Origin of the sequence: Phytomonospora sp. NPDC050363, from assembly GCF_040655735.1 — a bacterium.
Classification (GTDB): domain Bacteria; phylum Actinomycetota; class Actinomycetes; order Mycobacteriales; family Micromonosporaceae; genus Phytomonospora.
Map to the genome: position 1 here is coordinate 1 of NZ_JBFAKK010000019.1, position 109,218 is coordinate 109,218.

General features: G+C 70.6%; 118 protein-coding genes and 3 tRNA genes. 62 read left to right on the forward strand and 59 right to left on the reverse strand.

The annotated features are described in order from the left end of the window. Positions 1-947: 947 nt before the first annotated feature. Complete coding sequence (locus AB0I28_RS35435; RefSeq protein WP_357500157.1) at positions 948-2,870, forward strand: glycoside hydrolase family 18 chitinase; 1,923 nt, start codon at positions 948-950, stop codon at positions 2,868-2,870. Positions 2,871-3,365: 495 nt separating this feature from the next. Here the strand turns inward: AB0I28_RS35435 and AB0I28_RS35440 are convergent, their stop codons facing one another. The 3 genes from AB0I28_RS35440 to AB0I28_RS35450 form a co-directional block, all read right to left on the reverse strand. Then, on the reverse strand, positions 3,366-4,442 hold the full coding sequence (locus AB0I28_RS35440) for an NAD(P)-binding domain-containing protein (protein ID WP_357500159.1): 1,077 nt from the start codon (positions 4,440-4,442) through the stop codon (positions 3,366-3,368). A 79-nt stretch (positions 4,443-4,521) separates the two neighbouring features. Next, complete coding sequence (locus AB0I28_RS35445) at positions 4,522-4,719, reverse strand: (4Fe-4S)-binding protein (RefSeq protein WP_357500161.1); 198 nt, start codon at positions 4,717-4,719, stop codon at positions 4,522-4,524. A gap of 11 nt (positions 4,720-4,730) precedes the next feature. Next, entirely contained in the window at positions 4,731-5,861 is a 1,131-nt protein-coding gene (locus AB0I28_RS35450; RefSeq protein ID WP_357500163.1) for a cytochrome P450, read from the reverse strand. A 231-nt stretch (positions 5,862-6,092) separates the two neighbouring features. Between AB0I28_RS35450 and AB0I28_RS35455 the strand changes: the two genes are divergently transcribed. The 3 genes from AB0I28_RS35455 (at position 6,093) to AB0I28_RS35465 (ending at position 8,973) form a co-directional block, all read left to right on the forward strand. After that, positions 6,093-6,758 carry a TetR/AcrR family transcriptional regulator gene (locus AB0I28_RS35455; RefSeq protein WP_357500165.1) on the forward strand — a complete coding sequence of 222 codons (666 nt, stop codon included), beginning with the start codon at positions 6,093-6,095 and terminating at the stop codon, positions 6,756-6,758. A gap of 26 nt (positions 6,759-6,784) precedes the next feature. Continuing rightward, entirely contained in the window at positions 6,785-7,576 is a 792-nt protein-coding gene (locus AB0I28_RS35460; RefSeq protein WP_357500167.1) for a fused MFS/spermidine synthase, read from the forward strand. 980 nt (positions 7,577-8,556) lie between these two features. Next, entirely contained in the window at positions 8,557-8,973 is a 417-nt protein-coding gene (locus AB0I28_RS35465; protein ID WP_357500169.1) for a hypothetical protein, read from the forward strand. 845 nt (positions 8,974-9,818) lie between these two features. On the opposite strand, the gene AB0I28_RS35470 is transcribed toward AB0I28_RS35465, so the two are convergent. After that, a complete protein-coding gene (locus AB0I28_RS35470; RefSeq protein ID WP_357500171.1) occupies positions 9,819-10,790 on the reverse strand; it encodes a cation diffusion facilitator family transporter in 972 nt (323 codons plus the stop codon). 110 nt (positions 10,791-10,900) lie between these two features. Here AB0I28_RS35470 and AB0I28_RS35475 point away from each other — a divergent pair, with 110 nt between their 5' ends. Then, the gene (locus AB0I28_RS35475; RefSeq protein WP_357500174.1) at positions 10,901-11,257 is read left to right on the forward strand and encodes a metalloregulator ArsR/SmtB family transcription factor; all 357 of its coding nucleotides are present in this window, start codon (positions 10,901-10,903) and stop codon (positions 11,255-11,257) included. Between the two features lie 102 nt (positions 11,258-11,359). After that, entirely contained in the window at positions 11,360-12,313 is a 954-nt protein-coding gene (locus AB0I28_RS35480) for a DUF2332 domain-containing protein (RefSeq protein WP_357500176.1), read from the forward strand. A 5-nt stretch (positions 12,314-12,318) separates the two neighbouring features. Here AB0I28_RS35480 and AB0I28_RS35485 read toward each other — a convergent pair whose 3' ends face one another. The 7 genes from AB0I28_RS35485 to AB0I28_RS35515 all read right to left on the reverse strand — a co-directional run bounded on the left by AB0I28_RS35485 (position 12,319) and on the right by AB0I28_RS35515 (position 15,831). Further along, positions 12,319-12,765 carry a hypothetical protein gene (locus tag AB0I28_RS35485; protein ID WP_357500177.1) on the reverse strand — a complete coding sequence of 149 codons (447 nt, stop codon included), beginning with the start codon at positions 12,763-12,765 and terminating at the stop codon, positions 12,319-12,321. 18 nt (positions 12,766-12,783) lie between these two features. After that, positions 12,784-13,305, reverse strand: a complete 522-nt coding sequence (locus tag AB0I28_RS35490; RefSeq protein ID WP_357500178.1) for an EndoU domain-containing protein — start codon at positions 13,303-13,305, stop codon at positions 12,784-12,786. Between the two features lie 8 nt (positions 13,306-13,313). Beyond that, positions 13,314-13,805, reverse strand: coding sequence for a hypothetical protein (locus AB0I28_RS35495; protein ID WP_357500179.1), 492 nt, complete (start codon positions 13,803-13,805; stop codon positions 13,314-13,316). A 4-nt stretch (positions 13,806-13,809) separates the two neighbouring features. Continuing rightward, positions 13,810-14,133 (reverse strand): hypothetical protein, encoded by a 324-nt coding sequence (locus AB0I28_RS35500; RefSeq protein ID WP_357500180.1) that lies wholly within the window; start codon positions 14,131-14,133, stop codon positions 13,810-13,812. Further along, positions 14,130-14,561 carry a YbaB/EbfC family nucleoid-associated protein gene (locus tag AB0I28_RS35505; protein ID WP_357500181.1) on the reverse strand — a complete coding sequence of 144 codons (432 nt, stop codon included), beginning with the start codon at positions 14,559-14,561 and terminating at the stop codon, positions 14,130-14,132. Before AB0I28_RS35505 ends, AB0I28_RS35500 begins: the two co-directional genes overlap by 4 nt. A 138-nt stretch (positions 14,562-14,699) precedes the next feature. Then, positions 14,700-15,419 (reverse strand): TetR family transcriptional regulator, encoded by a 720-nt coding sequence (locus tag AB0I28_RS35510; protein WP_357500182.1) that lies wholly within the window; start codon positions 15,417-15,419, stop codon positions 14,700-14,702. Between the two features lie 10 nt (positions 15,420-15,429). Continuing rightward, positions 15,430-15,831, reverse strand: coding sequence for a hypothetical protein (locus AB0I28_RS35515; RefSeq protein ID WP_357500183.1), 402 nt, complete (start codon positions 15,829-15,831; stop codon positions 15,430-15,432). A 135-nt stretch (positions 15,832-15,966) separates the two neighbouring features. Between AB0I28_RS35515 and AB0I28_RS35520 the strand changes: the two genes are divergently transcribed. After that, positions 15,967-16,515, forward strand: coding sequence for a hypothetical protein (locus AB0I28_RS35520; protein ID WP_357500184.1), 549 nt, complete (start codon positions 15,967-15,969; stop codon positions 16,513-16,515). A 75-nt stretch (positions 16,516-16,590) separates the two neighbouring features. Here AB0I28_RS35520 and AB0I28_RS35525 read toward each other — a convergent pair whose 3' ends face one another. Together AB0I28_RS35525 and AB0I28_RS35530 are read right to left on the reverse strand one after the other, a co-directional pair. Beyond that, on the reverse strand, positions 16,591-17,040 hold the full coding sequence (locus AB0I28_RS35525) for a carboxymuconolactone decarboxylase family protein (RefSeq protein ID WP_357500186.1): 450 nt from the start codon (positions 17,038-17,040) through the stop codon (positions 16,591-16,593). A gap of 86 nt (positions 17,041-17,126) precedes the next feature. Further along, complete coding sequence (locus AB0I28_RS35530) at positions 17,127-17,708, reverse strand: hypothetical protein (RefSeq protein ID WP_357500187.1); 582 nt, start codon at positions 17,706-17,708, stop codon at positions 17,127-17,129. A gap of 114 nt (positions 17,709-17,822) precedes the next feature. On the opposite strand from AB0I28_RS35530, the gene AB0I28_RS35535 reads away from it, so the two are divergent. Further along, on the forward strand, positions 17,823-18,077 hold the full coding sequence (locus tag AB0I28_RS35535) for a hypothetical protein (protein ID WP_357500189.1): 255 nt from the start codon (positions 17,823-17,825) through the stop codon (positions 18,075-18,077). A gap of 441 nt (positions 18,078-18,518) precedes the next feature. Here AB0I28_RS35535 and AB0I28_RS35540 read toward each other — a convergent pair whose 3' ends face one another. Continuing rightward, positions 18,519-18,881, reverse strand: a complete 363-nt coding sequence (locus AB0I28_RS35540; protein WP_357500190.1) for a DCL family protein — start codon at positions 18,879-18,881, stop codon at positions 18,519-18,521. A gap of 80 nt (positions 18,882-18,961) precedes the next feature. After that, positions 18,962-19,303: a hypothetical protein gene (locus AB0I28_RS35545; protein ID WP_357500191.1), complete on the reverse strand. Its 342-nt coding sequence runs from the start codon at positions 19,301-19,303 to the stop codon at positions 18,962-18,964. A gap of 495 nt (positions 19,304-19,798) precedes the next feature. Between AB0I28_RS35545 and AB0I28_RS35550 the strand changes: the two genes are divergently transcribed. The 3 genes from AB0I28_RS35550 (at position 19,799) to AB0I28_RS35560 (ending at position 20,936) form a co-directional block, all read left to right on the forward strand. Next, positions 19,799-20,047 (forward strand): hypothetical protein, encoded by a 249-nt coding sequence (locus tag AB0I28_RS35550; RefSeq protein ID WP_357500192.1) that lies wholly within the window; start codon positions 19,799-19,801, stop codon positions 20,045-20,047. Positions 20,048-20,187: 140 nt separating this feature from the next. Beyond that, a complete protein-coding gene (locus AB0I28_RS35555; protein WP_357500194.1) occupies positions 20,188-20,415 on the forward strand; it encodes a hypothetical protein in 228 nt (75 codons plus the stop codon). Continuing rightward, a complete protein-coding gene (locus AB0I28_RS35560; protein WP_357500195.1) occupies positions 20,412-20,936 on the forward strand; it encodes a Type 1 glutamine amidotransferase-like domain-containing protein in 525 nt (174 codons plus the stop codon). Before AB0I28_RS35555 ends, AB0I28_RS35560 begins: the two co-directional genes overlap by 4 nt. On the opposite strand, the gene AB0I28_RS35565 is transcribed toward AB0I28_RS35560, so the two are convergent. Then, positions 20,911-22,362, reverse strand: coding sequence for a glycoside hydrolase family 6 protein (locus AB0I28_RS35565; RefSeq protein ID WP_357500196.1), 1,452 nt, complete (start codon positions 22,360-22,362; stop codon positions 20,911-20,913). The two genes, AB0I28_RS35560 and AB0I28_RS35565, sit on opposite strands and share 26 nt — an antisense overlap. Before the next feature lie 469 nt (positions 22,363-22,831). Between AB0I28_RS35565 and abc-f the strand changes: the two genes are divergently transcribed. After that, entirely contained in the window at positions 22,832-24,472 is a 1,641-nt protein-coding gene (gene abc-f / locus AB0I28_RS35570; protein WP_357500198.1) for a ribosomal protection-like ABC-F family protein, read from the forward strand. Between the two features lie 42 nt (positions 24,473-24,514). On the opposite strand, the gene AB0I28_RS35575 is transcribed toward abc-f, so the two are convergent. Further along, on the reverse strand, positions 24,515-25,132 hold the full coding sequence (locus AB0I28_RS35575; protein WP_357500200.1) for a TetR family transcriptional regulator: 618 nt from the start codon (positions 25,130-25,132) through the stop codon (positions 24,515-24,517). 139 nt (positions 25,133-25,271) lie between these two features. Here AB0I28_RS35575 and AB0I28_RS35580 point away from each other — a divergent pair, with 139 nt between their 5' ends. Genes AB0I28_RS35580 through AB0I28_RS35595 form a run of 4 tightly spaced genes read left to right on the forward strand, consistent with a single transcriptional unit; the run spans position 25,272 to position 28,531 of the window. Next, positions 25,272-25,820: an isochorismatase family cysteine hydrolase gene (locus tag AB0I28_RS35580; RefSeq protein WP_357500202.1), complete on the forward strand. Its 549-nt coding sequence runs from the start codon at positions 25,272-25,274 to the stop codon at positions 25,818-25,820. A gap of 44 nt (positions 25,821-25,864) precedes the next feature. Beyond that, positions 25,865-26,980: a winged helix DNA-binding domain-containing protein gene (locus AB0I28_RS35585; RefSeq protein ID WP_357500205.1), complete on the forward strand. Its 1,116-nt coding sequence runs from the start codon at positions 25,865-25,867 to the stop codon at positions 26,978-26,980. Between the two features lie 27 nt (positions 26,981-27,007). After that, entirely contained in the window at positions 27,008-27,586 is a 579-nt protein-coding gene (locus AB0I28_RS35590) for a Crp/Fnr family transcriptional regulator (protein ID WP_357500207.1), read from the forward strand. Positions 27,587-27,631: 45 nt separating this feature from the next. Next, entirely contained in the window at positions 27,632-28,531 is a 900-nt protein-coding gene (locus AB0I28_RS35595) for an NADP-dependent oxidoreductase (RefSeq protein ID WP_357500208.1), read from the forward strand. Here the strand turns inward: AB0I28_RS35595 and AB0I28_RS35600 are convergent. After that, positions 28,500-29,630, reverse strand: coding sequence for an alkaline phosphatase PhoX (locus AB0I28_RS35600; protein ID WP_357500209.1), 1,131 nt, complete (start codon positions 29,628-29,630; stop codon positions 28,500-28,502). The genes AB0I28_RS35595 and AB0I28_RS35600 overlap by 32 nt on opposite strands. 89 nt (positions 29,631-29,719) lie before the next feature. On the opposite strand from AB0I28_RS35600, the gene AB0I28_RS35605 reads away from it, so the two are divergent. Beyond that, positions 29,720-30,238, forward strand: coding sequence for an isochorismatase family protein (locus AB0I28_RS35605; RefSeq protein WP_357500210.1), 519 nt, complete (start codon positions 29,720-29,722; stop codon positions 30,236-30,238). Between the two features lie 61 nt (positions 30,239-30,299). On the opposite strand, the gene AB0I28_RS35610 is transcribed toward AB0I28_RS35605, so the two are convergent. Next, complete coding sequence (locus AB0I28_RS35610; protein ID WP_357500212.1) at positions 30,300-31,427, reverse strand: FAD-dependent monooxygenase; 1,128 nt, start codon at positions 31,425-31,427, stop codon at positions 30,300-30,302. A 22-nt stretch (positions 31,428-31,449) separates the two neighbouring features. Here AB0I28_RS35610 and AB0I28_RS35615 point away from each other — a divergent pair, with 22 nt between their 5' ends. After that, entirely contained in the window at positions 31,450-32,163 is a 714-nt protein-coding gene (locus tag AB0I28_RS35615; protein WP_357500213.1) for a TetR/AcrR family transcriptional regulator C-terminal domain-containing protein, read from the forward strand. Here the strand turns inward: AB0I28_RS35615 and AB0I28_RS35620 are convergent. Together AB0I28_RS35620 and AB0I28_RS35625 are read right to left on the reverse strand one after the other, a co-directional pair. After that, positions 32,160-33,527, reverse strand: coding sequence for a PQQ-binding-like beta-propeller repeat protein (locus tag AB0I28_RS35620; protein WP_357500214.1), 1,368 nt, complete (start codon positions 33,525-33,527; stop codon positions 32,160-32,162). The two genes, AB0I28_RS35615 and AB0I28_RS35620, sit on opposite strands and share 4 nt — an antisense overlap. A gap of 98 nt (positions 33,528-33,625) precedes the next feature. Then, positions 33,626-34,909, reverse strand: a complete 1,284-nt coding sequence (locus AB0I28_RS35625) for a M18 family aminopeptidase (RefSeq protein ID WP_357500215.1) — start codon at positions 34,907-34,909, stop codon at positions 33,626-33,628. Positions 34,910-35,070: 161 nt separating this feature from the next. Between AB0I28_RS35625 and AB0I28_RS35630 the strand changes: the two genes are divergently transcribed. Then, entirely contained in the window at positions 35,071-35,898 is an 828-nt protein-coding gene (locus AB0I28_RS35630) for a DUF2785 domain-containing protein (RefSeq protein ID WP_357500216.1), read from the forward strand. A gap of 74 nt (positions 35,899-35,972) precedes the next feature. Next, complete coding sequence (locus tag AB0I28_RS35635; RefSeq protein ID WP_357500218.1) at positions 35,973-37,313, forward strand: serine hydrolase domain-containing protein; 1,341 nt, start codon at positions 35,973-35,975, stop codon at positions 37,311-37,313. A 40-nt stretch (positions 37,314-37,353) separates the two neighbouring features. Here the strand turns inward: AB0I28_RS35635 and AB0I28_RS35640 are convergent, their stop codons facing one another. Beyond that, positions 37,354-37,971, reverse strand: coding sequence for a hypothetical protein (locus AB0I28_RS35640; RefSeq protein WP_357500219.1), 618 nt, complete (start codon positions 37,969-37,971; stop codon positions 37,354-37,356). A 156-nt stretch (positions 37,972-38,127) separates the two neighbouring features. Here AB0I28_RS35640 and AB0I28_RS35645 point away from each other — a divergent pair, with 156 nt between their 5' ends. The 4 genes from AB0I28_RS35645 to AB0I28_RS35660 all read left to right on the forward strand — a co-directional run bounded on the left by AB0I28_RS35645 (position 38,128) and on the right by AB0I28_RS35660 (position 40,942). Beyond that, positions 38,128-39,312 carry a histidine kinase gene (locus AB0I28_RS35645; protein ID WP_357500222.1) on the forward strand — a complete coding sequence of 395 codons (1,185 nt, stop codon included), beginning with the start codon at positions 38,128-38,130 and terminating at the stop codon, positions 39,310-39,312. Next, positions 39,309-39,944 (forward strand): response regulator transcription factor, encoded by a 636-nt coding sequence (locus AB0I28_RS35650; protein ID WP_357500224.1) that lies wholly within the window; start codon positions 39,309-39,311, stop codon positions 39,942-39,944. Before AB0I28_RS35645 ends, AB0I28_RS35650 begins: the two co-directional genes overlap by 4 nt. Positions 39,945-39,953: 9 nt before the next feature. Beyond that, positions 39,954-40,481: a hypothetical protein gene (locus tag AB0I28_RS35655; protein WP_357500225.1), complete on the forward strand. Its 528-nt coding sequence runs from the start codon at positions 39,954-39,956 to the stop codon at positions 40,479-40,481. A 110-nt stretch (positions 40,482-40,591) separates the two neighbouring features. Then, positions 40,592-40,942 carry a hypothetical protein gene (locus tag AB0I28_RS35660; RefSeq protein WP_357500226.1) on the forward strand — a complete coding sequence of 117 codons (351 nt, stop codon included), beginning with the start codon at positions 40,592-40,594 and terminating at the stop codon, positions 40,940-40,942. Positions 40,943-40,952: 10 nt separating this feature from the next. Here AB0I28_RS35660 and AB0I28_RS35665 read toward each other — a convergent pair whose 3' ends face one another. Together AB0I28_RS35665 and AB0I28_RS35670 are read right to left on the reverse strand one after the other, a co-directional pair. Then, positions 40,953-41,291: a maleylpyruvate isomerase N-terminal domain-containing protein gene (locus AB0I28_RS35665; protein WP_357500227.1), complete on the reverse strand. Its 339-nt coding sequence runs from the start codon at positions 41,289-41,291 to the stop codon at positions 40,953-40,955. 218 nt (positions 41,292-41,509) lie between these two features. Then, positions 41,510-41,597: transfer RNA gene (locus AB0I28_RS35670), tRNA-OTHER, on the reverse strand. Positions 41,598-41,675: 78 nt separating this feature from the next. Between AB0I28_RS35670 and AB0I28_RS35675 the strand changes: the two genes are divergently transcribed. Both AB0I28_RS35675 and AB0I28_RS35680 read left to right on the forward strand, forming a co-directional pair. After that, a complete protein-coding gene (locus AB0I28_RS35675) occupies positions 41,676-41,882 on the forward strand; it encodes a hypothetical protein (protein ID WP_357500228.1) in 207 nt (68 codons plus the stop codon). 1,380 nt (positions 41,883-43,262) lie between these two features. Then, the gene (locus AB0I28_RS35680; RefSeq protein WP_357500229.1) at positions 43,263-44,507 is read left to right on the forward strand and encodes a helix-turn-helix transcriptional regulator; all 1,245 of its coding nucleotides are present in this window, start codon (positions 43,263-43,265) and stop codon (positions 44,505-44,507) included. Between the two features lie 391 nt (positions 44,508-44,898). Here the strand turns inward: AB0I28_RS35680 and AB0I28_RS35685 are convergent, their stop codons facing one another. The 5 genes from AB0I28_RS35685 to AB0I28_RS35705 form a co-directional block, all read right to left on the reverse strand. Further along, positions 44,899-45,138 carry a glycosyltransferase gene (locus AB0I28_RS35685; RefSeq protein WP_357500230.1) on the reverse strand — a complete coding sequence of 80 codons (240 nt, stop codon included), beginning with the start codon at positions 45,136-45,138 and terminating at the stop codon, positions 44,899-44,901. A 325-nt stretch (positions 45,139-45,463) separates the two neighbouring features. Continuing rightward, positions 45,464-46,258: a GntR family transcriptional regulator gene (locus AB0I28_RS35690; protein ID WP_357500232.1), complete on the reverse strand. Its 795-nt coding sequence runs from the start codon at positions 46,256-46,258 to the stop codon at positions 45,464-45,466. A gap of 125 nt (positions 46,259-46,383) precedes the next feature. Next, positions 46,384-46,474, reverse strand: a tRNA-Ser gene (locus AB0I28_RS35695). 171 nt (positions 46,475-46,645) lie between these two features. Then, positions 46,646-49,708 (reverse strand): S8 family peptidase, encoded by a 3,063-nt coding sequence (locus AB0I28_RS35700; RefSeq protein ID WP_357500233.1) that lies wholly within the window; start codon positions 49,706-49,708, stop codon positions 46,646-46,648. 144 nt (positions 49,709-49,852) lie between these two features. Further along, positions 49,853-50,626 carry a CPBP family intramembrane glutamic endopeptidase gene (locus AB0I28_RS35705; protein WP_357500235.1) on the reverse strand — a complete coding sequence of 258 codons (774 nt, stop codon included), beginning with the start codon at positions 50,624-50,626 and terminating at the stop codon, positions 49,853-49,855. A 65-nt stretch (positions 50,627-50,691) separates the two neighbouring features. On the opposite strand from AB0I28_RS35705, the gene AB0I28_RS35710 reads away from it, so the two are divergent. Further along, positions 50,692-51,099 carry a hypothetical protein gene (locus tag AB0I28_RS35710; RefSeq protein ID WP_357500236.1) on the forward strand — a complete coding sequence of 136 codons (408 nt, stop codon included), beginning with the start codon at positions 50,692-50,694 and terminating at the stop codon, positions 51,097-51,099. Positions 51,100-51,228: 129 nt separating this feature from the next. After that, positions 51,229-53,019, forward strand: coding sequence for a hypothetical protein (locus AB0I28_RS35715; protein ID WP_357500238.1), 1,791 nt, complete (start codon positions 51,229-51,231; stop codon positions 53,017-53,019). Here the strand turns inward: AB0I28_RS35715 and AB0I28_RS35720 are convergent. Further along, positions 53,007-53,423 (reverse strand): VOC family protein, encoded by a 417-nt coding sequence (locus AB0I28_RS35720; protein WP_357500240.1) that lies wholly within the window; start codon positions 53,421-53,423, stop codon positions 53,007-53,009. The two genes, AB0I28_RS35715 and AB0I28_RS35720, sit on opposite strands and share 13 nt — an antisense overlap. Before the next feature lie 60 nt (positions 53,424-53,483). Between AB0I28_RS35720 and AB0I28_RS35725 the strand changes: the two genes are divergently transcribed. Together AB0I28_RS35725 and AB0I28_RS35730 are read left to right on the forward strand one after the other, a co-directional pair. Next, positions 53,484-54,068 carry a TetR/AcrR family transcriptional regulator gene (locus AB0I28_RS35725; protein WP_357500241.1) on the forward strand — a complete coding sequence of 195 codons (585 nt, stop codon included), beginning with the start codon at positions 53,484-53,486 and terminating at the stop codon, positions 54,066-54,068. A 9-nt stretch (positions 54,069-54,077) separates the two neighbouring features. Further along, on the forward strand, positions 54,078-54,971 hold the full coding sequence (locus AB0I28_RS35730; protein ID WP_357500243.1) for an ornithine cyclodeaminase family protein: 894 nt from the start codon (positions 54,078-54,080) through the stop codon (positions 54,969-54,971). On the opposite strand, the gene AB0I28_RS35735 is transcribed toward AB0I28_RS35730, so the two are convergent. After that, positions 54,968-55,699, reverse strand: a complete 732-nt coding sequence (locus tag AB0I28_RS35735; RefSeq protein ID WP_357500244.1) for a DUF418 domain-containing protein — start codon at positions 55,697-55,699, stop codon at positions 54,968-54,970. The two genes, AB0I28_RS35730 and AB0I28_RS35735, sit on opposite strands and share 4 nt — an antisense overlap. Positions 55,700-55,784: 85 nt before the next feature. Further along, positions 55,785-56,750 carry an NAD(P)H-quinone oxidoreductase gene (locus tag AB0I28_RS35740; protein ID WP_357500245.1) on the reverse strand — a complete coding sequence of 322 codons (966 nt, stop codon included), beginning with the start codon at positions 56,748-56,750 and terminating at the stop codon, positions 55,785-55,787. Positions 56,751-56,830: 80 nt separating this feature from the next. Between AB0I28_RS35740 and AB0I28_RS35745 the strand changes: the two genes are divergently transcribed. Further along, a tRNA-Ser gene (locus AB0I28_RS35745) sits at positions 56,831-56,917 on the forward strand. A 614-nt stretch (positions 56,918-57,531) separates the two neighbouring features. Continuing rightward, positions 57,532-58,089, forward strand: a complete 558-nt coding sequence (locus AB0I28_RS35750) for a hypothetical protein (protein WP_357500246.1) — start codon at positions 57,532-57,534, stop codon at positions 58,087-58,089. A gap of 132 nt (positions 58,090-58,221) precedes the next feature. On the opposite strand, the gene AB0I28_RS35755 is transcribed toward AB0I28_RS35750, so the two are convergent. From AB0I28_RS35755 to AB0I28_RS35780, 6 genes are all read right to left on the reverse strand, one after another. Then, on the reverse strand, positions 58,222-59,238 hold the full coding sequence (locus AB0I28_RS35755; RefSeq protein ID WP_357500247.1) for an NAD-dependent epimerase/dehydratase family protein: 1,017 nt from the start codon (positions 59,236-59,238) through the stop codon (positions 58,222-58,224). After that, positions 59,235-59,438 carry a hypothetical protein gene (locus AB0I28_RS35760; protein ID WP_357500248.1) on the reverse strand — a complete coding sequence of 68 codons (204 nt, stop codon included), beginning with the start codon at positions 59,436-59,438 and terminating at the stop codon, positions 59,235-59,237. The genes AB0I28_RS35755 and AB0I28_RS35760 overlap by 4 nt, the downstream gene beginning before the upstream one ends. Positions 59,439-59,890: 452 nt before the next feature. Then, positions 59,891-60,265: a hypothetical protein gene (locus AB0I28_RS35765; RefSeq protein WP_357500249.1), complete on the reverse strand. Its 375-nt coding sequence runs from the start codon at positions 60,263-60,265 to the stop codon at positions 59,891-59,893. A 51-nt stretch (positions 60,266-60,316) separates the two neighbouring features. Then, on the reverse strand, positions 60,317-60,691 hold the full coding sequence (locus tag AB0I28_RS35770) for a hypothetical protein (RefSeq protein WP_357500250.1): 375 nt from the start codon (positions 60,689-60,691) through the stop codon (positions 60,317-60,319). 321 nt (positions 60,692-61,012) lie between these two features. Continuing rightward, entirely contained in the window at positions 61,013-61,198 is a 186-nt protein-coding gene (locus tag AB0I28_RS35775) for a hypothetical protein (RefSeq protein ID WP_357500251.1), read from the reverse strand. A 185-nt stretch (positions 61,199-61,383) separates the two neighbouring features. Further along, the gene (locus tag AB0I28_RS35780; protein WP_357500252.1) at positions 61,384-61,785 is read right to left on the reverse strand and encodes a hypothetical protein; all 402 of its coding nucleotides are present in this window, start codon (positions 61,783-61,785) and stop codon (positions 61,384-61,386) included. 412 nt (positions 61,786-62,197) lie between these two features. Between AB0I28_RS35780 and AB0I28_RS35785 the strand changes: the two genes are divergently transcribed. Continuing rightward, the gene (locus AB0I28_RS35785) at positions 62,198-62,584 is read left to right on the forward strand and encodes a peptidoglycan-binding domain-containing protein (protein ID WP_357500253.1); all 387 of its coding nucleotides are present in this window, start codon (positions 62,198-62,200) and stop codon (positions 62,582-62,584) included. Between the two features lie 57 nt (positions 62,585-62,641). On the opposite strand, the gene AB0I28_RS35790 is transcribed toward AB0I28_RS35785, so the two are convergent. Beyond that, entirely contained in the window at positions 62,642-63,499 is an 858-nt protein-coding gene (locus AB0I28_RS35790) for a hypothetical protein (protein ID WP_357500254.1), read from the reverse strand. Between the two features lie 118 nt (positions 63,500-63,617). After that, complete coding sequence (locus tag AB0I28_RS35795) at positions 63,618-63,899, reverse strand: hypothetical protein (protein ID WP_357500255.1); 282 nt, start codon at positions 63,897-63,899, stop codon at positions 63,618-63,620. Positions 63,900-64,252: 353 nt separating this feature from the next. Here AB0I28_RS35795 and AB0I28_RS35800 point away from each other — a divergent pair, with 353 nt between their 5' ends. After that, positions 64,253-65,065: a hypothetical protein gene (locus AB0I28_RS35800; protein ID WP_357500257.1), complete on the forward strand. Its 813-nt coding sequence runs from the start codon at positions 64,253-64,255 to the stop codon at positions 65,063-65,065. Between the two features lie 10 nt (positions 65,066-65,075). Then, entirely contained in the window at positions 65,076-65,522 is a 447-nt protein-coding gene (locus tag AB0I28_RS35805; RefSeq protein ID WP_357500258.1) for a GNAT family N-acetyltransferase, read from the forward strand. A gap of 86 nt (positions 65,523-65,608) precedes the next feature. Here AB0I28_RS35805 and AB0I28_RS35810 read toward each other — a convergent pair whose 3' ends face one another. Then, on the reverse strand, positions 65,609-67,288 hold the full coding sequence (locus tag AB0I28_RS35810; RefSeq protein ID WP_357500260.1) for a hypothetical protein: 1,680 nt from the start codon (positions 67,286-67,288) through the stop codon (positions 65,609-65,611). A 340-nt stretch (positions 67,289-67,628) separates the two neighbouring features. Here AB0I28_RS35810 and AB0I28_RS35815 point away from each other — a divergent pair, with 340 nt between their 5' ends. From AB0I28_RS35815 to AB0I28_RS35840, 6 genes are all read left to right on the forward strand, one after another. Next, positions 67,629-67,802, forward strand: coding sequence for a hypothetical protein (locus AB0I28_RS35815; protein WP_357500261.1), 174 nt, complete (start codon positions 67,629-67,631; stop codon positions 67,800-67,802). A gap of 85 nt (positions 67,803-67,887) precedes the next feature. Further along, complete coding sequence (locus tag AB0I28_RS35820) at positions 67,888-68,316, forward strand: low affinity iron permease family protein (protein ID WP_357500263.1); 429 nt, start codon at positions 67,888-67,890, stop codon at positions 68,314-68,316. 201 nt (positions 68,317-68,517) lie between these two features. Next, on the forward strand, positions 68,518-68,685 hold the full coding sequence (locus AB0I28_RS35825; protein WP_357500264.1) for a hypothetical protein: 168 nt from the start codon (positions 68,518-68,520) through the stop codon (positions 68,683-68,685). A gap of 150 nt (positions 68,686-68,835) precedes the next feature. Continuing rightward, the gene (locus tag AB0I28_RS35830; protein ID WP_357500265.1) at positions 68,836-69,099 is read left to right on the forward strand and encodes a hypothetical protein; all 264 of its coding nucleotides are present in this window, start codon (positions 68,836-68,838) and stop codon (positions 69,097-69,099) included. A gap of 25 nt (positions 69,100-69,124) precedes the next feature. Next, complete coding sequence (locus tag AB0I28_RS35835; RefSeq protein ID WP_357500266.1) at positions 69,125-69,484, forward strand: 2'-5' RNA ligase family protein; 360 nt, start codon at positions 69,125-69,127, stop codon at positions 69,482-69,484. Beyond that, complete coding sequence (locus tag AB0I28_RS35840) at positions 69,436-69,639, forward strand: hypothetical protein (protein ID WP_357500267.1); 204 nt, start codon at positions 69,436-69,438, stop codon at positions 69,637-69,639. Before AB0I28_RS35835 ends, AB0I28_RS35840 begins: the two co-directional genes overlap by 49 nt. 16 nt (positions 69,640-69,655) lie before the next feature. Here AB0I28_RS35840 and AB0I28_RS35845 read toward each other — a convergent pair whose 3' ends face one another. After that, positions 69,656-70,078, reverse strand: coding sequence for a MarR family transcriptional regulator (locus AB0I28_RS35845; protein WP_357500268.1), 423 nt, complete (start codon positions 70,076-70,078; stop codon positions 69,656-69,658). A 98-nt stretch (positions 70,079-70,176) separates the two neighbouring features. Between AB0I28_RS35845 and AB0I28_RS35850 the strand changes: the two genes are divergently transcribed. The 5 genes from AB0I28_RS35850 to AB0I28_RS35870 all read left to right on the forward strand — a co-directional run bounded on the left by AB0I28_RS35850 (position 70,177) and on the right by AB0I28_RS35870 (position 76,411). Next, positions 70,177-70,572, forward strand: a complete 396-nt coding sequence (locus tag AB0I28_RS35850; protein WP_357500269.1) for a RidA family protein — start codon at positions 70,177-70,179, stop codon at positions 70,570-70,572. Positions 70,573-70,765: 193 nt separating this feature from the next. After that, the gene (locus tag AB0I28_RS35855) at positions 70,766-71,671 is read left to right on the forward strand and encodes an alpha/beta hydrolase (RefSeq protein WP_357500270.1); all 906 of its coding nucleotides are present in this window, start codon (positions 70,766-70,768) and stop codon (positions 71,669-71,671) included. A 30-nt stretch (positions 71,672-71,701) separates the two neighbouring features. Next, positions 71,702-72,109, forward strand: coding sequence for a hypothetical protein (locus AB0I28_RS35860; protein ID WP_357500271.1), 408 nt, complete (start codon positions 71,702-71,704; stop codon positions 72,107-72,109). 156 nt (positions 72,110-72,265) lie between these two features. Further along, positions 72,266-75,211: a BTAD domain-containing putative transcriptional regulator gene (locus AB0I28_RS35865; protein ID WP_357500272.1), complete on the forward strand. Its 2,946-nt coding sequence runs from the start codon at positions 72,266-72,268 to the stop codon at positions 75,209-75,211. A gap of 48 nt (positions 75,212-75,259) precedes the next feature. Then, positions 75,260-76,411 carry an epoxide hydrolase family protein gene (locus tag AB0I28_RS35870; protein WP_357500274.1) on the forward strand — a complete coding sequence of 384 codons (1,152 nt, stop codon included), beginning with the start codon at positions 75,260-75,262 and terminating at the stop codon, positions 76,409-76,411. Positions 76,412-76,439: 28 nt separating this feature from the next. On the opposite strand, the gene AB0I28_RS35875 is transcribed toward AB0I28_RS35870, so the two are convergent. After that, positions 76,440-77,924, reverse strand: coding sequence for a hypothetical protein (locus AB0I28_RS35875; RefSeq protein WP_357500276.1), 1,485 nt, complete (start codon positions 77,922-77,924; stop codon positions 76,440-76,442). Positions 77,925-77,993: 69 nt separating this feature from the next. On the opposite strand from AB0I28_RS35875, the gene AB0I28_RS35880 reads away from it, so the two are divergent. Beyond that, positions 77,994-78,257, forward strand: a complete 264-nt coding sequence (locus AB0I28_RS35880; RefSeq protein WP_357500278.1) for a hypothetical protein — start codon at positions 77,994-77,996, stop codon at positions 78,255-78,257. Positions 78,258-78,286: 29 nt separating this feature from the next. Here AB0I28_RS35880 and AB0I28_RS35885 read toward each other — a convergent pair whose 3' ends face one another. After that, positions 78,287-79,747: an FAD-dependent monooxygenase gene (locus tag AB0I28_RS35885; protein ID WP_357500280.1), complete on the reverse strand. Its 1,461-nt coding sequence runs from the start codon at positions 79,745-79,747 to the stop codon at positions 78,287-78,289. A 226-nt stretch (positions 79,748-79,973) separates the two neighbouring features. Here AB0I28_RS35885 and AB0I28_RS35890 point away from each other — a divergent pair, with 226 nt between their 5' ends. Both AB0I28_RS35890 and AB0I28_RS35895 read left to right on the forward strand, forming a co-directional pair. Beyond that, a complete protein-coding gene (locus AB0I28_RS35890) occupies positions 79,974-80,840 on the forward strand; it encodes an SDR family NAD(P)-dependent oxidoreductase (protein WP_357500282.1) in 867 nt (288 codons plus the stop codon). A gap of 9 nt (positions 80,841-80,849) precedes the next feature. Next, positions 80,850-81,323 (forward strand): MerR family transcriptional regulator, encoded by a 474-nt coding sequence (locus AB0I28_RS35895; protein WP_357500286.1) that lies wholly within the window; start codon positions 80,850-80,852, stop codon positions 81,321-81,323. 25 nt (positions 81,324-81,348) lie between these two features. Here AB0I28_RS35895 and AB0I28_RS35900 read toward each other — a convergent pair whose 3' ends face one another. Next, positions 81,349-82,074: a TetR/AcrR family transcriptional regulator gene (locus AB0I28_RS35900; RefSeq protein WP_357500290.1), complete on the reverse strand. Its 726-nt coding sequence runs from the start codon at positions 82,072-82,074 to the stop codon at positions 81,349-81,351. Positions 82,075-82,201: 127 nt separating this feature from the next. Between AB0I28_RS35900 and AB0I28_RS35905 the strand changes: the two genes are divergently transcribed. Beyond that, the gene (locus AB0I28_RS35905; RefSeq protein WP_357500294.1) at positions 82,202-83,719 is read left to right on the forward strand and encodes an MFS transporter; all 1,518 of its coding nucleotides are present in this window, start codon (positions 82,202-82,204) and stop codon (positions 83,717-83,719) included. 82 nt (positions 83,720-83,801) lie between these two features. Continuing rightward, positions 83,802-84,380, forward strand: coding sequence for a dihydrofolate reductase family protein (locus AB0I28_RS35910; RefSeq protein ID WP_357500297.1), 579 nt, complete (start codon positions 83,802-83,804; stop codon positions 84,378-84,380). Here the strand turns inward: AB0I28_RS35910 and AB0I28_RS35915 are convergent. The 4 genes from AB0I28_RS35915 to soxR form a co-directional block, all read right to left on the reverse strand. Beyond that, positions 84,377-84,700, reverse strand: coding sequence for a cupin domain-containing protein (locus tag AB0I28_RS35915; RefSeq protein WP_357500301.1), 324 nt, complete (start codon positions 84,698-84,700; stop codon positions 84,377-84,379). The two genes, AB0I28_RS35910 and AB0I28_RS35915, sit on opposite strands and share 4 nt — an antisense overlap. 40 nt (positions 84,701-84,740) lie before the next feature. Beyond that, complete coding sequence (locus AB0I28_RS35920) at positions 84,741-85,460, reverse strand: ferric iron reductase (RefSeq protein ID WP_357500334.1); 720 nt, start codon at positions 85,458-85,460, stop codon at positions 84,741-84,743. 239 nt (positions 85,461-85,699) lie between these two features. After that, the gene (locus tag AB0I28_RS35925; RefSeq protein WP_357500303.1) at positions 85,700-86,404 is read right to left on the reverse strand and encodes an SDR family oxidoreductase; all 705 of its coding nucleotides are present in this window, start codon (positions 86,402-86,404) and stop codon (positions 85,700-85,702) included. A gap of 92 nt (positions 86,405-86,496) precedes the next feature. Continuing rightward, positions 86,497-86,949, reverse strand: coding sequence for a redox-sensitive transcriptional activator SoxR (soxR, locus tag AB0I28_RS35930; protein ID WP_357500305.1), 453 nt, complete (start codon positions 86,947-86,949; stop codon positions 86,497-86,499). A 73-nt stretch (positions 86,950-87,022) separates the two neighbouring features. Here soxR and AB0I28_RS35935 point away from each other — a divergent pair, with 73 nt between their 5' ends. Then, the gene (locus tag AB0I28_RS35935) at positions 87,023-87,715 is read left to right on the forward strand and encodes a transketolase (protein ID WP_357500306.1); all 693 of its coding nucleotides are present in this window, start codon (positions 87,023-87,025) and stop codon (positions 87,713-87,715) included. A 72-nt stretch (positions 87,716-87,787) separates the two neighbouring features. Beyond that, positions 87,788-88,669 (forward strand): transketolase, encoded by an 882-nt coding sequence (locus tag AB0I28_RS35940; RefSeq protein WP_357500336.1) that lies wholly within the window; start codon positions 87,788-87,790, stop codon positions 88,667-88,669. On the opposite strand, the gene AB0I28_RS35945 is transcribed toward AB0I28_RS35940, so the two are convergent. Further along, positions 88,638-89,357 (reverse strand): glycosyltransferase family 2 protein, encoded by a 720-nt coding sequence (locus AB0I28_RS35945; RefSeq protein ID WP_357500308.1) that lies wholly within the window; start codon positions 89,355-89,357, stop codon positions 88,638-88,640. The two genes, AB0I28_RS35940 and AB0I28_RS35945, sit on opposite strands and share 32 nt — an antisense overlap. Positions 89,358-89,390: 33 nt before the next feature. Between AB0I28_RS35945 and AB0I28_RS35950 the strand changes: the two genes are divergently transcribed. Together AB0I28_RS35950 and AB0I28_RS35955 are read left to right on the forward strand one after the other, a co-directional pair. Then, positions 89,391-90,098, forward strand: a complete 708-nt coding sequence (locus AB0I28_RS35950) for a methyltransferase domain-containing protein (protein WP_357500310.1) — start codon at positions 89,391-89,393, stop codon at positions 90,096-90,098. Positions 90,099-90,200: 102 nt separating this feature from the next. Further along, positions 90,201-90,497, forward strand: coding sequence for a hypothetical protein (locus AB0I28_RS35955; RefSeq protein ID WP_357500311.1), 297 nt, complete (start codon positions 90,201-90,203; stop codon positions 90,495-90,497). 2,024 nt (positions 90,498-92,521) lie between these two features. Here AB0I28_RS35955 and AB0I28_RS35960 read toward each other — a convergent pair. The 3 genes from AB0I28_RS35960 to AB0I28_RS35970 are packed head-to-tail and all read right to left on the reverse strand — an operon-like array spanning position 92,522 to position 96,502. Continuing rightward, complete coding sequence (locus tag AB0I28_RS35960) at positions 92,522-93,469, reverse strand: hypothetical protein (RefSeq protein WP_357500313.1); 948 nt, start codon at positions 93,467-93,469, stop codon at positions 92,522-92,524. A gap of 55 nt (positions 93,470-93,524) precedes the next feature. Beyond that, positions 93,525-95,015: a methylmalonyl-CoA mutase family protein gene (locus AB0I28_RS35965; protein ID WP_357500314.1), complete on the reverse strand. Its 1,491-nt coding sequence runs from the start codon at positions 95,013-95,015 to the stop codon at positions 93,525-93,527. Further along, positions 95,012-96,502, reverse strand: coding sequence for an AMP-binding protein (locus tag AB0I28_RS35970; RefSeq protein ID WP_357500315.1), 1,491 nt, complete (start codon positions 96,500-96,502; stop codon positions 95,012-95,014). The genes AB0I28_RS35965 and AB0I28_RS35970 overlap by 4 nt, the downstream gene beginning before the upstream one ends. Before the next feature lie 142 nt (positions 96,503-96,644). On the opposite strand from AB0I28_RS35970, the gene AB0I28_RS35975 reads away from it, so the two are divergent. Continuing rightward, positions 96,645-97,142 (forward strand): hypothetical protein, encoded by a 498-nt coding sequence (locus AB0I28_RS35975; RefSeq protein WP_357500316.1) that lies wholly within the window; start codon positions 96,645-96,647, stop codon positions 97,140-97,142. Positions 97,143-97,149: 7 nt separating this feature from the next. Here AB0I28_RS35975 and AB0I28_RS35980 read toward each other — a convergent pair whose 3' ends face one another. Together AB0I28_RS35980 and AB0I28_RS35985 are read right to left on the reverse strand one after the other, a co-directional pair. Further along, positions 97,150-97,977, reverse strand: a complete 828-nt coding sequence (locus AB0I28_RS35980; protein ID WP_357500317.1) for a hypothetical protein — start codon at positions 97,975-97,977, stop codon at positions 97,150-97,152. A 59-nt stretch (positions 97,978-98,036) separates the two neighbouring features. Continuing rightward, positions 98,037-98,810 carry a phosphodiesterase gene (locus tag AB0I28_RS35985; RefSeq protein ID WP_357500318.1) on the reverse strand — a complete coding sequence of 258 codons (774 nt, stop codon included), beginning with the start codon at positions 98,808-98,810 and terminating at the stop codon, positions 98,037-98,039. Between the two features lie 135 nt (positions 98,811-98,945). Here AB0I28_RS35985 and AB0I28_RS35990 point away from each other — a divergent pair, with 135 nt between their 5' ends. The 3 genes from AB0I28_RS35990 to AB0I28_RS36000 all read left to right on the forward strand — a co-directional run bounded on the left by AB0I28_RS35990 (position 98,946) and on the right by AB0I28_RS36000 (position 100,178). Next, positions 98,946-99,296 (forward strand): metalloregulator ArsR/SmtB family transcription factor, encoded by a 351-nt coding sequence (locus AB0I28_RS35990; protein WP_357500320.1) that lies wholly within the window; start codon positions 98,946-98,948, stop codon positions 99,294-99,296. Continuing rightward, complete coding sequence (locus AB0I28_RS35995) at positions 99,293-99,727, forward strand: SRPBCC domain-containing protein (RefSeq protein WP_357500323.1); 435 nt, start codon at positions 99,293-99,295, stop codon at positions 99,725-99,727. The genes AB0I28_RS35990 and AB0I28_RS35995 overlap by 4 nt, the downstream gene beginning before the upstream one ends. Positions 99,728-99,968: 241 nt before the next feature. Continuing rightward, positions 99,969-100,178 carry a hypothetical protein gene (locus AB0I28_RS36000; protein WP_357500324.1) on the forward strand — a complete coding sequence of 70 codons (210 nt, stop codon included), beginning with the start codon at positions 99,969-99,971 and terminating at the stop codon, positions 100,176-100,178. A gap of 11 nt (positions 100,179-100,189) precedes the next feature. On the opposite strand, the gene AB0I28_RS36005 is transcribed toward AB0I28_RS36000, so the two are convergent. Then, positions 100,190-100,918, reverse strand: a complete 729-nt coding sequence (locus AB0I28_RS36005) for a prolyl oligopeptidase family serine peptidase (protein WP_357500325.1) — start codon at positions 100,916-100,918, stop codon at positions 100,190-100,192. Continuing rightward, the gene (locus tag AB0I28_RS36010) at positions 100,908-102,083 is read right to left on the reverse strand and encodes a glycosyltransferase family 4 protein (RefSeq protein ID WP_357500326.1); all 1,176 of its coding nucleotides are present in this window, start codon (positions 102,081-102,083) and stop codon (positions 100,908-100,910) included. Before AB0I28_RS36010 ends, AB0I28_RS36005 begins: the two co-directional genes overlap by 11 nt. Before the next feature lie 210 nt (positions 102,084-102,293). Between AB0I28_RS36010 and AB0I28_RS36015 the strand changes: the two genes are divergently transcribed. Then, on the forward strand, positions 102,294-103,856 hold the full coding sequence (locus tag AB0I28_RS36015; protein WP_357500328.1) for a sugar transferase: 1,563 nt from the start codon (positions 102,294-102,296) through the stop codon (positions 103,854-103,856). Between the two features lie 84 nt (positions 103,857-103,940). On the opposite strand, the gene AB0I28_RS36020 is transcribed toward AB0I28_RS36015, so the two are convergent. Both AB0I28_RS36020 and AB0I28_RS36025 read right to left on the reverse strand, forming a co-directional pair. Beyond that, positions 103,941-105,614: an ABC-F family ATP-binding cassette domain-containing protein gene (locus AB0I28_RS36020; protein ID WP_357500329.1), complete on the reverse strand. Its 1,674-nt coding sequence runs from the start codon at positions 105,612-105,614 to the stop codon at positions 103,941-103,943. A gap of 268 nt (positions 105,615-105,882) precedes the next feature. Continuing rightward, entirely contained in the window at positions 105,883-106,611 is a 729-nt protein-coding gene (locus AB0I28_RS36025) for a TetR/AcrR family transcriptional regulator (protein WP_357500330.1), read from the reverse strand. A 116-nt stretch (positions 106,612-106,727) separates the two neighbouring features. Between AB0I28_RS36025 and AB0I28_RS36030 the strand changes: the two genes are divergently transcribed. Together AB0I28_RS36030 and AB0I28_RS36035 are read left to right on the forward strand one after the other, a co-directional pair. Beyond that, entirely contained in the window at positions 106,728-107,333 is a 606-nt protein-coding gene (locus tag AB0I28_RS36030) for an NAD(P)H-dependent oxidoreductase (protein ID WP_357500331.1), read from the forward strand. Between the two features lie 11 nt (positions 107,334-107,344). Then, positions 107,345-108,826: an MDR family MFS transporter gene (locus AB0I28_RS36035; protein WP_357500332.1), complete on the forward strand. Its 1,482-nt coding sequence runs from the start codon at positions 107,345-107,347 to the stop codon at positions 108,824-108,826. Positions 108,827-109,218 lie beyond the last annotated feature (392 nt).

Genomic DNA, 109,218 nt, shown 5'->3' on the forward strand with positions numbered 1-109,218 from the left:
GGGGCGGAGCCCCAGCAGGGTCCAGGGACGGAGTCCTTGGCAGGGTCCGGGACGGAGTCCCGGCGGGGGTGCTGGGGGCGGAGCCACCCAGCCGGGTTGAGGCCGGGAACAGCTCAGGGCACGCGCCGACGAAGGCCGCGGAAACGGAAGAAACACTCCCCCAATACCGCCCCTAAACGCCCCCACACATCACGATACGGACGAGGTACGACAACTCCCCCCACACCAAGCGCCAGGACAGCGCCCAGCGTCGGAGCGCTGGAGCCAAAGCCCCCCGCACACCCGGACGGGCGCTCGACCGACGACATCCACCCGCCCCACCGAACTCGCCCCGGGTTCACCCCACCCCCAACACCTCCGCACTCCACCCCAACGCCTCCGGCGTGTGCCACCCCGGCCGCTCCCCCGCCCCCACCATCGCCCGCCCAGCCGCGAAAGCATCCCGCCACTCCGGCCGACTCCGCTCGATCCGCCCCCACAACTCCCCCGCCTCCGCGCGATGTCCACGACTCACCAGGAACTCCATCAGGTCCTGCCCGAACCCCCAAGGCCCGAGAGGTCAACATGGACACCTGAAGCTCGATCCCCCGCCCCGCCCGGTTCCACTTGCTCTTCTGCAACCGGATCACCTCACGCCTTCCCCCGCCCCACCGCTCCAGCGCCTGCCGCGACCGAACCCAGCTGAACCCGTCGAGCATCCCCGCCAGACATGCCGCCCCCGCAGGCACGACCTCGCCCGGCTTCTCGGCCCCCACCAACCTGCCGGCAAGCCCGTCGTAGCGCACAGAATCCATCCCACGAATGCTGCCCGACCAGGACCCGCCGGCCGACATCCGCAAGCACCACCCCACCGCAACCCCCACACCACAAGGAGTATTGACAGTCCCGTCACCATCCCATAACCTCAGCTCACCTTTAAAGTTCCTTACTATTTATCGGAGGACGGGATGAGAAAGTCGCTCAGAGGCCTCTTATTAGGCGCCGTCGCACTGGTCGTCGCCCTCGGCTCGGCCCAACCCGCGCACGCGGCCGAGAACCTCGCCGCCACCTACAAGCTCGGCAGTGACTGGGGAACCGGCTACGGAGCCGACTACACGATCAAGAACACCGGCACCACCGCCTCGGCGTCCTGGACGCTGAAGTTCACCCTCGCCCCCGGACACCGCCTCACGGCCCTCTGGGAAGGCACCTACACGGTCTCCGGCCAGGACGTGACCGTCAAGAACACCGGCTGGAACGGCGCGATCAGCCCCGGCGCCTCCGTCAAGGTCGGCTTCAACGCCTCGTACTCCGGCGCTCAGGCGGCGCCCACGAACTGCACCGTCAACGGCACCTCCTGCTCCGGCGGCACACCCCCGGACGACACGCAGGCGCCGACCACGCCCACGAACCTCACCGCGCCGACCGCGACGAACAGCACCGTCTCCCTACAGTGGACGGCCAGCACCGACAACGTCGGCGTCACCGGCTACGACGTCTTCGTCAACGACGCGCAGTCGGCGACCGCGCCCGGTAACGCGACCTCCGCGATCATCGGCGGCCTCGCGGCGAACACGACCTACAACTTCAAGATCCGCGCCCGCGACGCCAAGGGCAACCTGTCCGGCTTCTCCAACGCCGTCGCCAAGAAGACCCTGGAGAACGGCGGCCCGGATCCCTCGTCGTACCGCAAGGTCGGCTACTTCACCCAGTGGGGCATCTACGCCCGCGGCTACCTCGTCAAGAGCATGGACACCAACGGCACGGCCGCCGACCTGACCCACATCAACTACGCCTTCGGCAACGTCAGTGAGCAGGGCCGCTGCTTCGAGGCCAACCAGGCCGGCGTCGGCGACGCGTGGGCCGACTACCAGCGCAAGTTCGGCGCGGCCGAGTCCGTCGACGGTGTCGGCGACGTCTACAACCAGCCGTTGGCGGGCAACTTCTACCAGCTCAAGAAGCTCAAGGCGAAGCACCCGAACCTCAAGGTGAACATCTCGCTGGGCGGCTGGACCTGGTCGAAGTACTTCTCCAACGCGGCCCTCCCGGCCAACCGCGCGGCCTTCGTGCAGAGCTGCATCGACCTCTACCTCAAGGGCAACCTGCCCTGCATCGGCGGAGAGGTGCAGTGCGGCAACGGTGTCGCCTACGGCGTCTTCGACGGCATCGACCTCGACTGGGAATGGCCGGGGTCGGAGGGGAACACCGGTAACGTCATCCGCCCCGAGGACAAGGCGAACTTCACCGCCCTGGTCGCGGAGTTCCGCAGGCAGCTCGACGCCTACGGTTCGACCGTCGGCAGGCACTTCGAGCTGACGGCCTTCCTCCCGGCCGACCCGGCGAAGATCACCGCCGGCATCGACGTCGCCGCGGTCATGCCGAACTTCGACTTCGTCACCGTCCAGGGCTACGACCTCTACGGCGCCTGGGGCCCGCAGACCAACCACCAGGCGCAGATCTACTCGCCCCCGGCCGACCCGTCGCCGACGAAGTGGTCGGGTGACCTCGCGATCAACGAGTACATCGCGCGCGGCGCGCCGCCGGCCAAACTCGTGCTCGGCGTGCCGGCCTTCGGCCGCGGCTGGGCGGGCGTCCCGGCGACCAACAACGGGCTCTACCAGACCTCGACCGGTCCGGCGCCCGGCACCTACGAGCAGGGCATCGAGGACTACGACGTCTTGAAGACCAAGCCCGGGACCAGATACACCGACGCCTCGGCGATGGCGATCTGGCTGTACTCCAACGGGCAGTTCTGGTCGTACGACGACGTCACGACGATGTCGAACAAGATGACCTACATCAAGAGCAAGAAGCTCGGTGGCGCGATGCTGTGGTCCGTCGACGGCGACGACGGCACGCTCAGCAACGCGATCGACCTCGGATTGCGCTGACCGCAGAGCGTTACGCGGCCCCACGTCCACTCGGGAACGTGGGGCCGTTCTCTGCACGAGAGGGGTGGGGGACCCCCGGACGGAACACGCGTCCCGGTCCCGCCGCGTCCTAAAGTGGAGACCCGCGTCGGTGCCGGCTCGGCGCGCCCTGCCAGGGCGTCCTCCTCGACGTCTACGGCGACCCGCGCGTCCCCTCCGGCGTGCGGATCGTCGGTGTTCGGCGCCGGCGTCGGATCCCCCGGCGCCGAGGCAGAGTTCCTTTATATCCGCAACTAACGATGGTCTTGGTGATATTCGTCATAATTAGCCCGAATCCTTCCCAGATGTCGGCAAGGACGGCCATCGAGCACGACCCGGTCGGCAGCCGGATACATCCGGAGGGGGTAGGCGGCGGCACCGTGCGCGGACGCGGGCTGATCTCGGCCGCGGGGACGGTCGCAGCCAGCACGTGACGACGGCGGCCGGCGCGGTCCCACCGCTGCGGCCGTCTCGAAATCAGGCCGCCAGGGCCTCGGCGCCCAGCATCCGGCGGATCTCGCGGACCGCCTCGCGTCCGGCGCGGTTGGCGCCGACCGTGCTCGCCGAGGGGCCGTATCCGACCAGGTGCACGCGGGGGTCGGCGGCCACGCGGGTCCCGTCCATGCGGATCCCGCCGCCGGGCTCGCGCAGGCGCAGGGGCGCCAGGTGGTCGAGGGAGGCGCGAAAGCCGGTCGCCCACACGATCACGTCGGCGGCGACGAAGCCACCGTCGTCCCAGGCCACGCCTTCGGGCGTGACGCGGTCGAACATGGGCTCGCGGTCCAGCACGCCCGACTCCAGGCCCGCGCGGATCGCCGGCGTGACGGGGTAACCGGTCGCGCGGATGACGCTCTCGGGCGGCAGGCCGGCGCGGACCCGCGCGTCGACGCGGGCGACGACCTCGCGGCCGTACTGCTCGGTCCAGGGCTCCTCGGTGAACTCCGGCGGTCTGCGCGTCACCCACGTGGTCTCGGCGGCGACCTCGGCGATCTCCATCAGGTGTCCCAGCGCGGAGGATCCGGCGCCGACCACGACCACGCGCTTGCCGGCGAACTCCTCGGCGGAGTGGAAGCCCGCGGTGTGTATGTGGCGGCCCTTGAAGGAGGCCATCCCGGGGTAGTGCGGCCAGAAGGGCTTCTCCCACGTGCCGGTCGCGTTGATGATCGCGCGCGCCGACCAGGAGCCCTTGTCGGTGTCGACGAGCAGCCGTCCCCCGACGGTCTCGTGCACCGACTTCACGTTCACCGGCCGCTGGACCCGCAGGTCGAAACGGCGTTCGTACTCGGCGAAGTAGGCGGGGACGACCTCGTTGGCCTTGGCCTTCGGGTCGAGGGTGTCGAAGCCCAGCGGCATGCCGGGCAGGTCGAAGATGCCGTTGACGGTGGCGACGGTGAGCGAGTCCCACCGGTGCAGCCAGGCGCCGCCGGGGGCCGGATTGTGGTCGAAGGCCACGTATCCGGTGCCCGGCTCGAATCCGGCGCGTCGAAGGTGGTGCACGGCCGATAGTCCGGCCTGGCCGGCGCCGATCACCACCACGTCCACGTCGTTGGTCACGCCACGGGACAACGATCCGGCGGCGGTTCGGATTCCGGGTTGTCGCGCACGTCACGACGGGCGTGACGTGCGCGACCGGTCAGTCCTCCACTATGGACAAGGCGCCCGACGGGCACAGGTCGCACGCCTCCCGGACGGCGTCCTCGTACGTCTTGTCCGGTTCGGCGATGAGCAGGATCACCCGCCCGTCGGCCTCGTCCTGATCGAACACGTCGGGTTCGGTCAGCACGCACTGCCCGGCACCCACGCACACGTCCCGATCTGCGATGACGCGCATGTTCCCTCCCATCACCAGGTGACCGGCACCTCACGGATGCCGTACACGAGCGCATCGTGCTTGTAGTGCAGGCTTTCGGCCTCGGCGGCCAGTGTCAAGCCGGGCACGCGGTCGAAGAGCGTCCGGTAGACGATCTCCAGTTCCATGCGCGCGAGGTTCTGCCCGAGGCACTGGTGGATGCCGTAGCCGAAGGCGACGTGGTTTCGCGCGTTGCGCGTGATGTCCAGCGCATCGGGATCGGGGTAGGCGCGCGGATCGCGGTTGGCGGCCAGGCCGGAGGCGATCAGTCCTTCGCCTTCGCGGATGATGACGCCGCCGACCTCCATGTCGGCCAGAGCGGTGCGCGCGGTGACCGAGTCGGCGATCGTGAAGAAGCGCAGCATCTCCTCGACGGCCTTCGGCATCAACGTCTCGGGGTCCTCGCGCAGGGCGCGCAGCTGCTCGGGGTCGTCGAGCAGCGCGACCGTGCCGAGGCTGATCATGTTCGCCGTCGTCTCGTGCCCGGCGATGAGCAGCAGCTGCGCGAGGCCGACGAGTTCCTCGGGGTCGTGGTCGCCGTTCTCCCTGCCCGCGACGATCAGGCGGCCGATGAGGTCGTCGGTGGGCGCCTTCTCCTTGCGTGCCACCAGTTCGTCGAAGTAGGCGCCGAGGTCGTCGAGGGCGGCCAGACCCGACTCCGGTCCGCGCGTGAAGTTGATGAGGGTGGCGGTGCGCTCCTGGAAGAAGTCGTGGTCGGCGTAGGGGACGCCCAGGAGTTCGCAGATGACCATCGAGGGGACCGGCAGGGACACCTTCTCGACGAGGTCGACGGGCCTGCCGTCCTTGCCGGCTTCGAGCAGGTCGTCGATGGAGGCGTCGACGATCTCCTGGACGCGCGGGCGCAGCTCCTTGGTGCGGCGGACGGTGAACTCGGTGATGACCGAGCGGCGCAGCCGCGTGTGGAAGGGCGGGTCGGTGCCGATCAGCGAGGGCTTGAACTGGCGGAATCGTTCCAGCTGCTCGGGATCGGGCCGCTGGAAGCGCACGGGGAAGTTGTCGTGCTTCCGGTCGGAGGACACGTGCGGGCTGGCGAGCACTTGGCGGACCTGGTCGTGGGCGGTGACGAGCCAGGCGATCCGTCCACTGGGAAGGGACACGCGCACCGGCCTGTCACCTTTGCGGATCTCTGCGTACTCCTGGGGTGGGTGGAACGGACAGGATCGCTGGGTCGGAAGTGCTGGAATCTCATCTATCGGCAGCTCAGAGGCATGGACATGGGACATGATTGGCCTCACTCTCGCTGAGAAGCGGAGGATTTTCTTCCGGTTGAGGCCCACTCTACGCAACCGGAGGGATACCGTCCAGATAGGACACCCAGAAAGGCACCCGAAACCGTGTCCCACGCCCCTGAACCCCGAGCCAAGGGCGCCGCCCCCGCCCCGCGTCGCGCCGACGCCCAGCGCAACCGCGAGCGGATCGTCGCCACCGCCCACCAGGCCTTCGTGCAACACGGCATCGGCGTGCCCATGGAGGAGATCGCCCGCCGCGCCGAGGTCGGCGTCGGGACCCTCTACCGGCACTTCGGCGACCGCGAGGCGCTGCTGCGGGCCGTCATCGCCGCCGGTGTCGACAGCCTGATCACCTTGTCCCGCAAGGAGACCGACCACGAGACCGATCCGTGGGGAGCGCTGTGCCGTTTCGTGCGGCGGTGCGTCGAGCTGCGGCTCGGTGCGCCCCTGTCGGCGCTGCGGCCCCGGCTCAAGGAGGCCGTGCGCGAGATCCCCGAGGTCGCCCACGCCCGCGCCACCCTGGTCGAGCTGCTGGAGCCGCTCATCGACGGCGCCCAGCTGCGCGGTGAGATGCGCCCCGACGTCGGTGCCGGCGACGTGCTGATCCTGCTGGGAATGCTGGTGCGGCACGAGTGCGAGACGTCCGAAGAGGACAAGTGGATCACCATGCGGCATGTCGAGATCGTGCTCGACGGGCTGCGCGCCAGGTCCGACTCGCCGCTGCCCGGCCGCCCCGTCGAGGGCTCCGACTCGCCGAGGTGGAACGTCTGACCCGCGCGGGCGCGTACCGTGGGGCGGTGGATGCGATCTTCGCCGAAGTCGACGGCGGCCAGGCCGAACTCGTGCCCGACCCCGGTCGCGAAGGGTCGTGGACCCTCTACGTGGCCTCCGTCGCGCAGTCCTATGTGGACATGACCGCGCCGAAGCGGCTTGAGTTCGAGTACGTGCGCAAGGTCGCCCGGATCCTCGACGCCGTCGGCAAACCCGGTGAGCCCATCCGCGTCCTGCACCTCGGTGCCGGCGCCCTCACCATCCCCCGGTACGTCGCCGCCTCGCGCCCCGGCTCCGAGCAGGAGGTCGTCGACCGCGACGGCAGGCTCCTCGACTTCGTGCTGGTGCACCTGCCCTTGCGACGGGCCGCGCGCGTCCGCCCGGTCGTCGCCGACGCCCGCGACGCCGTCGAAGCCGCCGAGGACGGGGCGTGGGACGTCGTCATCGGCGACATCTACAACGGCGCCCAGATGCCCGCCCACGTGTCGGGTGTGGAGTTCGCCCGATCGGTCGCGCGGATCCTCGCGCCGGGGGGCGTGTACGCGCTGAACGTCACCGACCTGCCCATGCTCACCTTCACCCGGCGGCTCACCGCCGGACTGCGCGAGGTCTTCGACGACGTCATGCTGCTCGGCGAACCCGGCATGCTGCGCGGACGGAGGTACGGGAACCTCGTGCTGGCCGCGGCCGTCGACGAGCTGCCCGCCGGACTCGCGGCGGCCGGCGGGAAGGGCGTCGTTCACGGGCCGGCGCTGGCGAAGTTCGTCGCGGGCGCCCGGCCGCTGTCGGACGAGGCGCCGGAGGCTTCGCCGGGGTAGGGGTGGGTTACGGGCGGTGGTCGAGGAAGGCGAAGGCGGCGGGCTTCCGAGCTGGCCGCTTGGGCGGGGCAGCGCCTGCGAGAACCAGCGTTCCGCCCGCGAACAGGGCGGCGGCCGTGGCAGTAATGCGTTTGTGGATCATGCATCTCCTTGTGAGGTGAGGATGCGCCCGGGCGAGGTTTGGCCCTGGGCTTCCTGAGCTCCGCAAGTATCGGATGAAGGCCGTACGAGAACCTCGCGCGATTCTTGGCCGGTTGGCACAAGTTTCACGGGGAGGTGATCCCCGGTGAAGACCTCCACCACCGCCACCGCTCGCGCGATCGAGGACGCCGCCCGGCGCTTCGTGCCGCGTGTGGTTCTTGACGGCGTGGACATCTCCGCCGCAGTGGTCGCGATCCGTGGCACCCGGTCTCTGTCGGGTGGTCTGCCCGACGACGTCGCGGTGATCGAGGGTGTTGGCGCGGCCCGGCCCGGCGTCTCTGTACACATCGTCAACCGACGCATGGTCGATCACCGGCACCACCACCGCCCATGTTCCACCCGGGATCACCCCGGGGCCGGCGCGGTCGCTGCGTATCGAAGCATGGGTAAGGCCGCCAAGTTCCACAACCGGTTACCCCTCGACGCCACCGGCCCGCGCTCTACATGGGCCCACCTGTCCGCCGTGGCCGATTCGCTCATGGCCCGGGTGATCGTTCAGACACCGGCCACCGGGGCGACCACCCGGACTCTGACGACGGCCCGCGCCATCACCGCACCGTCCATAAAAGACTCACTAGACCGCGCCCGCAACATCGTGTCCACCATCGCCCACACCGGAAGCGCGATCTGCCAGCAGAACCCGTGGACCTACAGCGGTGACCCGATCGAGATCCACCACACCCAACCGTCCCCGTCGAGGCCGCATGGTCGGGTCCACTCCTCTACGAAACCCCCACCGCGTTCACCGCCCGAGCCAGCGACCCCGGCGGCGAACAGTCATGGATCTACCTCGACTACGCCCACACCCCGACCGGATCGGGGACCCGGTGTCCCCGGCGCTGATCTCGGCGCGGCTGGTCGCCATCACCGGGCACGCCGCGACGATCGCCGTTACTTCGACAGCTACCCGAACCGTGGCGAAGGCGTTCGGCCCCTACACCTACGCCGACCCCACCAACGGGTGGCTTCAAACCGGGCAGGCCGACAACCGGGCCGCCGCGACCCGCGACGGCTACCGCCAACGCCTCCGACCTACGCGCCACCCCCTGATACGTCATCGCCGAACACGGCCGAGACTCCAGAGCCTCGGCCGTGTCAAAAAGGCCGCCTACACGCAGCGCCCCCACTGGAAACAGAAGCATCTACCGGTGTCGTGGCGAATCCCGCATGCGACCCAGTACGTGTTGGCGCAGTAAGAACGACACGGGGTCGACGCCGCTGCCGTCGCCTTCGGTGCCACACGGCCCAGCAACCAGTCACTCGCTCGTCCAACGGCCTTCACAGGCTTTCTCCTTTGCTCGCGCGAACAGTGGCCCGAACCTACGGCCCCCGCACGCGCGAAACCTTGACCGGACCTTGACAGGACCTTGACCGCCCACGCCGCCCTGATGCCCTAAGGAGTACTGAGCCCATGTCCGCCAACCCCAACCCAAGCCGGATCACCGGCGCCATGTGGCGGCTGTGGGAAGAGACCCGCGCCGCGATCCCCGGAATCCTCCTCGGCGGGATCCGGGCACCGAAGCCCGACTGTCACGGCACCCGCCACAACGCGCCACCCGGCGGGATCGCGTCGGCGAACATGCGCCACGCACGTGGCCGAACGGTCGGCGCCGCCCCGTCCGGAACAGCCGATATCGCTTCGCTCAAGATTCTCCGCCCACGCCCGGCCGACCGTGAGCCTCAAATCGATCACGAAGGAGAATCACATGCGCAAGACCACCAGGAAGTCCCTCCTCGCCACCGCCCTCACCGGCGCGGCCACCGCCCTCGCCGTCTTCGGCATCGCGGGCATGGCGCAGGCGGCCGACGCCGTCCGTGCGGGTCTGCACCGTCGACGGCTCGGCCGACACCACCCCCACCAACTGCAAGACCAAGACCATCAGCGAGTAAGGGCGGGGCACCCGGCGGAGAGTCGGGGAACCCCCGTCCGACTCCCAGCCTTCCCGGCAGGCCCGCGTCCGGGGACCGGCCGGGGCGTTGGCGTCGGTCGCGAGAACCGCCTGGACCGCCCACGCCGCACGACGTCGCGACCACCCCCACCTCACCCCCGATGATGCGCAAGCCGCCGGTGCGAGTCCCCCTCCACCCCGTGCGGGTCCGTGTGCACCGTCGCCCCCGCCAGGTGCCCGACCCGATGGAACAACCGGTGCTCGGCCTCCACCGTGATCTCATGCGCGGCGGCGACCGTCAACTCGGCCGCCACCTGGACGTCGCATTCCGCCCGCAACCGGTGCCCGACCCACCGCAGCCGCACCGCCCCCACCCCTGCGACCCCCGGCGTACCCCGCAGCACCTCCTCCACGGCGTCGACCAACGACGGGTCCACCGCGTCCATGAGCCGCCGATAAACCTCGCGGGCCGCGTCCTTGAGCACCAGCAGGATCGCCGCGGTGATCAGCAACCCCACCGCCGGGTCGGCCCACCGCCAGCCCAGCGCGGCACCGCCGGCCCCCAGCAGCACCGCCAGGGAGGTGAACCCGTCGGTGCGGGCGTGCAGCCCGTCGGCGACCAGCGCGGCCGACCCGATCCGCCGCCCGACGCGGATGCGATACCGCGCGACCAGTTCGTTGCCGATGAAGCCGATGACCCCGGCGGCGGCGACCCATCCGACGTGACTCATGTCGCGCGGCTCGACCAGTCGGCGGATCGCCTCGTAGGCGGCGAAGAACGCCGAGGCGGCGATCGTGAGCACGATGACGATCCCGGCCAGGTCCTCGGCCCGGCCGTACCCGTAGGTGTGCGAGCGGGTCGCGACGCGTCGCCCGAGGACGAACGCGATGCCCAGGGGGACGGCGGTCAGCGCGTCGGCCGCGTTGTGGAAGGTGTCGCCCAGCAGCGCCACCGAACCCGAGAAGTACACGACGACGCCCTGCGCGAGCGCGGTCGCCCCCAGCACGGCCAGGGAGATCCACAGGGCCCGCATGCCCTCCTTCGACGACTCCAGGGCCGTGTCGACCTTGTCGGCCGTGTCGTGTGAATGCGGCTTGAGCAGGTGCGACAGGCGATGCGTCAAGGACCGTCGAGCGCCGTCGTGTGCGTGATGCCCATGATCGTGCGGGTGGCTCATCGTCGTCTCCCGGCGTCATGCGTGGGGTGGGCGTCCACCTGGCATAATACGTGCTCATGTACGCACGCGACAACGATGCAAATGCCAACGAGAGGCGAGAGCAACCCGATGGCGAGCTGATCGACGCGGCGGTCACGGCCTTGAAGATGCTCGCCGACCCCACCCGGCTGCGGCTGTTGTGGCTGCTCAGCGAGGGCGAGCACGACGTGGGGAGCCTGACGGCGGCCGTCGGTGCCGCGCGGCCGGCCGTCTCCCAGCACCTGTCGAAACTCCAGTTGGCCGGCCTGGTCGCCTCCCGCCGGGAGGGCCGCCGGGCAATCTACCGCGCGCGCGGCGGGCACGTGCGGCGCCTGGTCGCCGAGGCCCTGCACGCCGCGTCCCACCATGTCCACAAGCTCGCCGAGCACGACTGAACCGGCCCGCATCGGGGACGTGGCCGCCGGGCGGTCGCTACAGAGCGGGAACCGACCCTCCCGCCCCTCCCAATCGCCCGCCCGCTCAGGCACACTCGCCCGATGAGCCTCACCGCCGACTGGTACCGCAGCTTCGCCGTCCGCCAGGCCCGCGGCAAGTCCCGCTCATACGAACGCCTCGCCCACTTCGTCGCCCAGGAGACCCGCCTCCTGCACCTGCTCGACGAACTCCCCGAACCCAAGCGCCAGCCCAATCTCCTGTTCGGCGCGACCCGCTACCTCGGCGGCCCGACCCGCAGCACCGCCGAGTTCCACGACTGGCTCCTGTGGCACTGGGACGAGGTCTCGGAGGTCATGCTGGCCCGCCGCACGCAGACCAACGAGCCCGGCCGCTGCGCCGCCCTGCTCCCCCTGCTCGCCTCGCTCCCGCAACCGTTGGCGCTACTGGAGGTCGGCGCCTCAGCGGGCCTGTGCCTCTACCCCGACCGCTACCGGTACCGCTACAACGGCCGCACGATAGGCGATCCGCGCAGCGCCGTCCTGCTCGAATGCGCGACCGACGGCGGTGTCCCGATCCCGGAGCGCCCGCCGACGGTGGTCTGGCGGGCGGGCCTCGACTTGAACCCGCTCGACATCGCCGACGACGACGTCCTTCGCTGGCTCAACGCCCTGATCTGGCCGGAGCACGAGCATCGCCGCGCCCGGCTGAAGGCCGCCGCGCGCATCGCCCGCGCCGACCCTCCGCACCTCGTGAAGGGCGACCTGCTCACCGACCTCGCCGGCCTGGCCGCGCAGGCGCCCGCCGACGCCACGCTCGTCGTCTTCCACAGCGCGGTGCTCACCTACATCCGCGACGAGTCGCAGCGCGAGGCCTTCGCCGAGACCGTCGCATCCCTTCCGGGGCACTGGATCTCGAACGAGGACGTGAAGGTCTTCCCGCGCCACGCGGTGCCGGTCGCGCAGCCCGACGACGGCCCCGAACCGGGCGTCGTGGCCCTCGACGGCCGCGCGGTCGCGCTGAGCGGACCGCACGGCGAGACGCTGCGCTGGCTGTAGGGGGTCTACTCCGGGATTCCGAGCCGTCCCCGGTAGGGGTGCCGGCGCTCCCAGGTCTCCTCCCACAGCACCAGCTGCGCCTCCCAGAACGGCAGGTCGGGCCGGTAGGGCTGGGTCGTCCCCGCTTTCGGTGCGCGGTAGGCGATCAGGCCCCACCACTCCTCGATGCGCTCCACGGCGTACTTCAGCGGCACGACCGCGCCGCGGTCGAGGAACTGGTGCCGGACGGTCACCTTGTCGCGGGTGAACGTCGTCGTGTGCGCCTCGGCGGTGAAGGTCTCCACATCGGACTGTCCGGTGAGGACGTCGTCGGCCATCTGCAGCGCGTCCAGGCAGCGCATGGGGCTGTAGTTCACACCGAGCTTCAGCCACGCGGCGAACTCCGCGTACGCGGCCTCGCCGTCTCCCAGCTCGACGGCGATGTCGCCGTCGGCGTCGACCGTGAATCTCACGCCTGCGTGTCCTTCCGGTTACTGATTGAAGCTCGGGAAGCCGTGGCCGATGTTACCGGTCGCCGGGTCGTACCAGCCCTCGATCTTGACGCCGTCGTGCGTACCGGTCCAGGTGCCGGTCACCGGGTCCTTCTTGCCGTTGGCGAAGGCGTCCGAGGTGGCGTTGTCGATCTTCTGCGAGTCCCAGTCGTCGGGGAAGAACGCGCTGGTCCCGTCGCCCTGCTTGGGCACCCACTCCGGCGGCGGGTTGTCGTTCTTGAACTCGACCTTGCCGGAGTAGACGCCGTTGGGGTGCTTCTGGGTGACCTCGGTGGTGCGGCGGTCGTCGAAGTCGTTGCCGCCGGGCCTGCTGTGGTAACCCCTGCCGACGCGCGCGCCGGTCTCGGCGTCGGTCTTGAGCTCGCCGTGCTGCTGGTGCCGCAGTCCCTTGCCGGACATGCGATCGCCGCGTCCGGGCCGGTGCTTGAACTTGTCCAGGTACTTCAGTGCCAGCTTCACCGGATTCGGCCCGCTGCCGCCGCCACCCTTCTTCTTCGCCACGAGTCGCCCTATCCGAGGAGTTTGAAGACGGCTTCTTGCATCAGGTTCGAGATGACCTGCCGGGCCAGCTGCTGGAACAGCGGGATCTGCAGCAGGGAGGCGCCGAAGGTCACGGCGGCCTCGGCGACCGCGATGGCGATCTGCACGGCGAGGATGACCAGCTGGACGATCACCATGATCTTCAGCGCGATCACGATGACCCCGCAGATGATCATCCCGGCGCCGCCGATCAGGGCGGCGGTGGCACCGTTGTCGAGGGTGGAGACGGGCCCGTCGTCGCCGGTCCACCAGCCTTTGAAGGCGTCGATCTCGGCGCCCAGGTTGCCGTCCCAGACACCGCCCGCGGCGGCGTTGGCCTCGGCGATGACACCGTCGAGTTCACCCGACAGGTCCATCCAGGCCTGGCCCATCTCGATGAGCGACTCCTCGTTCGATGCGGGCCAGTCGTAGCCGAGCAGGCCGAGCAGGTCGGCGAGTTCGGAAGGGAGCATCAGCGCCATCGGTTCACCGCTCCAGGCTCTTGTCGTACTTCTCGATGGACTGCTTGATCGACTCCTCGGCCTCGGCGTAGGCCTGCGCGGAGCCGCCGATGTCCTGGCCGGCGAGGCCGATGCCTTCGGCGGCGCCGCCGAAGGACTCCATGGCGAACTCGAAGACGGCCTGGTGGGCGTCGCCGATCAGGCCGCCGATCTCATCGTTTCCGGGTGCGTCGGCGTAGCCGGAGATCTTGGCGGAGAAGGCTTCCAGGACTTCGGCGAGGTGTTCGGCGACGGCTTCCATGTCGCGTCCGGAGCCGGCCATGCCGTCGGGGTCGATCTCGAAGCTCATGTGGTTCCGCCGTCTCCGCGGGAGGCGAGCCGCTGGTGCGCGTCGGTGAGGCGGGTGAGGAAGCCGCCGAGCTGGGCCGCCGACTGCTTCTGGATCTCTTCGAGGCGCTCCGACAAGGCGGCGAGGTCGACGCCGGAGGCGTCCTGTGCCTGGCCGCGAAGTGCGGCAAGGGCGCTGTTGACGGCCTCGGTGACGGCTTCGGCGAGCGCCTCGGTGCCCAGGCGGGCGGCGCGCGGGTCGATGTCCACTTTGACCTTGCCGGGGAGTGCGGCGGTGGCGCGGACGAGTCCGCCGGCGGCGTCACCGGTGGGCGGCTCGCCGTCCTCGCCCGCCTGTTGCTCCTGCGCCCGCGCGACCTCGCGGGCGGTCTTGAGTGTCTCGGTGAGCGCGGCGGCGATGCCGTCGGCGCTGGCCGGGTCGGGGCTCACGACTCCTCCAAGGTTCGGTCCGAGTGGGAGACCTCACGCTACCTCTGCGTGACAACCGTGGGCGCCGCGAGCGGTCACCGAATCGGGCCGTGGCCTGCGTTCGCGCTGAGACGGGGGCCGTCGGGGAAATGGCGACCGTCACACTGCGTCGCGGCCGGGCGCTTCCTCTTCGTCGACGATGAGGAAGTCGCGGACGAGCGACTCGGCCTGGCGCACCAGGGGTCGCAGGACCTTGTAGCGCGACAGGGTCACGATCCTGGCGACCATGGGCGCGGTGCGCGCGGCCAGTTCGCGGGTGCGGTGCTGGCCGGGGCTGCGGTCGTAGACCCAGTAGAGGACGACCGCCATCTGGTGCAGCCACAGCATTTCGGGGAGGATGTCGGCGATCTCGGGGCTGACCTTCAGGCCGGTGCCGGCCAGGACCTCGCGGTAGAGCGCGGTGTCCTCCAGCCTCGCCGGCGCGGACTCGTGCGAGAAGGGGCTCAGCGGGCTGGCCGGGTCGGCGGCGTTGCGGAAGAACTGCCCGGCGAAGCGGTGGTAGGGCTCGGCGACCTCCAGCCAGCAGGCGAGGGCGATCCCGACGCGGGCGGCGAGGTCGGTCTGGCCCGCCATGCGCTCGCGGGTCAAGACGACGTGCTCGGCGACCATCCGGCTGTAGAAGCCCTGGATGAGGTGGTCCTTGGAGGTGAAGTAGTAGTAGGCGTTGCCGACCGACACGCCCGCCTCGGCGGCGATGGCCCGCATGGTGGTCTTGTCGTAGCCGCGCTCGGCGAACAACCGCAGCGCGGTCTCGAGGATCGCGCTGCGGGTGCGTTCGCTGCGAGCACGGGCACGGCCCGCAGCGGCCGGTTCTGTCACAGGCAGAAGCCTAGACAGCCGGTTGACGGGGTGCGCCGGGCGGGAGGGCGTAGTTGCGCAGGTCGCCGTGGATGCTGCGGCGACGGAAGCGGCCGAGGACGAAGACGTTGGTCAGGTGCAGGACGCCCAGGACGAGCAGGACGGCGCCGAGTTTGAAGGCGACCGACTCGAAGACCTCCCGCACGGTGGCGGGTGGACGGGAGTCGGTGAGCCAGAGGGCGATGAAGCCGAGGTTGATGAGGTAGAAGCCGACCTGGAGGAGCTTGCCGACGGCGTCGGCGAGGTTGTCGTCGCCGCGGAAGACCTCCTTGAGGAAGACGATCCCGTTGCGGGTGAGGGTTCGGGCGACCCAGACGGTCAAGACGACCGCGATGACCAGGTAGACGCTGTAGCCGAGGACGGACAGTTCCATGGGGCACTCCTAGTTGAACGTGTTCAACTTTCAGGCGGGACTCTACGCCTGTTTTTGAACGCGTTCAAAGATGCCTGCCCGTGATGTGGGCCACGCGCCGACGGCCGGTCACCTTCACCTGGCAGAATGCGCCCAATGCCGACCGAGCTGAATGCCACCCTGCGCGAAGTCTCCGCCCGTCTGGTCGCCTGGGGCATGACCTCCGAGGCCGACCGGGACAAGATCCTCACCGAGGAGGGCGATCAGGCCGACCACCCCGGCGAGTACGACTGGGCCGACGTGTTCGAGCTGTTCGACCTGGGGCTGTACGTGTCGGCCGGCGACGGCGAGGCCGACGACCTGGAGGAGACCTACCAGGACCTGCTCGAAGAGCTGGCCGGGCTCAGCGGCCGGACCGTCACCGAGGTCGAACTCGGCGAGGACGAGGACGGCGAGGAGCTGCTGACCTTCGTTCTCGACGGCGAGGAGTTCGCCTGGGAGGTCGAGCACCTGTCGCCGGGACAGCTCGACATGCTGTCGATCTGGGAGTGCGTGGGGGATCTGGAGCCCGACGACGGGCGCGTCTTCTTCCACACGCGCGGCGACGTCGACGGGGAGTGGAGCGAGAGCCTGTACGTGCTGGCCAGGCCGGCGCAGGTGGCGACGCTCAAAGAGGAGTACGGGCTGGAGCTGGACCCGGTGTGAGCCGCCGGCGCCGTCGTGGGCCTTCGACCCGGTCCACGACGACCCCGCGCGGCGCCGCGCCGCCGGCCTTGGGAGTTACCAGGCGCCGGGGATCTGCCGCGTCGTCGCGTTCAGCCGGTTCCACAGGTTGATCATCGAGATGTTCATGACCAGGGCGGCCAGCTGCCGCTCGTCGTAGTGCGCCTTCGCCTCGGCCCACACCGCGTCGGTGACGTCGCCGGCGTCGGCCAGCCGCGTCATCTCCTCGGCGAGGTGGAGGGCGGCGCGCTCGGCGTCGGTGAAGTACGGCGCCTCGCGCCAGGTCGCCACGGTCCACAGGCGCTCGTCGGTGGTGCCCATCTTCTTGAGGCCCTTGGCGTGCATGTCCGCGCAGACCGCGCATCCGTTGATCTGGCTCGCGCGCAGGTTCACCAGTTCCAGGACCTCCTCGCCGATGCCCGTCTGCGCGCAGGACTTGCTCACGGCCAGGAGGGCGTCGAGCGTGCCGTCGAGGATCATGACCGGGTTCTTCATGCGGGATTCCATTGCGGGCTCCTTGGTTCGTGATGAGCTGACACCGCATTGACGGATCGGGGCGCGCGAATGTGACCGGGGCAGGGGTTTTTCCGTCGCTAGGGCAGGAAGATCCCGCGGCACTCGGCTTCGAGGTCGATCAGCGCGTCCGCGAACTGCCGGTGGGTCGCCTCGTCGGGGAGCGAGGTGCGGATCTCGGTCTCGGTGCCCTCCGCGTCGACGACGACCAGCACCAGCGGCTCGCCGTCGCGGCCCGCCTCGACCTGCACCGTCCCCGGCAGGTCGGCGATGAAGATCTCGATCGGGACGAGCTCGGCGGTGTCGACGCGCAGCGGCCCGCCGTGGCAGTTGCCGCTGGAGGCGAACAGGACCTCGTAGCGGACGTCGTAGAGCTCGGCTTCCAGGCGCGTGACGAGGATGGCGGCCGGCCCCGTGTTGGCGATGACGCCGCTGACGGCCAGGCCGTTGACCCGGGCCAGGTCGGCGGCCGGGAAACCGTCGAGGCTGGAGAACTCCACGAGCGCGTTGGACGCGACGCCGCCCTCGGTCGCGTCGAGCTGTTTCACGGCGACCCAGGTCGCGGCGGCGCCGACGAGGGTCGCCAGCGTGATGCTGGTGATCGTCATGAGCCGCCCGGGCGGTGCCGCCAGCCAGCGGCCGGCGCGGTTGGGCCTGGCCATAGGGCGGACTGTAGCTGTTCGTGACCGGCGCGTATACGGCCGATCGTCCATAGTGGGGTGTTTGTGGCGGGCGGCTGTTCTGCCCGGCGGCGCGGCGCGGGGAGGATGTCGCCCATGAGCCTGACACTCACCGACCGGCGTGCGCCTTGGGTCGTCTTCACGTGCTCGGGCGACCCGTGGCTCGCGGACGCGACAAGGTCCCTGGTCGAGCGGGGCGGGCGTGTGTTTCGCCTGGACGCCCAGGAGATGCGCGACCAGCGGGCGTTGTTCGCCGAAAGCCAGACCGTCAACACGATGGCCCTGGTCACCGGCATGTTGGAGGGCTCGCCCTCGTCGACGACTACCGGCTCGACATCGGCCGCACCCTGATTTACTCCGCCGCCGGGCGACTCCAGGCCGTCACCAGCAGCCCTCTTGCGATGGAAGGAAACCGACCGAGCTTCGTACTCGCCAACGAGTCGCAGAACCCACCGACCCGACCGACTACTCCGCCTGACCCCAGTACGCCAGCCCGACCGCGAAGCGCGGACCCGGGCCAATTCGGCGTGGCCACCACCAGCCCCGACGACGCCCGAGGAGGGCCGTTTCACGAAGTCCTCGACGCCGCCAAGGGCTACGCCTCCCGCCACACCGACAGCGGCGAGGCTGCCGCCTCGCTCCACATCGAACGCCGCCGTATTGACCGGCACGTCGTCGCCGATGCCGACCACTCCCTCGCCGTCGAGTACGGCGACCACTCCAAGTTCCGGCGAGTGGGTCGACGGCCAGTACATCCTCACCCGCGCCGCAAACGACGCCGGATAGGCCGTGCTAGCTGGCCTGTTCCGCTGCGGCATGGTCAATGCACAAAGGGAACGAGAATTCCGCTGATGAACCGTCTACTCGTTCCACGTAGAAGCAGCGCGTTCCGCCGAACCCGTTCTCGTTCACGCGGACGACAAACCCCTTGATGCCTGCGCCGATCTTCTCCTCTGCCTCAGGATGTAGCGCGACGAGATCGTGAATGAAAGCAATGTCGTCGGGGTCGTCGACGCGTTGGCCGAGTCCGGGATTCAACTCCGGTGGCCGCTCCGGTCCATCCCCGGGATAACGGTCCCGTATCTCGCGACATGCATCCGTCGCTGCCTTCTTCGTCTTGAATGAGCGGTTTCCGATCCGCACCGGTGTTGCCATGACTGCCTCCCAGCGACCGAACACACGCCGCGCCACAACTTGAGGCTACGACCGTTCCGCCTGCTCGGTAGGCGTTTGCGCTAGTGCAGGCCGGGGGTGGCGCCGTGCTGCCTCCCGACCCGCTCGTCGTTCTCGTCGCAATGCTGCGCGAACAACTCCCGCACGCGAACACCGGAACCATCGTGCCCGACGACCTCGTCGAGCGGCTGCCGTATATCCACCTTGCCATCACCACGACCGGCGTTTCCTCGCCGAGCTGGAGAGGCGCCCCGGCCGCCGAAACCGCCCAGGTGGCACTCACGTGCTGGCACGGCCCCGACCACGCCGACGCCCGAGACCTCGCCCGCGACGCCCTCGCCGTGCTGCTCCCGGCACGTTCTCTCGCGCTGCCCTCCGGCGGCGTCCTCGTCCGCGTCCGACATGTCTCCGGCCCGGCCTTCCTTCCCGACCTTTTCGCCCCCAGCGGCGCCCACCACCACGCCGCCGCGGTCGCCGCCACCATCCGCCCGTCAGGAGGCCGCCGCATGGCGCTCAACGACGACACCCTCGTAATCCCGGGTGTGGGCTCTACATCTACTCCGCCCCACCGGCACGACCATGCCCACCGCCCCCGCCGCGCCCGGAAGCGACTGGACCGACATCAGCCACACCAGCGAGGACGGCCTCACGGTCACATTCGAAATCGAGAAGACCGTCCGCCGCACCTGGCGCCGCGCTGGCCCGAGCGCTGGAAGCCCGATGGCCCACCGCCGGGTACCTCCTCGGCGCCCGGAAGCCGCCGACATACAACCGGCCCGAGTCCTGCCCGCCCCCGGCCCCGCCTCGTCCTTCCTCGTGAGGGCAGGGCGGGCCGGTTCTTTGCTTTTCCCGCGACGATCATCGAGCAGCGCTAGCGTCTTGGAGGAGGGGGAAGTACCTTGACCTGGGAAATTGAACTCATCAAAGGCGCTGACTATCGGATTCGTAGCGACGTACCCGTGTTCAACGTCAAGGTGGAGGGGATCGTTGAGGGGCCGCCCGGCCCGGCCATGAAGGCTGTACAGGCAAACCAGTACCTGCGAATCCACCAAAGGGCCATGGGCCGCACGTTCACGGTCAGCTGGACAGCGTCACCAGACAGGGACGGTCGGCGGCAAGCGCAGGAGCTGGAACTCCCCGACGACTAAGGCCACCTCGTTGCAGCGGCCGACTGCGGGCCACATGTGCCAGAATCCGGGGACATGGCAGCTTCCGCCCCGACGATCCTCGCGACGAGCATGGGCTTCGACAAGACCGGCCGCAGGCAACCGACTGGCGCCCCGGCCCGGTGTTCGCCCACGCCTTCAAACTCGCCGATTCCCCCGAGCGTCCGCGGCTATACTTCATGACCACCGCCGGCGGCGACCCCGACCGCCGGATCGCCGGTTTCTGCGCCGCGTTCGCCGGAACCGATGTTCGCGCGTCTCACCTGACACTGTTCGAGATGCCGAACCACGACCCCGCCGAACACCTGCCGCGCAAGATGTCATCTGGGTCGACCGCGGGTCGGTCGTGAACCTCGTTGCCGTCTGGCGCGCGCACCAGCTCGACGCGATCCTCCGCGGCTGCCGGCAATCCGGGGTTGTCCTCGGCGGCGAGTCAGCGGGTTCGCTGTGCTGGCATGCGGGTGGAACGACGGACAGTTTCGGTCCCAAGCCGCAGGCCGACGACGGGCTCGGCTTCCTGTCTCATTCAACCCCTGAATGGCCAACCGGTTGTCCACAGGGAGCCCGGCTCACGTTCGCCACCTGCGCCTGGCGCCGGCCTACCGTCGAACGTAGGGAGGAGGCCGGGAGGCCCCACGCCCTCGATCCGTCCGGGGAGAGCCCGTCCCTGGCCGATCACCCGAGTAGGCGCCACAGCCGCCCGATCCCCACGAAAGCCCTCGCCACCGCCGCGTGGTGGCGGGACGACCCACCCCGCCCACAGCTTCGCGCCCCACCCCCACCCACGAAAGAGCCCCCGCGCCCTTCAACGCGGGGGCTCACCCCAGAAGGCCTTCCGCCGGAACCTAGACCCCGGCCCAGTTCCCGCTGATCAGCGCCAGCGCGAAGCGCTCGACGAAGTCACCCGCGCGCGGGTCGTTGTGCCCCGCGTGGGTGCACTCGCCGTCGGAGTCGCCGGGGAACTTCACCCACAGGAAGTACTCCGCGCCGCCACTGCCGACCTGCGAGGTCGCCCCCAGCTTCGAGCCTCGCGAGTTGCACCAGTCGCCGTCGGTGTTGGCCGACCCGTTGCGGCTGGTGTCGACGATCCACTTCTTCGAGGTCGGCAGCAGCTGGTTGACCTGGGAGGCGTAGGTGTTCGACGCCGCCGTCGACTTGTAGTTGGAGACGTTCACGGCGAAGCCGCGCGTGTTGGCGATGCCCGCCTGCTGGAGTTCGGCGGCCATGGCGCTCGGCGCGAGCCAGCCCGCGTTGCCGGCGTCGAGGTAGCTCCAGGCACCGGTGGCGCGCGTCTTGAGCTGCTCGGTGGCGTAGGTGAGCAGGTGGCGGCGGATGGCCAGGTTCTCCGGCGTCATCTGGTCGCAGTCGATGGCCTGCGCGACGGCGTCGGGCTCGACGATCACGATCGCCTTGCGGGCGCCGATCCCGTCGGCGAATCCGCGGATCCAGTCCTCGTACTGGCCGGGCGTCTCGGGCCCGCCTTCCGAATAGCCCCCGCAGTCGCGGCCGTAGATGTTGTACGCGGCGAGGATCGGGGTCTTTCCGGCGTTCGTGGCGGCGGTGACGTAGTTGTTCACCGACTCGCGGATCGCGCCCTCGGTCTCGCCCATCCAGCTGCCGAACCACTTCGCGCCGGCCTTGGAGGCGATGTTCGACTCGATCGTCGCCCTGTCGGGATCGCCTTGGTTCTGGTCGATCCACGTGTAGGCGTTGTTGTCGGGGTCCACATAGAACTCACCCGAGGGCTGCGTCGCGGTCTCGGTGGTCACCGAGATGTTGTCGACGCTGAAGGTGAAGGCCCCGTTCCTGCCGAGCTGGAAGCCGACCTGCCCGGCGGTGGTGGCGATGTTCGAGGTGAAGGTGTAGCTGAACCGCTTCGAGGTGGTGGTCAGCGCGACGACCTTGTCGTGCGGCGCGGTGTACGGGGCGACGTTGAGCTGCACCGTCGAGCGGACCGAGACGGCCTTGGACGCCTTGGCGTCGAAGGAGACCGTGTACGCCTTCCCGTTCTCCAGCTTCAGGCCGTCCTGCCCCATCGGGGCGTCCCAGTAGTTCGCGGGCGTCCCGGTGACCTGCACGTTGAGCACGCCGCCGCCGACCGACATGGTGGTGTTGGGACCGTTCCACCAACCGGTCGCGCCATTGTCGAAGCCGCCGTTGGCGACCAGCTCGGTGACCGCGGCGGTACCGACCTCGCCGACGGGCTCTTCGGCGCCGGCCGTGGCGTTGGCGACCAGGGGCGCCGCGACGGCCAGGGCCGCCAGTCCGATGATGCCGTATCGCAGGGGTTTCTTCATGGATGACCCGTTTCCGTAGCGGGTTGGGGGTTTGCGAGTGCGGCCCAAATTAGCGAACTTGTTCGCTCATGTCCACATGGGAGCGGTCCCATCGCAGGTCGCCGGCCCGGCGATATGCGCTCGACGATGCAGGCGACCGGTTGTGACGTCCCCCGCAAATCACTCGCGCCGGAGTCGATCTATCCGCTAATGTGGGCGGCATGGGAACGATAGGCCTGTTGATCTACTCCTAAGAGGTACTTCCTCTTGAGGAGCGCACCGCCGTACGCGTGACGCGTCGGCCGCACCCTGACGGTGCCGCCTGACCCCCGTACCCGGTTCTTCCAAGCCGCTTCTTTGTGCCGCAGTCACCGCTTCGCGCCTCCGTGCGCCCCGCCGGTGAATTCCACGTCTCTTCACGCGGCATCGCCGTGCGCACCGTCCTGTATGGACGATGCCGCCCCACGGTCGATAGAACCGGAGGTCACCCATGACCCGTCATCATGTCCAAACCCTCGCACCGAAGCACGTCTCGCAGCTGTCGGTGAACGAAGCGTCCAAAGTGTATGGAGACAAGGTCGTCCTCGACCAGGTCTCCTTCACGGTCCGAAGCGGCGAGCGCGTCGGCGTGATCGGCGAGAACGGATCGGGCAAGTCGACGCTGCTGCGTCTGCTGGCCGGGGAGGAGGCCCCCGACAACGGGGAGGTCACCGTGGTGGCCGTCGGCGGGGTCGGGCATCTCGGCCAGACGCTGGGCATGCCCGCCGACAGTTCGGTCGCCGACGCGATCGACGCCGCGCTCGCCGAGATCCGCGACATCGAGCGTGCCCTTCGCGCCGCCGAGGAGACCCTCGGCGACGCCGGCGAGGACGCCCTGGCCGAGTACGGCGACCTGCTGGCCGCCTATGACGCGCGCGGCGGCTATGAGGCCGACGCGCGGGTCGACGCGGCGATGCACAACCTGGGGCTCGCCCACATCACCCGCGACAGGGTGCTGGGCACGCTCTCGGGCGGCGAGCAGTCCCGTCTGGGGCTGGCGTGCGTGCTGGCGGCGGCTCCCGAGCTGCTGCTCCTCGACGAGCCGACCAACCATCTCGACAAGGGTGCGGTGACCTGGCTGGAGGACCAGTTGCGGGCGCATCGGGGCACGGTGGTGACCGTGACGCACGATCGCGCGTTCCTGGAGCGTGTGGCGACGGCGATCCTGGAGGTCGACGCCGACCGCAAGTCGGTGACGAGGTACGGCGACGGCTGGAACGGCTACCTGACGGCCAAGGCCGCGACCAGGCGTCGCTGGGAGCAGGAGTACGAGGACTGGCTTGCCGAGATCGCCCGCCAGGGCGAGCTGGCCGAGACCGGCATCGACGAGATGAGCAAGCGCGAGAAGTCGACGACCCGGCCCCGCACGGCCGGGCACCGGCGCTCGCATGAGGGCGGCCTGTCCGCGCAGGTCAGGAACGCCAGGGAGCGGCTCGACCGACTCACCTCGAACCCCGTGCCCAAGCCGCCGGACCCGCTGCGTTTCGTCGTGAAGGTCGAGGGCGGCAAGGGCGAGGGTCTGGCCGCCGAGCTCAGCGGGGTGACCGTCGCCGACCGCCTCAACGTCGGCTCCTTCGTCATCAAGCCGGGCGAGCGCGTGCTGCTCACCGGGCCGAACGGGGCCGGTAAGACCACGATGCTGAACGTGCTGGCGGGCGTGGTCCGGCCGAGCACGGGGAAGGTGAAGAAGCCTCGCCGGACGGCGTACCTGCGGCAGGAGTTGCCGAACGAGCAGACGCGGCGGACGGTGCTGGAGGCCTTCGCCGACGGTCTGCCCGGCCCGGCCGACGAGCACGCCGGGCGCTTGGCGGCGCTCGGTCTGTTCCGGGAGGAGGACTTCGGGCGGGTGGTGCGCGAGTTGTCGGTGGGGCAGCAGCGGCGGCTCGAACTGGCGCGGCTGCTGACGCGGCCGGCGGACCTGCTGATCCTCGACGAGCCGACCAACCACCTGTCGCTGGCGCTGATCGAGCAGTTGCAGGAGGCGCTCGCGGAGTTCAGGGGGGCGCTGCTGGTGGTCTCGCACGACCGGCGTTTCCAGGAGGACTTCGTCGGTGAGCGGGCGGAGCTGCGGGCGGGGACGCTGGTCTCCTGAGCGGCCGCACGGGTCGGGCCCGGCGTCGGGTCCGGCCCGTGTTCACTCCCCGCGCGGCGGGCCGAGCAGCGCCTCGACGACGTCGCGGAGGGGCTCGGCGAGGTCTTGCGGGCTCGCGTCGCGCAGGGGCGCCAGTCCCACGGTCGAGCGGATGACGGCCACGCCGACGCCGAGCGCGACGAGCAGTTCGGCCCGCAGCAGGCCGGCCTCGTCGCCGCGTTCGGTGCCCGAGGCGTCGAGGACCTGGCGGCTGAAGTCGAGCAGCGCGCGGCGGCGCAGACCGTCGACGCGCTCGTCGCCGGAGGCGCGCAGCAGCATCAGCACCGGGTGCTCGCCGAACTCCGGCCAGGCGCCGGCCGACAGCTGGCGTCCGAGAGCCTCGGCAAGGCCCGCGCGGTCGCGGGGGAACTCGCCGTCGCGGCCCAGGAACCGGGGCGTGGCGGCCAGCGCGGCCTTGAACAGGCCCTCCTTGGAGCCGAAGTAGCGCTTGATGAGGGCGAGGTTCACGCCGACGTCGGCGGCGACGTCCCGCAGGGTCGTGCGGTCGTAGCCGAGCCGGACGAAGCGGCCGCTCGCCGCGTCCAGCAGTGCCCGCCGGGTCGCGGCGGCGTCGCGTCGCCGGGCACCGGTGGCGGGCGCCCCGCCGTCCGTTGCAGTCACCGGCCACCTCCGCGTTTCCCCGTGTGGAAACTCTCGGCCGCAGCATAGCCGTCGACGGCTCATGTAATCACGCGTTGACATGCCCGACGGGCGAGGTTACGGTGGCATGTAATCACCTGATGACTTATGGAGGCGAACGATGACCGAGGCACTTCTCGTCATGGACGTACAGCGCGCCGTCGTCGAACGCTTTCCCGACCCGGACTACCTCCCGCGCCTGCGCGAGGCGATCGACGCCGCCCGCGCCGGTTGCGTGCAGATCGTCTACGTGGCCGTCGGGTTCCGCGCCGGCTACCCCGAGATCAGCGCCCGCAACAAGATGTTCGGCGGCCTCGCCCCCGCCAAAGGCCCGGCCGGCGCCGAGCAGGACCCCGGAATCCACCCTGACGTCGCGCCCCGGCCCGGCGACATCGTCGTCACCAAGCGGCGCGTCAGCGCCTTCGCCGGCAGCGACCTCGACGTCGTCCTGCGCGCCGGCGGCATCGACCACCTCGTCCTGACCGGCATCGCCACCAGCGGCGTCGTGCTGTCGACCCTGCGCCAGGCCGCCGACCTCGACCTCGGCCTGACCGTCCTGGCCGACGGATGCCTCGACGGCGATCCCGAGGTCCACCGCGTGCTCGTCGAGAAGGTCTTCCCTCAGCAGGCGGAGGTCACCACGATCGACGACTGGACCGCGCGCCTTTGACTTGCGGACCGAAGCTGTCCGCAAGTCCTCGTACAGTCATGACCATGACCATGACCACGACGACCCTCTCCCGCCGCGAGCTCAACCGCGCGACCCTCGCCCGCCAGCACCTCCTGGCCCGCACCCGCATGACGGCCCGCGACATGGTCGGCCACCTCATCGGGCTCCAGGCGCAGGCGCCGCACGCGTCCTACTTCGGTCTGTGGTCACGCATCGAGGACTTCGCCTTCGACGACCTCTCCGCGCTCATGACCGGCCGCGAGGTCGTCCGCATCGCCCTCATGCGCTCCACCATCCACCTCGTCACCGCCGAGGACGCCCTCGGCGTGCGGCCCCTCATCCAGGCCGCGCTCTCGCGCGACCTCTTCAACAACGGCACCTACCGCAAAGGCGTCGAGAACATCGACCTCGACGAGGTCCTCGCCGTCGGGCGCGCGCTCATGGAGGAGTCGCCGAGGACCGGCGCCCAGCTCCGCGACGCCTTCGCCGAGCGCTGGCCCGAGCGCGACGCGCCCTCGCTCGCCTACGCCGTGCGCTGCCTGCTGCCGTCGGTGCAGGTACCGCCGCGCGGTGTCTGGAACCGGTCCGGCGCGATCGCGCACACCACCGCCGAGCACTGGCTGGGCCGCGACCTGTCCGCGGAGTCCACATTGGATGAGCTGGTTCCGCGCTACCTCAACGCCTTCGGGCCGGCCAGCGTCAAGGACATGCAGAAGTGGTCGGGCCTGACGAAGCTGCGCGAGGTCTTCGACCGCCTGCGCCCCGGCCTGCGCGTGTTCCGCGACGAGCACGGCGCCGAACTCTTCGACCTGCCCGACGCGCCCCGCCCCGGCGCCGGCACCGAGGCGCCCGCCCGCCTCGTCGCGCCCTTCGACAACGTCCTGCTCTCCCACGCCGACCGCACCCGGGTCATCACCGAGGCCCAGCTCAAGCACGCCATGACCCAAAACGGCATCCTGCGCGGATCGCTGTTCGCCGACGGCTTCTTCGTCGGCTGCTGGGACCTGGTGCGCACCAAGAAGTCGGCGACGGTCGTCCTCGCGCCCCTCGAAGCGGTCACCGCGGCGCAAACCGCCGAACTCGAAGCCGAGGCCGCCCGCCTGCTCCAGGCCACCGACCCCGGCCTCGTCCACGAGATCCGCGTCGCACCCGAGGACTGAGGGCCCCGCCTGAGGCACGATGGGCTCATGACAAGCGGCCACGACGTCCTCACCGACTTCCTGCGCACGTGGGGCGACCTGCCCGAGACCGAACTCGCCAAGGTCGCCGACGTCTTCCGCGCCATCGACGTGCCCGCCCGCACCACGCTCGTCATGGCCGGCGAGCAACCCACCAGCGTGCACTTCAGCGTGACCGGACTCGTCCGCGTCTTCTACGTCGACGAGAACGGAACCGAGCGCACCAAGGCCTTTCGCGGCGAGGGCGAACTGGTCTGCGCCTACACCTCCATCCTGCGCCGCCGTCCGTCCAATGTGCACATCGAGACGCTCGAACCCTCACACCTCCTGGTCGCCACGCGTGCGCACTTCGACCAGCTCCTCGACGGCCACCCGGCATGGCGCTCCATCATCAGCCGCCTCACCGAACGGCTCCTCGTCCAGGAGGAGCAGCGCCACGCCGAACTCCTCCGCTACGACGCCGGCCGCCGCTACGAGAACTTCATCACCGACAACCCCGCGCTCGCCGCGCGGCTGACGCAGCGGCTCATCGCCTCCTACATCGGTGTGACCCCGGTCGCGTTGAGCAGAATCCGCGCCCGGCGTTAACAAGGGTTAACGACAAGCCTCCGTGCGGTCCATAGCGTCGTCGGCATGACGACCATGAAAGCCGCCGTGGTGAACGGTTTCGGCGCCCCCGAGGTCCTGACCATCACCGAGCTGCCGATCCCCGTCCCCGATGCCGGCGAAGTCCTCGTCCGGATCGCCGCCGCCGCGGTCAATCCCGCCGACCTCGGCATGCGCGACGGCCGCTACCCCTGGCGCGACGAGCCGCGCTTCCCGCTCATCCCCGGCTACGACATCACCGGCACCGTCGCGGAAGTGGGCGAGGGCGTCACCGGCCTCGCTGTCGGCGACGAGGTGCTGGCCATCACCATGCACGCCACATCGCAGGCCGGCTCCTACGCCGAGTACGTCGCGCTGCCCGCCGCGCAGGTCACCGCCGCGCCGAAGAACCTGTCGCTGCTCCAGGCCGTGACGCTTCCGCTGAACGCCCTGGTGGCACGCCAGATCGTCGACGTCCTCGGCCTCGCGCCGGGCCGGTCGGTGCTGGTCAACGCCCCGCGCAGCGCCGTCGGCGCCTATGTCGCCCAGTACGCCGCCCTCGACGGGCTGGTCGTGCGCACTCCCGCCGATCTCGACGGGCAGGTCGACGCTGCCGTCGACACCGTCGGCGGCGAGCGCGCCCGGAACGCCTTCGACGCGGTCGCCGACGGCGGCCGCTACGCCACGATCGTGCCCGAGTTCTGGGTTCCGGGCGGGGCGTTCGCCGAGGAGCGCGGGATCTCGCCGGCCTTCGTCGCGCTGCACTCGCTTCCGGATGGCGCCATGGCCGGGCTGGTGCGCTCGGTGGAGGCGGGCGAGGTGACGCCGACGCCGGTGGACCGCACGCTTCCGCTGTCGCGGGCCGTCGAGGCGCACGAGCTGCTGGAGGCCGGTGGGCTGCGCGGAAAGCTCGTGCTCACACCGGATCGAAGCGAAACGGGCCGGTGACCTCGTAGGTGCGGCCGTCGTCGTTGTCGTCGGAGGGTCCGCGCTGCGAGGAGAAGTAGAGACGGTCGCCGGCCGGGTTGAAGGCCACTCCGCACAGTTCGGAGAGGTCCTGGCCGGTGACCTGGAGGAAGGGCGTGACCGTGCCGCCGGGCGCGATGACGCAGATCTCCATGTCGCCGCCGTCCTCGGCGACGAAGAGGTCCCCGCCGGGCGTCCCGGTCAGGTTGTCGACGCCGAACAGCGGCGCCCCGGCTCCATAAAGGACGCTGAGGGTGCTCGCCTCGGCGTCGAAGGCCCAGACCCGGTTGTCGCCCTTGGTGGTGAAGTAGCAGACGCCGCCGGCGTAGTGGCAGCCCTCGCCGCCGTCGTAGTGTCCGGCGCCGGCGACCTGGTGCCGTGTCGGCGTTTCGGCCGCCGCGGGGTCGGGGACGTCGATCCAGACGGTGGCGCCGTTCGGTCCGCCGAGCACCTGGAGGACGCCGCTGGACAGGTCGCCCCAGGAGTCGGGGACGAAACGATAGAAGCAGCCGTCGGGCTCGTCCTCGGTGAGGTAGATGACGAAGCGGTCGAAGTCGGCCGCGGCCGCCTCGTGGCGGAAGCGCCCCATGGCGGGCCTTTTGACGGCGGCGACCCCGCCGTAGGGGTCGGTCTCGAAGACCGCGCCGTGCTCGACCTCCTCGCACGAAAGCCAGGTCCGCCACGGGGTCGCGCCGCCGGCGCAGTTGCGGTCGGTGCCCGACAGGATCGGGTAGGCGTCGAGGATCGTGCCGTCGGCGTCGAACCGGACGGCACTCGCGCCGCCCTTCCCGTCGTCGAGTTCGGCGTTGGAGACATAGATCCAGCCGTCACCGTGGGCGAAGCAGGCACCGCCGTCGGGAGCGCCGTGCCACACGTGCCCGGTGCCCGGAACCTCCACAGTGGACCGCGCGATGAGGCGTGCCGAGAACCCCTCGGGCAGGCGGATTCCCAGCTCGTCGGCCTCGCCCAGGGGTCCGTAGGAGAACGACCCGCCGCCGGTGTCGGACATGACGGCCCGCCGCCACAGGCTTCCGCCCAGAGCGACCGCGCCCACTCCGGCCAGCAAGGTCCGGCGCTTCATGACCTGTCTCCCTCCGATGGGCTTGGTATATGTCTATATGACGTGAAACGGAGGATAACGGAGCCCGCGCGGACGAGTACGTTCTTTCCATGCCGATCAACGTCCTCGACCCCGCCCGCACCGCACTGATCGTCCTCGACCTTCAGACGCGGCTCGTGGCGCTTCCCCTCGGCCCGCACAGCGGGCCCGAGGTCGTCGCCGCGTGCGCGCGCCTCGCCGAGCGCTTCCGCGAGCATGACGCGCTGGTCGTGTATGTACAAGCGCACCGGCCCAACGTCGAGCAGCCTCCCGGCAGCGAGCTGGTCGCCGAGGCCACCCCGAAGCCCGGGGATCTGCTGCTGACCAAGCAGTCCGTCGGCGCCTTCGCGACGACCGACCTCAACGAGCGGCTCATCGAGCACGGCGTGGAGACGGTGGTCGTCTGCGGGATCGCCACGAGCATGGCCGTCGAGTCGACCGCCCGCGCGGCATCCGACCTCGGCTACGAGATCGTGCTGCCGAGCGACGCCATGTCGGGCCTGCACGCCGACGAGCACGAGTTCGCGCTGACGCACGCGCTGGCGAGGTTCGGCGACGTGGTGACGGCCGACGAGGTGAAGCTCGGCTAGGAGCGGGATCCCGGCGCTGGCAAGGGAATCCCTCGGAACGTGAGGTTGGGCGAGGGCGCCGTCAGCCGGCGACCGCCTCGGCGGGCCCGGTCGTGAAGAAGCGCACGATGTCCTCGGGCGCCGTCGGGGACAGCATCATCGCCTGGACGCGTGCCGACATCTCGGCGATCGGGTGGATCCGGGCGAACATCGCCTCCTCGTAGGCCCGGATCGCCGCGTCCGGGCCGGCGGGTTCGGCGGCGAGCAGCGCGGCGAGTTCGGCGGCGTCGAGCATGGCCTGGTTGGCGCCTTCGCCGACCGGCGGCATGAGGTGCGCGGCGTCGCCGATGAGGGTGACGCCGGACCGGCCGGTCCAGCGCGTGTCGGCGGGCATGGCCTCGATCAGGCGTGGCGTGGGCGGCCCGTCGGCGGCTTTGATGAGGGCGGTGACGCCGGGGGCCCAGCCGTCGAACATGTCCAGCAGGGCGCGCTGGTCGCGAAGCGCGTCGATGGCGAGATCCTCGGCGCGCAGCGAGATCCCGACGCGCAGGCTGCCGTCGCCGAGGCGCTGTGCGGCCAGGATCTGGTTCGCGCCGACGCACCACAGGTTCCCGGGGCCGACCAGCTCGGCGAGCGCGGGATGGCGCCGGGCGGCGTCGTCGATGTTCAGCTCGACGAGCGTGGCCACATAGGACAGTGGGGCGTCGTTGAGCCGCGCCCGGACGACCGAGCGCGCGCCGTCGGCGCCGATGAGGACGTCGCAGGAGGTCCGGTGGCCGCCGTGGAAGCCCAGTTCCCAGCCGCCGCCGGGTCGCGGGGTCGCCGCGGCCAGCCGGTGCCCCCACATGACCGTGCCGTCGGGGAGGGAGTCGAGGAGGAGGTCGCGCAGCACGCTGCGGTCGATCTCGGGGCGTCCCGCGAAGGAGCCGGGCTCGGGCTCGTGGTGCACCAAGGTCCGTCCGGCCGTGTCGAGGATGCGGTGCTCCTCGCCTTCGGGCCGGGCCCGCGACCGGAAGCGGCCGGCGAGGCCCGCCTCGGCCAGGGCGTGCTGGCCGGACTCCGGGTGCAGGTCGAGGGACCCGCCCTGCCGCCGCGCCGAGCGGTTCGCCTCGCGTTCGTAGACGGTCGTGCCGATGCCGTGCCGGTGCAGGATTCGTGCCAGCGTGAGGCCGCCAAGGCCGCCGCCGGCGATCGCGATGCGTGTCGTCATCGCGCTACCGTACACTGTATCGATGGATACACCGTACGGTAGTGAGTCCGTCTGGGAACGACCCGAACCGCAGCCGCGCGCGGCGCCGGTCCCGCTGAGCCGCGCGAAGATCGCCGCCGCGGCGGTCGCGCTCGCCGACGAGCACGGACTCGACGGCCTGTCGATCCGCCGCCTCGCCAAGGAACTCGGCGTCGGCCCGATGCGCCTGTACGACTACGTGACCAACAGGTCGGAGCTGCTCGACCTGATGGTCGACGTCGTCTACGCCCGCGTCGCCGAGGCCTGCACGCACTCCGGCTGGCGCGACACGGTCCTGGCCATCGCCCACGCGACCCGCGAGGCTGCCCTGGACCACGAGTGGTTCGCCGACCTGCTCGGCGGACGCCCGCACCTGGGCCCCAACGCCCTCGCCGTGGGCGAGGCGAACGCGGCGGCACTGAGCCGCGCGCCCGGCGTGCGCGGCGTCGACGATCTCCAGCGCACCATCGGCGCGCTCAACGCCTTCGTCAACGGGGCCGTCCGCGGCGAGGTAACCGAGCGGCGCACCACCCGCGCCACCGGCACCGACGAGGCCTCGTTCCAGGCGAGCCTCGGGCCCTACCTGATGCGCATGCTGGACACCGGCAGGTACCCGACCGTCGCCCGGCTGGTCATCGACGGCGCGCACCTCGACCCCGAGGAGACCTTCCGGCACAACCTGACCACCGTCCTCGACGGGATCACCGGCGGCTCCTAGATCCAGCGCCCCCGCAGCACGAAGCCCTCGATCTCGTCCCCCGCGACCGTCACCAGCAACCCGTCCTCGTACCCGCTGGCGGCCTCCCCCGGGAACGCCTCGACCTTCCCGTCATCCATGTCGACCACCCACACCGCGCCCGGCTCGTCGTAACCCCTGGTCCCGGTGACGATCAGGTTCCCGTCGTCGACGAGGCTCTCGAACAGCCCGATGGTGCCGTCCTGCTCCAGTTCGGCGGTCCACGTCGCCGCCCTGCTCGCCGGATCGCTCGCGGTGATCAGGGCCAGCGACTGGTCGACGGTCACGACGACGCGGGGGTCGATGACCAGCGCCTTCCCCGGAGGCGCCGTGCGGGGCACGCCCTGCGGGCCGGCCGCGAGGTCGATGAACTGGTAGCCCCTGTCGCCGTGCGCGGCCTCGGTCTCGTCGACCAGGTCGCCGTCGACCATCGGGAAACCGTGGAAGCCGAAGGACGTCGCCTCGTCGAGGAGCTCGTGCCGCCACAGTTCCCGCCCGGACGCCGGATCGAGACCGCGCAGGACCTCGCCGACCTCCACGACCGTCGGCCCGACGACCTGGTACCAGGCGCGCGTCTCGGCGCGCGGCCACGTGCCGAGGGTTCGCCCGGTGTTGAGGTCGAGCGTGGTGGCGGTGTCGTCGCCGAGATCCTCGACCAGCGCGATCGCCGCCGACTCGGTGACCCGCCAGTCGGGCGGCGCGTTGATGTCGGAGGCGTAGTTGCGCTCCTGGCGCCAGGTCAGCTGCTCCGGCAGGGAGACGCGGCCGCCGGGCAGTTCGGCAGTCCAGGTCGGCGCGGCGCCGGTCAGCGGGTACGAGGTGACCGCACAGGCCTCGCCGTCGACGCACTCGAAACCGACGATCGCCGTGGGCGTGACGTGCGCGAGGGACCAGCCGACGGCCGCGTCGGTCTTGGGCTGCACCGTGAAACGCGTCTCGCCGGTGGCCAGGTCGAGGACCTCGTGACCGGGGCGTTCGGTGCCGCCCGGCGTCGTCTCCGGCGACTTGGTGACCACGACGGCGTCCCCGGCGACCGTCAGGCGAAACATCGCAAGCCCGCGCGACAGGCCGGTGTCGTAGGTGTCGGTGAAATCCTGGCGGTAGTCGCGCCACCACTTCTCCGCGCCGGTGGCGCGGTCCAGCCCGAGCAGCCCGAAACCGGTCGTGACCAGGACGGTCTCCCCCGCGATGCGGCTGGCGACGGGAGGACCGTACTGCTCGGGGACCTCCAGGACCCACTCGTCCGGCGGCAGCACACGGCCGACGGGCTGCGCGCAGGCCGTCAGCGACAGGACCGCGCCGACGGCGAGCGCGAGGAGGCGGGACGTGCGGGGAGCGCTGCGCATGGGCGGAGCCTAGGGAACCGGCGCGGGGACCGGTCCCTTAGGGCGTGTCCTGGTGATCGCTGTGGGGCCCACAAGACCACCAAGACACACCCTTGGCCTCACTCGCCCAGGAACGACGCGAGCGTCGCCGCGAGCATCCACGGGTCGTCGGCTCCGGCGAGTTCGCGCGCGGAGTGCATGGACAGGGCCGCGACGCCCACGTCGACGGTGGTGATCCCGAGGCGTGCGGCGGTGATGGGGCCGATGGTGGTGCCGCAGGGCATGGCGTTGTTGGACACGAAGGCCTGCCACGGCACGCCGGCGCGCTCGCAGGCGGCGGCGATGATGCCGCGCCCGGCGCCGTCGGTGGAGTAGCGCTGGTTGACGTTGACCTTCAGCAGCGGCCCGCCGTTGGGGAGCGGGTGGTGTCCGGGCTCGTGCTTCTCGCTGTAGTTGGGATGCACGGCGTGCCCCATGTCGGCCGAGACGCACACGGATGCGGCGTAGGCCCGCGCGCGGTCTTCGAAGGAACCGCCGCGGCCGTAGACGAGCCGGTCGAGGACGTTGCCCAGAAGCGGGCCGCCGGCGCCGGTGTCGCTCTCGGAGCCCACTTCCTCGTGGTCGAAGGCGGCGAGCACGGGGATGTGGGTCGGGGCGCCCTGGGAGGCGGCGATCAGCGCGGCGACGCCGGCGTGGACGCTGAGGAGGTTGTCGAGGCGCGGGGCGGCCAGCAGCTCCTCGTCGCGGCCCAGGTACGCGGGCGGCTGCACGTCGTGCGTCATCAGGTCCCATCCGACGACCGAGCCCACGTCGACGCCGGCCTCCTTGGCGACCAGGTCGATGATGCCGTCGCCGTCGAGGTCGCCGAGCCCCCAGATGGGCGTCAGGTGCTGCTGCGCGTCGAGCGTGAGCGCCTGGTTGACGTCGCGGTGCAGGTGGATCGCCAGCTGCGGCACGCGCATCAGCGGCCGGGCGATGTTGACCAGCGTCTGCGTGCCGTCGGCGAGTGTCAGGCGCCCGGCGACGCCGAGGTCGCGGTCGAGCCACGTGTTGCGCGGCACACCGCCGTAGAGCTCCACGGCGACCTGGCGCCAGCCTGCGCGCGCGGTGTCCGGGTGCGGCTTGAGCCGCAGGTTCGGCGAGTCGGTGTGCGTGCCGACGACGTGGAACGGCGTCGCCGCGCTCACCGTCTCGGGCACGAACCACGCGATCAGGGCCCCGCCGCGGATCAGGAAGCGGCCGCCGGGCCGCACGTCCCACTCGGCGGTCTCGTCGACGGCGCTGAAGCCCGCGCGCTCAAGGCGGGCCGCCGCCTCGCGGACGGCGTGGTACGGCGTCGGGCTCGCCGTCACGTACGCGATCAGGTCGTCGGTGTGCGTACGGTCGAAGGCTACGGTGCTCACGGTGCTCCGATGGCGATAGTTCGGCAGGGTCCTCGGCGCCGAGCCTAACTCCGTAACGCGCTCCGGGCCGCCCCACACGGCCGTTATGAGGCACACACCGCACAACATGAACGCGGTAATACGCGGTACCTTCACCAGCACGAGTCATACGGGAGGAAATCGTGCTTGAGTACTGGCGCGCGGTCAGGGACATGGAATACGTCGTACCCACCGACCGCCCCCTCGCCGAGCTGGTCGAAGAGCTGACCGTCGCGCTGACCTCTCCGCGGGCCGAACTGCGCGACGAACTCGCCTACTCCACCCTGGTCACCTGGGTCCTCAACGGAACCCTCGACGACCGCCTCGCCGAGCTGGCGACCCGCATGACGAAACTCCTTGAGCACGAGTCGATCCAGGCCAGGACCTTCGCGACCCTGATCCTCGCCGCCGTCGTCGAACGCGACAACGCCGCCGACCTCTGCGACGTCGAGGACGTGCGGGCCTGGCGGGACGCGTTCGTGTCCTGGTACACCACCGAGAAGGACCTGCGCGGCTGGGATCCCGAGCTGGGCTGGCTGCACGCCGTCGCGCACGGCGCCGACACCCTCGGCGCCTTCGGCTGCTCGCCGCGGCTGAGCGCCGGCGAGGCCGCCGACCTCCTCCAGGTCGCCGCGATCCGGCTCGTCACGCCCAACGACTACCTCTTCGCCCAGCAGGAGGACGACCGCCTCGCGCTGGCCGTCGCGCTGATCCTGTGCCGCCGCGACCTCGACGAACGGCAGTCGGTGGCCTGGCTGGACGTCGTCGACGCCTACTTCGCCACCGGCGAGCCGGGCCCCGTCCCGGTGCCGGCGTCGAACACGATGCGCACGCTGCACTCCCTCTACCTGCACGCCGACCTGGGCGTCCACTACGAGAACCTGACCCGCGACCTCGCGCACGCCGAGCCCGTCCGCAAGGCGATCGCCTCGCTGCTGGGCAAGGTCTGGCCCTCCCTGCCGACCGACTGACGCGTGACCTGGATCGCCGAGCCCACCGGCGTGCGCGTCGGTAGGGTCGGTGTTCTCGACGCGGAGGTCGCCAGATGCTCGACGGACTCGCCCGGATCAGCTCCGGCGCACTGGACGAACACGACGGCGCCTCGGTGTCGGTGGCCGTCGCCCACGACGGCGAGGTGGTCTTCGCCGAGGCGTGGGGCGCCGCCGAGGTCGAGACGGGACGCGCGGCCACACCCGGCACGGCCTACCTCGTGGCGTCGGTGACCAAACCGGTAACCGCCACGGCGGTGTCGATCGCGGCGGATGCCGGCCTGCTGTCGCTCGACGACCCGCTCGAAAAGCACCTCGGCCACTCCCTTCCCGCGCACGGGTTCTCGGCGCCCACGATCCGCCAGACCCTGCGCCACCGCGCCGGTCTCGGCACCCACTACGACTTCGCCTACGACGGCGCGCCCGTGCCCGCGCTCGCCGACACCATCGCCCGCTACGGGCGGCTCTACCGCGAACCGGGCACCGCCTTCGAGTACTCCAACCTCGGATACGGGCTGCTGGACGCCGTGCTGCGCAACACCACCGGCCTCGACGCCGCCGCCTACGCCGAACGCGCGGTCTTCGGCCCGCTGGGCATGACCACCGCCCACATCGGACCGTCCTATGTGGGCGAATCGGCGGCGCTCTACTCCGCCGACGGCCGCCGCTACCCCGGCTGCGACACCAGCCACCGAGGCGCCTCCCTGCTGTGGGCCAGCGCCCCCGACCTGGCCCGATTCGGGCTCGGCGCACCCGGACTCCTGACCGAGGCGAGCGCGTCGGCGATGTTCGACGCCCTCCCCATCAACGCCGACCAGGCCTACGGCCTCGGCTGGCTCGTCTCGGCGGGCGAACCACGGCTGATCGCGCACGGCGGGAGCATGGGCGGCGTGGCGACCATGCTCGTCACCGTGCCGTCGCTGAACCTGTCGGTCGCCGTGCTCACCAACCGCTCGGGCGGCGGGACGCGCAAGGCCGTGCTCGAACACGTCCTGACCGAACTCGTCCCCGGCTTCACTCCGCGACTGCTGCCCCCGGGAACCGAGGAGAAGCGGCCGACACCGCTGCCCTCGGGAAGCTGGACGGGCGAGGTCGAGACCTACGCCGGACCGCTGCCGATCACGGTCACGCTCGCCGAGGGCGAGGCTGAGGTCAATGTGGACGGTTCGGCGGCGCGGACGGCCGCGCTCGCCTCGGGGACCTGGGATCTGTCGGTCACCGTCCCGGTCCGGCTGGGCGCGCCGGGGGTCGGGCCGTGGAGCCCCAACCTCGCACTCGGCCTCGACGCCACACCCGACGGCGGTCTGGCCGGCGCCGCGCTGGCGCTGCCCGAAGGCGACAAGGCCGGCTGGCACGGCGACGCGCTGTCCCACCACGTGCGGCTGTCGGCCGGGTAGCGCGAGAGCGGGACCCGAAGGCCCCGTCTCCCCGCTTCGCTCACAGCCCCGGGCTGATCCGCTCGACGCTGCTTCTGTGGGACTCGCGCTCGCGGCGCTCGGCCTGCGCGTCGGCCTTCTGCTCGCTGTTCTTGGGTTCCTTCGGCCAGATCGTGTAGGTCAGGGCGATGATCGCCGAGATGCCCACGATCTTCGAGGCGCCGACGACGACGCCGAGGAGCGGGTCGGTGCGTTCCGGCACTCCGACCAGCAGCTGCATCAGGAAGGCGATGCCGACCGACAGGCCCCAGGCGATGAGGATCTTGAGGGTGACGGTCCACTCGTGCCAGGCACGGGCGGTGCCGTAGCGCGGCGCCTTCTTCGGCTTCGGGCCGCCGGCCCAGCGGTGGGCGACGCGCTGGTCGGCCCAGCGGATCATGCTGTGCCCGAAGACGACGGAGAAGCCCAGGTAGAGCGCCGCCAGTGAGTGCGTCAGGTCGGCCGTGGCGCCGTCGCGCATGTGGATCACCGCGACCGCGAGGAGCACGACGTCGATCAGCGGCACCAGCAACAGGACGAACACGCTCGTCTTGCGCATCTTGAACAGATAACGGACGACCAGCCCGAGCGCGATGAAGACCCAGAAGGCCACTTCGGCTCCGATGATGAACGCGGCCACGACTTCCTCCCTTTTCGGCGACTCCCCTCAAGCCTGGCCGCCGGGAGGGCCCCGCGCGTCGGCGCGGGGCACGAAACGCGGGTACATCCTTCGATGTACCCGCCGCTCCGCGCGGGGTGGGAGGCACCGGCCGCCGGTAGGTGATGGGATGTAGGAGTGACCTTGTGGCGGGCGGACCGGCGGCAGACCCGGATCGACGCCGGGTACGCGCTGATCGCGCTGCTCGGCGGTTTCGCGCTGAACCTCCTCGGCGCCTACGGGACCAACTTCGGCATCGACCACGGCCTGTGGTGGCGGCTCATCCCGCTCGGGCTCGGCGCGACGGCGATCATGCTGCGCCGGGGCATGCCGATGGCGACACTGGCGCTGGGCACGGTCGCGTTCGCCGTCGACGTGTACCTGGGGATGTCGGCGGCGGGGTTCCTCATCTTCGAGGACAACCTCTACTCGGCGGTGGCCTACGGCCGGCGGCGGCTGGCCTGGTACCTGGGGGCGCTGACGCTGCTGGTCGGCGGGACGGCGGGGGTGGCGTTCGGCGTCACCGTGCACGACCTGCGCTGGGGGATCCTGCTGTTCCTCATCATCGCCGGGATCATGATCACGCCGATCCTGACCGGCCTGCTGGTGCGCATGTACCGCAGCCGCGCCGAGGACGCCCGCGAGCACGCCAGACAGGTCGCCCGACTGTCCGAAATGGACCGCCGGGGTGCGGTGAACGCCGAGCGGACCCGGATGGCGCGCGAGCTGCACGACCTGGTCGCCAACCAGTTCAGCGCGATCGCCGTGCAGTCGGCGGCGCTGCTGTCGCGGCCCGACCTCGACGCGGCCACCAGCCGCCGGGTGCTCGACACCATCCGCGACAACAGCGTCCAGGGCCTGGCCGAGCTGCGCAAGATGATCGAGCTGCTGCGCTCCGACGACGACACCGTCGACGAGCCGGTCAGCCACCGGCTCCAGGAGGCCGACCGGCTCGCCGAGCACCACCGCGACCTCGGACTCGACATCGAGCTGCACGTCCTCGGCGAGGCCTACGAGCCACCCGCCGCGGTGGACCTGGCGGGATACCGGATCATGCAGGAGTCGCTGGTCAACGCGGCGAAGTACGGCGACGGGTCGGCGCAGGTGCGCGTCGAGTACAGCGCCCGGCGCATCACGATCACAGTGGACAGTCCGATGGGGACCGCGCCGAGACCCGACCCGATCGGCGTCAACGCCGGCGCCGGACTGGTCGGGATGCGGGAGAGGGCACAACTGCTCGGCGGGACCTTCGCGGCCGGCCGGGACGAGACGACGTGGCGGGTCCGTGTGGAGCTGCCGGTGACAGCCGAGGAGAACAAGTGACGATCCGGGTCCTGGTGGCCGACGACCACGCGGCCGTGCGCGCCGGGCTGGTGCTCATCCTCGGCGGTGCGCCCGAGATCGAGGTGGTCGGCGAGGCCACCGACGGCGAGCAGGCCGTCGAGATGGCGCGCCGGCTGCGGCCGGACGTCGTCGTGATGGACGTGCGAATGCCGAAGATGGACGGGATCGCGGCGACCGAGGCGCTGCGCGGGCAGGCCGACGTGCTGATCCTGACGACCTTCGACGTCGACGAGTACGTCTTCGGCGCCCTGCAGGCCGGGGCGGCCGGTTTCCTGCTGAAGAACACCGACGCCGCCGCCCTCATCGACGCCGTCCGGGTCGTGGCGCGTGGAGACGGTCTGATCTCGCCGGCGGTGACGCGTCGGCTGATCGCGAAGTTCGCGCAGGCCATGCCCAACCAGGATCCGGCGCTCGACCTGTCGCAGCTCACCCGCCGCGAGCGGGAAGTGTTCGCCGCCTTGGGAAGGGGCGCGTCCAACGCCGAGATCGCCACGGAACTGGGGATGGCCGAGGCGACGGTGAAGACGCACGTCAGCCGGGTGCTGGCGAAGCTGGGGCTGCGCAGCCGGGTGCACGCCGCGATCCGCGCAAGGGAGGCGGGGCTGGCGTAAGGTCGGCGGATGTCCGCGCCCCTCCTCGCATCCCGCCCGACCTGGAACCGCCGCCGCAAGATCGCACTGGCCGTGCTGGTGAGCGTGACCCTGCTCGTGTGCGGAGGTCTCGCGTGGGGGGCCTGGACGTCGGCCGATCTCGGCCGAGAGAATGACGTCACCCTGGAGGATCTGACGGGCTACGGGGACCTGAGCCTCCCGCCGGGCAGTGAGCTGACCGAGGGGCGGGGCGTCTTCTGGATCGACTGGCAGCTCTACGGAGTCGTGCGATTCCCGGCGGCCGAGCTCGACGGCTTCGTCGCCGCCAACGCTCTCCCCGAACCGGTGCCGGGAATGCTGCGCGACTACTTCGGCGGCAGCCTCGCACCCAAGCCCTCGGGGACCACATTCGCGACGATCACGCAGGCGTGCACCGAGTCGGCATGCAGGGACATGGTGCTGGTGCTCGACGACCCCGCGACGGTCGAGGCGTGGATCTACGCCGTCGAGAACAACGGGGGCACGGGATCGGGACCGCCTTCGCCGTCGGAGAGTTAGGCGGCGGGCGGTTCCGCGGCGATCCGCTCCCAGTCCAGGACGACATCGCCCGTTCGGCCGCCGCACGCGGATCCGGTCGGGGTCGAGCCACAAGGCTTGGTCGACCCTATGTGTGTACCGCTATAGCCGTCCCATGGCGCTCCACCTCCTGGCTGGCCACCACGACCGCCGCACTGTGGGCGCTGGCCGCCGCCGGCCTCGTCGCCCTACGCCGTCTGGAGATCCGGCTCCCGCCCCGGCGACAGTGGCTGTCGCCGGCGCTCGGGGGAATCGCGTCGGCCCTGATGGCACCGAGCGCCCTCTGCGCCCCCTCACCGTTCCACGACGCCCCCTGGGCCGCCGGACGCATGTACGACCTCGAACTCGGGCTGCTGCTCAACCTCGGCGCCCTGCTGTGGATCACGACGGCGGTGACCGTCGCCGTCTGGAGTCGAAGGACAGCCGGCACACCAGCCCCGTAACCCCTCCGCCTCAGACCTTCCGGCCAACGAACGCAGCCAGCCGCGTGTACACGTCGGCGTCGCCGGAAACCGCGACGACCGGCCCGAACTTCCCCTCCGCCCCTCGCGACCCGGCCGGAGCGAACTCGGCGAACGCGTCCGCGACATCCCGAGCATCGAGCCCAGAGCCCACCCGAGCGAGCTTCCGCAACACCGAGACCATGTGGCCGAGCAGAGCGCGCACGTCGTAGTCGGCACAAGGCGTGCCGCCGCCGAGTTCGCCGGGACGGACGGCCAGGACCTGGCGTTCCGCCTGATCCACCGCCCGGGCGAACAGCGGGCGAGGGTCGTCGGCGAGCTCCGTCATCATGCCGGGGACCTTAGGCGGGGGTACTGACATCCCGGCGAGCCCGGCGCGTGTTGGCGCCGAAACGCCGACGCAGAAGGATCTTGAGAGGGTTTGTCGACACGCAAACGACACGGCTGCTGAGATCTAGCGGGCTTTCGAGAGACCCACCGACCCCCACCCCGCCACAGGAAACGGCCCCTCCTGAGTTACCCCAGGTAGGGGGCCGTTCCACAAGCTACTGCGGAGGCTCCGGGATTTGAACCCGGGATGGGGGATGAACCCCAAACCCGCTTGGCAGGCGGGTTTCAGTACTACGAGGACCTGCGCAAATGCTCACGCGGGCAGGGGCGCCGACACGGAGACGACACTCTAGACCGCCACCGCAGCGACAGGCAGGATGTGAAGGTGCCCGAACTATCGTTTGCCACCGCTGCCGAAGGCAATACGCTCTCGCCCTGGTGTCTGATTCCGATCGCGTTGCTGTTCATCGCGATCTGTCTCGTGAGGCTCGATCTGTCCCGCGAGAGGACGGCTCGCTTCGTCGGCACACTGGTCGCCCTCATCGGCGGCGTCGCCATGATGATCAATGTGGTCGTGCGGATGCTTGCATGAACGGCCGATCACGGCGGAGGAGCACTTGGCCCCGGAAACCACAGCTCCACCACACCTGTGCCAAGGCCGAGCTGGCGTTGAACCGCGCAGCTGGCCCAGGCAGGTACCCAATGTGTGTGCGCTGCCGGGACCTGAGACTCAGATTCGGACTCGTGACCCTTGCGGTATTCGCTCTCATCGGCGCCGTGTCGTTGATGCTCCGTGCCTGGCTCGGCTGAACCTCGTTGACGTTGGTGACACTGGTGACAGAAATCGCCTGCGCGCTCCCTGAGCTGCGGCAACGTATCCACAAGCCACGTTGACGGAATGGCGTCTAAATAGCCCCCGGCGTTGACAGAATACGAAGCCGGCAGACCTCGACCAACTCCTACCAGGCATAACGCCCTGAGAGACAGTTTGCGGCACGTTTAGGGATGAACGCACACCCATTAAGGGCGGGAACCCGTAGTCCGTCCATCGCTGGCCGCGAGGGCGCAGAAGCGCCCCTTCCAAGCAACAGTCGCCCCGCATCCGGCCGCTTTCAAGCGCTCGACTATTTCTGTCAACGCCGGGAGCCATTTCCGATCACTTCTGTCACCAGCCACGACAGGAGCGTTCGCCCAGTTCAGCTCACGCGCCGCCGAATTCTGTCACCAGTGTCAACGGTCCGGAGCAGCCGCTGGCCTTCGTCGACTCCACCGCTCGCAGCAACGATCGGCGGTGCGGCAGCGGTCAACTTCGACCCCGCGCACATCCTTCGCATGCCCGGGACGTGCCACCAATCGTGCGCAACCCAACGGATCGGCTCGCCGCAATGACGGCAGTAAATCGCGCCGGTCACGACTCACCTGCTTTGGTGTGGCGTCGCGCTTCCCGAGCCGCCGCACACGGCCACTCAACCGTCGTGTGAGAGTTCGGTGTACTGGCCCCCGGGAGCAGTACGCGCAGGATGTCCCGTCGCCGCTGCGGGCGTGAGGGCCGACAGCTTCGCCGGGGTACGGACTGTCATAGAGGCTCACGAGACACGCTCCAACCTCGTAGAGACCACTCGGCCGACCTCTGCCGGGCAGGGCCACGGCTGACCACACGCCGCGCACTCCCGGACCCGGCGACGCAGTTGCGGCCGGTCCCACTCGTACTCGTAGTCCACGACCACCGCGTGCCGCTGTACCTGCGTCATGGCTGCTCCCCTCGCTGCGCTGGACGGGCCGCCGGCACTCACGCCAGACGGCCCGCCCGCGTTCGGAGACCCGGACCGCATCCCACCGATCAGCGCGAACGCCATCGGCCCGGGCCTGCCTTTGAGCTTGCGGGGATTAATCGGTTACTCGGGAGTGGCCAGGTGTTGACCAAGCGCGGACGGCAACAGTCAACGGTGCGAAACGGGTGCACCATGGACAGATGGAGACGTTCGGCGAACTTGCCCGCGAGGCCATGGTGGCGGCCGGCTATTCGATGCGTGCGGCCGCGAGAGCGGCGAACTATGACGTCTCCTACGTCTCTCGTGTCCTGTCGGGACAGCAGCCGCCGTCGGAGAACCTGGCGCGGGCGCTCGACAGTGTTCTTGGCACGAAAGGGCGCCTGCGGAAGGCTGCGACCGTCGCTCCACCGGCCCCTCCTTCGCCGCCGTCAGCTGTCGACGATGAGTTGGCGGCGCTGGAGTTGGTGCGGCGGGTCTCGGCATCCGACGTTGGTGACGCGACGTTGACCCAGCTTGAGCACGCGTTCGACGACCTCGCGATCGCCTATCCCTCGACACCGCCGCGCCAGCTCCTCGACCGCGTCCGCAGCTACTCCGGCTACGTCGCCCGACTCCTAGACGCGCGCGCCACGCTCGCTGAACGCCGCCGGATCCTCGTCATCGGCGGCTGGCTGAGTCTCATCGCCGCGACCCTCCACATCGACCTTGCCCAAGACGCCGCCGCAACCGCGCGTCTTCAGGCAGCCGCGACGCTGGCGCGTGAGGCCGGGCATCCCGAGATCATCGCCTGGTGCCGGGAAACCGAGGCCTGGCGGCTGGTGACGCGAGGCCAATACGTGGAGGCGGCAGCGCTGTCGCAGGCAGCACAGACCGTCGCCCCGACCGGATCGTCGGCGATGATCCAGGCGACCGCACAGGAAGGACGTGCTCGGGCGCGACTCGGGCAGACCGTCGAGACACGAGCGGTGATCGAACGCGTCCAACGGATGTCAGGGGCGGTCGGCATGCCCAGCGAGCCGAGCCATCACTACCGCTACGACCCGACGAAGGCTCTGGCCTACACCGCGACAACCCTCGCTTGGGCTTGTGACCCTGCCGCCGAGCAGTACGCCCGCGAAGTCATCAACCACCTCGACGCCGGACCCGACCCCGCGCACTGGTCACGCCGCACGGCCAGCGCCCACGTCGACCTGTCCCTTGCCCTCATCGCCGCCGGCCAACTCGACGAAGCCGCCAACGCCACACAGCGCGCGATCGAGTCCGGGCGCATCGTCCCGTCCAACCAGTGGAGAGCTGCAGAGATCGTCGAGGCGGTCGAAGAACACGACTTGCCCGAGGCGGCTGACCTACGAGAGGCATTCGAGACCCTGACGGCCTCACCTGACGCATGGAGCCAGCGGGACCAGACCTCGCTAAGTCTCCTCACACCCTCGCCACCTCACTAGCGCTTACCCCGTTTCAGCGGCGTCGATTATCGGTTCGCGGGCGGGATAACAGGTCACTAGCGTGTGCTCTGTGGACGATGCTTCGGAGAGTGAGGGTGAACCGCAGGACGGTGGTCACAGGGGACACCGGTGCCCTGAATGCCGGGGCGGGCGCTCTATTGCGGGACTGGTGAAGGTCACCGGTATGGGTTCGGGCATGGGTAGCGATCCCGGGCGCTGCCCCACGTGCGACGGCACAGGTTATGTCGATACCCCCGTGACCTGGAAGGCCCGGTCGCGAGGCAGGCGGATCGCGCGCTAGCTGGCCATAAGGTGACCCGCCCGTTGCGCGAGCTGCTGAAGCTTCCCGGGCAGCACCGCCAGGTCCAAGCGGTCGCGAACCACAGCGCGGTTAGCGTCGACGACGGCCGCGTACTCCTGGGGGTGGCCGGAGCCAGGCCACCTCTTCGACCTCGTCGGGGTCGTAAACCTTGATGCCTGCCTCGCGGATCTCGTCGAGAACCGGATACGGCCCGGCGACGATGAGTCGACCGGCAGCCGCGCCTTCGACAACGGGCAGGCCCCAGCCTTCCCACGTGGACGGGAACAGGACGACGTCGGCGGCGGCGTACACGTCGGCCTGCGGGGACACGTGGCCGCGGAGCAGTCCCGGCGCGAGTCAGGTCATTGATGATGACGTGAAGCAGGGCAGGGTGATGCAGCGGGACAGTGTCAGGGGTGGGCGTTCGCAGTGCGACGCCCTGCCAGGCCGGGCCGTGGTGTCGGGCGATCGTCGGGACGTGGGCGGCGAGGGCCTGGCGCTGCCACTCCTGCGACGCTTCCGGGGCGCTCCACAGGGATCCGGCGTTGTCGAGGACAACTAGGTCGTGCGACTTGCACAGGCGGCGGATCGTGTCGACGTCGACCGGTGGTGGCTCCATTCCGGACGACGCAGACGCGCATGCCCGCCATCGGCGTCACCACTTCGCCAGCGGGATCGTGAACCGCAGTTCGGTGCGGTCGGCGGGGTAGTCGGCGTCGGAAATCTCGACGACGCGGCCGGTCTCGTCGAAGGAGATCCGGCGGACCTTGAGCAGCGGTACGCCCTTCTCCATGCCCCACAGCTTGAGGTCCACGGTCGTCGGCATGGTCGCGGCGACCTCGTCGACGACGCGCACGACTTCGACGCCGACCGTGTGGAGCTGGTGTTGCGTGCCGCCGGGCCACGGCTCGTTCGCCGAGTCGAGCAGGGCGGGGTTTGCGCTGATCAGATCGTGCGGGAGGTAGGACACGCTCCACGATTGCCGCTGGCGCGTGGCCGGGTCGGTGGTCTCGTAGATCCGCTGAAGCAGCTTCGCGCCCTCGTCGATCCCGAAGGCCTCCGCCAGCGCCACGTCCGCCCGGATCTCTTCGTACGTGGCCGTGAACTGGAGCTGGAGCGTCTCAGCGGCACCTGGACCGCGCCGCTCCTCTTCGCTGAGCAGCACCAGGTCTTTCTCCTCCTGGTGGCGGTCGGACGACCGCACGATCCGGCGGAGCGGCACGCGGACCTTCGCGGGCCGGCCACGACCGCCGCTGACAAGTCCCTGCGCCTTGAGCAGTTCGAACGCGTCGCGCACGACGTTGACGCTGTAACCCCAGCGCGCGCTCAGGTCGGCGATCGTGGGCAGCGCGTCGCCCGGGGCGAGGTCGCCGCGCTCGATCTGTAGCCGCAGATCGTCGGCGACCTGGAGACTCTTGGGCTGGTCTACGGGCGTGCGCTGCGGTTCCATGCCGCCACCCTAGGGAAGTTCACGGGCAAGCGCCCCCGCAGTGAGACCCCCCGAAGGCCCCCCGCCATAGGAAACGGCCCCTCCCCCGCGCAACCGCAGGTGAGGGGCCGTTCCACAAGCTACTGCGGAGGCTCCGGGATTTGAACCCGGGATGGGGGATGAACCCCAAACCCGCTTAGCAGGCGGGCGCCATAGACCAGACTAGGCGAAGCCTCCACACGCATCCGCCGAACGGATACGCGCCGGTCGAGCATACCGGGCGCCGAGAACCCCGCGCAAAGTGGTTGGGCCGCTCTTCCCCCGCACCCCGCACCGCGCCCCATTACTCCCCGTACGGACCGAAAAACCGCCCCCCACCTCGCGGCGGGGGGCGGCGATTCCATCCGGTCAGGACTTGACGTTCACGATCGTCTCGCCGACCGAGGCACCGGAACCGTCGAGGTAGACGACGGCCCCGAGGTAGCTGCCGCCGGGCTCCAGGCCCGACCAGCTCGCGGTCAGCGCCACCGTCTTGCCGGTGGTGACCGACGACGAGGCCGGCGTCACCGTCAGCTCGGCGCCCGCGCCGCCGACGACCCACGAGTGCACGGGCACGTCGAGGGCCGCGACGGGCGCGGCGTACAGGTCGACGAACAGCACGTAGTCCGCGCCGGGGCTCAGGTCGACCGTCTCGTTCGAGCCGCCCGCCGCCGAGTTGCCCAGGTAGACGAGCTGGTCGCCGTCCTTCTGGAAGACGAACAGGTCCACGTCGGTGCCCTCGCCGTACTGCGCGAAGTCGGCGTCGGACGTCGACAGCCGCGCGAAGTACGCGTCGGCCGGAACCGACAGCTCGACCTTGCCGACCCGGTCACTGGTGACGGGGTTGTTGGGGTCGAAGCCCTCGGGACCGGTCTGCAGCGGCAGGGTGGTGACCTGGTCGGCCGCCAGCGGCGTCGCGACCGGGTTCAGCTTGCCGGTGTAGCCGGGGATGACGTTGAGCTTCAGCGAACCGTCGACACCCGAACCGTTGGCCTCGGCGGGCGCCGCGAGGGCGACCGGCTTGACCGCGATCGGGCTGCGGACCTCTACGCCCTTGAGCGAGCGCCAGGTCAGCGAGCCGAAGGCGTAGGTGCCGAGCTTGCCGTCGGTCCGGGTGATGGTGACCTGGAAGGTCGCCGACGTGCCCGGGCGAAGGGTGATGCTCTGCTTGTCCACGCTGACCTTGGTGCCCTTGGGCGCCACGGTGGTCGCGAAGTACGTCTCGGTCTTGCTGCCGACGTTGGTCACCGTGCGGGTGACCGTCTGCTTGCCGGCGAGGCCGGCGACCGCGATCGAGGGGTAGTTCAGGTCGCTCGGGTCGATGGCACCGTACTCGTCGCACATCTCCGGGCCGCCCTGAAGGAACTGCCACTGCTCAAGGCCGCAGGCGTAGCGGACCCAGTCGATGGTGCCGGAGTCGTACACGAGGCCGGGCTCGAAGGCCTTGGCGACGCGGACGTGGCCGGAGCCGTAGTCGAAGGGGGTCGCGTCCTTGCCGCCGCGCTGGATCGGCGCGCCGGTGTTGTCCTTCGTGGTCGCCGTCGTCATCAGCGCCGACCGGACCGCCGCGGGCGACCAGTCGGGGTTCTTGCCGATGACCAGCGCCGCCAGGCCCGCGATGTGCGGGCTCGACATCGAGGTGCCCTGGTACGACGAGTAGTTGTTGCCGCCGTTGCCCGGAGGGGCCACGGCCGCGATCACGTCGACACCGGGAGCGGTGATGTCGGGCTTGAGCAGGTCGCCGCCGGTGAGGGCGGGACCGGCCGAGGAGAAGTCGGCCATGGTCGGGGCGGGCTTGGAGACCTGCTTGCCGGCTTCGAGGGCGGCCGTGGGGTTGGCCGTCTTGAGGTAGGCGAGCAGCTTGACGCCGTCGGCGGCGGTGATGTGGACGCTCGGGACGGCGTGGAAGTCCGCGCCGACGTCGGAGGCGCCACCGGCGACGTTGTACTGGATCATGCCCGTGCCGCCGGCCTGCTTGACGGCCAGCGACTTGTCGGTCCGGGCGTTGACACCGCGCTGGCAGGCGACGATCTTCCCGGCGGCCTTGGCCGGGTCGAGGGCGCCGATCACGCACAGGTTGGCGTCGGTGGCACTGGCACCGGCGGCCGGGATGTCCTTCGACAGCACGACCGGGGTACTGGGCAGCGCCGCGCCGCGGCCCGCGCCGGTGAGCTTCTGCCCGTCGCCGAGAACGGCGGCGGCGGAGAAGTCACGGTCGTGGGTGCTGGCGGCGACGGTGGTCAGCCACGGGGAGTTGTGGGCGACGGTGCTCGCGGTCGGACCGGAGTTACCGGCCGAGGCGGCCACGAAGACACCGGCGGCGGCGGCACCGAAGAACGCGATCTCGACCGGGTCGATCACCGAGTTGCGCGAACCGGAGATCGAGTAGTTGATCACGTCGACGCCGTCGGTCGTGGCCTGCTCGATGGCGGCGACGAGGTCGACGGTGGTGGCGCAGGCGTCCGGGTCGATGGTCTCCCAGCACGCCTTGTACACCGAGATGCGGGCGGCGGGGGCCATGCCGGAGATCTTGCCGACGGAGGTCCCGTCGATGCTCGCGTCGACGCCGAAGTTACCGGCGGCGGTCGAGGCGGTGTGGCTGCCGTGGCCGCCGTAGTCGCGGGGCGACTCGAACTCGCCGTCGATGGGCGGGGTGGAGCTGGCCTTGATGCCCTCGTCGAAGTAGCGGGCGCCGATGACCTTGTTGTTGCACTCGACGTTGGCGGTCGCGTCGGCGTCGGCACCGGTGTCGCAGGTGCCGGTGAAGCCGAGGTCCAGCTCGCCGTCGCCGTAGACGGCTTCTTCCTCACCCTCCGGGCGCGGCTCGGGCAGCGGCGCGAAAGAGGGGTTCTCCGGCCAGAAGCCGGTGTCGATGACGCCGACGACGACGCCGGAGCCGGCGTTCTCGCTGCCGCCGTACTGCTTCTCCCAGACGCCGTTCTCACCGGTCAGGCCGAGGAAGGCCGGGGTGCTGGCGGTGTCCTTCTGGTGGAGCTCGTTCTGCCACATGTTGACGACACCGTTGGTCTTGGCCATCTTGGTGGCCTCGGCCGCGGTCAGATTCACCGCAAAGCCGTTGAAAGTGGTGTCGTAACTGTAGAGCTTGTCGGCGCCGGGGACGTTGCCGAGGACCGATTCCTGGGTCTGTGCCAGGAAATCCTCGTAGCGCTTTACGTCGGGGTCGGCGGCATCGAACTGCTCGCCTTCCGGGGCCTTTGTCGCGGCCAGTCCGGAGATGCCGCCGTCATAAGACGCGGCGGGCGCTCCGACCACCTGGACGAGATAAAGGCCGGATTCATATGTTTCGTCACCCGGGAGACCCGGGTCGGCCTGCGCGCTTCCTGTGCCCACCAGTGCGAACGCCGTTACCGCCGCAGTGGTGAAAGCCAGCGCCGCCGGGCGTTTGAACCCGACCATTCGCTGAAACGACACTAGTTGTTGCCTCCTCCGAGCACGGTCACACGACCGCGCTAGGCGGAGCCTAGGGAAAACGAAGTGCTTGGGAAATATCTCACAAACACTTGATCACGATTAGTTGCCTGGGCGTTATCAAATCGAGATCTGTAAATGGAGTATTCAGCCCGTGAGCCAGGCCAGTTGTTCTTTGAAAAGGGCGAAACCGACGAAGGCCACAATGTCGAGCAGGGCGTGTGCGACGACCAGTCCGCCGATCCGGCCGGTCCTCTTGAACCAGTATCCGAAGACCAGTCCCATGACGAAGTTGCCGACGAATCCCCCGAACCCTTGGTAAAGGTGGTAGGAGCCGCGCAGCAGCGCGCTGCACACGATCACGGCCGTCGTTCCGAAGCGCAACTGCTGGAGCCGGGTCATCAGATACCCGACGACCACGATCTCCTCCAGCAGCGAGTTCTGCACCGCCGCCAGCACCAGCACCGGCACCGCCCACCACACGCCGGGCAGGGCCTCGGCGACGACGGTGGTGTTCATGCCGAGTTCGCGCGCGGCGAAGTAGAGCGCGAGGCCGGGGATGCCGATGAGCGCCGCGAGGCCGGCGCCGCTGCCGAGGTCGAAGGCGGGCCGCCGCAGGTCGAGCCCGACGGTGCGCCACGGGCTGGCGCCGTCACGGGCGAGCAGGTGCATGGCCAGCGCGGCCGGCACGAGCGCGAACACGATGTTGAGGAGTTGGTAGGTCAGGTCCAGCCAGGGCCGGTCGGGGGCGACCGAGCCGTTCAGGGTGGAGGTCGCCTGGCTCAGGCCGCCGGGCGCGGTGAGCTTGGCCACGATGCTGACCAGTGAGTACACGGCCGACTGGCCCAGGGACAGGGCGAGGACCAGCAGGACCTCGGTGCCGCGCTGCCGCCGCAGCGGATCGTGGGTGCCACTCGTCATGCAGGGGAGGGTACGGGGGTTCGCCGTCGCCGTCTTCCGGGCGCGGGCCGCATTACGCTGGGCCCGTGATGATCAAGTTGGGATCGTGGTTCCTGGGCGTCCTGGCCGTTTCCGCGACGCTCACGGCGGGCTGCGCGGCCGAGGTCGACCCCGACAGGCTCCCCGGTGTGTACCGCGACGACGAGACCGGCGGCGAGATCTCGCTGGGGGCCGACGGGAGCTTCACCGCCACCGGCATCTCGGCGGACGACTCCACGGGTGGCGGCGGCGCGGAGCTCATCGACTTCCACGGAGACTGGGAGTTCGTCGTCAGCGACTTCTCCAGTGACTTCGTGTACCTGTCGATCGAGGACGACGGCCTCGGCATGATCGGCGGCGTCCAGCTGTACACCGACGGCGAGGAGTCGGTGGAGTTCCGTCCCGACCCCGACGGGCCGCCGTCGCTGGTGCTCACCAGGTCGGCGGACGCGTAACTCCCGCCTGCCGCGCCCGCCGCGAAGCGGCACGGCAAGCACTCGGGCAGGCCCTTACGCCCTACTTCGTATACTCACTGCGGCCACGCCGCCGGCCGCGGTGGTGAAGCGATAGATGGAGGTCTACCTGTGCGCAGTCGCTGGCGTGCCCTCGGAGCCCGGCTGCGTCCGCACCGCTTGGCGCTGACCGTCTACTTCCTGGCGTCGGTGTGGGTGATCTCGAACCTGTGGCTCAACCCCAACGGCCGGATCATGAGCAACAACCCCGGCGGGGACCAGGAGCTCTTCGAGTGGATGCTGGAGCACGCGGCCTACTCGATCACGCACTGGGAGAACCCGCTCGGGACGAAGCTGCTCAACGCCCCCCTCGGCGTGAACCTGATGGCGAACACCTCGGTGATCGCGATCGGCGCGGTCATGACCCCGTTCACGCTCGCCTTCGGCGCGCCTTTCACGTACACCCTCGCCATGACGCTCGGCCTGTTCGGCACGGCGGCGGCCTGGTACTACGTGATGGTCAAGCAGCTGCGACTGTCGCGCGTGGCGGCCTTCGTCGGCGCGGCGCTGTGCGCCTTCGGCCCGGCGACGATGTCGCACGCCAACGCGCACCTGAACTTCACCGCGATGGTGCTGGTGCCGTTCATCATCCTGCAGATCCTGCGCCTGCGGGAGCCCGGCCGCACCTGGCGGGGCGGGATCTCGCTCGGGCTGCTCATCGTGGTGCAGATGTTCATCGGCGAGGAGATCGTCTTCCTCATCGCGCTGTTCATGATGGTCTTCACGATCTTCTACGCCTTCATGCGCTGGGACCAGGTCCGCGAGTGGATCCCGCGCTATCTCAAGGGTCTGAGCGTCGCCGCCGGCCTCGGGATCGTGCTGCTGGGATACCCGCTGTGGTACCAGTTCTTCGGCCCTGCGTCCTATGTGGGCATTCCGTGGGCGGCGCGCTCCTTCGAGGCCGACTTGGCCTCCTACGTCGCGCTGCCGACCGGCTCGATCGCCGGAACCCTTCAGCCGCCGGGGTTCTCGCTGCGGCACAACCCGACCGAGGAGAACACCTTCTACGGCTGGGGCCTGGTGCTGCTCCTCGTGGTGTTCACGGTGTGGCTGTGGAACCGGCACAAGGCGCTGCGCGCGGCGGTGCTGACCTGCCTGGTGTTCATGCTCTTCTCCTTCGGGCCCGAGGTGAAGATCAACGGATGGTGGACCGGGATCCCCGGCCCCTACGCGCTCGTGGAGCACGTGCCGCTGATCGACTCGACCCTGCCGACCAGGCTCAGCCTGCCGCTGCTGCCGATCATCGCGCTGCTGGTCGCCTACGGCATCGACAAGGTGCGCGGGCTGGGCACCGGACTGCTCAAGCCGCGACGGTCGGACGAGTCGCTGTACCGCAACCTGCGGGTCGGCTGGTTCGCGGCGGTCGCGGTCGCGCTGATCCCGCTGCTGCCGCTGCCGGTGGTGACCTCGGAGCGCTCGGGCATCCCGGCGTTCTTCACCGCCGGCACCTGGGACGACTACGTCGACGAGGGCCGCACGCTCATCCCCGTCCCGCTGCCGGGTGAGGTGAACTGGACGGGGATGCGCTGGCAGGTCGCCGCCGACCTCGGCTTCGCGGTCCCGCTCGGCGCCTTCATCGGCCCGCATCCCGAGACCGGCGACGGAATGTGGAGCGGGCCGCGCAACCCGACGGCGAACCTGCTGTTCTGGGTCGACCGCTCCGGTCAGGTCCCCGAGATCACGCCCGCGCACATCATCCAGGCGCGCATCGACCTGACCGACTGGAAGGCCGACGCGGTCGTGCTCGCCGACACGCCCTCGCAGGCGGCCCTGCTGAGCACGCTCACCGACCTGCTCGGCGCCGGGGAGCGGGTCGACGGCGTGTGGGTGTGGGACGTTCGGGAGATCACTCAGACGTCGTAGGCGGCGGCGTAGGCCTCGCCCGGCGGGATGGTGGTGATGACGTCGATGAGGACGCCGTCGGGCCCGGCGACGATGAAGTGGCGCTGACCGAACTCCTCGCTGCGCAGTGACAGCTCCTCGGTGAGGCCCGCCTCGACGACGAGCCGCCGGTGCTCGGCGTCGACGTCATCGACCTCGAAGTTGAGCAGCAGGCCGCCCTGGAGGGGCCTGCGGTACGCCGCCGGCACCGTGGGGTGGGCCGGGTCGAGCAGCGCCAGCTCGAAATGGGGCGCGTCGGGGCGTCGCAGGCTGACGTACCAGTCGGCCTCGAAGGTGGGCTCGAAGCCGAAGTGGGTCACGTAGAAGTCGCGGGCGGCGGCGACGTCGGCGCTGCACAGGACGGGGTAGAAGCCTTGAAGGGCCATGTCGTCTCCTGAAGTTCGCATACCTTGGGTATGCGAAACCCTAACTGGCATACTCTGGGTATGTCAACGAGGGCCGAACAGCGAGAGCAGACCCGGCGGGCGCTGCTGACCGAGGGACGCCGGCGCTTCGCCGCAGACGGGTACGGCGCGGTCGTGTTCGACGACGTCGCCAAGGCCGTCGGGGTGACCAAGGGCGCCGCCTACCACCACTTCGGCAGCAAGCTCGGGCTGTTCACCGCCGTGGTGCGCCAGGCGCAGGAGGACCTCGGTGAGCGGGTCGCGGCGGCCGCCGACGCCGTCGCCGACCCGTGGGAGTCCTTCCTGGCGGGCTGCCGGGCCTTCCTGACGGCCGGCGCCGACCCCGGGATCCGGCGGATCGTGCTGGTCGACGCGCCCGTCGTGCTCGGCTGGAACGAGTGGCGCGAGATCGACGACTCCTCCTCCGCCCGCCACCTCGGCGAGGCGCTGTGCGGGCTGATGACCGACGGCGTCATCGCCTCGCGCCCGCTCACGCCCCTGACACGCCTGCTGTCGGGAGCGATGAACGAGGCCGCCGTCGGACTGGCGCGAGAACCCGCCGAGTACGGGCTCGACGAGACCGTCGCGGCGCTCGAAGGGCTTCTGAGAGGCCTGCGGATCCCCTAGGCTCGGGTGATGGCGACCGTACTGACCGACGCGGACCTTCCCGAGCTCATCGACGCGGCGGGCACCGTCGCCGTGTGCCGAGACGCGATCCTGGCGGCGCACCGCGGGGAGCTCGCCGCTCCGCCGCGCGTGCACGCCGAGCTCGGCGACGGCGACCTCATCTACACCGCCGGCCGTCTCGGCGACCGCTGGTACGGCTACCGCTCCTACGACACGATCGCCGGCGGCGAGCAGCTCGTGGTGGTCCACGACGCCTCCGACGGGTCGGTGGCCGGCATCGCGATCGGCCGGGACCTCGGGCGCATGCGCACCGGCGCGATCGGGGGTGTGGCGGCCGACGCGCTGGCCGCGCCGTCGGCCTCCACCATGGGCATCATCGGCACCGGCCCGCAGGCGTGGATGCAGTTGTGGGCGATTGGCGCGGTCCGTCCACTGTCGAGGGTGCGGGTCTACAGCCGCAACTCCGAGCGCCGCCACGCCTTCGCCGCGAACGCAGCCGAGCGCTACGGCATCGACGTCCAGGCGGTGAACACGCCCGAGGCGGCCGTCGAGGGCGCCGAGATCGTCGTGCTGGCCACGAGTTCGGCCGAGCCGGTGCTCCACACCGCGGCCATCGACTCCGAGGCCTTCGTGACGACGCTGGGGCCCAAGCAGTACGGCCGCGCCGAGTTCGACGTGTCCCTGGCCGAGCGGGCGCGGCTGGTCACCACCGACTCCGTCGCACAGCTGCACGCCTACGACCCGCCGTTCGTGCTGGCCGGGACGCCGCACGAGGGGCGCATCGTATCGCTGGGAGCGGTGCTGGACGGCGAGGCGCCGACCACGCCCGGAGCGCTGTTCTGCTCGGTGGGCCTGGCCGGCACGGAGGCGTACCTGCTGGCGAGGCTCGTCGGACTCGGCTAGGGCGCCGCTCTGCCCCAGGTGGCGCGCCGCCACAGGCCTTCGAGCGGCCCGTTGGCGAAGCGGCGCAACCAGAGCGTCGCGAAGGTCCACTGTGCTGCGAGCACCGCGGCGGCGATGGACAGAACCGTCGCGGCAGGCCACGTCTCGGGCCTACCGTCGATGAACTGTGAGAGCAGAAGGACGACGGCCGACGCGGTGATGTAGTTGCTCAGCGCGGTCCGGCCCAGCGGGGCGAACACCACCGTCAGGGCTCGGCGCAGCGGCGTGCGCAGGAGGAGCAGCACGGCGCAGACGTAGGCGCCGGCGGTGAAGAGTCCGGCGGTGACCCAGCGCGGCAGCCACGTCGACGGCAGCAGGACGAGGAGGCCGACGACGGCGTAGACGGTGAGGATGTCGCCGTCCCAGAGCAGGAAGTGGTGGGCGAGGCCGATGGCGGCCAGGATCAGCAGGCGCCGCAGGAGGATCAGCCGCGGCCGCTCGGTCCGGCGCCGCGCGGCCTCCAGGAGCAGGATGAAGCCGACGCCGAAGAGCAGGGAGAAGACCGGGAAGAAGCGCTGGTCGACCAGCAGTCCCGGCCAGGGCGAACCGCCCGCCGTGGCCGCGACCGGTGGGCCGCCGGCGTTGGCGATCGGCCGGACGTTGGCGACGAGGATGCCGCAGAGCGCGAGGCCGCGCAGCACGTCGAGAGCCTGGATCCGTTGCCGGGCAGGCGATGCAGTCGGTGGCATGCGCTCACCGCAGGAACGCGCGCGGGGCCCGGCATCGACCGGAGGTTCGGTCGCCACCGGCCCCCGTCAGGCCTTCGGCCCATGGTCAGAGCGTCAGCAGGACCTTGCCGACGTGTCCGCCCTTCTCCACCCGCGCGTGCGCCTCGGCAGCCTCGCTCATCGGGATGTAGGCCTCCACCACCGGAGCGACGGTCCCGTCGGCGATGTGCGGCCAGACCTGCGACTCCACTTCGCCCACAATGGACACGCGCTGCCGCAGCGGACGTGCCCGCAACCCCGCGCCGTGGATCGTCCCCCGCTTCGCCATCAGCTTGCCCAGGTCCAGTTCACCCTTGCGCCCGCCCTGCAGGCCGATGACCACGATGCGTCCGTCGGCGGCCAGCGCGTCGAGGTTCGGCGCGAGGTAGGACGCGCCCATGTTGTCGAGGATGACGTCGGCGCCACCGAGTTCCCTGACGACCGAGGCGAAGTCGCCCTCCCGGTAGTCGATGGTCACCTCCGCCCCCAACTCACGCAGCCGGGCGTGGCTCTCACCGCGGGCCGTCGTGAAGACCCGAGCCGTGCGCGCCACCGCGAGCTGAATCGCGAAAGTCCCGATCCCGCCACCCCCACCATGGACCAGGAAGGTCTCCCCCGCCGTCAGCCGGGCGGCACCGAACACGTTCGACCACACCGTCGCCGCCACCTCCGGCAACCCACCGGAGTCCACAAGCGACACTCCACTCGGGACGGACAGGACGAGACCCTCGTCGACCGCCACCAGTTCGGCGTAACCGCCGCCGGACAGCAGGGCGCACACCTCGTCGCCAACGGCCCAGCGCGTCACCTTCTCGCCGACCGCCACCACCGTCCCCGAACACTCCAGCCCCAGGACCGAAGACGCCCCCGCCGGCGGCGGATAGTGCCCCTGCCGCTGGAGGAGGTCGGCCCGGTTGACACCGGCCGCCGCCACCCGCAGGAGGACGTCGGAAGGGCCCACGACCGGATCGGGCACCTCCGCCCAGTTCAGGACTTCGGGGCCACCCGGTTCACTCGCCACCACCGCTCGCATGATCCGGATGCTATCTGGCAAACTGGGACGACGGTTCCAACGGCACGGAACCGACGACGGCGGCCCGGTCCGCCGGCAAGGGAAGCTTCGCCTAGTGGCCGAGGGCGGCAGTCTTGAAAACTGCTGAGGTGTGAAAGCCTCCGTGGGTTCGAATCCCACAGCTTCCGCCGAAGAGCACGAGGAACGCCCCCTGACCTGCGAGAACAGGTCGAGGGGGCGTTTTTCTGCCCGCGCTACGTGTCCGGCTGGCTCCGGTCCTGAACGGGCGGATCCGGCTCGCTGGTCAGAATACGGTCAGAAGTCGTGTCGGCTCGGCCTGCGGCGCAGGCGCCGGCGTCTTCAGCAGCGCCTTGGCCGCGGTGCTCTCGCCATCGAAGACCTGAAGGCCTTCCCGCTGGGACCGACAGGCCGGATCCATCCGAGGTCGGCGAGGGTCGTCAGGACCGCCGCATTGGACTTCTGAGACGACGAACCGGCGCGCGCCTTGGCGGCGAGCGCGGCCTGGCAATCGCCCCCGCCGGAACCTCCCGCGTTCGACTCCTCTACATCGCCTCTCGCGCCCACGCCGTGCGTGGCGACCCTCGCATCCTTCGGCGAGTCCGACGACCCGCCGCACGGTCGCCCTGGTCGGCCGGATGAACCGGGTCCGCGACCAGCTCACCGAAAAGCGTTGGAGTCGGACCCGGAGGCTGTTCGCCTCCAAGCCGAGCTCCAGGAGTGGCAAGCAGCCGCGACTACGTGAGGATCGCGGGCTGGTGAGCAGATCTGTCAGGATGACGTCGTGCCCCTGACCAGCTACCTCAACGACTTCGTGCCCCCACTTGATCCCTCGATCTTGTCCGATGCGAGCGGTCTGGTCGACGATCCCCGTTTCTGGTCGGCCTTCCTTTACAGCCTCGGCGGCTCACCCGCGGCCGTCGATGCCTTCGACGTCGATCGCGCCGACGTCGAAGAGCTCCTCGGCAAGCTCTCACAGCCCGAATCCTGGCCGGTCATTTCCATCGACCTCAGTGCTGGTAGCACCGCTCACATCGTCTTTCGAAACTGTCTCGACGACGCGGGATCGGACTACGTGGTGACCGGACCTGAGATCGCCGAGCCGATCACGGCCGTCTGTCTCGACGGCAACTTCATCGGCCCTGCCCTCTCCTGGACCGAACTTGTCGGAACCGCACAGCGGCACACCGAAAAGCTCGGCCCCGCCGAGCGCCTGCTGCTACTCCTGCCCGCCACAGGCGACGCCGACACACCACCCGAGGCCGTGCCGTTGGTGGCCGCAGCCATCACGGCGGTACGAGATTCGCGTCTGCCATGGTGCTCACAGCGTTCGGAAACCTAGCAGCCCCCAAGAGAACCTGCTCGCCCTGAGCCGGGCCTTCTCCGGCGCTTGACTCCACAGCTGGACGGTTGCCCTGGTGAGCCGAGCTCGTGAAGAGGTCCTAAAGAGCGACGGGCCATCAAGCTGCCGTAGCTACGTGAGGTCGGCGAGGATCGCCGCTTCGCGCTCGACGCCAAGCCCGATCTCGGCCGCACGTTCGTGCTGCTCGCCGAACTCGGGCTGCGCGTGCATCCAAGCCCAGGTGTCGCGGACAGTGTCGGCGATGGGTCGACAGGTCAAACCAGCGTCAGCAGCGCGAGTCGCGTCGACGCCCCATACTCCTTCGAACGTGCGCCACAGCGGAAGTTCCGACCACTGCCGGACGCCGTGGGCCAGGAGGACTTCGTCGGGCACCCAAGCAAGTTCAGCATCCGAGCCGGTAACGTCGACGCAGGCCGAGAGCATGTCACCGAAGGTTGTCGGTCCGATCGGCGCAGCGGCGTTGAAGGCTCCCGACAGCCTCTCGGTGGCGCATCGGACGGCGAAAGCAGCAAGGTCGCGAACGTCGATCGGCTGGATCGGCCGCATCGCGGGTGCAGGTGCGACGACACGCCCGCCGGCGGCGACCCGTCGCAACCACCAAGGGAGGCGACCGACGTACTCACGCGGACCGAGCACGACACCGGGACGGATGACGGCGGTGTACTCATCCTCGAAGGCGAGGCGGGCGGCGGCCTCGCACCCGGACTTCTGGTAGCCGTACTGAGTCGGGCCGTCCTCGGTGTCCTCGCCGAAGTCGGGACCGGCGTCCGGCTGGCACTCCAGTACCGGCGACTGTTCGGTGAGCGGCTTGACCGGCCAGTCGGCGTAGACGCTGACAGTCGACATGAAGACGTATGAGTCGGCGACCTCGCGCAACTCCTGGGCGACCGCGAGCGTGTTGCGCGGGACATAGCCGGAGGTGTCGATGACCGCTTCCCACTCGCCGGACTCGCGCAGGCGGCGCACGTCAGCCGGGACGTTCCGGTCGCCTCGGAGGGCGCGCACGCCATCAACGTCGGAGTCGGAAGCGCCACGGTTGAACGTCGTCACCTCATGGCCGGCGGCAAGGGCATGCTCGACGATGGCGCGGCCGACGAAGGCCGTGCCGCCGAGGACTAGGAGCTTCATTCGGTGCCACCTTCCTTGGTCGCCTCGGTGTGAGCCGGTCGGCCGCCGACGCCCGGACGGGGACGCTTCTCGTGCCACTCGACGATGCGGCGAGGGCTCCAGAGGTGCGTCCGGCCGAATGTCTCGTCGGGCTGCGGCATCTGCTCGCGGCGGCGGTAGTTGCTGACGGTCGACACGCTCACGTGCAGGTAGGCGGCCACGTCGGTCGTGGTCCACCACTGCGCTTCCGGATCCGGTGCCTCGACCGCGGCGTCTTGGTCACCCGGACCTCCTCCATGTCGCTGTGGGCACTGGTCTCACGTTCGAGACCGCAGTCCCTCGCGTGAGACTCCACATGTTGCCACGCGGAGCAGACGTCCTTCCGCATCCTGCTCCGCGTTGCAACTCCAGCGAGAACGCCCGCGACAGCGGTGACACGGTGACAATCGCCCGTCGGGCGTCAGCGCTCCTCAGGGTTCCTGGCCGACCTCGATGGACATGAGCGTGCGGCGTGCTCGGCGGATCGTCGAAGACGGGGAGCATGGGCTCGCTCGGACATGAGATCCACTGTGCACACCCACCGCAACAAAGGTGTGACTCAAGGCGTAGCGCACCCCGTAGTGGGGACACCGATTCCGCGCTCAGTCGCGGTCAAGGCGGGCGCCCGCGCTGTTCAGTGCGTCGGAGGCAGCTGGTTGAAGGCGGGGTTGAAGAAGTCTCCGAAGACTTGGCCCGTGAGCCGCACCGTGACGCTCTTGTCAGGGGCTTGGTGGCGGTAGGCATCGACGAGGTTGCGGCCGTCGGTGAGCAGCCGCGCCGATGCTCCGCAAGCGGCACACAACAGCGTGAAGTAGAGCGCCCACACTGCGAAGTAGGCGCCCACCGCCCAGACGGTGGAATGGAAGTAGGGCTCCACCGCGAGGTACCAGAGGACCATTCCGGCGAACGCGAGCATCCGGCAGGTCCACATCATCGCCGAGTAGCCCAGGCTCATTTGAAGGCCAATGACGGCGACATCGACGGGCAGCGGGCTGCGAGGTGAGGGCATGAGGTTCTCCGGGCGGGCACGGGCGGCAGTCGGGGCGGATGCTGGCGTTGTTCAGTACAGCGGAGGCAGGCGATCGAAGAGGGGGTTGGCGAAGTCGTCGACGACCTGGCGCGTGAACCGCACGATGACGCGGGTGTCGGGGGTATCGCGGAGGTAGGCGTCGGCCAGGTTGCGGCCGTCGGTGAGCAGTCGCGCCGGCGCAGTGCAGAGCGCGCACATCAGCACGAAGTAGAGCGCCGCCGCTGCGGCGAACGCACTCCATGCCCAGGCGTTGGAGCCGAAGTAGTACTTCACCGCCCAGAACCCGAGGAACAGCCCGAGGACCACGACCGTCCGGCAGGTCCAGACCATGGCCGAGTAGCCACGGTTCTTCTGAAGGACATCGACGGCGATGTCGAGGGGCAGCGGGCGGCGACGTGACGGCATGAGGTTCTCCGGGCAGGCACAGGCGGGCGATCGGGCAGGGCAACATGACCGCGCGCCCAACAGTAATGCCCCCAGCCCGTTGCTCCCCCTTACCGGCGGGCCGCCCATATGGCGGCCTCATCTCCCGCAGGGCAAGTCCCGAAGGACGAACCGGCCGAACTTCGCTCGGTGTGAGCCGACGGTTGCACGCCGGGTGCTACTCAGTCGACCGCAATGCCCACGCCAACCACCTGTGGCACATAGGCGCTCGCTCCCGCGGATCAATACGCCCACACGGAGCACCTGTGGGCCGCCAAGCGGGCGGAATCGCCGTGAGCATGGTCAACTGAACAGGAACCACGCTGCGGCCAGGAACCCCGGCAGCGCGGCGGCGGCCAGTATCACGACCGCGCATCCGTCCCCGCCGGTGTTGTGCAGTCGCCGGTAGTTGCGTCGGGCCGACCTCCGCATGGAACGGGGCAGCCTGTTGACGTGCTGGTCTTCGACCTTCTTGGCGATCCCGCGCATGTACGGCTCATGACAGGGCCCGCAGACCCCCTCCGAGCCGAGTGGAATCGTGGTGCCGCAGCGCGCACATGTAGGCATCGGACTGTGGTCCCTTCGCCGCCGGGAAAGGCCTGGGAACCCGAACGTGCCGAACAGGCCCGTGCCGTTCAAGCAGGAAAACGACACTGCGGCCGGCCGGGACCCGGTCAGTACCTGTACAGGTAGACCAGGAACAGCACCAGGATGGACGACACGATCGTCAGGGCGTGAACGAAGATGCGGCCCACGGTCTGGTCGTACTTGATGACGCTGACAGCGGCGACCATGATCGCCCAGAACATCAGGCCCCCGGCGGTCAGCCAGACCGCGAGGCTGACAATCGCCACAGCCCTGCTGTCCGGACGGGATTGCTCGACGTTGTCGGTGACGGGCACCGCCACACAACTGACGATCATCGCGATTACCCATATCCGCGTCGCCCGATCGATGGAGAAGTCGCCGCTGCCGCTCCCCCGACGGCTCTGGACCACCTGGATGATCACCACCACGGCTTGCAGCAGGCCCCCCGCGACCACCAACCACTTCACCCACTGATCGTCCGGTGACATCAACCCCCCTCACCCGGCGAACATGTGCCCGCCTCACGTCCGATATGGACATCATGCGCCATCCCGTCCAGGTGACGACAGAGCATGCACCCGGCACGGCCTCCGCCACCAGGGGCGGCGTATCGCGACACGTGCCTGGCCGATGCACTCACCCCGCCGCCGGAAAGCCCTGGCGAGGGTGAGGTGGAGACCAGTGCCCCGGCGGGCGTGCCGGCGATCGGGGAACCTTCTGCAACACGCAAGACTTGACGCGACTTCGACCGCCCCATCGGCTCCGTCGACACCGGCACCCCTGAGCCGATCAAGGGATGTCGATGATCGAGGTGGGCGTCTGGGGGTGTCTGTGCTCTGACTCATCCAGCGGCGCGGGTGCGCCCGGCCGCGTGAGCTCGCCGCCTCGCGCGCGCTCGTCGTGCTGTGGCAGTCGATCCTGTTCGCCGAGGGATATCTGGAGAAGGGCGACATCGACGGCCGCTTCGGCGCCAAGACCGATGACGCGACCGAGAAGTGGCAGAGGGCGTTCGGCCTTACCGTCGACGGTTGGGTCGGCGACGGGACGTGGAGCGCGGCCGACGGACGCCTGCGGTGGGGACAGAGCGGCGGCGGCTACGCGGTGTACGACGCCAAGGCGGGTACCGGGTACGTCGCGATGTGTCGCGGCTCGTCGATCTGGGGCACCCCGGACGGTGGCGCCTGCACCATCGACAGGGCCTCGCAGAGCTGCGTGACCTTCAACTACTCCAGCAGTGACGCCAACAACCGGGTCAACTTCTTCAAGCGGACCTACACCCTCGTCTGACCGGCTTCGGTCAGCCTGGACGCGACGGGCTTCGATCGGTGGTCAACGCCGCCCGGTTCAGAGCAGCTCCGCCTCGATGCCCCTCTTCCGCAGGGACTCAAGGGTCTCCTCGTCGACGCCGGTCAGCGTCATCGACCTGAGGTTGGGGAGCAGTTCGACGTCGCTGAAGTCGGTGACGTCGAAGGAGTCGTCCTCGCCGCTCCACAGCGGGGCGATCTGCAGGTAGACGTCGTTGCCGCCGTCCTGTTCGAGTGCGACGACCTCGCTCAGCATGGCTCGGGGCACGGGAAGCTCGGCGAAGTACGCGAGGGCCTCCGGGATCGGGGCGTGCCCCTCGGTGTCGGCGTCGATGTCGCGGTCGGCGAACCCGTCGATGAACTCGCCGAGGTCGAAGGCGGGTTCGAGCAGGCCCTTGTCGTACATGAGGTCCTGCACGACGAGGAGTTTGAAGTTGAGGTCCTTGAACTCGACCGCGTCGGGTACCGGGGTCGGCTTCTTCTTCGCCGGGGCGGCCTTCTTCCTCTTCGGGCGCCGGACCTTCTGCTCGACGATGATGTCCGCCACGTGCTGGCCGGGCCCCGGGTCGGTGCGCCGGACCCCCACGTAGCCATCACCGAGATCGCGGCTGGGATAGGTCGGGCCGGTCGGACCGAACTCCTCGTCGAAAGGGCGACCCTCGATCCGCACCCGATGGGCGGGGCCGTCGACCTTCAACCGCAGGTTCAGCACGTGGACTCCGTCGGTGTGCTTCGCCGTCAGCCCCGTTTCGCGCCAGGACCAGAAACCCGCGCGTCGTCCACCGAGCCCGTCGATCTTGTCGGGCTCCTCGTCGAACAGCGCCTCCAGATCGGCGAGCGGGATCGGGTAGGCGTGGAGTCGACCGTCGATCTCGATCCCGTCGAGCCGGATGTCCACGTCCAGAATCCTCGGCACCTCGTCGCCACCCGCCCTCGTCCGCCAGCCCGGTCGGACCGAATCCTATGCGGGCCGTCGGACCCACGGGCGCCGACGGAGAGTTCCGTCGTCGGCGAGGCTACGGCTGGTCGCCGTCGTGCAGGTGGACATGGTCGAGTCCTGGCCCGAACCGGACGACGTGGTCGGGTGTGCCGTGGTGGTCCTTGCTGGGACGGAATCGGCCTTCGCGGACGGCGATGTCATAGCAGCCGTCGCCGACCGGGTATTCGGTCAGCACGCCGGTCGCCCGGTGGCGGGCGGCCCAGGCCCGGCCGTCGGCTTCGGAGGTGAACACCGCCGAGGCGAACTGCGCGCCCTGGCCGTGGAAGATCCATACGTTCTCGTGGCTGGTGTCGTTCACCGTCATAGTCTGCGCCCCGTGGCCGCGACACGAACTCGCCGGGGAGACACGAGACGAACCCGTCTCGTCGGGGTGGCCTGCCGTTTCACGAGACTGCTCCGTGACCGGTACACCGCCGAGCTCACTCTCCCCGTCCTCCACGCAGCCAAGTCCCTGACCATGACCTACAGCCGCCTCGCATCTCGGGAGGCGCCCCCGATTCCGGCGTTGTCCGCTTCACGCAGGGCGGTTGACCTGACCTGGAAAGGCAGGTCGAGGGAGCGTTTTGCCGACTGGCTCCGGCCGAAGCCGCCTGAATCCGCTCTACCAAGGTGCGAAGGCGCGTCGAGCGGACGCGAGCGTAGGGTGCGCGCGTGGACGACGCGATCACGGTGCGGCTCAGCCGCGACGAGGCCCTGGTGCTCGGCGAGTGGCTGCACCGGCGGATGAACGGCGACGACTTTCGGGGCGACACGGTGCATCCCGGCGAGCGCGTCGCCCTGTGGAACCTGGCGGGCGGCCTGGAGGCGACGACGGCGGAGATCTTCGCGCCGGATTACCCGGCTCTGCTCGACGCCGCCCGCGACCGCCTGGTCGGCGGCGGTGAGATGGACGAGCCGCTGGACGCCGAGCGCCTCACCGCGCTCATGGAGCCGTATTCCGGACGGTGGTGGATCGCCGGCGGGCGGGCGCTCTCGCTGTTCGCCGGACGGATCTGGCGTGAGCACTCCGATGTGGACGTCCTGGTGCTGGCGCGCGACCTGCCCGAACTCGGCGCGGCCTTCCCCGGCGAGCTGCTGGTCGAGGACGGACGCACCGGCCAGAGCCGCCCCTGGACCGGCGAGGAGCTGACGCCGGGGCCGCACACGCTGTCGTTCGCGGCGCCTCCTCCGGGGCCGCCGGTGCAGTTCGTGCTGGGGGCGGCGGAGGGAGAGGAGTGGGTCTTCCACCGCGGGAGCGGGCGGATCAGACTGCCGTTCGACCGGCTCGGCGGGCGGGCGGAGCACGCGGGGCTCACGTACCTCGCGCCGGAGGTGGTGCTGATGTTCAAGGCGAGGGGGACACGGCCGAAGGACGAGCACGACTTCCGCATGACGGTGGGGCTGCTGAAGCCGGAAGCGCGCAGGTGGCTGGTGAGCTCGCTGCCGCCGGGGCATGTGTGGGTTCCTGTCACAGCGGCCCTCTAGCGTGTCGGTCATGACTGATATCCGTCTGCGCGAGGTCGAGCCCGCCGACCTTGAGACCTTCTTCCAGCACGAGTCGGACGTCGGGGCCGCGCGCATGGTGGGGTTCACCTCGCGTGAGCGGGAGCCGTTCATGACGCACTGGAACACGAAGGTCCTGGGCAATCCCGAGAACTTCGTCCGGGCGGTCCTCGTCGACGGTGAGCTCGCCGGGAACATCCTCAGCTGGCGTCAGGACGGCCGCCGGCATCTCGGCTACTGGTTCGGACGGGAATTCTGGGGGCGTGGCGTGGCCGGTCGGGGCTTGGAGCTCTTCCTGGCGGAGCTCGGGGAGCGGCCGCTGTACGCGGAGGCCCTGGAGACCAACACCGGTTCGCGCAGGCTGCTGGAGCGCCGCGGGTTCACCACTACCGGCGACGTCAACGGTGACGGCTATGTGACCTACGTGCTGGAGGCCTGAGCACGACGGGGCGGCGCCTCGTGCGATGGGGGGTCAGAGGCAGCGAGCGGCCACCGCCTTCAGGCGGTGGCCGCTGTCCCATGGGGTCAGGAGCAGGTGACGAGGACGAAAGTGACGACGTGGCAGGTGGCGCTGTCGGTGTCGTTGGTCGCGTTGGTGTCAGTCGGGGCGGAGGTGGTGCGCAGGCCGGTGACGGTGACGTTTCCGAGGGACAGCAGGTGGAGGGGGACGCGGAAGGTCTTCGACGCGTTGGCGCCGTTGGTGATGGCGCTGTAGGTGCAGGTGACGGTGCCGGGTGTGGCGGTGCAGCCCGAGGAGAGGTTGGTGGCGGTGGCGCCTGCGGGGATGCTGGCGGTGATGGTCGCCGTCGTGGCGGTCTGGGGGCCGTTGTTGGTGGCCTTGAGGGTGTAGGTCAGGTAGGGCACGAGGATGCCGAGGTGGGGTTGGGCGCCGACGTCGACGTTGATGTCGGCGTAGGCGTTGACGGTGGTCGACTCGGCGTCGGTGTTGTCGGCGGGGTTGGGGTCGGTCTGGTCAGCGGAGACCACGGAGGTCGCGGTGACCGTTCCCGCAGCGGTCGGGGTGACAGTGATCGCGACGGTCGCCGAGGCCGAGACGGCCAGGGCACCGAAGGTGCAGGTCACGGTGGGGGCGGTGGTCGTGCATGAGCCCTGGGAGGACGTGACGGTCCCGATGGCGGCGGTCGCACCGGTCAGGGTCACGTCGACACCGGCGGCCGTGGCGGCGGCGGGGCCGTTGTTGGTGACGGTGGCGGTGTAGGTGTAGGAACCGCCGAGGTTGACCGGGTCGGCCGACTCGCTGACGGTCGTGGCGAGGTCGGCGCCTGCCGGCGGTGCGCCGGGTGCCCAGTCGGTGGCTCCGGCGAAACCGGTGAGGGTGAGCAGCGTGGTCGGGCTGGTCCCGTCGGCGTTCATGCTGATGATGTCGGTGTAGCCGGCGGTGTAGACGATCTTCGTGCCGTCCGGTGACCACTGCGGGAAGTTGACGGAAGAGCCCCCCAGATTGACCGACCCGGTGCCATCGGCGTTGATCGTGCGGACGCTGAAACCGCCGCCTTCATAGGACCGCGCGACGAGTTTCGTGCCGTCCGGTGACCAGTCAGGCGTGTAGAGGCCGAAGGAACTGCCGTCGGTGAGCTGGGTCTGCCCGGTCCCGTCGGCGTTCATCACCCACAACTGGCGCGGGTTACCAACGGTGTAGGCGATCTTCGTGCCATCGGGGGAGAACACCCCCGAGCGGCCACTGGCCAAAGGCGCGGTCAGACCGGTCCCGTCGGCGTTGACCACGCGGACGTTGTCACTGTCGTCGTTGAAGGCGATCTGGTCGCCCGACGGCGACCACGACAAGATGTTGTCGTTGAACCCGGGACGCGGAGAAATGTTCGTGACCTGGAACAGATTCGACCCATCGGCGTCGGACGTCCAGATCTGATAAGTCCCACCGGCGTTGCTCAAGAACGCCAGCTTCGAACCGTCGGCCGAGGCCACCGGGAACACCTCCTCACTGGACCCCGTGGTCAACTGGACACTGCCCGTCCCGTCGGAGTCCATCGAGTACAGCTTCGCCGAAGTCCCCATCCCCGGCTCGGCACGATGATAGAAGATCTTCCCGTTGGCGCCCGGGAACGCCGCCTGCGCGCCCGTCGAGATAGCGAGGGGAGCCATCGCGGCGGCCAGAACCGCCACCACGGCGACCGACACCGCCCGGACCCATCGAATGCGTGGACGATGCGTTGTGGAGTTCATGTCCTTGCTCCCTTTCCGGAGACCTGACGAAGATCCGGGCAGCGTCAACCCACCGCCGACGACCCGGCAGAACGAGAAGGAACGGCCGGACACCCGAGATATGGGCTGGGCAGGGCATCCGGCGCGTCATGGGCAGGGCCCGATGCGGTGCCGCCGTACGGGTTCATCCGTTCGTCGACGGTCATCGATATGGACCTACCGCGACTCTCACTCCTACAGACAGTGATCACAAGGGGCCTTTTGGTTAGCGGCCCTGCACCGAATAGCGACAACGCCGCACAATTCCACAGCCGCCACTGTGGCAACGCGGCAAAGTTCCGCGAAGTTGCTTCGTGCGGCGGTGTTGGCCGCCGCTCTCGGTCACCCCTGGGCGACGCCGGTGTTCTGGCAGGAAGAGGACGTGCTCGACATCGAGGGTCGCGGTCGCGCCGCCATGCCTGACCACGACCTGCGGCCACCGTCCACTGTGCATCCCGGTGGTGGCCGCATCGGACCGACGCGGGCGTCCTGGTGAGGTCTTCACGGCGCGAAAGGGCGCGGGGTGTCCCGTCGGTGCGGGATGGGTAAACAGCAGCCCACCCCCACTTGAGGAGCCGGCCATGGCGAAGACACCCGCGCACGCCCCCGACACCGAGGGCCCGGCTGAGGATCCGGTGCGCTCGCGCCTGTCGAAGCTGGCGGTGAACGTCGTCTCGGCCGCCGGGTCGGCGGTCATGATGGTCGTGGCGGTGTTCATGGTGGTGGTGTGGGTCGTCGTGGGGCTCACCGTCGGTTTCGAGGAGCACTGGATGTCGGTGCTCGTCGGCGTCTCGGGCTCGGTGACCTTCGTGATGGTGTTCTTCATCCAGCACACCACCGACCGTCAGCTGCGCGCGGTCCTGCTCAAACTCGACGAACTCATCCACACCCAGCCCCAGGCCCACGACGAGCTCGTCGCCGCCGAGGACCAGCCGCTCCACGAGCAGGAGAGGCTCGAAGAGGAACTCAAGGAAGACGCCTCGAAGGCCTCCACCGGCCGAGCCCGCTGACAGCCGGCGCGCCAACGCCCGGAGGGCCGGCGATCTTCGCGGGATCCGTTGGCTGGCAACGCGCACAGGCGTCCTGATCTCGGCGCGACCGGCGTTGACTTCGCGTGGGGGCGCTGCCACGATCGTCGGACCGGCGTAAAGCCTCCATCACTCTCCGATGGTCGCCATCCGGCCACCTGTGCGAATGAGAGGAATCCCCTCGTGAAACTCATCGACAAGGTCATCGACAAGCTGGTCGGCAAGACCACCGCCAGGGCCGCCATGTGCTTCTGCGGGTACAACGCGGCGTGTACGAGTCACAACGGCAACGAGCACAGCTGTTACGACAGCTGGGGCGACCTGGTCTACCAGCACTGCGGTTGCTTCTAGCGGGCGATGCGCGGGCGTCGAGCCGGTCGCCGAACCCGCACCGGTAGACGTCGGCGAGTGTCGATGGGCTGGAACCGGTCCCATGCGGACCGGTTCCCGCTCCTGGGAGGCCGCCGACGACGTCGTGAGCACCGTTCGGAGGTGAACCCCGTGGACCGCCCCGCTCTTGTCGCCTTTCTCCGCGCTCGGCTCGAAGGTGCTCCCGACGTCGATTCCGCCGGGGCGCTGCTCGCCGTGGTCCAGCTTGCCGAGGACGCCTTCAGCGACGACGAGGAGTGGTCGCTGGTCCCCGACCCCATCGCTCGCCGCGGGAGTCGACGGCCGCAGGCCGGAGCCGACGCTCTTACCGGAACCGGGCCGAGTGCCGGTGGTGGCGGTGAGCGCCAGCGGCCGCGTCGACCGGTCCGAGCCTGACCCGGGCCCCTGGAACAATCGTGCCGTGACACAGACCAGCTACCGGCCGGGCGAGACCGCCCTGGTGATCGCGGTCCCCGAGGTCGAGCCGGCGGTCGGGGCCTGGCGCCGGCGTTTCGACTCCGCCGCGGCGGCCGGCGTCCCGGCGCACGTGACGGTGCTCTACCCGTTCCTGGACATCGGCCGGGTCGACACGGCCGCCCTCGCCGCGTTGTTCGGCGGGCACCGGGCCTTCGACGTCCGCTTCGAGCAGTCCGCGCGTTTCCCCGAGGTCCTCTACCTCGCGCCGACGCCCGAGCGGCCGTTCCGCGAGCTCACCGAGGCCGTCGCCGCCCGGTGGCCCCGCCATACGGCGGGCAGTTCGCCGACGTCATCCCGCACCTGACCGTGGCGCACGGCCGGCCGTCGGGTGTCCTGGACGAAGTGGCCGCGGCCGTCGACGGGCAACTGCCCATCGATGCCACAGTGTCCTCGGTCCGGCTGCTCGTCACCGACGGTGAGCGGTGGGAGCGGCGCGCGGACTTCCCGCTGCTCGGCTGACCGCGCCGCGCTCGTCCTACTCGGCCCGCAGGCGCACGACCGTCGCGGCGAGCGGCCCTGCGGCGGCGGACTCGTCGAGGGCCAGGGAGAGTTCCTCGCTGTAGACGGGCAGTGCCCGGGCCTGTAGCTCCCGTCCGTCCGGCGTGATCTCGGTGTACACACCGCGGCGGTCCTGGGCGCAGTGTGTTCGCCGCGCCAGCCCGGCCTTCTCCAGCCGGTGGACCAGACGGGTCACGGAACTCTGGTTGAGGCCGGTGAGCTCGGCGAGTTCCTGCATCCGCAGCTCGCCGTCGGCGGACTTGGCCAGGTGGCACAGTGCCCGGTATTCGGACAGGCCGAGGGAGTGCTGCCGCAGCAGGACGGCGGCGAGGCGCTGTTCGACGCGGCCGTGCAGGGCCACCAGGTCGGTCCACAGCTCGTAGTCGCGCTCTTCGGACATGGGTTCCACCTTCGCCGCGTCTGCCGTTTGACAATGATCGTACATGTACATACAATCATTGCTTGTACATGCAATCTTATGAACGAGGAGCGACTCCCATGACCGCCACGCGGACCCGGATCACCATCGAGCCCGACCACTACGAGCCCTACGCCATCTCGCAGGCCATTGTCGCCGGGGGAACCGTCTACGTGTCCGGGCAGTCCGCGATCGGCCCCGACGGCGCGACGGTGGGCGGGGACGACTTCGAGGCGCAGGCCCGGCAGGCCTTCGCGAACCTCGACAAGGTCTTGACCGCCGCCGGTTCCAGCCTGTCCGACGTGGTCAAGGTCAACATCATGGTCACCGACATGAGCCACCTGGACATCATCGTCAAGCTGCGCCGCGAGTACTTCACGGCGCCCTATCCGGCCGACAACCTCTTCCAGGTCGCCGGGCTGGCGCAGCCGGACTGGCTCGTCGAGATCGACGCGATCGCCTTGGTGAAGGGCTGAGCCAGCGGGCCGTCGCGTCCACGGGCGCGGCGGCCCCACAACGCGCTAATCACCCTCGGCAACTGCGGACTCATGCCGGTGACCACCTACGACGACCGGTGAGTCGCCGGCGAGGCGTCCTTCGGCCTCGTGTCAGCGCCCGCGTCAGCGCGGCGTCAGGGTGGTGACAGGCGCCCCGCCGATAGTTGCGGACATGACGAACAACAGCACGCTCACTCCCCCGCTCGGTGACTACGCCGAGGTCGACGGCCGCAAGCTCTGGATCCACAAGTCGGGCGACGGCGACGGGCCCACCGTCGTGTTCCTGCCGGGCGCCAGCGCGATCGGCCTGGACTACTACGGCGTCCACACCCAGGTCGCCGGGTTCGCCACCAGCGTCCTCTACGACCGCGGCGGCAGCGGCTACAGCGACTCCATGCCGCTTCCCCGCACGGCCGAGGCGATCGCCGTCGAGCTGCACGACCTGCTGCACTCGCAGGGCGTCCCCGGCCCCTACATCCTGGCGCCGCACTCGCTCGGCGGCGCCTACGCGCACCGTTTCGCGCAGCTGTTCCCCGACGAGGTCGCCGGCCTGGTCTTCATCGACGCCTACCACTACAACTGGGACGACTACGTTCCCGCCGAGCTGAGCCTGGCGGCCGGCGAGCAGCTCGCACCCACCTACGAGCAGCTCCAGCAGGCGCTGCCGTTCATGCGCGACTTCGTGTCGCAGGCCCTGGTCGACTTCCCCGACGAGGCACGCGAGGCGCTGGTCGACTACCACGTCAGCGAGACGTGGATCAACGTCGGCATCGCGGAGCGTTCCTCGACCTCGGCGCTGGCCGAGGAGCTGGCGGCCGGTCCGGCCTACCCGGACGTCCCCTTCGTCGCGCTCACCCCGCTGGCCGTCGACCCCAACCAGGCGGCCCTGATGTCGCCCGAACTGCTCCAGACGATGCACGACGGCAAGCGTCGCCAGTACGACGAGCTGGCCGCGTCCTTCACCGGCGGCCAGAACCGCGTCCTGGAGGACACCAACCACAGCGAGATCATCTTCAACCGCGTCGACGCCGTGGTCCAGGCGATCCGCGACGTCTCCGACCGCGCCGCCAAGTCCTGAATCCACCGAAGCCCCAAGGAGTCCACCGTCATGTCGATCACCCTCACCGAAGCCGACAAGGTCGCCCTGCGCACCGCCGCCTACGGCGCCGTCGAGTTGATGACCACCGCGAGCATCGCCGGATCACCCCACCGGGCCGCCACGAACGGCTGGCTCGCGCTGACCTCCGCCACCGGCCTGGTCGGTCACGTCCTGGCCGAGAAGCAAAAGGGCGAGAAGCTCGACCGCAAGTCCGCCGCCCGCCTCGCCGACCAGGTGCTGCCGGCCCTCACCGCGACCATGGGCCTGCTCAAGTCCGCCGACCCCGCGGAGGCGGCGAACTTCCACCGCACCGTCACCATCGCCGTCGAAGCCGCCGCCCAGACCGAGGACGGCCGGCCCAGTCCCCCGGTCACCGCGATGCACCGCAAGATCACCGAGGCCCTCGACGCCGCGTGATCCGATGCCGAACCGAGCAGCCGCCTGTCACGGTCTCCCCGGAGACGTGACAGGCGGCGGTTTCGTCGCGGGCCACGGTCATGCGGGATCGGCCGCCGAATGAGATAGTTGCCCATCCGACGCCGACTTCGGCGAGCCCGCACTCCAGGAGCCGCCGTGCTGATCCGCCTCATCGGCCCCGTCACCATCACCACCGGCGACACCACCACCCGCGTCAGCGCCCCCAAGCGCGCCTGCGTCCTGGCCGCCCTCGCCGCCGAACCCAACACGCCCGTCTCCCAGACCGAACTCATCGACCGCGTCTGGGACGGCGCACCGCCGGAGACGGCGACGAGCGTGCTGTACAGCTACATCGCGAACCTGCGCGCGGCCCTCAAGCCGAGCGGGACCTCGATCGAGCGCGCCGAAGCGCACGGCTACATGCTGGCGATCGACCCGGACGCCGTCGACCTGCATCGCCTGCGCGGCCTGGCGTCCCGGGCCTCGGCGGCGCGGGGAGCCGACGCGCTGCGACTGTGGCGGGCGGCCTGCGAACTCGCCGACGGCGAGGCGCTCGCCGGGCTTCCGGGACGCTGGGCGGCGCAGTTCCGCAAGTCCTTCGACGACTCGCGTCTCGGCCTGCTCACCTCCCGCTACAACGCCGAACTCGCCGCGGGCGAGCACGCGTCCGTCATCGACGAGTTGTCGGCGCTGGTCACCGCGCAGCCGCTCGCCGAACCGCTCACGGGGCAGCTGATGCTGGCGCTGTATCGCGCGGGGCGCGGTGCCGAGGCGCTGCGCTGGTTCGAGGCGACACGGGTGCGGCTGCGCGACGAACTGGGCGCCGACCCCTCGGCCGAACTGCGCGAGCTGCACCTGCGGATCCTCGCCCAGAGCCCGCAACTACATCTGTCCATCAAGGACAGTGCGCCGAGTGCTCCGGTCGCCTCGACCCTTCCCGCCGACATCGCCAGCTTCACCGGCCGGGAGGGGCAGCTGGCCGAACTCTCGGCGCTGTCGGAGCGCGCCGGGCTCGCGCTGGTCGCCGGGAACGCCGGTGCGGGCAAGACCGCCCTGGCCGTCCACTGGGGACAGTCGGTGCGCGAGCTCTTCCCCGACGGGCAGCTCTACATCAATCTGCGGGGCTTCGATCGCGGCGAGGCGGTCGATCCGCTCGAAGCGCTCGGCCGGCTGCTGCTCATCCTCGGCGTCGCCGGCGACGCGGTGCCCGCCACCCTCGACGCCGCCGCCGAACTCTTCCGCGCCAGCACCGACGGCCGCCGCGTGCTGGTCGTCCTCGACAACGCCGGCACCGCCGACCAGGTCCGCCCGCTGCTGCCCGGATCGGGCTGCTTCACGGTCGTGACGAGCCGCAGCAGGATGCCCGGGCTGGTCGCGGTCAACGACGCCCAGGTCCTCGGCCTCGACGCCCTCCCCCGCGAGGAGTCAATCGCGCTCCTGCGCCGCCTCCTCGGCGACGACGCCGAACTCGGCGCACTCGCCCGGCTGTGCGGCGACCTTCCGCTCGCGCTGCGGATCGCCGCGGCGAACCTCGCGGGCACCGGCCACACGGTCGACTCCTACGTCGCCGAACTGGGCGAGCGCGACCGCTTGTCGATGCTGGCCGTCGAGGGCGACGCCGACGCGACCGTCAGCGCGACCCTCGACCTCTCCTACGACGCCCTCGGCGACGCGCGCGGGCTCTTCTGCCGCATCGGCGCGCTGCCGGGCGAGGACTTCTCCGCCGACCTGGTCGTCGCGATCTCCGGGCTGGAGGAGGCGACCGCGACGAGGCTGCTGCGGCACCTGGCGACCTCGCACCTCGTCGAGGAGTACAAGCCCGGCCGCTACCGGATGCACGACCTGGTCCGGCTGTACGCGGCGGCGCGCGCGGGAACCGACCTCGGCGAGGCCGAGCGCGACGCGGTCGTCGACGCCTACATCGACTGGCACTACACGCATCGCTTCAAGCCCGACGTCGACGACGAGCTCAACGTCCTGGCCGCCGCCGACAGCCTCGACGACCGTCCGCGGCTGTGGCGGATGCTGCTGCGGCTGTCGACCTCGCTCAACCACAACCGCTTCGTCGCCCGCGCGCAGGCCGCACTGCGGCGCGGACTGGAGGGGTGCGAGCGGCGCGACCACCTGGAGAGCCGCTTCGCGCTGACGAACCTGCTGGCCAGTGCCGCCAAGCGCCTCGGCGACGCCGACGAGGGCCTGGCGCTGGGCTACCGGACCGTCGAACTGGCCGAAGGGCTCGGCCTCGACTCGCAGGCCTCGGCGAACGGCAATCTGGGCATGCACCTGGTCAACGTCGACCACCGGCGGGCGGAGATCCACCTGACGAAGGCCGTCGAGCTGGCCGCGGAGAGCGGCCACACCCGGTTCCAGGTGCTGCACGGCCTCAACGTGACCCGGATCCGCACCGCACTGGGAAAGTTCGAGACGGCGACGCGCCACGTGGAGGCCGTCGAGCAGGCCAACGCCGAGACCCTCTCGCCGGTCGAACGCGGCCGCTTCGGGATGGTCCGCGTCTACACGCTGCTCGACCAGTGGCGCAACGACGAGGCGCTCGCCGAGGCCGAGCGGATGATCGACTTCGCGCGGGAGTCGGCCGACCAGCGACTGGAGGCCTACCTGCTCACGCTCGTCGCGGAGACGCAGTCGCGGCTGGGACGCGGCCGCGAGTCCCTGGCGGCGATGGCCCGATCGATCGAGGCCCTCGACCAGCAGCGCATGGTGATGCTCCTCGTCCGCCAGCAGCTCGCGGCCTCCCACGTGACCGCCGGGGAGCCGGACAAGGCGCTCGAACAGATCGCCGCCGGCCGCCGCGAGCACCGGCAGATCCTCGCCTACGACGGCGCCTCGCTCCACCGGGTCGAGGCCACCGCCCACCGCGCTCTCGGCCGCCTCGACGAGGCGCTGGAGCACGCGCTCCTGGCCGAACGCGGCTTCCGCGGGATCGCAGCCCTCGTCAAGCAGGTCGAGGCGCTGCACCTGACGGCGAACATCCTCGTCGCGCGCGGGGACACCGAGGAGGCCGAGCGGCACCGCGCCACTGCGTCGGACATCGTCGCGGAATTCGAGCCCGGACTGCGCGTGGGGGCGCTCCGGGCGGTGTGATCACACGCTAGGACCGAAGCCGTCCTAGCTGCTCCATAGGCTTGGCACATGACGAACAACCACGAGATCCGCCCCTTCACCATCGAGGTCCCGCAGGCCGACCTCGACGACCTGCGCGAGCGGCTCGCCCGCACCCGGTGGACCACCGACCTCCCCGACGTCGGCTGGAGCCGTGGTGTCCCCGCGAGCTACCTCAAGGGCCTCGCCGAGTACTGGCGCGACGGGTACGACTGGCGCGTCCACGAGCAGGCACTGAACCGGTATCCGCAGTTCGCCACCGAGATCGACGGGCAGAACGTGCACTTCCTGCACGTGCGCTCGCCGGAGCCGGACGCGCTGCCGTTGATCGTCACCCACGGCTGGCCGGGCTCGATCGTCGAGTTCATGGACGTCATCGGCCCGCTGACCGACCCGCGGGCGCACGGCGGCGACCCGGCCGACGCGTTCCACCTGGTCATCCCCTCGATCCCCGGAAGCGGGTTCTCCGGCCCGACCCGGGAGGCCGGCTGGGACACCTCGCGCGTGACCAGGGCCTTCGCGGAGCTGATGGACCGGCTGGGCTACGACCGCTACGGCGCCCAGGGCGGCGACACCGGCGCGGTCATCTCCCCCGGGCTCGGGCGGCTCAATCCCGGCAAGGTCGTCGGGGTGCACGCCAACGGCCTGTCGGCGTTCACGCCCCTCGACCCCGAGACGCCCGACCTCACCGACGCCGAGCGCGCGCGGCTGGCCAACATGAGCTACATGCAGAACGAGCAGTCGGGTTACGTGATGATGCAGATCAGCCGGCCGCAGACGCTCGCGCACGGCCTGCACGACTCGCCGGTCGGGCAGCTGGCCTGGATCGTGGAGAAGTTCAAGGAGTGGACCGACCCGAACGCCGAGCTGCCCGAGGACGCCGTCGACCGGGACCGCCTGCTCACCAACGTGATGCTGTACTGGCTGACCGGGACCGCCGGGTCCTCGGCGAACAGCTACTACGAGACCGCGCACGCCGGGGCGTGGGGCGCGAGCGCGAAGTCGACGGTGCCGACGGGCGTGGCGGTGTTCCCGATGGACGTGTCGATCCGGCGGACGGTCGAGCTGGAGCACAACGTCGTGCACTGGTCGGAATTCGATCGCGGCGGGCACTTCGCGGCGATGGAGGCGCCCGATCTGCTGGTCGGCGACGTGCGGGAGTTCTTCGCGAAGCTGCGGTGACGCGGTGGGCGCGGTGCGCGGGACAACCTCACCTGAGCGCGGCCAGCACCTCCTCGACCGCGCCGTCCCTGTCGGTGCGCGCGAGGAGGAGGACCCGCGCGGGCACGCCGGCGGCGGCGTAGGCGGCGAGGCGGTGGTGACCGTCGAGGATCACGCCGAGCAGGAAGCGCTCCTCGAACTCGGCCTCCACGTAGCGGGTCTCCGTCCACGCCAGGACGAGCGCGGCGGGACGTTCGCCACGCGCGATCGCCGACGTGTGGCGCGCGACGGCGGCGGGGTCGAGGGCGTCGAGGGGCTGCGACGGCAGGAGGCTGCCGTAGGTCGGCACCGCGCCCGGGATCATCTCCGGCACCTGGAAGTGCTCGACGCCCGGCCAGGCGGTCAGCTCGACGGACCAGCGCTCGGGGTCGTCGCGGACGGCGATCCGCCGCAGCCACCACGACTCCTCCGGCTCGGCGACGCGTTCGAGGGCCAGGTCGGCCAGGTGCGCGGCGTAGCGGCCGGTCTCCAGCTCGGCGATCAGCGGTTCGAGCTCGGCGACGACGGCGGCCGCGTCGCCCGGATCGGCCAGCGCGGCGCGGAAACGGGCGGCGCCGGCGCGCGCCTCGGCGGGCGGAAAACCGAGCAGGGTCATCGTCGTCTCGCAGGTGCCGCAGTCGGAGCTGACGCGGTACAGGGCGTGCTCGCCGACGTGGAGCGACTTGTTCCAGCGCGGCCACGACGTCCCCGGTGGCGGCGGGTCGTAGGCGACGCGCACCCGCCCGCGGCCCTCGTCGACGGTGAAGCGACCGCCCTCCCCGAACCGCACGGCCGGCACGGGAGGGGTGGCGAGGTCGAGTTCCCGCCACGCGCGCCGGACGTCGCCGTCTTCGGGGATGAGCGGGTCGTGGCCAGTGAGGCGAGTGAGCGCGATGTGCATGTCACCGGTGAAGCGCTCGCCGCCGTCGAGCAGCTCATCGCGCAGGAGCGGGACGACGGCGGTGTCACCGAGCTGCTCCAAGGCGACGACGAAGGCGCCATGGGCCAAGCCGGTGACCTGAGGGAGGCGCCGGGCGATCGGCAGCGCCCACTCGCGCGCGCCGAGCCGGGCGAGCGCGGAGGCGGCCCGGCCGCACACGTCGGGGTCGTCGAGCAGCGCGCCGAGTTCGGCGACGCGGGTGGGGTCGCCGGTCAGGCCGAGCGCGTCGACGACTTCCAGCGTGTACCCGCGCCGCTCGATCAGCGCGTCGAGGACCGGCGCGGGGACGGCGAGGCGGCGCCGGAAGGTCCGCGACAGCAGTTCGTCCGACCGGCCTCGCGCGAGCAGGCCGAGGACGACGGAGTCGCCGTCCTGGCCGAGGAGTCCGAGGAGGTGGTCCAGCCGCGAGCGCTCGTGCTCGGCGGCGTCCTCGTATCGTTCCCCGACTCGCGCGGCCAGGGCGGCGCGTCCGCCGGGCGGGTCGGCGGCGAGGTCTTCGAGGGCGGTCCAGTGGTCGAAGGCGGTGAGGGCGGCGTCGAGACGCGCGTCGGGCATGCGCCGATGCTAGGCGGCCGCACCCGCGCGCCCGTGTCCCACCGATGCATGCTGGATGGGGAGGTGCGCATGAAGAAGGCGTTGTACGCGATCGCGGCCTTATTCGCCGCCGGGGGCCTGTTCGGGTTCTGCATGCGGTCGGGTGAGGACGACAACGGGTTGCCGTGCCTGTGCGTCGCGGCGGTCGTCGGGGGCGTGGCGACGTTGCTGCCGCCAGATCCCACCGGCGGAAGCGGGAGTAGCGGGAGCGGGCACGGTGGCGCGGGCTATGACGGGGGTGGCCGGGGGGACGGCGGCTTCGGTGGGGACGGGGGCGGTGACGGCGGGGAGTAGGGCGGGCCCGGCCGGGCCCGCCCTCGCGCTCAGCCCGGGGCCGCCTCGCCGAACCAGCGGCGCAGCGCGTCGTCCAGGTCCCGCTGCTCGTCGCCGATCCAGGCGACGTGGCCGTCGGGCCGCAACAGGACACCCGGGACGTCCAGCGCCGCGCCGGCATCGGCGAGCAGGTCGACCCGGTCCGCCCAGCCGTCAACGGTCAGGCGCCCGGTGCGGTCCAGCAGCAGGCCGCGGCCGCCGTGCATCTGTTCGTAGAGCGTGCCCGTGTGCAGGTCGATGTCGCGCATGCGGCGGCCGAGCAGGTCGGGGCCCTCCCCCAGGTCGTAGCGGACGCCGATCCCGGCGATCTTCTCGATGAGGCGCCGGTTCACCTCGTCGACGTCCATCAGCTCGGCGAGCAGCCTGCGCACGGCCCGCGGGCCCGGCTCGTCGGTCAGCAGTTCGGTCTGGGCGCGCGTGTTGTCGAGCACCTCCTCGGCGACCGGCCGGCGTTCGGCCTCGTAGGTGTCCAGCAGCGACTCCGGTGCCCGTCCGCGGACCTGCGCGGCCAGTTTCCAGCCGAGATTGACCGCGTCCTGGACCCCGAGGTTGAGGCCCTGCCCGCCGATGGGCGGGTGGATGTGCGCGGCGTCGCCGGCCAGCAGCACGCGCCCGACCCGGTAGCGCTCGGCGAGCCGGGTGGCGTCGCCGAAGCGGGACAGCCAGCGCGGGGAGTGCACGCCGAAGTCGGTCCCGGTGAAGGCGCGCAGCTGTCGCCGGAAGTCCTCGATGGTGGGCGCTCGCCCGCGATCGCTCACTCCCTCGGCGGGCACCAGCACGCTGTGGATCTTCTCCCCGAACGGTCGCAGCCAAAAGCGCCGGTGGGCGCCGGGGATCCGGGCCATCGTGGCCGCGATCTCCTCCGGCGGCACGCCCACCTCCATCTCGCCCATGAGCGTCTCGTTGCGCGAGGGCTCGCCGGGGAATCCGACGCCCAGCAGCTTGCGCACCGTACTGCGCCCACCGTCGCAGCCGACGAGGTAGCGCGAGCGCAGCCGTTGGCCGTCGGCCAGCTCGACGGTCACGCCCTCGTCGTCCTGGGCGAAACCGGCCACCTCGCACCCGCGCCGAATCTCGGCGCCCAGTGCGCTCGCGTGCTCTTCGAGCAGGCCGACGATCACCGGCTGCGGGATTCCCAGCAGGTAGGCGTGCGCGGTGTCCAGATCGGGCGCGGGCTTGTCGATGGCGGCGAAGAAACCGCCCGCCGGGCGCCGCCTGCCGTGTTCGAGGACGCGGTCGAGCAGTCCCCGCATCGCCAACAGCTCGATGCTGCGCACGTGCAGTCCGACGATGCGGACGAAGGAGACGGGCTCGGTGTCCTTCTCCAGGACCAGTACTCGCACGTCGTGCAGCCGCAGCTCGGCGGCCAGCGTCGCGCCGGCGGGCCCGCAACCGGCGATGATCACGTCGAAAAGGGGCGGTCGATCCGCGGTGAACCGCGAAGAGTCCATGGGTGTTGCCTTTCGGGAGAGCCTTGGCGCTCCCGGCGACACCTACGTCAGTCGCCCGGCCGTGACGGGAGGGAGAGCACCCACATCGTTACTGCGTTCATGGGTCTCACCTCCTCGGTCGTGCCACGGTCGGTCTCAAGCTACAACACCTCCGGCCCTCGTCCGACGGTGTCCCCCGTCACGCCGGCTTGCGTTCGAGCGCGCTCGAAGCCATAGCGTCCCCGCCATGACCGACACCGCACAGACCTGGATCATCACCGGCGCCTCCCGGGGCTTCGGCCGCGCTCTCGCCGAGGCCGCGCTGGCCGCCGGCGACAACGTCGTGGCCGCCGTCCGCCGCCCCGAGAGCGTCGCCGACCTCGCCGCCGCCCACCCCGAGCGCTTCGCCGCACACCGCTTCGACGCCCGCGACGTCACCGCCGCCGCCGGCCTCGTCGCCGGCACCGTCGCCCGCTTCGGCCGCCTCGACGTGCTCGTCAACAACGCCGGCCGGGCCGTCGTCGGGGCCGTCGAGGAGGTCGGCGACGAGCAGCTGCGCGAGTTGATGGACCTGCACCTGTTCGGGCCGGCCGCGCTCGTCCGCGCCGCGCTGCCGGTGATGCGCGGGCAGGAGTCGGGCACGATCGTGCAGATGAGCAGCCAGGGCGGGCGCACGTCCTTCCCGGGCGTGTCGGCGTACTCGGCGTCGAAGTTCGCCCTCGAAGGGTGGTCGGAGTCGCTGGCGGGCGAGGTCGCGCCTTTCGGGATCCGGGTGATGATCGTCGAGCCGAGCCGTTTCCGCACCGACTTCAACGCCGGCGACGTCCTGGAGTTCACCGACTCCTCGGAGGTCTACCGCGACCTGCTGGCCGCCGTGCGCGCCGACATGGCCGGCGCCGACGGCTCACAGGAGGGCGACCCGGTGCGGGCGGCGCGGATCATCGTCTCCCTCGCGCACGGCGACGAGGTGCCGCTGCGCCTTCCGCTGGGCCGCGAGGCGGTCGAGCGGATCTCGGGCTCCTACCGGCGCGGACTCGCCGAGGTCGAGCGGTGGGCCGAGACCGCCAGGGCCGCCGACTTCGAGGGCGTGGCCGCCTCGGTCAGGCCGGTCTAGGCTCTCCACATGGCCACCGACGACCTGATGAGCAGGGCCCTCGACCAGCTGGGCGAGGACGCGCCGTCGGTCGAGGCGATCCACCGCCTGGCCGACGCGGGCGGCGCGCACGAGCCGATGGCGATCAACGAGGTCGCCGAGCTGCTCGACATCTCCCCGCACACCCTGCGCTACTACGAGCGCGCCGGGCTGGTGGAGGTCGCGCGGGACTCCCACGGCCACCGCGTCTACCACTCCGAGGCGGTGCGGCGGCTGGTGTTCCTCACCCGCATGCGCCTGTCGGGCATGCCGATGCGCGACCTCCAGCACTACGTCACGCTCGTCGACGGCGGCGAACAGACGGTCCCCGAGCGGCTCGACATGCTCCTCGAACACCGCGACACGATCCGCCGCCGGATCCGCGAGCTGACGCTGTCGCTGACCGCGACGGAGTACAAGATCGCCACCTACGGCGGCGCGACCGGACCCGACGCGCTGACCTGACCGGCGCTGACCCGACCGGCGGGCGTCACAGCTGGTCGAGGCGCACCTGGAAGCCGTCGAGGACGCGCGCGAGGCCGTAGGCGAAGGTCTCGTCGCGGATGGCGGAGGGGTCGCTGGAGTTGGCCAGGAGGGCCTCGTTGATGGCGGGGTGCTCCCGGCTGGCCTCCAGGGCGCCGGGCAGCACGTCGCTGATCCACTCTCGCTCGGTCATGCCGCTGCGGGCGATCAGCGACAGCCACGCCGCCTCGCTGGTGGCCATGCCCAGGACGTAGGCGGTCAGCGTGTTCATCACCTGGTCGGCCTCGGCGGCGGGGAAGCCGGCGTCCTGGAAGACGCCCATGAACCTCGTCGACATGCGCGAGAGGTTCGGCCCCAGCGACTTCAGCCCCACCTGTCCCAGCACCGCGCCGACCCAGGGGTGGCGCAGCATCATCGCGCGCAGGCTTGCGGCGGTGGCGGTGGCCGCCTCACGCCAGCCCTCGCGTCCGCCGCCGGCCGGGACCTCAAGCTCGCCGTAGACCTCGTCGACCACCAGCTCGATCAGCTCGTCCTTGTTGGCGACGTGCCGGTAGAGCGAGGTCGCGCCGGCGTTCAGGCGGGCGCCGAGCTTGCGCATGCTCAGCTGCTCGATGCCGTCGGCGTCGAGCAGCGCGATCGCCTCGGCGACGATCTGCCCGGCGCTGAGCGCGGGCTGCTCCTTCTTCTTGCGGGGCCGCGTCCACACCGACTGGACGGCCTGCTTGTCCGACATGGCGTCTCCCTCGTGTCACCCCCAGCCTAGCGCACGGCGTGCGCCGATTGCGCACACCCGAACCCACTGGTACGGTGTTCCCATGACGCGCACAGTGTGCGCACCTAAGGCCCCGGAAGGAAAACCCATGTCGAACCTCCACCCCCGACGCTGGCTCATCCTCGTCGTCCTCTGCCTGAGCACCCTGGTCCTCGTCGTCGACAACGGCGTACTGACCGTCGCCATCCCGCCCCTCACCCGAGACCTCGGCGCCACCGCCCAGGACATCCAATGGATCATCGAGGGCTACATCCTCGTCTTCGCCGTCCTGCTCCTGACCGCCGGAAGCCTCTCCGACCGCTACGGCCGCCGCAAGATCATGATCATCGGCCTGGCCATATTCGGCGCCGCGTCACTCCTGGCCACCTACGCCTCCACCCCCGAGCAGCTCATCGGCGCCCGCGTCCTCATGGGCATCGGCGGCGCGCTGGTCATGCCCTCGACCCTGTCGATCCTCATCACCGTCTTCGACGACACCGAGCGCCGCAAGGCCATGTCGATCTGGAGCTCGGTCCTCATGGTCGGCCTCATCGGCGGCCCCGTCGTCGGCGGCCTGCTCATCGCGAAACTGTGGTGGGGCTCGGTGTTCCTCATCAACGTCCCCGTCGTCATCATCGCCATCGTCGCCGCACTGGTCTGGATGCCCGAGTCGAAAGGCCCCTGGCGCAAGCCCGACTACCCCGGCGCGCTGCTGTCCGTGGTCGGCCTCACCGCCCTCGTCTGGGTCATCATCGAGGCCCCCGCCAAAGGCCTCGGCGACCCGGCCGTCCTCGCCGCGCTGGCCGCCGCCGTCGCCGGCCTGACCGCCTTCGTCGTCTGGGAACTGCGCACCGACTCCCCGATGGTCCCGCTGACGCTGTTTCGCAACCGCAACTTCAGCGGCGGCAGCCTCTCCCTCGTCCTGGTCCAGATCGCCAACGGCGGCCTGCTGCTGGCCCTGACCCAGTACCTCCAGTTCGTCCTCGGCTACACACCCACCGAGACCGGCCTGGCGATGATCCCGATGGCGATCGCGGTCATCTTCACCAACGCCGTCGGCGCCACCATCGGCCACAAGATCGGCAACCGCGCCCTCACCGTCGCCGGACTGCTCGTCCTGGCCGCCGGCTTCGGGTTCTTCGCGACCATGACCGCCGACGACGGCTTCATCACCGTCGCGCTCGCCCTGGTCGTCTTCGGCGTCGGCGCCGGGCTCGCCCAGCCCGCCGCGGTCACCGCCCTGATGGGCGCCGTCCCCGCCGAGCACGCCGGTGTCGGCTCGGCGCTCAACGACACCGTCCAGCAGGCCGGCGCGGCACTGGGCGTGGCGATCCTGGGCAGCGTCCTGGTCACCAACTTCGGCGACGCGATGCCGGCCGGCACGCCCGAACCCGCCCGCGCCTCCATCGCCGACGCAATCGGCGTCGCCGCGACCACCGGCGACACCGGACTGGCCACCGCGGCCCGCGAGGCCTTCGCGTCGGGGATGTCGGCGACCTTCGTGATCGGCGCGATCGGCGTGACCGCCGCGGCGATCCTGGCGCTGGTGGTCATGAAGGACCGCAAGAGCGAGCGGGCCGGCGAGCTCGACACCGAGGGCCGCCCGATGGAGATGGCCGTCCACTAGTGGCGGATGCGCGGGGCCCTCGACCGCGGAAGCGGTCGGGGGCCTCGCTCTCGCCGGAGGCCACATGAGCGACCATGAACCGATGCGCAGACTCACGTACTTCATCGCCACCAGCATCGACGGCCTCATCGCCGACGAGAACGGGTCCATCGAGGCGTTCTTCCCGCTCCCCGACGGCCTCGCCGAGCATCTGGTCGCCGAGTACCCCGAGACGCTGCCGACGCACCTCCACGAGACCTTCGGCGTGACCGTCGCCGATGGACGGTTCGACGCGGTGATCCAGGGTCGCGGGACCTACCAGCCGGCGCTGACCGAGGGGATCACCAGCCCGTACGCGCATCTGGCGCAGTACGTGGTGTCGACGACCCTCGGCGAGGTCGACGACCCGAAGGTCAACCTGATCGACGGCGATCCGCTGGAAGCGGTGCGGGAGCTGAAATCCCGCGACGGCGGCGGGATCTGGCTGGCCGGCGGCGCGCGGCTGGCGGGCAGCCTCTACCCCGAGATCGACGAGATCATCGTGAAGGTCTACCCGCTGGTCCTGGGCGCCGGGAAGCCCATGTTCGAGGGCAAGGGCGTCGATCCGGTGCGGTTCGAGCTGACCGACAGCACCGTCGTGGGCACCGGCGGGGCGGTCATCCACCGGTACTCGCGGATCTAGATCTTCTCGGTCCGGCCGGTGTAGGCGGGTGCGAAGAAGACCAGCAGGCGCAGTTCCTCGGTGACCTCGGTGAAGCGATGGCCCTCCATGGCGGGGACGAAGACGAGGTCGCCGGGGCCGACCTCGGCCCGGCCGGAGTCGGTGACGAGCGTGGCGCGCCCCGCGGCGACGTAGTAGACCTCGTCCTCGCGGTGGGGGGTCTGATCGTCGACACCGCCGACGCCGATGACGTACACGCCCGCCGACAGGCTGCCGCTGCGGATGTGCTCGACGTAGTCCTCGACGGCCGGCGCGGTTCCGGCGCCCTTGATCAGCTCCATCGCAGGAGCATAAACCCTTGCCGCGCGGCGGTCGTGGCGCTCACCCGGTGACGCAGCAGCTGCGGCAGGTCGACAGGCCCTCGACGGTGAACGCCAGGCAGCAGGTCCGGCGGCGCAGGCTCATCTCGCCCTCGGGCGTGCAGCTCACGTCGACGAGATCGGGGACCCGCAAGGCCTCCAGGAGCGTCCCAGCGGTCTCCACAATGGACAGCGGCGTGGTGTCGGCGGTGTACTCCACGGCGTGCGCGACTCCCGAGGCCAGTGAGCCCCACAGGATCCGGCGCCCGACGCGCACGTGCCCCCGGAATTGCGCGAGCAGCGGCGCGAGGTGCTGGTCGACGATCGTCGCGCGCAGCACGTCGAGCAGCGCGCCCTCGTCGTCGACGACGCGCACGCCCGGGTCGCCGGCGACGGGATCGTTGGGCAGGACGGCGACCATGGCCCGGCGCATGCCGAAACGGAACCAGGGCCGGTCGGCCGACAAACGCAGCAGCACGTTCGGGGCGTGCAGGAGCGGGACGCGGCGCGCGGTGGCCCAGCCGACCACGGCCGGCAGCGCCAGCCAGTACGCGTAGCCCTTCCAGGCGAGCGCGGCGGCGGCGTGGGGCGCGGCCCCCCAGCGGGCGCGGGGTGCGTCGATGAGCTGGGCGACGGCCGAGCCGTCGGTGAAGCAGGTGGTGGGGGTGTAGCCGGCGATGGAGTCGAGGACGAGTCCGTCGGCGAGCCCGGCGGTGGCGGCGTCTCCGCGGCTGCGGCGCATGGCGGCCAGGGCGCTGGTCACCGGCGCGAGGGGCGCGGCGGTGGGGAGCCGGACGGCCGGGAGTGTCCTGGTCACGCGGCCGCCCCTGGCGGGGTGGCGCCTAGCTGCGTGGACACGTGCGGCCTCCGAGTGGCGCATGGAACGTTAGGTTCGGCTTACCTTAACTCGGGGGTGCTCGGGGCGGCGGGCAGGGCGCGGTTTCGGGGTGGCGGGCGGCTTGCCCGCCACCCCGCGCGGGGTTACTTTCCGCCGTCGACGTCGAGGGTGGTGCCGGTGGTGAAGGTGTTCTCCAGCAGGTAGAGCACGGCGTGGGCGGCCTCTTCGGGGGTTCCGGGGCGCCCGGCGGGGAGTGCGGCGGAGACGTCGGCGCGGTACTTGGCGTGGCTTTCGGCGTCCCAGCGGCCTTCGAAGACGTCGATCTGGCCGGGCGAGATCGCGTTGACGCGCAGGGGCGCGAGTTCGATCGCGAGGGCCTTGACGAGTCCTTCGACGGCTCCGTTGACGGCGGCGAAGCCGGAGAAGCCGGCCTCGGCCTTGCGGTAGAGGTAGCCGGAGAAGAACAGGATCGAGCCGTCGGGGGCGATGTGCGCGACGGCGGCCTTGGCGGCGCGGTACTGGCCCCAGAACTTCGTCTCGAACAGCGAGCGCGCGTCGGCTTCCGGGAGTTCGACGAAGGGGCCGGCGACGATCTCGGCGGCACCGGTGACGAGATGGTCGAAGGGACCGACGGCGGCGAGGACGCGTTCGACGGCCTCGGGGTCGGTGACGTCGAGGACGCGGTACTCCACACCCGGCCCGACGGACTCGGCGGCGGCCTTGAGGGTGGCCTCGGTCCGGCCGGTGATGACGACCTGGGCGCCGCGCTCGACGGCGAGACGGGTGGTGGCCAGGCCGATCCCGGTGGCTCCACCGGTGATGACGATTCGCTTGCCGGACAAAGACATCGCAGTCCTCCATCGATCGGTGCGGCGGTTCCGCGTCGATGGGCAACCGGTGGGGACGGACCGGTATTTCCGGGCGTGACGGGGGTCTCGCGTCACCGCGAGGGCGGCACCGGCCCATCGGTCCAGTGGGCGCCGGGGCCGAGCGCGGCCTTGCGGTCGTCGGCGTTGTAGAGCGCGCAGGACTTCAGCGAGAGGCAGCCGCAGCCGATGCAGCCGGTGAGGGTGTCGCGCAGCTCGATGAGGCGCTCGATCTGGTCGTCGAGGCGGGAGCGCCACTGCCCCGACAGGCGCGCCCAGTCGGCCTTGGTGGGGGTACGGTCCTCGGGCAGGGAGTCGAGGGCGGCGGTGATCTCGGCGAGGGACAGGCCGACCTGCTGGGCGGTGCGGATGAACGCGACCCGGCGCAGCTGGTCGCGGCGGTAGCGGCGCTGGTTGCCGGTGGTGCGCTCGGAGCTGATCAGCCCGCGCTCCTCGTAGAAGCGCAGCGCGGAGGTGGCCGCGCCGGACCGGGCGGCGAGCTCGCCGATGGTGAGGCGGTTGGGCATCACTGAACCCCTTCCTGTGAGGTACGGCACTGGGCATTGACTTCAAGTGAACTTGAACTTGAAAGCTTAGTTCATGACCGTGACCAGCGCCCGTTTCGGATATGACGACCTGCGCGGCCTCATCAAACGAGTCGTCGACGTCAAACACGCCCCGGAGGACTCCACCCTCGACGTGCTGTGGACCCTCTACGACCGGGTCCTCGACCTGTCCCCCGAGACCCTCGACAGTCCCGACCGGGACCGCTTCTACCTCTCCAAGGGCCACAGCCCCGGCTCCTTCTACGCCGTGCTGGCCGCCAAGGGATACATCCCCGACGCGTGGCTCGACCAGGCGTTCACGGCCGGTTCCCGGCTCGGCGGGCACCCCGACCGGTTGCTGGTGCCCGGCGCCGAGATCTCCTCGGGCTCGCTGGGGCACGGGCTGCCGCTGGCCGTCGGGAGCGCGCTGGGGCTGCGGGCGCAGGGCCTGCTGAAGCCGAGGCTGTACGTCCTGCTCGGCGACGCCGAACTCGACGAGGGCACCAACCACGAGGCCATGGCCTACGCCGGCGCCACCGGGCTGTCCGGCATCACCGCCGTCGTCATCGACAACGGTTCGGCCTCGCACGGCTGGCCCGGCGGGATCGCCTCCCGCTTCACCGCCCAGGGCTGGACGGCGTCCGAAGTGGACGGACGCGACCACGACGCCATCGAGGCCGCGCTGCGCGGGCACGACGGGAACTCACCGCACGCCGTCGTCGCCTTCGCCACCTCGACCCACTTCTAGAGAGGACCTCCAGCGATGACCACCAGCCTCCCCCGCATCGGCGACCCGATGCGCGTTCCCAACACCACCACGATGCGCGACGCGTTCATCGACGCCGCCGCCGACCTCCTCGACATCGACCCGCGCGTGGCCGTCGTGCTCGCCGACATCTCCGTCGGGCACGAACGCTTCGCGCAGGCCGCCGCCGAGCACCCCGACCGCGTCCTCAACGTCGGGATCCGCGAGGCGCTCATGGTCAGCGCCGCCGGCGGGCTCGCGCTGACCGGCATGCGCCCGATCGCGCACTCCTACGCGCCCTTCCTGGTGGAGCGCGCCTACGAGCAGATCAAGCTCGACTTCGAGCACCAGGGCGTCGGCGGGATCCTGGTCAGCGTCGGCGCCTCCTACGACTGGTCGCAGGGCGGGTACACGCACTTCTCCCCCGGTGACGTGGCCCTCTTCGACACGATGCCCGGCTGGACCGTGCACGTCCCCGGCCACCCCAAGGAGGTCGGCGGTCCCCTGCGCGCGGCGGCGCTGACCGACGACAAGGTCTACATGCGACTGTCCACGATCGCCAACGCGGCGCCGCACCAGACCGCCGGGCGCCTGAGCCTGATCAAGTCGGGCGACGGGCCGCTGGTCATCGCCGTCGGGCCGGCGCTCGACAACGTCCTGCTGGCCACCGCCGGGATGTCGGTGTCGGTCGCCTACGCCAACACCGTGCGCCCCTTCGACGTCGAAGGACTGCGGGCACTGGCGCACACCGGCGAGGTCGTCCTCGTCGAGCCCTACCTGGAGGGCACCTCGACGCGCGTCGTCGCCGAAGCCCTCCTCGACCGGCCACAACGGACACTGGCGATCGGCGTGAAACGCGCCGACCTGCACAAGTACGGAACCCCCGCCGACCACGACCGCTGGCACGGCCTCGATCCCGCCTCGCTCAGCGAGCGGATCGCGGCTTTCGCGCGCTGACCGGCGGGACGACCACCCGCTCGCGGCCGAGGATCCACAAGGCCTCGACCCCGTCCTTCCAGGTGATCTTCTTGCCCTCCTCGCGGCTGCGCGCGCGATAGGAGACCGGCACCTCGAAGGGCCGGATCCCGCGCCGCAGCAGCTTCGCGGTCACCTCGGCCTCCATGCCGAAGCCCTGCGAGACGATCCGCAAGGACCGGTACAGTGCCAGCGGCATCAGCTTGAAGCAGGTCTCCAGGTCGGACAGGTAGCAGTTGTAGAGCACGTTCGCCGCGGTGGTGATGGCCTTGTTGCCCATCACGTACCAGAAGGAGTAAGCGCTGTGACTACCGAAGGTCCGGTTGCCGAAGACGACCTCGGCGCGCCCGTCGAGAACCGGCGCGACGAGCGTCGGAATGTCGGCTGGGTCGTACTCCAGGTCAGCGTCCAGGATGATCAGATAATCACCGGTCGCCTTGTCCGCCGCGGTCCGGATGGCCGCGCCCTTCCCCCGATTGCGGGCATGGCGTAGCGCCGTCACCCGCTCGTCGCCGTACCCGGCGAGGATCGCCGCCGTCCGGTCCCGACTGCCGTCGTCGACGACGATCAGCTCCACAGGGCAGGGGTACTCCACTGCCAAGGCGGCGTCGAGCGCCTTGAGCAACCGGTCCTGCTCGTTGTAGACCGGCATCAAAATCGACAGCTTCACGTCGGCAGCCCCCGGCGGTGTTACGGTGCGCGGATGGCCGACATCACCGGAGACACGCGGGCGCAGTCCCGCGCGCTTGAGGATGTCAGCGCGGCATCACACTACCGTGCCTGGCTGACCGGACTCGCCCTCGACCACCTCGGCGAACACCCGATCGAGATCGGCAGCGGCCACGGCGACTACGCCGCCGAGTGGCTGTCGCATGTGGATGAGTTCACCGTGACCGAAGGCGACACCGACCGACTCCAGCTACTGCGAAAACGTTTCGCAGACGAGCCGCGCGTCCACGTCCGCAAATTGCTGCTGCCATCCGACGTGGACGGTGAGTACTCGGCGGCGCTGGCCTACAACGTCCTCGAACACATTCCCGACGACGTCGCCGGGCTGCGCACCATGGCACGACTCGTGCGCCCCGGAGGCAAGGTCCTCATCTTCGTGCCCGCCCACCCCATTCTCATGAGCGACTTCGACCGGCGTGTCGGCCACGTGCGCCGCTATCGCAAGGAGACCCTCCGCGCCGCCTTCGAGGAGGCCGGGCTGACCGTCGACACGCTCCAGCACGTCAACTGGGCCGGCTGGTTCGCCTGGATGGTGATGATGAAGCTGCTCAAGGGCACCCCCAAGGACAGCGTGGCGCTGCGGGCATACGACCGGATGGTCGTGCCCGCCGTCCGCGCCACCGAACGGATAGCCCGCCCGCCCTTCGGGCAGAGCCTGCTCGCCGTCGGACGCGCCACCTGACCCCTTCAGGTATTGCCGGACTGCATGTCCGTCACGATCCGACCCCCGGACGGTTACATCAGTGGGACACACGAGCCCACACCGCGACCGAGGGAGCACGCCATGATCCCCTACGTGACCACGAACGCCGAAGACCTGATCGGCCTGTGGAGGGCGACGTACGACGAGCACGACCACACCGGCGGGTTCATGCGGTGCCGGAGCGGGTGCGGGGAAGGGTTCCCGTGCGAGACGCGGATCAAGGCGGCGCGGGCGCTGGTGGGGCTGGGGGTGCGGCTGTACTCGAAGACGGACTACCTGCGGCCGGCGGTGGGGGCGCGGTGGGGTGCGGCTGCGGGTGCGGGTGCGGCTGCGGGTGCGGGGGCGGGTGCGGAAGTCGGGGTGGCGGGGGTCGGGTAGGGGCGGGTTGTTCTCTGCTTGCTTTCGGGAGGGCTTGCTTTCGGGTGGTGGCGTGCCCGGCGTAAGTTCCTGGGGCTCCGCCCCAGACCCCGGGCCTCACTCTGGAAACGTTGGGGTGCTTCGGGTTCGGGGTGTGCGCCCCAGTTGCGGTTAGGGCGCTGGAGGTTTGAGGTCGGGTGGTGGGCGTGTTCCCGTCGGGCGGCCTGTTCAAGGGCTATACGAAGAACCTGGGGCCGTCAAGGGAAAGAACGCCCTTGACGGCCCCAGAACCTTCGTATCGTCCAATCAGCGGCCGACCGACGGAAACACAGCTCCGGGGGAGGGTTCTGCCGCGCGGAGCGCGGCGGGGGTCCGCGCGGGTGTGGGAGGGAGCGGCGCACGGGAGGGTGCGGTGGGGAGCGGCGCACGGGGTGGTTCGGGCGGCAGCCGCCCACGGGAGGGTGCGGCGTTCAGCTGCCCACGGGATGGTGCGGCGGGGAGCTGCCCACGGGAAAGTGTCAGCAGCAGCGCCACACGGGCGAGCACGGCAGGCAGCAGCACACGAGCCGCGACAAGCGGGAGTCTCCAGCGAGTGGGCGCGGCAGCATCAGCCACGGGAAGGTGTGCCGTACAGCGACTCATCGGACGATTCGAGCAGCAGCGGCACACGCGGAGCGAGACGCGCATTGGCGCATTGGCGCATTGGCGAACGCAAGGGACCCTGCCCGGCCAGGCATAGCGAGGGACCGCGCATAAGGCCGCGTGAGGATCAGCGGCGCACCGGCAGCCCTCTTCGGCGAAGCACGTGACGGCCGCAGCCGGCATCCCCACCGAGAAGTGCGCGAACAGCCGCCGCTCGATGGCGGGGTCAGCCAGCGCCGCACCGGTGGCGACGCACAACCGGGCGTGCTCGGTGGCAACCGGTCCCGCCCCACATGACCGCCCAAGTCGACGGCCATGCTCGGACTCGCGTCGGCTTCCAGGAGAGAGCGACCCAATGCGTGGCCTCAGCCCGGCGTCGGCGTCGGGCGCTCGCCCCCGAAACGCCGAATCGCACACAGGCCCGTGAGCTGCTGCTGCTCGAACCATCCCGTGTGCCGCTGCCGCTCGAACCATCTCGTGCGCAGCTGACGGCCGAACCGCGTCTCATGTGCGGCTGACGGCCGAACCACCCTGCGAGCGGCTAACGCCCGAACCGTCTCGTGCGCCGCTGCCGCTCGAACCATCTCGTGCGCAGCTGACGGCCGAACCACCCCGTGCGCGGCTGACGGCCGAACCACCCCGTGCGCGGCTGCTGGCCGAACCGTCTCGTGTGCGGCTGACGCCCGAACCACCCCGTGTGCCGCTGCCGCCTCCGTCTTCAGCGCCGCACCAGCCGTGCGAAGCACGGCAGAAGGCTTCCCTGGAGGTGTGTTTCCGTCGGTCGGCCGGTGATTGGACCTACCTGGGGGTTCTGGCGGGGTCAAGGGCGCACTTTCCCTTGACCCCGACAGGTTCCCCAGGTGCCCTTGAACAGGCCGAAAGACGGAAACACCCCAAGCACACAACCCCAAGCCTTCTGCGGTTCTAAGCGCGAGTGGGGCGCACACCCCAACCCGAAGCACCCCACCGTTTCCAGAGCGAGGCCCGGGGTCTGGGGCAGCGCCCCAGGAACTCACGCCGGGAACCGCAGCAGCCGCACGAGATGGAAGCGAGCGACGGGAGAAGGGCGCGTGCGCGGACGCGATGCACACGATGGATTCGCGAGCTGGATACAGGCCGTAGTGAGGTGTGGCGGTGACGGTGACGGAGGCGGTGACGGAAGGAGCGGCGGGCGGCGGCGCAGGTCGAAGCAGCGAGTCGCGAACACGGGGGCGAGGGCTCAGCAACGCGGCGGGCACGGCAGGACGAGGCCCCACAGCGGAAACAAAGGAAAGGCCGCGAGAGGCGAACGAACGCCCAGCGGGGGGGCAGGTAAAGCAGGCGCCGGCAAAGGAGCAACCCAGCGAAGCCGCCACACCAGGCCGCACCAACCGCACCAACGTCACCCCAGGACGCAAGCCCTCTCACCTCCCCCGCCTGACCCACCACACCGCGACCGCCACCACCCCGACGACCCCGGCCACCGTCGCCAGCACCGCCGCCGACGGCCCCCACGCCGCCAGCACCGCGAAGCCGCCGACGCACAACCACGTCATCCCCACCAATTCCGTCGGCCCGGCCGCGGCCGCCGTCCCCGCCGGCGCCGCGAGCGGCGTCCGCACCGCCATCAGCCCCGCGGCGGCGATCAGGCCGACCCACCAGATCGCGGCGGCGCTCACCGTCGTCTCGCCTCCCGACGCCGCTGTGAGCGCCGCGATGATCCCCGCCGTCCCGGCGGCGGCGGTGGTCGTGGCGGCGACGGTGGCGCGGGTGAGGGGTGGTGGGTCGTCCCGGTCGCGGTGGGCGGCGGTCAGCTGCTGCCTCGCTTGGGGCGTGCGGTGGAGGAGGGCTCCGGCGGTCAGGGCGGTGATCGCGACGGCCAGGGCGATCCAGGCGCTCGCGGTGAAGTCGGGGAGGTGGGCGTCGATGGCGAAGTGGTGGGGTGTGGCTTCGAGTTCTTCGTCGTCGTCGATGCCGAATCCGGCGCCGAAGAAGCAGCCGCCCACGATGAGGATGATGAGGGAGGCGGCGATGAGTTTGGGCCCGGCCGTGAACCATGCCGCCGCGCCGACGGCGACGGCCGCGGCGATGGTGACGCCGGCGGCGATGAGCACGGCGGGGGTCCAGCCGGGGCCGGAGGGATCGGTGAGCTTGCCGATCAGGTCACCGTGCGTCCACAGTGGAAGGCCCAGGACGGCGAGGTTCGGCTGGTCCCAGGCCGCCGTGAGCCACAGCGCTCCCGCCATCAGCACGCAGGCGGCGGCGTAGCCCGCCAGGCCCGCCGGCGATCCGGTCTGCGGCACGGTGCTCACCAGCCCGGCGACGGCCGCGGGCCACACGATCGCGGCGGCCAGGGCGAACAGTCGCGGCATCCACGAAGGCCCGATCGGCGTCCGCCTCAAAGTCCGCCCCCGCCTGAGAACACCTTCACAGGCCCGCCGACGGCGTCCAGCTGCCGTGCACTGCGCGCAGCCTGGCGACGACCTCGCCGAGCGTCGCGTAGGCCGACATCGCCACGACGCAGGCGGGCACGATGTTCTCCCCCGCCCTCGCCGCCGACTCCACGTCGGCGAGCGCCTTCTCCACCGCCGCCGCGTCGCGGGTGGCCCGCAGTCTTTCGACAGCCGCGACCTGCCCCGCCTCGGCGGCGGGGTCGATGCGGAAGACGTCGAGGGGTTCTCGTGGTGAGGCGTGGCGGTTGACGCCGACGACGATCTTCTCGCCGTTCTCGACGGCGCGTGCCTGCCGGTAGGCGGCGTCGGCGAGGCGGCCGGCCTGGTAACCGGCCTCGACGCAGGCGAGGGCGCCGCCGCGCGCCTCGATGTCGGCCATGACGTCGGTGATGGCGCGTTCGCAGGCATCGGTGCGGGCCTCGACCTCGTAGGAGCCGCCGAGGGGGTCGGCGACCCCGCCGAGGCCGGTCTCGAAGGCGACGATCTGCTGGGTGCGCAGGGCGAGGGTGGCGGCGTCTGCGGTGGGGACGCCCAGGGCTTCGTCGTAGGCGCACACGTGCAGGGTCTGGACACCTCCGCAGGCGGCGGCCAGGGCTTCGATCGCGGTGCGGGCGACGTTGTTGAGGGGCTGCTGCGCGGTCAGCGACGAGCCGGCGGTGAACGCGAAGATCCGCAGCTGTGCCGAGCGAGGGTCCTGGGCGCCGTAGCGCTCGCGGACGAGTTTGGCCCACACGCGGCGGGCGGCGCGGAGTTTGGCGACCTCGCCGAGGAAGTCCAGCCCCACCGACAGGAAGGTGTAGAGGCTGGGGGCCACCGCGTCGACGTGCACGCCCCTGGCGACCAGCGCGTCGAGGTAGGCGATGGCGTTGGCGAAGGTGTAGCCGACCTCGGTCGCGGCGTCGCCTCCCGCCTCGGCGATGTGGTACCCCGACATGGCCAGCGGCACCCAGCGCGGCGCGTGCCGCGACAGGTGCTCCATCGTGTCGACGGCCAGGGTCAGCGACGGGCGCGGCGGGAAGATCTGCGTGCCGCGCGCGATGAACTCCTTCAGCACGTCGTTTTGGATGAACAGGCCGAAGGCGTCGGGCTCGACACCCCGGCGCTCGGCGAGCGCGAGGAACATCGCCGCCCACAGGTAGCCGATGGAGTTGGCGGTGGTGCGGACCTGGGTGATGGCCGACAGGTCGATGCCGTCGAGCAGGATCTCCAGGTCCGCCAGGGAGTCCAGGGCGACGCCGACCCTGCCGACCTCGCCGGCGGCGCGGGGGTCGTCGGAGTCGAGGCCGAGCTGGGTGGGCAGGTCGAGGGCGACGGAGAAGCCGGTCTGGCCGGCCTCGATGAGCTCGCGGAAGCGGCGGTTGGACTCGGCGGCGGTGGCGAAACCGGCGTACTGGCCCATGATCCAGGGCTTCGCCTCGGCGGAGATGCCGCGTGTGTAGGGGAACTCGCCGGGGCGTTCGGTCATGGCGTCCCTCCGCGCAGGGCCTTCTTGTCGATCTTCCCGGTGGAGTTGAGGGGGAAGGCGTCGAGCCTGCGGTACTCCTTGGGCTTCTTGTAGGAGGCGAGTTCGCGGCGGGCATGTGCGTCCACTTCGGACTCCTGGGCGCGGCCGGTGTAGTAGGCGACGATCCGCTGTCCCCATTCGGGGTCGGGGAGTCCGACGACGGCGACCTGGTCGACGCCCTCGGCGGCCGACAGGGCCTCCTCGACCTCGCGGGGGTAGACGTTGTAGCCGCCGGTGATGATCATGTCGCCTTTGCGGTCGACGAGGTAGAGGTGGCCGTCGGTCTCGACGCGGCCGAGGTCACCGGTGTGCAGCCAGCCGTCGCGGATGGGGCGCGATCCGCCGTCGCCGCTCCAGTAACCGCTCATCACCGCGCGGCCGCGGATGGTGACCTCGCCGACCTCGCCGGGCGGCAGCGTTTCGCCGGTGTCACCGACGATGCGCAGCTCGACGCCGGTGGCGGCGCGGCCGGCGGAGGTGAGCAGTTCGGGGCGGCCGGTGAGTCCTTCGCGGTGGTCGGCGGCCGACAGCACGGTGATGGGCGGGATCGCCTCGACCAGGCCGTAGTACTGGACGAGGTGGGGCGTCAAGCGCTCGAACGCGTCGCGGATGTGCGCCGGGGGCATGGGCGCGCCGGCGTAGGCGAGCATCTTCAGCGGCAGTGGACGGTCGAGGGCCGGGTCGGCGAGCAGGCGGGCGATCATCGTCGGCACGAGGGCGGTGTGGGTGGCGCCGCGTTCGGCGGCGGCTTCGAGGACGTCGCCTGTGTCGAAGCCGCCGAGGATGAGCTGGCGGGCCCCGGCGGCCAGGAACGGGAGCACGAACAGCCCGGAGGTGTGGGTGATGGGCCCGGCGTGCAGGTAGGTGTCCTCTGTGGACAGGCCGGGCACGACGTCGGCGGCCATCGCCTCGGCGCCGGCGAGCCGGTTGGAGTGTTCGCGGCGCACGCCCTTGGGGGCTCCGGTGGTGCCGCTGGTGTAGTTGAGGGACACCAGGTCGCGGACCTCGGGCGGCATCGCCGGGCCTTCGGCGAGCTTGGCGTAGGAGACGCCGGGACCGTCCCCGATGGACACGTGGGGCAGCTCGTCGCGCAGGAACGCGGCGCGTTCGGCGTAGCGGGCGTCGTAGACCAGGGCGGTGGCGCGGGAGTCCTCGGCGATGCGGGCCCAGTCGCGCTCGTGGAGGCGGTGGTTGAGATGCACGCGGACCAGGCCGGCCCAGGAGGTGGCCAGGTCGAGCTCGATGGAGGTGTTCTGGTTGGGCTGGAGGTCGAGGACCCGGTCGCCGGGCGACAGGCCCAGGTCGCGCAGGCCGGCGGCGACGCGCGCCACCCGGTCGGCGAGTTCGGCGAAGGTGACGGTCCCCTGTGGACCCTCGATCGCGATCCGGGCGGCGTGTGCGCGCGCCGATCGCGACAGCAGCTGTGCGGTGCTCGCGTCGCCCACCATGGAGCGAGCCTGTCACGCCGAATCGACGGCCGTCAAGGATTCGGCAGACCGCGCGACCTGGTGTTCAAGGCGCCGCTCATGGTAGAAATCCTCCATTCCCCTCGGGGATCCGGCAGTTTTACTACAAAACGGGAGACGCACCATGCCCCGCTTAGCCAAACGCGCCGCCACCGTTCTCGTCGGTGCCGTCGCCGCACTCCTCCTCGCCATGGCCTCCCCGGCACAGGCCGCCACCTTCCTCACCCACGCCCAGGCGACCTCGCAGCTCAGCGCGTCGGGGATCTCCTGGTCGTCCAGCGGCGGTTGCAGCGACCGCAACAACCCGACCTGTACGTCGTTCACGAACGTCCGCCAGGTCACCATCTCCGGTATCAGGACGCTGCGCTCGTCCAGCGGTTGCGCGATCAACGTGACCGGCGGGACCGAGACCGGCCACTCCGGCGGCACCTACAGCCACTGGAACGGCTACAAGCTCGACATCAGCAAGTACGCGTGCGTCGGCAACTACATCAAGGCGCACTTCACCTACGTCGGCTACATCTCCGGCTGGGGCTACCAGTACCGCTCGGGTGCCGGGAACCTCTACACCGACGAGGGCAACCACTGGGACATCCTGTTCTACAACTGCGGCGGCTGCTAGCCGGCGCTCACGGGCGCGCGTACGACACCGTGCGCGCGCCCGGCACGAAGCCGATCGCGCGGTAGAGCTTCCGCGGGATCGGGTAGCCGTCGTCGCCGCGCGGGCATACGCGGGCCGCGACCGCGCCGGCGTCGCGGAATGCCCTGAGCAAGGCCAGATTGCAGGCCCGCGACAGGCCCAGGCGGCGGTAGGCCGGCACGCAGCCGACCGGTTCGAGCAGGCCGGTCTTGTTGACCTCGTCGAACCAGCCGAGACTGGAGGCGACCATCTCCCCCTCCTCGGTCTCCACGACCCAGTCGAACTCCGGCCGATAGGGCCAGGCGCCCATGACCGCCGTGTAGGACTCCGTCGTCACCCGCGACGGCGCCAGGTCCGACCAGCTGCCGCGATGCACCGCCGCCCTCGCCGCGGCCTCGTCGCGCTCGACGTGGCGCAGCCGAAAGCCCTGCGGCAGAACGGGTTCGGCGATGTCGGCCAGGTCGTGGAAGTGGTGCGTGAAGTAGGGCGCGCCGGGGACGCGGCGGTAGCCGGCTTCCTCGATCGCGGCGAGCTGGTGGGTCTCGGTCTCCAGCGCCGCGACGGTCCGCTCGCCGTCGCCGGCGGTCTCGTGGGCCCACGCCATGACCTCGGCGGACAGGTGCGGGCGGGCCGGGTCGACGAGGAAGTCGAGATGGCCGGGCAGGGTCAGCCAGCCGAAGGCGACGACCTCGCCGCCGGCCTCCCACACCCGGATCCGGCGGCCGGCGGCCGCGTCCGGCCGCGAGTGGTACGACCAGCCCAGATCGCCGACGTGCCAGCGGTGCCCGTCGCCGAGGCGCTGGACGAGGGACTGCATCGCACGGTTCTCCGAAGTTGTCGCACGGTTCTGAGAGGTCGACGCACGGTACTCAGAGGTCATCGCACCATCTTCGCCGCGCCCGCCGAACGCGGCAAGCCGGTTCGGGCGGGCTCACCGGCGGTGACCGTGTGCGTGATCCACGCGCCCTCGACCTCGTCGTGCAGAAGGAATCCGGCGGGCTCGGCGACGTACCGGCCGCCCCGGCGCGGCAGCTCGCTCTGCCGGAAGGTGCTCGGCGCGACCGCCAGCGTCGTGCCCGCGAAGGGCGCGGTGATCGCCCGGTGGACGTGGCCGCACAGCACCCGCGCGACCTGCGGGTGGCGCGCGACGACCTCGGCGAGCGCGGGCCCGTCGGCCAGGCGCATGCCGTCGAGGACGGGCAGGCCGACGGCGATGGGCGGGTGGTGGACGGCGACGAAGGCGGGTCTGCCGGGCCGGCGCGTGAGCGCGGCGTCGAGCCAGGCGAGCTGTTCGTCGCCGAGCAGCCCGCCGGGTGCGCCGGGAACGGTCGAGTCGAGGACCACGAGGGTCGCGGCGGGATGGTCGGCGACGTATCGGGTGGCGTCCATGCCGAAGGCGGCGGCGAGGGCGGCCGGGTCGTCGTGGTTGCCGGCGACGAGGTGCGGGAGCGGCGCGAAGCCGTCGAGGATCTCGCGCAGGGCGGCGTACTCCTCGGCGCGGCCGTGCTCGACGAGGTCGCCGGTGATGACGACGAGCGCGGGGTCGAGCGCGCGTGCCCGGTCGAGCGCCGCGCGCAGGCGGGCGGTGGGCTCGGCGGCGAGCGGGCCGGTCGTCACGTGCGGGTCGCTGAGGTGGGCGATCGAGGCCATGGGGCGATCCTGCCGGGCCGAACCGCCCGGTTCATGGCGATCGGGTGAACGCGGAAAGTTCGGTCCGGGACTTGACATCTCCGCCGGACGCGCTATGTTTAACGTATCGGTTAATTAAAGAGTGAGTTGAATACAATGGCCACCGACCGGCTCAGCATCATCTTCGCCGCACTGGCCGACCCGACCCGCCGGGCGATCCTCGCCCGGCTCGCCGAGGGGGACGCCACCGTCACCGACCTGGCCGAACCGTTCCCGATCAGCCTCCCGGCGGTCTCCCGGCACCTCAAGGTCCTGGAGCACGCCGGCCTCATCGGCCGCGGCCGCTCGGCTCAATGGCGGACCAGCCACCTGCGGGGCGAGGCGCTGCGGGAGGCGGCCGGCTGGATGGAGACCTATCGCGAGTTCTGGGACGCGCGGCTCGGTCTCCTGGACGATCACCTCAGGCGCCTTATCGAGGCGCCCCCCACGAAAGGAAGCACATCATGAGCACCGACACCGAGACCATGGTCCTCACGCGCGTCTTCGCCGCCCCGCGCGAGCTCGTCTACCGCGCGTTCACCGACCCCGAGCAGATCGCCCAGTGGTTCGGGCCGGTCGGGTGGAGCGTGCCGCGCGACACCATCTCCGTCGCCCCGCACGCCGGCGGCGGGTACAAGATGACGATGGTCAGCGACGAGGACCCGTCGATGGCCTCGCCGATCGACTCGACCTTCAGCGAGGTCGTGGAGAACGAGCTGATGATCGGCTCCGAGGTCTTCGAAGGCCGGGCCCTCACCATGAAGGTCGAGTTCGCCGACGCCGACGGCGGCACGCGCATCACCATCACGCAGGGTCCGTTCAGCCGGGAGATGGCGGAGATGACCCGCGAGGGCTGGGAGAGCTCCTTCACCAAGCTCGACGCGCTGCTCAAGGCATAAGGAAACGCCGAAACGGCCGGCCCGATGGCCGGCCGTTCGCGTGCGTCGGACGGTTCAGGACCGCGCCGAAGCGTCTTCCGCGTCCAGCCCTGCGTGTCGACCGGGCCGTTCGGGCAGTGGGCGAAGTCGACGACACCGCCGTGTTGAAGCGGGCTCGGCGAGCGGCCCGCGGCTCACGAGAAGACCACGACACACCGCCGCAAATGATCACCGACCTGTCCACAACGGGCACAATCGGGCGATGTCCACCGATCCCGCCGAACGCAGCCGACGCCGCCGCAGCCGCTACCTCGCCGCCCCGCCCAAACCGCGGGCCGCCGACGACGCCGTCACCGACACACCGCTGACCTACGACCCGGCGAGCATGCGGGCACGGATGCGCGCGGCCCTCGACCGGCGCGGGCGCCGCGCCGAAGCGGAACCGTCGGAGGACGCGTCAGACACGGCCTAGGCGATTGGACCCTAGGCGAACAGCCCGTCGAGTTCGGCGAGCACGGCCGGCCACACCGCCGACTCGGGGTCGATCAGGTCGTAGTGGTCGGCGCCGGGCAGCTCGACCAGCTTCGCGCCGGTCCGGGCGGTGAACTGGTACGACTGCCCGAGCGGAACCTGCTCGTCGGCGTCGCCGTGCACGAGCACGGCCGGCGCGGTGTACGGCAGGCCCATCGGGTCGGCGGCGGCGTAGCGCTCGGGTTGCTCCTCGGGCGAGCCGCCGAGCAGGTCGGCAACGGCGCCCCCGTCGAGGTCCTCGGCGTGCGCGGCGGCCAGGTCGGCGACCGGCGCCAGCGCCAGCACCCCCGCGACACCGGAGCGCCCGGAGGCGGCCCACAGCGCCAGATGCCCGCCCGCCGAGTGGCCGGCCAGGACCATCGGCAGCTCCCCCGCTCCGGACAGGCCCGGTGCGGCCGCGACGGCCGCGGCGACGTCCTCGAAGGTCGAAGGCCAGCCGAGGACACCCGGCGAGGTCCGCCGGTACTCGATCGCCGCGACGGTGTACCCGCGCCCGGCGAGGTCGTCACACAGCGGCCGGACGTGCGAGCGGTCGTACTCGGCGCGCCAGAAACCACCGTGCGCGAACACGACCAGACCGCGACTCCCGCCGCGCCAGAACTCCACGACCTGCTCACCGAGCGGCCCGTAGTGGACCACCTCGCCGCCGGGCGCGGCCCGGCCGAGCACGTCACGGGACACGCGACACTCCCTTGTAGATCTCGATCAACTGCCCGGTGACGACCTCGGGCGCGAAAGTCGACTCGTAGCGGGCGCGCGCGACCCCCGACAGCGACTGCGCCTCCTCGGACGCCTGCCGCAGCCCGGCGGCGAGACCGTCGACGGACGGCTCGACGACCCAGCCCGCCGTCTGCCCCGGCTCGCCGTGACCGAGCAGGAAGGGCATCCCGCCGAGATTGGTCGCCAGCACCGGCCGCGCGTTGGCCAGCGCCTCGATCGCCACGGTCGGCAGGATGTCGTCCCACATCGACGGCAGCAGCAGCGCCGAGGCGGCGCGCACGGCGGCGTCGACGTGCTCGCGCGGCTGCCGCCCCAGGTAGTTGATGTCGGCGCGCAGCGTCGCCGCCTGCTCGACCATCGCCCGCAGCGGGCCGTCGCCGACCAGCGTCAGACCGCCCAAAGACCCGACGGGATAACGGTTCCAGGCCTCCAGCAACTGCTCGATGCCCTTCTCCGACGACAGCCGCCCGACGTAGACGAAGCCGTCACCGGTCGGCGTCGGCGGCCCCGGATCGGGCGAGGAGTTCGGTTTGACCACGATGCGTTCGGGCGCGACTCCGAAGCGGACCAGGTAGTCGGCCATCCAGGGCGTCAGGGCCACGAAACGGTCCACACTTCGCCACGTCCCCTTGTGCACCGCAAGGGAAGTGGCCATGATGGCGCTCTGCGCACGCGAACCCCGGTAGCAGCCGTGCACGACGCCCGGCAGGTCGAAACGCTTGCCGGCGCAGTCGTGGCAGATCCGCCCGTCCCGGAAGAAAAGGCCGTTGAGACACTCGTGGCGTACATTGTGGATCGTTTGGACGACCGGGACACCGTGCCGGTGGGCGGTGTTCACCACCGCCGGCGACAGGAACGGGTAGACGTTGTGCACGTGCAGGACATCGGGCCGCTCGGCGCGCAGCAGGGCCGAGAGCTCCTTTTGGGCCCGCGCCGCGTAGATCGGCGACACCGCCAGCGCCAGCTTGCCCACAGTGGACAGGTCGGCGATCTCGTCCGAGGAGCGCAGGAACGGCAGCACCGTCAGCCCCGCCCCCCGCAACTGGCCGATCTCGGCGTCCACCACCGTGTTCTCACCCGAGGGCTGGGCAGAGACATAGCGGTTGTGCGCGATGACAACTTTCATGAGGACGCCCACGTTCATCTGACGGTGACCAGGACACGTCACCCTAACCCCTGCGCCCAGGAGCGCCGCGACGGCCGCGAACGAGCCGAAACGGGAGATACCCGCCCCAGGCGGCACCGGCCATACCGGCGAGGTGCCCCTTGCCAGGGGACCGTTGCGTGGCAGACTGTCTTGCGGCCACCGCAGGGCATTCACGCGGAGGGATGAGAATTGACGACCAGCCTCCAGCGTCCGCTTCACGGGGGCGAGCGAACCGGGAACGCAGGTGACGTGAAAGTCGAAGAGCCGACGACGAGCGGCGTTCCGCGTTCCGCGTGGCAGCGCACGGTCCGCGCCGCCACCTGGCACCGGACCTACGCCGCCGCCCTCTTCGGCATCGACGCGCTGGCCGCGCTCGCCGCGAGCATGACGGCCGTGGTCACCACCGGGACGGCCGCCACCGGCTTCGACGAGTACGACTGGGGCGGCGGCGTTCTGCAGGTGCAGATCGACTCGCTGTTCTACGCGATCGCCTACGGCCTGCTCCCGCTCACCTGGATCATCACCCTGTGGGGCAACGGCTGCTACGACCGCCGCTACCTCGGCGTGGGCACCGACGAGTTCAAGCGCGTCGTGCGGGCCTCGCTGGTCGTGGTGTCGATCGTCTCCTTCACGGCCCTGCTGTTCAAGACCGACCTGTCGCGTCTGGCCGTCGCGATCGCACTGTCCTCGGCACTGATGTACCTGGTCATCGGCCGTTTCTTCGCCCGCCGGGTGCTCCAGTCGCTGCGCCGCCACAAGCAGGCCGTGCACCACCTCCTCCTCGTCGGGACCCTGCACGAGGCCCTGGAGGTCAACACCGCCGTCTCGCGCGTCCCGCAGGCCGGTTTCCTCCCCATCGGGGTGTATCTGACCGAGGGCGCGGCCTCCGCGCGCGGCATCGAAACGCCCGTACCGGTCTATTCGGGCACCGACCTGGTGGCCCTCGCCGAGACGCTGGGCGCCGACACCATCGCCGTGTGCGGTTCTGCCTCCGCCGAGCGCGGCGGCCTGCGCCGCCTCGCCTGGCAGCTGGAGGGCACCGGCATCGACCTGGTCGTGGCCCCGCAGCTGACCGACATCGCCGGCCCGCGCGTGCACATCCGCCCCGTCGAGGGCGTGCCACTGCTGCACGTCGAGGAACCGACCCTGTCGGGCATCGGCTGGGTCATCAAGAACCTCCTCGACAAGATGTCGGCGGCCATCGGCCTGCTGGTCCTGCTGCCGCTGTTCATCGTCATCGCGATCGCGATCAAGTCGAAGGACTCCGGGCCGGTCTTCTTCCGCCAGCCCCGCGTGGGCATGGAGGGCAAGACCTTCCGCTGCTGGAAGTTCCGGACCATGTACGTCGACGCCGAGGAGCGGCTGGCGACGCTGATGGACCAGAACGAGTCCGACGGCCTGCTGTTCAAGATGAAGGACGACCCGCGCATCACGCCCGCCGGGCGCTTCCTGCGCCGGACGTCCCTCGACGAGCTGCCGCAGCTGATCAACGTCCTGCGCGGCGAGATGTCGCTGGTCGGCCCGCGCCCGCTGGTCGCCGAGAACGGCGACTTCCTCGGCGACGTGCGCCGCCGCCTGCTGGTCCGGCCGGGCATCACCGGCCTGTGGCAAGTCTCGGGCCGCTCCGACCTCTCGTGGGACGACGCGGTGCGCCTCGACCTCTACTACGTCGACAACTGGTCGCTGACCACCGACCTGCAGATCCTCTTCCGGACCGTGCTGGTCGTGCTCCAGCGCAAGGGCGCCTACTAGGGCGTGACCTGGTGATCTTGTGGGTGCGAGGCGCGTCGCAGCCCCGCAGCCCCTCAGCCCCTCAGCCCCTCAGCCCCGCAGTGATCACCCGGACACGGCCTGGCCCAGGTTCAGCTCCCGTCCCCGCCAGCGCCGCCGCAGCCAGCGGTCGTGGCTGGCGAGGACGATCGCGCCCGGCCCTCCCGCCAGGGCCTCCTCCAGCTCGTCGCACAGCTTCGGCGACAAGTGATTGGTGGGCTCGTCGAGCAGCAGCAGCTCCGGCGGGCGGGCTACCAGCAGCGCCAGGGCGAGCCGCCGGCGCTGCCCGGCCGACAGGCTGCCAACCGCTTTGTCGAGGTCCGCGCGGCGCATCAGGCCCAGCGAGGACAGCGGGACCGCTTCGGCGCGATCGTCGCCGAGCGCGAGGCGGTAGGTCTCGCGCGCCGGGCGCTCGGGTCGGTCGAAGCGCGTGTCCTGAGCGAGCAGGCCCACCGACAGTCCACCACGGCGCCGCACCTCGCCCTCGGCGTCGAGGTCCCCGGCGAGGACGGCGAGCAGCGTCGACTTGCCCGCTCCGTTGCCGCCGGTGACCAGGAGGCGGTCGGTGGCCGTCACGTCGAGGCGTTCGACGGCCAGGCGCCCGGGGACCTCCACCTCGCGCAGGGCGACGAGCGTCCCGTCGGCCGACGGTGCGGCCAGCTCGGTGCGCGCGAACCGCAGTGGCGGGGGCGGCGGGGCGACCTGGGTGCGCTCCAGGGTCTCCAGGCGGCGGACGGCGTCGCGGACCCGTCGCGAGATCTGGTTCTGGACGCGCCCGGCCCGGTGGCCGTAGCCCATCTTCTCGTTGTCGCGGCGCTCACGGTCGGGCGCGACGCTGCGCGCGGTGACGTCCGCGGAGTGACGCAGGGCCGCCAGTTCCTCCTGCTCGGCGGCGTGGCGCTGCTCCCAGCGTTCGCGCGCGGCGCGCTGGTGGGCGAGGTATTCGCTGTAGCCGCCCCCGAAGCGCACCGGGCCGCCGACGGCCCGGTCGAGGTCGAACAGGTCAAGGTCGATCAGGTCGAGGTCGATCAGGTCGGTGCACACGGCGTCGAGGAATGCCCGGTCGTGGCTGGCCAGGACGACCGCGCCGGGCAGCGCGCGCAGCTGCTCCTCAAGGAAGGCCGCGGCGTCGTCGTCGAGGTGGTTGGTCGGCTCGTCGAGCAGCAGCGCCGAGGGCCGCCGGACCAGCAGCGCGGCCAGCGCGAGGCGGCCGCGCTGGCCGCCGGACAGCGACCCGAGGAGCCGGTCGTGGCCGACGGCGCCGAGGCCCAGCCCTGCCAGGACGAGTTCGGCGCGACGGTCGGCGTCCCAGGCTTCGTGGGCCTCGGCCTGCTCAAGGCGCGCGCCGTAGGCGTCGAGGAGGGCGGGGCCGTCGAGGAGGGCGGGGTCGTCGCCGGTGTCGGCGTCGGCGTCGGCGAGTTTCGCGGCGAGGCGGTCGAGTTCGGCGAGATCCTCGCGTGCCTCGCGCAGCGCGTCGTCGAGGACGTCGGCGACCGAGGCGCGCTCGTCGAAGGGCATCTCCTGGTGGAGGAAGCCCAGGTCGTCCGGGCGCGTGACGGTCCCGGAGTCGGGTTCGTCGGTACCGGCGAGCAGGCGCAGCAGCGTCGACTTGCCGGCGCCGTTGTCACCGATCAGGCCGATGCGGCGGCCGGGCGCGGCGGTGAGGCCGACCCCGTCGAGCACCCGCCTGCCGTCGAAGGCGCGGACGAGGTCATGGGCGATGAGGGCCGCGTGCGGCATGGAGGATCCATTCGAGGCGTGCGGGCGGCAGGGCGCTGCGGCCCGCGGGGACATGGAAAAGGGGACGACTGCCCGACGGCGATGCCCGCTGGCACCCGCCGGTCGGCGATCACTTCCGGGTATCACCCGGAGATGTCGTCGTCTCCCTGCATGTCCCGACTCCTCGATGGGCGGCTAAATGGAATGGACGACCGAATGGACGACCAGGAGGTCGGTCCCCCCCTGACGTCGGTCCCCCCTGACGTCGGTCCCACCCTAACAAGGACGCTCAGATCCCATGGCGGGCCGCGATCCCGTCGAGCAGCGCGTCGAGCCCGTACTCGAACTCCCAGGTCCGGTCGTCCTTGCGTTTTGCCTTGTAGGCCCAGTCGCGCGTGTGCGGGTAGGAGCCGGTCTCGACCACGTACGTCATCGACGGCGCCAGCGCGGTGCGCAGGTCGTCGCCGTGGGTCCAACCCTCGCCGGTCATGAACTCGGCGAGGGCGATCTCGTGGCTGACGGCGCCGCGCACATAGGAGTTCATGGCCCGCACGGCGGCCATCTTCTCGTCGGCGTCGAGGGGGAGGCCGGCGAAGCAGGAGAGGCCGTACTCGAAGAGGGCGCTGCGGCTGGGGCTGGGGGCGATGACCGCGACGGGGGGGAGGTCGGCGATCCACGGGTGGCGCAGGACGAGCTCGCGGGTGAGGACGGCGAGGGCGTGAACGGACTCGCGCCAAGGGCCGGAGGCAGGCGGTTCGAGTTCGGCGTAGACGCGGTCGCCGATGAGCTGGAGAAGTTCGTCCTTGTTCTTGACGTAGCGGTAAGCGGCCATCGGCGCGACGTCCATAGCGGTGGCGAGGCGGCGCATGGTGACCGCGCCGAGGCCTTCGGCGTCGGCGAGCGCGATCGCGGTCTTGGCGATCTTGCCGGTGGAGAGGGAGTTCCGGACCGGGGTCACGCGGTCGAGGTCGAAGCGCTCCCAGAGCGAGATCTCGGCTTCTTTGTCCTGCTTGGCCACGATTCGAGAGCCTCCTTGTATTCGTTAATCCTGTGTACAGCGTACCCGTAGTAGACAACGTACACGGCGGTGTGTACGTTGTATCTCGACCGATACAACGTACACAGGAGTCTCAAGTGACCTCTCCCCTGAAGATCGCCGTGATCGTCGGAAGCACCCGCGACGGCCGCTTCGCCCCCGTCGTGACCTCCTGGCTCACCGGCCACCTCGCCGAACGCCGGGACATGACCTTCGACGTCGTCGACCTCGTCGAGACCCCGCTGCCGGTCGTCTTCCCCGCCTTCGGCGAGGCGCCCCCGCCCGGGACCGAGGAACTCGTCGCCGCCGTGTCGCCCCGGCTCGAAGCCGCCGACGCCTTCGTGATCGTCACGCCCGAGTACAACCACAGCTACCCGGCCTCGCTGAAGAACGCCATCGACTGGCACAACCACGAGTGGCACGGCAAGCCCGTCGGCTTCGTCTCCTACGGCGGCGTGTCCGGCGGCCTGCGCGCCGTCGAGCACCTGCGCGGCGTGCTCGCCGAGCTCAACGCCATGACCATCCGCGAGACGGTGAGCCTGGCCGGCGTCTGGTCGCAGTTCGACGCCGAGGGCAAGGCCGTCGACCCCGCCTGCGACAACGCCGTCACCGCTCTCCTCGACCAGCTCGCCTGGTGGGCGCTCGGACTGCGCGAGGCGCGCGAGGCGCGTCCCTTCGGCAAGCCGCTCGAGAACGCGATCTGAGGAAACCGGCGATGACACTCGAAGCCGCCCCCCGACGGGGCCTCTACGTCGGAATCTTCGGCCTGATGCTCGGCATGTTCCTGGCCATGCTCGACGGCCTCATCGTCGGCACCGCGCTGCCGACCATCGTCGGCGAGCTCGGCGGGCTCGAACAGCTCTCCTGGGTGGTGACCGCCTACCTGCTGACGGCGGCGGTGAGCACGCCGCTGTGGGGCAAGCTCGGCGACCTCGTCGGGCGCAAGGCGACCTACATGTCCTCGATCGGGCTGTTCCTGATCGGGTCGGCCTTCTCGGGGCTGTCGGCCGACATGACGCAGCTGATCGCCTTCCGGGCGGTCCAGGGCCTTGGCGCGGGCGGGCTGATGGTCGGCGCGATGTCGATCATCGGGGTGATCCTGCCGCCGCGGGAGAGCGGCAAGGCGCAGTCGATGGTCGGGGTGATGATGCCGGTGGCGTTCATCGGCGGGCCGCTGCTGGGGGGGTTCCTGACCGATCAGCTGGACTGGCGCTGGACCTTCTACGTGAACCTGCCGGTCGGGGCGGTGGCGCTGGCGCTGGTCGCGTGGAAGATCCGCCTGCGGACCGAGCGGGTGCGCGCGAAGGTCGACGTGCTCGGCGCGGCGCTGCTGACCGTGGCGATCCTGGCGGTGACGCTGGCGGCGACCTGGGGCGGGAACACGTTCGCGTGGTTCTCGCCGCAGATCGCCGGGCTCGCGGTCGTCGCGGTGGGCGCGACGGCGTGGTTCGTGCGGACCGAGCGGCGCGCGGCCGAGCCGATCATCCCGCCGAGGCTGTTCGCCGACCGCAACTTCACCGTCGCGCAGATCCTGAGCTTCCTGACCGGCGCGGTGATGATGTCGCTGTCGAACTACCTGCCGCAGTACATGCAGTTCGTCAAGGGGGCGTCGTCGACGGCCAGCGGGATGCTGCTGCTGCCGCTGCTGTTCGGGATGCTGGTCGCGCAGCTGGGGACGGGGCGGATGATCGCCCGCAACGGCCGCTACCGGATCTACCCCATTCTGGGCGGGGCGTTGATGACCGCCGGGGCAGTGGCCCTGTTGATGCTCGGGACCGGTACGCCGACGTGGCTGGCGTCGTCGCTGAGCCTGGTCGCGGGGGCGGGGATCGGTTTCGGGATGCAGGCGACGCTGCTGATCACGATGAGCAGCGCGCAACCGCGCGACATGGGCGCGGCGAGCGGGACGGTGACGCTGCTGCGCACGATCGGCGGGTCGCTGGGCATCGCGCTGCTGGGGGCGATGTTCGCCGCCGAGCTGACCTCGGGTGAGCTGACGCCGGCGCAGGTCGCGGGGCTGCCGGAGCCGGCTCGCGAGTTGTTCCGCGATGGGGTCGTCTCCGGGCTGCACTGGGTCGCGCTGGGCGCGGCGGTGCTGTCGGCGATCGCGTTCGCGGTGGCGTGGCGGGTCCGGGAGGTGCCGCTGCCGCAACTGGAGCCGACGCCGACGAGGGAGGAAGTCGCGACGGCGGCGTGAAGGCGACCGTCCCCGCGCCGGCACGCGCATGGACGGCACTGGGCGTCCGGGAACGAGCGCCGTGCCCGGCACGCGCGGGGACGGGACTGGGCGCCGGGAGTCGTTCGCGATTCCGTCGCGAACACGTGGGCTCCGCGTCACGGTTTCGCTGGTTTGGTACGGCGGGGCCACCGGGTCCGCCTCCCACTTCTGACTGTGGAAGAGGGCTGGGCGTGGGTGTTAGGGCTAGATCGTCGAGCCTGTGGATGACCGACGGGTTGTGGACAACGGGGCCGGCCGCCCCACAGCCGCCCTACAACGGCCCGCAGCCCAGGCGCAGGACCGGGTCCAGGGACGGAGTTCCTGGCGGGGTCTGGGGCGGAGCTCCAGCGGGGGTCTGGGGGCGGAGCCTC

Bases quoted from the DNA above. Each gene is read 5' to 3' on its own strand.
- AB0I28_RS35445 (WP_357500161.1), bottom strand. From the start codon at position 4,719: ATGCGCGTCATCGCAGATCGGGACGTGTGCGTGGGTGCCGGGCAGTGC.
- AB0I28_RS35890 (WP_357500282.1), top strand. From the start codon at position 79,974: ATGACCGACACCGCACAGACCTGGATCATCACCGGCGCCTCCCGGGGC.
- AB0I28_RS35975 (WP_357500316.1), top strand. From the start codon at position 96,645: ATGCCCCGCTTAGCCAAACGCGCCGCCACCGTTCTCGTCGGTGCCGTC.
- AB0I28_RS35850 (WP_357500269.1), top strand. From the start codon at position 70,177: ATGACCGCCACGCGGACCCGGATCACCATCGAGCCCGACCACTACGAG.
- AB0I28_RS35530 (WP_357500187.1), bottom strand. From the start codon at position 17,708: ATGGCCAGGCCCAACCGCGCCGGCCGCTGGCTGGCGGCACCGCCCGGG.
- AB0I28_RS35880 (WP_357500278.1), top strand. From the start codon at position 77,994: ATGAAGAAGGCGTTGTACGCGATCGCGGCCTTATTCGCCGCCGGGGGC.
- AB0I28_RS35810 (WP_357500260.1), bottom strand. From the start codon at position 67,288: ATGAACTCCACAACGCATCGTCCACGCATTCGATGGGTCCGGGCGGTG.
- AB0I28_RS35515 (WP_357500183.1), bottom strand. From the start codon at position 15,831: ATGGAACTGTCCGTCCTCGGCTACAGCGTCTACCTGGTCATCGCGGTC.
- AB0I28_RS35960 (WP_357500313.1), bottom strand. From the start codon at position 93,469: ATGCCGCGACTGTTCGCCCTGGCCGCCGCGATCGTGTGGCCCGCGGCC.
- AB0I28_RS35765 (WP_357500249.1), bottom strand. From the start codon at position 60,265: ATGCCCTCACCTCGCAGCCCGCTGCCCGTCGATGTCGCCGTCATTGGC.
- AB0I28_RS35990 (WP_357500320.1), top strand. From the start codon at position 98,946: ATGGCCACCGACCGGCTCAGCATCATCTTCGCCGCACTGGCCGACCCG.
- AB0I28_RS35775 (WP_357500251.1), bottom strand. From the start codon at position 61,198: ATGCGCGGGATCGCCAAGAAGGTCGAAGACCAGCACGTCAACAGGCTG.
- AB0I28_RS36000 (WP_357500324.1), top strand. From the start codon at position 99,969: ATGTCCACCGATCCCGCCGAACGCAGCCGACGCCGCCGCAGCCGCTAC.
- AB0I28_RS35920 (WP_357500334.1), bottom strand. From the start codon at position 85,460: ATGCGCCGCAGCCGCGGAGACGCCGCCACCGCCGGGCTCGCCGACGGA.
- AB0I28_RS35735 (WP_357500244.1), bottom strand. From the start codon at position 55,699: ATGCCACCGACTGCATCGCCTGCCCGGCAACGGATCCAGGCTCTCGAC.
- AB0I28_RS35620 (WP_357500214.1), bottom strand. From the start codon at position 33,527: ATGCGCAGCGCTCCCCGCACGTCCCGCCTCCTCGCGCTCGCCGTCGGC.
- AB0I28_RS35915 (WP_357500301.1), bottom strand. From the start codon at position 84,700: ATGGAGCTGATCAAGGGCGCCGGAACCGCGCCGGCCGTCGAGGACTAC.
- soxR (WP_357500305.1), bottom strand. From the start codon at position 86,949: ATGCCCAACCGCCTCACCATCGGCGAGCTCGCCGCCCGGTCCGGCGCG.
- AB0I28_RS35770 (WP_357500250.1), bottom strand. From the start codon at position 60,691: ATGCCGTCACGTCGCCGCCCGCTGCCCCTCGACATCGCCGTCGATGTC.
- AB0I28_RS35690 (WP_357500232.1), bottom strand. From the start codon at position 46,258: ATGGAACCGCAGCGCACGCCCGTAGACCAGCCCAAGAGTCTCCAGGTC.
- AB0I28_RS35615 (WP_357500213.1), top strand. From the start codon at position 31,450: ATGGATACACCGTACGGTAGTGAGTCCGTCTGGGAACGACCCGAACCG.
- AB0I28_RS35965 (WP_357500314.1), bottom strand. From the start codon at position 95,015: ATGACCGAACGCCCCGGCGAGTTCCCCTACACACGCGGCATCTCCGCC.
- AB0I28_RS35595 (WP_357500208.1), top strand. From the start codon at position 27,632: ATGACGACCATGAAAGCCGCCGTGGTGAACGGTTTCGGCGCCCCCGAG.
- AB0I28_RS36010 (WP_357500326.1), bottom strand. From the start codon at position 102,083: ATGAAAGTTGTCATCGCGCACAACCGCTATGTCTCTGCCCAGCCCTCG.
- AB0I28_RS35600 (WP_357500209.1), bottom strand. From the start codon at position 29,630: ATGAAGCGCCGGACCTTGCTGGCCGGAGTGGGCGCGGTCGCTCTGGGC.
- AB0I28_RS35565 (WP_357500196.1), bottom strand. From the start codon at position 22,362: ATGAAGAAACCCCTGCGATACGGCATCATCGGACTGGCGGCCCTGGCC.
- AB0I28_RS35910 (WP_357500297.1), top strand. From the start codon at position 83,802: ATGCGCAGACTCACGTACTTCATCGCCACCAGCATCGACGGCCTCATC.
- AB0I28_RS35580 (WP_357500202.1), top strand. From the start codon at position 25,272: ATGACCGAGGCACTTCTCGTCATGGACGTACAGCGCGCCGTCGTCGAA.
- AB0I28_RS35540 (WP_357500190.1), bottom strand. From the start codon at position 18,881: ATGGCAACACCGGTGCGGATCGGAAACCGCTCATTCAAGACGAAGAAG.
- AB0I28_RS35870 (WP_357500274.1), top strand. From the start codon at position 75,260: ATGACGAACAACCACGAGATCCGCCCCTTCACCATCGAGGTCCCGCAG.
- AB0I28_RS35730 (WP_357500243.1), top strand. From the start codon at position 54,078: ATGGCGACCGTACTGACCGACGCGGACCTTCCCGAGCTCATCGACGCG.
- AB0I28_RS35680 (WP_357500229.1), top strand. From the start codon at position 43,263: ATGGAGACGTTCGGCGAACTTGCCCGCGAGGCCATGGTGGCGGCCGGC.
- AB0I28_RS35875 (WP_357500276.1), bottom strand. From the start codon at position 77,924: ATGCCCGACGCGCGTCTCGACGCCGCCCTCACCGCCTTCGACCACTGG.
- AB0I28_RS35590 (WP_357500207.1), top strand. From the start codon at position 27,008: ATGACAAGCGGCCACGACGTCCTCACCGACTTCCTGCGCACGTGGGGC.
- abc-f (WP_357500198.1), top strand. From the start codon at position 22,832: ATGACCCGTCATCATGTCCAAACCCTCGCACCGAAGCACGTCTCGCAG.
- AB0I28_RS35480 (WP_357500176.1), top strand. From the start codon at position 11,360: ATGAGCCTCACCGCCGACTGGTACCGCAGCTTCGCCGTCCGCCAGGCC.
- AB0I28_RS35855 (WP_357500270.1), top strand. From the start codon at position 70,766: ATGACGAACAACAGCACGCTCACTCCCCCGCTCGGTGACTACGCCGAG.
- AB0I28_RS36035 (WP_357500332.1), top strand. From the start codon at position 107,345: ATGACACTCGAAGCCGCCCCCCGACGGGGCCTCTACGTCGGAATCTTC.
- AB0I28_RS35585 (WP_357500205.1), top strand. From the start codon at position 25,865: ATGACCATGACCACGACGACCCTCTCCCGCCGCGAGCTCAACCGCGCG.
- AB0I28_RS35435 (WP_357500157.1), top strand. From the start codon at position 948: ATGAGAAAGTCGCTCAGAGGCCTCTTATTAGGCGCCGTCGCACTGGTC.
- AB0I28_RS36020 (WP_357500329.1), bottom strand. From the start codon at position 105,614: ATGCCGCACGCGGCCCTCATCGCCCATGACCTCGTCCGCGCCTTCGAC.
- AB0I28_RS35525 (WP_357500186.1), bottom strand. From the start codon at position 17,040: ATGGAATCCCGCATGAAGAACCCGGTCATGATCCTCGACGGCACGCTC.
- AB0I28_RS35725 (WP_357500241.1), top strand. From the start codon at position 53,484: ATGTCAACGAGGGCCGAACAGCGAGAGCAGACCCGGCGGGCGCTGCTG.
- AB0I28_RS35895 (WP_357500286.1), top strand. From the start codon at position 80,850: ATGGCCACCGACGACCTGATGAGCAGGGCCCTCGACCAGCTGGGCGAG.
- AB0I28_RS35935 (WP_357500306.1), top strand. From the start codon at position 87,023: ATGACCGTGACCAGCGCCCGTTTCGGATATGACGACCTGCGCGGCCTC.
- AB0I28_RS35905 (WP_357500294.1), top strand. From the start codon at position 82,202: ATGTCGAACCTCCACCCCCGACGCTGGCTCATCCTCGTCGTCCTCTGC.
- AB0I28_RS35655 (WP_357500225.1), top strand. From the start codon at position 39,954: ATGTCCGCGCCCCTCCTCGCATCCCGCCCGACCTGGAACCGCCGCCGC.
- AB0I28_RS35740 (WP_357500245.1), bottom strand. From the start codon at position 56,750: ATGCGAGCGGTGGTGGCGAGTGAACCGGGTGGCCCCGAAGTCCTGAAC.
- AB0I28_RS35465 (WP_357500169.1), top strand. From the start codon at position 8,557: ATGGATCTACCTCGACTACGCCCACACCCCGACCGGATCGGGGACCCG.
- AB0I28_RS35780 (WP_357500252.1), bottom strand. From the start codon at position 61,785: ATGTCACCGGACGATCAGTGGGTGAAGTGGTTGGTGGTCGCGGGGGGC.
- AB0I28_RS35970 (WP_357500315.1), bottom strand. From the start codon at position 96,502: ATGGTGGGCGACGCGAGCACCGCACAGCTGCTGTCGCGATCGGCGCGC.
- AB0I28_RS35860 (WP_357500271.1), top strand. From the start codon at position 71,702: ATGTCGATCACCCTCACCGAAGCCGACAAGGTCGCCCTGCGCACCGCC.
- AB0I28_RS35475 (WP_357500174.1), top strand. From the start codon at position 10,901: ATGTACGCACGCGACAACGATGCAAATGCCAACGAGAGGCGAGAGCAA.
- AB0I28_RS35535 (WP_357500189.1), top strand. From the start codon at position 17,823: ATGAGCCTGACACTCACCGACCGGCGTGCGCCTTGGGTCGTCTTCACG.
- AB0I28_RS35805 (WP_357500258.1), top strand. From the start codon at position 65,076: ATGACTGATATCCGTCTGCGCGAGGTCGAGCCCGCCGACCTTGAGACC.
- AB0I28_RS35845 (WP_357500268.1), bottom strand. From the start codon at position 70,078: ATGTCCGAAGAGCGCGACTACGAGCTGTGGACCGACCTGGTGGCCCTG.
- AB0I28_RS35985 (WP_357500318.1), bottom strand. From the start codon at position 98,810: ATGGCCTCGATCGCCCACCTCAGCGACCCGCACGTGACGACCGGCCCG.
- AB0I28_RS35605 (WP_357500210.1), top strand. From the start codon at position 29,720: ATGCCGATCAACGTCCTCGACCCCGCCCGCACCGCACTGATCGTCCTC.
- AB0I28_RS35705 (WP_357500235.1), bottom strand. From the start codon at position 50,626: ATGACGAGTGGCACCCACGATCCGCTGCGGCGGCAGCGCGGCACCGAG.
- AB0I28_RS35755 (WP_357500247.1), bottom strand. From the start codon at position 59,238: ATGAAGCTCCTAGTCCTCGGCGGCACGGCCTTCGTCGGCCGCGCCATC.
- AB0I28_RS35995 (WP_357500323.1), top strand. From the start codon at position 99,293: ATGAGCACCGACACCGAGACCATGGTCCTCACGCGCGTCTTCGCCGCC.
- AB0I28_RS35940 (WP_357500336.1), top strand. From the start codon at position 87,788: ATGCGCGACGCGTTCATCGACGCCGCCGCCGACCTCCTCGACATCGAC.
- AB0I28_RS35545 (WP_357500191.1), bottom strand. From the start codon at position 19,303: ATGTCGGACGCGGACGAGGACGCCGCCGGAGGGCAGCGCGAGAGAACG.
- AB0I28_RS35610 (WP_357500212.1), bottom strand. From the start codon at position 31,427: ATGACGACACGCATCGCGATCGCCGGCGGCGGCCTTGGCGGCCTCACG.
- AB0I28_RS35720 (WP_357500240.1), bottom strand. From the start codon at position 53,423: ATGGCCCTTCAAGGCTTCTACCCCGTCCTGTGCAGCGCCGACGTCGCC.
- AB0I28_RS35885 (WP_357500280.1), bottom strand. From the start codon at position 79,747: ATGGACTCTTCGCGGTTCACCGCGGATCGACCGCCCCTTTTCGACGTG.
- AB0I28_RS35950 (WP_357500310.1), top strand. From the start codon at position 89,391: ATGGCCGACATCACCGGAGACACGCGGGCGCAGTCCCGCGCGCTTGAG.
- AB0I28_RS35665 (WP_357500227.1), bottom strand. From the start codon at position 41,291: ATGATGACGGAGCTCGCCGACGACCCTCGCCCGCTGTTCGCCCGGGCG.
- AB0I28_RS35500 (WP_357500180.1), bottom strand. From the start codon at position 14,133: ATGAGCTTCGAGATCGACCCCGACGGCATGGCCGGCTCCGGACGCGAC.
- AB0I28_RS35820 (WP_357500263.1), top strand. From the start codon at position 67,888: ATGGCGAAGACACCCGCGCACGCCCCCGACACCGAGGGCCCGGCTGAG.
- AB0I28_RS35635 (WP_357500218.1), top strand. From the start codon at position 35,973: ATGCTCGACGGACTCGCCCGGATCAGCTCCGGCGCACTGGACGAACAC.
- AB0I28_RS35980 (WP_357500317.1), bottom strand. From the start codon at position 97,977: ATGCAGTCCCTCGTCCAGCGCCTCGGCGACGGGCACCGCTGGCACGTC.
- AB0I28_RS35900 (WP_357500290.1), bottom strand. From the start codon at position 82,074: ATGTCGGACAAGCAGGCCGTCCAGTCGGTGTGGACGCGGCCCCGCAAG.
- AB0I28_RS35955 (WP_357500311.1), top strand. From the start codon at position 90,201: ATGATCCCCTACGTGACCACGAACGCCGAAGACCTGATCGGCCTGTGG.
- AB0I28_RS35495 (WP_357500179.1), bottom strand. From the start codon at position 13,805: ATGGCGCTGATGCTCCCTTCCGAACTCGCCGACCTGCTCGGCCTGCTC.
- AB0I28_RS35520 (WP_357500184.1), top strand. From the start codon at position 15,967: ATGCCGACCGAGCTGAATGCCACCCTGCGCGAAGTCTCCGCCCGTCTG.
- AB0I28_RS35925 (WP_357500303.1), bottom strand. From the start codon at position 86,404: ATGTCTTTGTCCGGCAAGCGAATCGTCATCACCGGTGGAGCCACCGGG.